The following is a 111,380-nucleotide window of genomic DNA, read 5'->3' as shown; positions in this document are numbered from 1 at the left end:
CTCCGCAGTTGAGAATGATTCATGTTAGCCAGGCTAATGGCCGTGCGGCGCGGAAGGAAATGCAACGCGGGAATAGTGGCGATAGCCCCGGTCAATCAAGGGTGTACGACCTTGGTCTAGAAAGCGGCGGCGCTACGACTAAGGTCGTCTGTCACCCGTGCATGGTCGATCTAGAGTTGCTTTCACCACCCATGTGCTGTGGAGGACAACAACAAAATGAACGACAGCATTTACCAACGGATTCACGAGAATCCACGCTTCAAGGAACTGGTGACCAAGCGTGAACGTTTCGCCTGGTTGCTCTCTGCCATCATGCTCGGCCTCTACCTGGCCTTCATCCTGCTGATCGCCTTCGAGCCGCAAGTACTGGGCATGCGCCTCAGTGCCGATTCGCCGATCACCCTCGGCATCCCGATCGGCGTCGGGATCATCCTCACCGCCTTCGTCCTGACCGGTGTCTACGTGCGCCGCGCCAACGGCGAGTTCGACCGGCTGAACCAGGAAATCCTCAAGGAGGCGCAGCAATGAGCGCGCGTATTCTCTCGCTTCTTGCCGCCGCGGGCCTGATGGTCGCCGCGCCGGCACTCTGGGCAGCCGGTGCCATCGAAGGCGATGTGCAACGCCAGCCGGTGAACGTGTCCGCCATCGTCATGTTCGTGGCCTTCGTCGGCTTCACCCTCTGCATCACCTACTGGGCCTCCAAGCGCAGCAAGTCGACTGCCGACTTCTACACCGCCGGCGGCAGCATCACCGGCTTCCAGAACGGCCTGGCCATCGCCGGCGACTACATGTCCGCCGCGTCCTTCCTGGGCATTTCCGCGCTGGTATTCACCTCGGGCTATGACGGCCTGATCTACTCCATCGGCTTCCTCGTCGGTTGGCCGGTGATCCTGTTCCTGATCGCCGAACGCCTGCGCAACCTCGGCAAGTACACCTTCGCCGACGTCGCCTCCTACCGCCTGAAGCAGAAGGAAATCCGCACCCTCTCTGCCTGCGGTTCGCTGGTGGTGGTGGCCTTCTACCTGATCGCGCAGATGGTCGGTGCCGGCAAGCTGATCGAGTTGCTGTTCGGCCTGAACTACCACGTCGCCGTGGTCCTGGTGGGCATCCTGATGGTCTGCTACGTGCTGTTCGGCGGCATGCTGGCCACCACCTGGGTCCAGATCATCAAGGCCGTGCTGCTGCTCTCCGGCGCCTCCTTCATGGCGATCATGGTGCTCAAGCACGTCAACTTCGACTTCGCTGCCCTGTTCAGCGAGGCCATCAAGGTCCACCCGAAAGGCGAGGCCATCATGAGCCCCGGCGGCTTGGTGAAAGACCCGATCTCGGCCATCTCCCTGGGCCTGGCGCTGATGTTCGGCACCGCTGGCCTGCCGCACATCCTGATGCGATTCTTCACCGTGAGCGATGCCAAGGAAGCTCGTAAATCGGTGTTCTTCGCCACCGGCTTCATCGGCTACTTCTACATCCTGACCTTCATCATCGGCTTCGGCGCCATCCTGCTGGTCAGCACCAACCCTGCCTTCAAGGACGCCACCGGCGCCCTCATCGGCGGCAACAACATGGCGGCGGTGCACCTGGCCAACGCCGTGGGTGGCAGCCTGTTCCTCGGCTTCATCTCCGCCGTTGCCTTCGCCACCATCCTCGCGGTCGTGGCAGGCCTGACCCTGGCGGGCGCCTCGGCCGTGTCCCACGACCTGTACGCCTCCGTGGTCAAGAAGGGCAAGGCCAACGAAAAGGATGAGCTGCGCGTCTCGAAGATCACCACCGTCGCACTGGGCGTCCTGGCCATCGGCCTGGGCATCCTGTTCGAGAAGCAGAACATCGCCTTCATGGTGGGCCTGGCCTTCTCCATCGCCGCCAGCTGCAACTTCCCGGTGCTGATCCTTTCCATGTACTGGAAGAAGCTGACCACTCGTGGCGCCATGATCGGTGGCTGGCTGGGCCTGGTAACGGCTGTCACGCTGATGATCCTCGGCCCGACCATCTGGGTTCAGATCCTCGGCCACGCCGAAGCCATCTACCCCTACGAGTACCCGGCCCTGTTCTCCATCCTGGTGGCCTTCGTCGGTATCTGGTTCTTCTCCATCACCGACAAGTCCGCAGCGGCTGATGAAGAGCGTGCGCGCTTCTTCCCGCAGTTCGTCCGCTCCCAGACCGGCCTGGGTGCCAGTGGCGCCGTCGCCCACTGATCGCTCGGCCAACAAGAAGAAGGGCAGCCATTGGCTGCCCTTTTTCTTTTCCGAGCCGGTCGTTCGCCGCGCTAGATGCGGCCCAGCAGCATCAGCACGATGAGGATCACCAACAGCGCACCGACGATACCGGACGGGCCATAGCCCCAGGAGCGGGAGTGCGGGAAGACCGGCAGTCCGCCGACCAGCAGGAGGATCAGGATCAGCAGCAGGATGGTGCTCAGGCCCATGGTGGACTCCTTGTTTCTGATTGGTTCTGGACTTCCTGGCGCAGGGCGGCGAGGCTTTGCGGCCTTTTCTACCCGTGCCTATGTGTTCCGACTTCAGCGGTGCGCAGCGGGTTCAGGGTGTTTTCATTCCAGCCTTATCAAGGAGGCGGCGCGGGGATGCGCCGACAGCGAGCGGATGATCGAACGGATCGCGGCGGATGCGGTGGTGCTGGTGCACCTGGCCTTCATTCTTTTCGTGCTGCTGGGTGGGTTGGCTGTGCTGATGCGCACCTGGATGGCGATGCTGCATCTGCCGGCCGTGGCCTGGGGCGCCTGCGTGGAACTGCTGCACCTGCGCTGTCCGCTGACGGACCTGGAAAACAGCTTGCGGCACGCGGCTGGCGAGTCGGGGTACCCCGGTGGCTTCGTCGAGCGCTACATCTTGCCGGTGATCTACCCGGCCGGGTTGACCGACGCCATCCAGCTCTGGCTGGGCGCCGTGGTCATCAGCCTCAACCTGCTGGTCTACGGGCTGGTGCTGTGGCGGGCGCTGAAGCGCCGCACGGCCTTCTGAGGCGTTCTCGGGGATGCCGCTCGCGGGGCGCTGCGCAAGCCCGTGAAGCAACGTTTTGCACCGGTCATTCAGCGTCCTGATTTCGCGCTTCGGCGCCAGGGGCCTCGCTACACTGCGGGCATCTAGCACAGCAGAAGGCACCCTCACCATGCACAACCGCATCATGATCACTGGCGCCGGCTCGGGCCTGGGCCGCGAGATCGCCCTGCGCTGGGCCCGCGAAGGCAGCAAGCTCGCCCTGTCCGATGTCAACGAGGCCGGCCTGGCGGAAACCCTCGCCCTGGTTCGCGAAGCCGGCGGCGATGGCTTCACCCAGCGTTGCGACGTGCGTGACTACAGCCAGCTCACCGCATTCGCCCAGGCCTGCGAGCAGAAGCTCGGCGGCATCGACATCATCGTCAACAACGCCGGAGTGGCCTCCGGCGGCTTCTTCGAGGAACTGTCCCTGGAGGATTGGGACTGGCAGATCGCGATCAACCTCATGGGCGTGGTCAAGGGCTGCAAGGCCTTCCTGCCGCTGCTGCAGAAGAGCCGTGGGCGCATCGTCAACATCGCCTCCATGGCGGCGCTGATGCAGGGTCCGGCCATGAGCAACTACAACGTGGCCAAGGCCGGCGTGGTGGCCCTGTCGGAAAGCCTGCTGATCGAATTGCGCCAGGAGGGTATCGGCGTCCATGTGGTCTGCCCATCCTTCTTCCAGACCAACCTGCTGGACTCCTTCCGTGGCCCGACCCCGGCCATGAAGCAGCAGGTGGGCAAGCTGCTGGAAAGCTCGCCGATCAGCGCCGCCGACATCGCCAGCTATATCTACGACGAAGTGGCCGCCGGCACCTTCATGATCCTGCCCCACGAACAGGGCCGGATGGCCTGGACCATCAAGCAGAAGAACCCCCAGGCCCTCTACGACGAAATGGCCGCCATGGCCGAGAAAATGCGCGCCAGGAACCGTCAGGCGTCCTGATCGCTCGGTCAATTTATGGGGCTTCCAGCCTTGCCTGGCCGGGGAGGGGAGTAGTAGGGTTCCGCTCCCCGACCTGCCTGTCGACGACCCTGGAAGCCCTGTGAAGCCTGTATCCCGAGCCCTCCTGATGCTCGCCCTGGTGCTGGGCGCGATCAACCTTCGCCCCGGCATCACTTCCCTCGCCCCGCTCATCGAGCGCATTGCCGCCGAGTTGTCCCTGAGCCGCGGGCTGATCAGCCTGACCACCGCACTGCCCGTCCTCTGCATGGGGCTGCTGGCCCCGCTGGCGCCGCGTCTGGCTGTGCGCTTCGGGCTGGAGCGGGTCATCGCCGGCTGCCTGGGGTTGATCGGCTTGGCCCTGGCGGCCCGTCTCGGGTCGCACCACAGCGCCGTGCTGATCGGCAGCGCGGCCGCCCTGGGCGCCGGCATCGCCATCGCCGGCCCACTGATGTCGGGTTTCATCAAGCGCCATTTCCATGACCACGTCGGCCGGGTCGTCGCCTGGTATGCCCTGAGCATGACCGTGGGCGGTGCAGCCGGTGCGGTGCTCACCGAGCCGGTGGTGGCGCTAGCCCAGGGTGGCTGGCACCTGGGCCTGGCCGCCTGGGCCATTCCCGCCGGGGTGGCGATGCTGCTCTGGCTTTGCCTGCCCAACCGGGCCGAAAAAGCCGAGGAGGGCGGGGCGGCAGGCCTGCCCTGGCGTGAGCCGCGTGCGTGGTTGATCACCGCCTTCTTCGCCATCCAGGCCGGCTTGTTCTATGCCCTGGCCACCTGGCTGGTGGCCCGCTACGGCGAGGCCGGCTTCAGCAGCCTGCGCAGCAACAGCCTGTTCAGCCTGTTCATGCTGATGGGGCTGCCCAGTTCCTTCGTGCTGCCCTGGCTGGCCCAGCGTTTCGGCAACCGCTATCACCTGCTGCTGGCCTGCGGCTTCATCAGCACGCTGTGCCTGGCGATGATCACCTTCGCGCCGACCCAGGTGCCCGAGCTCTGGGCGCTGTTGCTGGGCCTGGGGCTCTCCGGTTCCTTCTCCCTGGCCATGGTGCTGCCGCTCTACGAGGTGAACAGTTCCCTCGCCGTCAGCCGCTGGACGGCGATGATGCTGTTCGCCGGCTACAGCCTCGGCAGCCTGACGCCGGTGCTCGCCGGCCTCGGCCGGGACCTGGCGGGCGACTACCAGGGGCCCTTCATGGTCATCACCGCGCTGGCCTCGCTGCTCTGCGTGCTGGCCTGGCTGCTGGGGCGCGGCAAGGCGGATGCGCGGAAATAGCGCGCAGTTCCTTTCCTGGCCGCCGGCCCTGTGTTAGAAGGCTGCCTCAGTTTTCCTGGAGTGCTTGTGTGGACTCTGAATCCATCGTCTATGGCTGCATCCGCGACTGGCCGTCCGATGATCCCGAGGTGCTGGATCATCGCCGCGAGACCAACCGCGCGGTGATCGAGCGCCTGCCTGCCGGCGATATCTGGCCCTTTCTCGGCCGCGAGATGTTCTCCTTCAGCCGCCGCCCCGGGCTCGGCCTCTACCAGACCCAGGTGATTCACTTCGGCGCCAGCTACCCCGCCATCGAGTACGAGTGGAACCTCTGGGTGAAGCAGTTCGAGGCGTTGCTGGAGCAGCTCTACTGGGGCAGCGCCGTGGTGCACCTGGAGACGGAGCTCAACGGCACCCACACCTTCCGCTGGGAAAGCGAACAGGGCTTCCACAGCCCGCAGGAAGCCGGCCTGCGCGTGCGCTGCGCCTGGGAACGGGAAGGCGCGTTGCGCGGTTGACATCAGGCGGCCGGCTCCGGCCGCACTCGCCCTGGAGGCACCCATGCTCAACTACCTGTGGTTCTTTCTCGCGGCGCTGTTCGAGATCGCCGGCTGCTACGCCTTCTGGATGTGGTTGCGGCTTGGACGCAGTGCGCTGTGGATCGCCCCCGGGCTGTTGAGCCTCACCCTGTTCGCCCTCCTGCTCACCCGGGTCGAAGCGGCCTACGCGGGGCGGGCCTACGCCGCCTACGGCGGGGTCTACATCGTCGCGTCACTCTGCTGGCTGGCCTTCGTCGAGCGCACCCGCCCGCTGGCCAGCGACTGGCTGGGCGCGGCGCTCTGCATCATCGGTGCCGCCATCATCCTGCTCGGGTCGCGCGTTTCCTCGTCCTGACCCCTCCGTCGCGTTCGTCTGATCCTGTTACCGGTTTGGGTGGAAAGCCGCCCTGCGACTGCTAGATTTTCGCACTCGGTGTTCGAAGATCCCTACGTCAGGCCCGCTCAACCATAACAAGCAGGACGGACCCGCCATGGATACCTGCCAATCGTTTTCGACCGTCGAAATCAAGAACCTGGTGTTCCAGCACCTGTGCGACTGCTCGCCTGCCCAGCAGGTGGTGTTCGCCGCCTGCCGCGTGCCCTTCTATGCCTGCACCCGCCTGCGCTCCGGCGAGCCGGAGGATGTGCTGGTGGTGGCCGAACTGCCCAATGGCATCCTCTATTTCGGCGAGGGTGACGAAGGCTTCGGGCTCGGCCTGCCGGACGGGCAGGGGCGGCTGCATTGCCAGGGGCAATACGCCCTCGCACTGACCCAAGCGCTCAGCCGAGCGGGTTTTCATCGCTAGGCGCGCGGGCGCTGCGCTGGGCTTATGCCTCGCTGGAATGAAGCCATAGCGAAATGATCCAATGAAATACCTTGCGTGCAAAATTAATGAGCGATAAATTTATCGCCATGAAGATTTGAGCGCTAAATGAAATCGCGCAAATCGAATCGGATCTACCCCAACGCAACCTGATCACGAGGATCGCACCATGAGCATCGAAAACGTCGTGTACCGCGCCTACGCAGAAGCCACCGGTGGCCGTGATGGCCGTGCCGTTTCCTCCGATGGCGTGCTGGACGTCGCCCTGACCACCCCGCGCGAACTGGGCGGTGCCGGCGGCTCTGGCACCAACCCCGAGCAACTTTTCGCGGCCGGTTACTCGGCGTGCTTCATCGGTGCGATGAAGTTTGTCGCGGCACGGGACAAGTACCCGATGCCGGCTGACGCCTCCATCGAAGGGATCGTCGGCATCGGCGCCATCCCCAACGGCTTCGGCATCGAGGTGGAGCTGCAGATCAGCCTGCCGGGGATGGACAAGGCCCAGGCCCGCGAACTGGTGGACAAGGCCCACATCGTCTGCCCGTACTCCAACGCCACCCGCGGCAACATCGACGTCACCCTGACCCTGGTCTGACCGTCGGCACAAATGAAGAAGGCCCCTCACGGGGCCTTTTTCATGTCAGGCGAGTTTCAGCAGGGTCATGCCGCCTACCAGCAAGCTCAGGCCGAGCCAGCCGCGCCAGGCCAGCCGCTGGCCGAACAGGGCCCAGCCCAGGGCAACGGTGGCGATGATGCCGAAGCCGCCCCAGATGGCGTAGGCCATCGACAGCTCCATGCCCTGCACCGCCTGGGCCAGCGCGGTGAAGGCCGCGAGGATGCAGAGGATGGACAGGCCGCCGAGCAGGCGCCGGCGGAAGCCGTCGGAGTACTTGAGCAGGATGTTGGCCAGGACTTCCAGGACGATGGCCACGCCCAGCCAGGCGAAGTGAATCCAGGTCACGGTGCTCATGCTGCCACCTCCTGGCGAGTCGGCTCGGTCGAGCTGTGGGTACCGAACTTGATCAGCAGGATGCCGGCGATCATCACGCCGATGCCCAGCGCCTTGGCCAGGCCGAGGCTTTCCCCCAGCCAGGCGACGCTGACGGCGGTGATCAGCACGATGCCGATGCCCTCCCAGAGGGCGTAGGCGACCCCGACCGGGACGCGTTTGACGGCCAGTGCCAGGAAGAAATACGACAGACCGATCAGCCCGTACATCAGCAGGTGCCCCAGCACCGGGTTGTTTTCGTTGGCAAAGGACATGGAGGTGGTGCCGACGACCTCGAAGAAGATCGCCGTTAGAAGATAGATCCAGGAACGCATGGTGCCCTCCCATGGGCATTGCGGGCTCGCCGGCAGTGGCGAATCGCCCGTGTTTCGGTTTCGGGTGTGCGCAGGGCGCAGGTGGCCGAAGTCGTCCGGCCCGAATGGGAGGGGCGCTACAGGTCGCCGGTCCAGTGGCCCTCGCGGGACACCAGACGGGAGAAGGACAGGGAAGGGGAGTGACTGTTCAACATAATGAACGAAATATTAACTTTAGGTATCCATGCGTATCAATCGATAGGTTTTGGCTAAATATTTCCGCAATTGTTACGGGTTTGAGCGCGCCTGCTTTCGGGGTTGGCAAAAACCTGTTCGCTTTATTGATCGTTTTGGGGCTTCGGCGCCCTGGCGCGGCAGACGCTGCCAGGGGCACCTGGAAAACGCGCTGGATGGCCCGTTTCACGGGGCTTAGACCATGGTCCAAGTCCGGTAAGACCATGGTCGAATGGCCCCACTGACAGGCGGGGGATACAAAAGACGGCATACAAAAACAACTACCCGTCGAGGTATGAGACATGAGTGCTGCTTCACTGTATCCGGTGCGTCCCGAGGTGGCTGAAAAGTCGCTGACCAACGAGGCGACCTATAAGGCCATGTACCAGCAGTCGGTGATCAACCCCGATGGTTTCTGGCGCGAGCAGGCTCAGCGCATCGACTGGATCAAGCCGTTCACCAAGGTCAAGCAGACCTCCTTCGACGACCACCACGTCGACATCAAGTGGTTCGCCGACGGCACCCTCAACCTCTCCGCCAACTGCCTGGACCGTCACCTCGCCGAGCGCGGCGACCAGCTGGCGATCATCTGGGAAGGCGACGACCCGTCCGAGCACCGCAACATCACCTACCGCGAGCTGCACGAAGAAGTGTGCAAGTTCGCCAACGCCCTGCGCGGCCAGGATGTGCACCGCGGTGACGTGGTCACCATCTACATGCCGATGATCCCCGAGGCGGTGGTGGCCATGCTGGCCTGCACCCGCATCGGCGCCATCCATTCCGTGGTCTTCGGCGGCTTCTCCCCCGAAGCCCTGGCCGGTCGCATCATCGACTGCAAGTCCAAGGTGGTGATCACCGCCGACGAAGGCCTGCGTGGCGGCAAGAAGACCCCGCTGAAAGCCAATGTCGACGACGCCCTGACCAACCCCGAGACCAACAGCGTCCAGAAGCTCATCGTGGTCAAGCGCACCGGCTCCACCATCAAGTGGAACCCGCACCGCGACGTCTGGTACGAGGACCTGATGAAGGTCGCCTCCAGCCAGTGCCTGCCGAAGGAGATGGGTGCCGAGGACCCGCTGTTCATCCTCTACACCTCCGGCTCCACCGGTAAGCCCAAGGGCGTGCTGCACACCACCGGCGGCTACCTGGTCTACGCCTCGCTGACCCATGAGCGCGTGTTCGACTACCGCCCGGGCGAAGTCTTCTGGTGCACCGCCGACATCGGCTGGGTCACAGGCCACACCTACCTGGTGTACGGGCCGCTCTCCAACGGTGCCACCACCCTGATGTTCGAGGGCGTGCCGAACTACCCGGACGTCAGCCGCGTCGCCAAGATCATCGACAAGCACAAGGTCAACATCCTCTACACCGCCCCCACCGCCATCCGCGCGATGATGGCCGAGGGCAAGGCCGCCGTGGCCGGTGCCGACGGCTCCAGCCTGCGCCTGCTGGGTTCGGTGGGCGAGCCGATCAACCCGGAGGCCTGGCACTGGTACTACGAGAACGTCGGTCAGTCCCGTTGCCCGATCGTCGACACCTGGTGGCAGACCGAGACCGGCGCCTGCCTGATGACCCCGCTGCCGGGGGCTCACGCCCTCAAGCCGGGCTCTGCCGCGCGGCCCTTCTTCGGCGTGCAGCCGGCCCTGGTGGACAACCTGGGCAACCTGATCGAGGGTGCCGCCGAAGGCAACCTGGTGATCATCGACTCCTGGCCGGGTCAGGCCCGTACCCTGTACGGCGACCACGACCGCTACGTCGACACCTACTTCAAGACCTTCAAGGGCATGTACTTCACCGGTGACGGTGCCCGTCGCGATGAAGACGGCTACTACTGGATCACCGGCCGCGTCGACGACGTGCTCAACGTCTCCGGCCACCGCATGGGCACCGCCGAGATCGAGAGCGCCATGGTCGCCCACCCGAAAGTCGCCGAGGCCGCCGTGGTCGGTGTCCCCCACGACATCAAGGGGCAGGGCATCTACGTCTACGTCACCCTCAACGCCGGCGTGGAATCCTCCGAAGCGCTGCGCCAGGAGCTGAAGCAGTGGGTGCGCCGCGAGATCGGCCCCATCGCCACACCGGACGTCATCCAGTGGGCACCCGGCCTGCCCAAGACCCGCTCCGGCAAGATCATGCGCCGCATCCTGCGCAAGATCGCCGTGGCCGAGTACGACACCCTCGGCGACATCTCCACGCTGGCTGATCCTGGCGTGGTGCAGCACCTCATCGACACCCATCGCACCATGCAGGCCGCCTGACCCGGCGACCTCCCGCTCCAGCGAACGCCCCGCCCGGCCACAAGCCCGGCGGGGCGTTCTGCTTCTGGTCGATTGATATCGGACGGTGCCAGCGGCTGGCGCGTGGCAACGGGGTATAGCGAGCGGTAACAGTCGGGGTGTAACCTTGCGCGCCATTCTGGGGCGCCTGGGAGCAGATTGCCCCGGGCTGGTGCTGAATGAGGTGGGGCTGACAGCCCGGTAGCGGGCTGGAGCGCCCGTTTTTACTGGGGTTGTTGGAAAGTGGTCTGGTAATTGCTTTTCCAGAAGGTTCTGAATTGAACTGCCTAGTCACGAAAGCAGGTTGCTGTCAACCTCTCCATCCCGGCCGTCCTGGCCTTTTGTAATTTGTTGTCGCATTGAAGAAATATCGACTTTAGGGCTGTCGCTAGAATGCCGCTCACCCGGCCAAGGCCATTTCCCTGAGTTCAATCAAGGTAAATTCCGCGCCTATTTCTACAATTCGCTGAATGGTCTGGGCACGATCTCTCCTGCCAGCAGATGCTTCCCTATTCCAAGGAGTCAAACATGAAGAAGATTGCCCTTCTCGGCGCTCTGGCGCTGACCCTGCTGTCGCCGCTGGCAGCCACTGCCGATGATTCCAAGCCCCTGCGCATTGGCATCGAGGCCGCTTACCCGCCCTTCGCCTTCAAGACCCCGGACGGCAAGATCACCGGCTTCGACTACGACATCGGCAACGCCCTCTGCGAAGAGATGAAGGTCAAGTGCCAATGGATCGAGCAGGAGTTCGACGGCCTGATCCCCGCCCTCAAGGTGCGCAAGTTCGACGCCGTGCTGTCCTCGATGACCATCACCGAAGACCGCAAGAAGTCCGTCGACTTCACCAACCGCTACTACCTGACCCCGATCAAGCTGGCGATGAAGGCCGGCACCGTGATCAACGACCCGCTGGTGGACCTGAAGGGCAAGAAGGTCGGCGTCCAGCGCGCCAGCACCTACGACCGCTTCGCCACCGAGGTCTACGCCCCGGCCGGCATCGAAGTGGTGCGCTACAGCTCGCAGAACGAAGTGTTCCTCGACATGACCGCCGGCCGCCTCGACGCGACCCTGGCCGATGCCGTGAACATCGACGACGGCTTCCTCAAGACCGAAGCCGGCAAGGGCTTCGCCCTGGTAGGCCCGGACTACACCGATCCGAAGTACTTCGGTGAAGGCGCCGGCATCGCCGTTCGCAAGGGCGACAAGGCCCTGGCGGACAAGATCAACGCCGCCATCGCCGCCATCCGTGCCAACGGCAAGTACAAGGAAGTCCAGGACAAGTACTTCCAGTTCAACATCTACGGCGAGTAATCCCCTCCGCCCTTCCCCGGAAGTGGCACAACCAGGACGTTGAGGTCGCGCGTGCGACCACGGCACCGCGCGACCGGGCGTCACGGTCGGCGGCTAACCTGCAGGTTGTGCCACTTTTTCATTGCAGCGGTGCTGTCCGGTTTCACCTGGGGCGCTGCAAGAGGACCTGAAACATGCTCAACGGCTACGGCTCGACCATTCTCGAGGGTGCCTGGCTCACCCTGCTGCTGGCGCTGTCCTCCATGTCCATGGCCATCCTGCTCGGCCTGGTCGGCGCGGCCTTCCGCCTGTCGCCGGTGCGCTGGCTGGCCATCATGGGGGATGCCTATGCCACCGTGGTCCGCGGCATTCCCGACCTGGTGCTGATCCTGCTGATCTTCTACGGCGGCCAGCAGGTGGTGAACCTGGTGGGGCCGATGGTTGGCTATGACGACTACATCGACCTCGACCCGTTCTGGTCCGGGGTCTTCACCCTCGGCTTCATCTTCGGTGCCTACCTGTCCGAGACCTTCCGGGGTGCCTTCATGGCCATCCCGAAAGGGCAGGGCGAGGCCGGCTTCGCCTACGGCATGAACGGTCGCCAGGTGTTCTTCCGCATCCTCGTGCCGCAAATGATCCGCTTCGCCATCCCCGGCTTCACCAACAACTGGCTGGTGCTGACCAAGGCCACCGCGCTGGTGTCCGTGGTGGGCCTGCAGGACATGATGTTCAAGGCAAAGAGCGCGGCGGATGCCACCCGCGAGCCCTTCACCTTCTTCCTGGCCGTGGCGGGTCTGTACCTGGTGCTGACCAGCGTGTCGCTGCTGGCGTTGCGCTTCCTGGAAAAACGTTACTCCGTCGGCATCAAGGCCGCCGATCTGTGAGCGAGAGGGCGCATCCGTGATCTTCGACTACACCGTCATCTACGAGAACCTGCCGCTCTACTTCAGCGGCGTGCTGGTGACCCTCAAGTTGCTGGCCATTTCCCTGGCCGTCGGCCTGCTGGTGGCCGTGCCCCTGGCGCTGATGCGGGTCTCCAAGCAGCCCATGGTCAACTTCCCGGCCTGGCTCTACACCTACGTCATCCGCGGCACCCCGATGCTGGTGCAGCTGTTCCTCATCTACTACGGCCTGGCCCAGTTCGAGGCCGTGCGCGCAAGCTGGCTCTGGCCCTACCTGTCCAACGCCACCTTCTGCGCCTGCCTGGCGTTCGCCATCAACACCAGTGCCTACACCGCCGAGATCCTCGCCGGCAGCCTCAAGGCCACGCCCCATGGCGAGATCGAAGCGGCCAAGGCCATCGGCATGTCCCGCGCCAAGCTGTACCGCCGTATCCTGCTGCCCTCGGCCCTGCGCCGTGCGCTGCCGCAGTACAGCAACGAAGTGATCATGATGCTGCACACCACAAGCCTGGCCTCCATCGTCACCCTGGTGGACATCACCGGCGCCGCGCGCACTGTGAACTCGCAGTACTACCTGCCGTTCGAAGCATTCATCACCGCCGGCCTGTTCTACCTGTGCCTGACCTTCATCCTGGTGCGCCTGTTCAAGCTGGCCGAGCGCCGCTGGCTGGCCTACCTGGCCCCGCGCAAGGCCTGATGCCATGGAGCGCATCGACCACGAACTGCCCTGGGGCCTGCCCGGTACCCGCCGCCAGCTGAGCGTCTTCCGCTTCGGCGCCGGCGCGCGCAAGGCGTACCTGCAGGCGTCCCTGCATGCCGACGAACTGCCGGGCATGCGCGTGGCGGTGGAGCTCAAGCGGCGCCTGGCCGAACTGGAGGCCGAAGGCCGCCTGACCGGCTGCATCGAACTGGTGCCGGTGGCCAACCCCATCGGCCTCGGCCAGGTGCTGCAGGCCACTCACCTGGGTCGCTTCGAGTTCACCAGTGGGCGCAACTTCAACCGGGGCTTCGTCGACCTGGCGGCCCAGATCGAGGCCGGCCTTGAAGGGCGTCTGGGTGATGATGCCGATGCCAACCGCACCACCATCCGCGAGGCCATGCAGGCCGCCCTGCGCCAGCTGCCGCCGGCCACTTCGGAGCTGGAGGGGCTGCAGCGCCTGCTGCTGACCCACGCCTGCGACGCCGACCTGGTGCTGGACCTGCATTGCGACCTGGAGGCGGCCGTGCACCTTTACTGCCTGCCGCAGCACGCCGCTCCGCTGGCCGGGCTCTCGGCCCGCCTGGGGGCCGCTGCCGTGCTCACCGCTGAAGAGTCCGGCGGCAGCTCCTTCGACGAGGCCTGCTCGCTGCCCTGGCTGCGCCTGGCGCAGCGCTTCCCGCAGGCGACGATTCCGCTGGCCTGCGTGGCCAGCACGGTCGAGCTGGGCGGCGTGGCCGATACCGACCGCCCGCTGTCCGAAGCTCGCGCCGAGGCCATCCTCGCAGTGCTCGCCGAGCACGGGCTGATCGACGGTGACTGGCCGGTCGCGCCGCCGGCACTGTGCGAGCCGACCCCCTTCGAGGGCACCGAACTGCTCTATCCGCCCCATGCCGGCGTGGTCAGCTTCCTGCAGCCTGCCGGTGCGCGGGTCGGGGCTGGCGAGCCGCTGTTCGAAGTGATCGACCCCTTGAGCGACCGCCATTCCACGGTGTGCGCCACGGTGGACGGCGTGCTGTTCGCCCGTGAGCGCACCCGCTTCGCCCAACCCGGACTGTGGCTGGCCAAGGTGGCCGGCCGTGAACCCATTCGTCAGGGACGCTTGCTGAGCGACTGATCCAATCGCATCGAGACCGAGACCATGTACAAACTGGAAGTCCAAGACCTGCACAAGCGCTACGGCAGCCATGAAGTCCTCAAGGGCGTCTCCCTGGCCGCCAAGGCGGGCGATGTGATCAGCATCATCGGCTCGAGCGGATCGGGCAAAAGTACCTTCCTGCGCTGCATCAACCTGCTGGAGCAGCCCCACGGCGGCAAGATCCTGCTCAATGGCGAGGAGCTCAAGCTGGTGGCCAACAAGGACGGCGGCCTCAAGGCGGCCGACCCCAAGCAGCTGCAGCGCATGCGCTCGCGCCTGGCCATGGTGTTCCAGCACTTCAACCTGTGGTCGCACATGAGCGCCCTGGAGAACGTCATCGAAGCGCCGGTGCACGTGCTCGGCGTGTCGAAGAAGGAAGCCATCGAGAAGGCCGAGCACTACCTGGCCAAGGTCGGCGTGGCCCACCGCAAGGACGCCTACCCGGCGCACATGTCCGGCGGTGAGCAGCAGCGCGTCGCCATCGCCCGCGCCCTGGCGGTGGAGCCGGAGGTGATGCTGTTCGACGAGCCCACTTCCGCCCTCGACCCTGAACTGGTGGGCGAGGTGCTCAAGGTGATGAAGGACCTGGCCCTGGAGGGCCGCACCATGGTGGTGGTCACCCACGAGATGGGCTTCGCCCGCGAGGTGTCCAACCAGTTGATTTTCCTGCACAAGGGCGTGGTCGAAGAGACCGGCTGCCCGAAGGATGTGTTGGCCAATCCACAATCCGAGCGGCTCAAGCAGTTCCTCTCCGGAAGCCTCAAGTAAATCGTGCCGACTGAGGCTAAGCTGCCTGCCATGACTGCCCAACGAATCGGTTTCCTGCTCTGGCCCGGCACCAAGGCCATGACCCTGGCGCTGGCCGAGGAGGCCCTGCGCGTCGCCCAGCGCCTGCACCCGGAAGTGGTCTACGACCTGCACTTCCTCCAGGCCGAGGCACCGGCCGAAGGCGGCTGGCGCCTGCCGGGCGAGCCCTGGACCGGCAGGCTGGAAGGGCTGACGCGCCTGTTCCTGCTGGCCGACGAACCACCGGCGACGGTGTCCGTCGGGCTGGCCACGGCACTGAAGCAGGTGGCCCGCACCGGCTGCGTGGTGGGCGGGCTCTCCGCCGGGGTCTACCCGTTGGCGCAACTGGGCCTGCTGGACGGTTACCGCGCGGCGGTGCACTGGCGCTGGCAGGACGATTTCAGCGAGCGCTTCCCCAAGGTCATCGCCACCAGCCACCTGTTCGACTGGGACCGCGACCGCCTCACCGCCTGCGGCGGCCTGGCGGTGCTCGACCTGCTGCTGGCGGTGCTGGCCCGTGATCACGGTGCCGAGCTGGCCGGCGCGGTGTCCGAGGAGCTGGTGGTGGAGCGCATCCGCGAAGGCGGCGAGCGCCAGCGCATCCCGCTGCAGAACCGCCTCGGCTCCAGCCACCCGAAGCTCACCCAGGCGGTGCTGCTGATGGAGGCCAACATCGAGGAGCCGCTGACCACCGACGAGATCGCCCAGCACGTGTGCGTGTCGCGCCGCCAGCTGGAGCGCATCTTCAAGCAGTACCTCAACCGCGTGCCCAGCCAGTACTACCTGGAACTGCGCCTGAACAAGGCCCGGCAGATGCTGATGCAGACCAGCAAGTCGATCATCCAGATCGGCCTGTCCTGCGGCTTCTCCTCCGGCCCGCACTTCTCCAGCGCCTACCGCAACTTCTTCGGCGTCACCCCCCGCGAAGACCGCAACCAGCGGCGCAGCGGCGGCCCCTTCGACAACCAGCCGGCACTGTCCGAGCGCGGCTGATCACCGGCGCCGGGCGGGCGGCTTGCAGCGCCCGGCGCCTCGTTCCTGTCTTCCTTGTGCTGGCAGCCCCGGTCGCGGGTGCGGCGTGCCGGTGCATGGCGTCTCGATGCGCTGTCTCGCCTGGTGTCCTTGCGCATGACGGATACCCGCCGGTCATCCCGTGGCGAATACGCTGTGCCCCGTGCGTCCTGTGGCGATCCGCGTTTAAACTGCGCCTTCCCGACGCTTTCTGTCGCATTTCCGAAAGCCTCGGATTTTCGCGGGTTTGGGCTGTAAGAAGTTGTCGCTTGGCGGCAATGCCAACCCCGGATCACTCCCTACAATCCTTTCACCACTAGCCGCTTCAGGCAGGAGAAACTGATGTCCGTTGAGCATGCGCAGGTCGAGCGCGCCGATTTCGATCAGCTGATGGTCCCCAACTATGCCCCCGCCGCGTTCATCCCGGTGCGAGGCCAGGGTTCCCGCGTCTGGGACCAGAGTGGCCGTGAACTGATCGACTTCGCCGGCGGCATCGCCGTGAATTCCCTGGGGCATGCTCACCCGGCACTGGTCAAGGCGCTGACCGACCAGGCCAACAAGATCTGGCACGTTTCCAACGTCTTCACCAACGAGCCGGCCCTGCGCCTGGCCCGGAAGCTGGTGGACGCCACCTTCGCCGAGCGCGTGTTCCTCGCCAACTCCGGCGCCGAGGCCAACGAGGCCGCGTTCAAGCTGGCCCGTCGCTACGCCCACGACGTTTATGGCCCGCAGAAGCACGAGATCATCGCCGCCACCAACAGCTTCCACGGGCGCACCCTGTTCACCGTCACCGTGGGCGGCCAGCCGAAGTACTCGGACGGCTTCGGTCCGAAGATGGAAGGCATCACCCATGTGCCGTTCAACGACCTGGAAGCCCTGAAGGCCGCCATCTCCGACAAGACCTGCGCCGTGGTGCTCGAACCCGTGCAAGGGGAGGGCGGCGTGCTGCCGGCCGACCAGGCCTACCTGGAAGGCGCCCGCAAGCTGTGCGACGAACACAACGCCCTGCTGGTGTTCGACGAAGTGCAGAGCGGCATGGGCCGCAGTGGTCACCTGTTCGCCTACCAGCACTACGGCGTGACCCCGGATATCCTCTCCAGCGCCAAGAGCCTGGGCGGTGGTTTCCCCATCGGCGCCATGCTGACCACCACCGAGATCGCCAAGCACCTCTCCGTGGGCACCCACGGCACCACCTACGGTGGCAACCCGCTGGCCTGCGCCGTGGCCGAAGCGGTGCTGGACGTGATCAACACCCCCGAAGTGCTCAGCGGCATCAACGCCAAGCACGAGCGCTTCAAGGCACGCCTCGAGGCCATCGGCCAGAAGTACGGCCTGTTCAGTGAAGTGCGCGGCCTGGGCCTGCTGATCGGCGCGGTGCTGGCCGATGCCTGGAAAGGCAAGGCCAAGGACGTGCTCAACGCCGCCGAGAAGGAAGCCGTGATGGTGCTGCAGGCCAGCCCGGACGTGGTGCGCTTCGCGCCCAGCCTGGTGATCCCGGACGCCGACATCGACGAAGGCCTGGACCGCTTCGAGCGCGCCGTGGCCAAGCTGACCCAGGCCTGAGGGCCCGGAAGGCGCGGCACAGGAGGTGCCGCGCCGCACAACCAGGGATGAAGGTTTTTCATGCGTGATCGGCGGCCCATTGGCCGCCGTTTTCTCCGGTCGGCCAACGGCGCCGCCGGAGCCTTTATTGAAGGAGTGACCCCATGCTGGTGATGCGCCCCGCGCAAATGGCCGACCTCGCCGATGTTCAGCGACTGGCCGCAGACAGCCCCGTGGGTGTCACGTCCCTCCCGGACGACGCTGGTCGCCTGGGCGAGAAGATCACTGCCTCCGAAGCGTCCTTCGCTGCCGAAGTGAGCTTCAACGGTGAGGAGAGCTATTTCTTCGTGCTGGAAGACACCGAGCGTGGCTGCCTGGTGGGCTGTTCCGCCATCGTCGCCTCCGCCGGTTTCTCCGAGCCCTTCTACAGCTTCCGCAACGAGACCTTCGTGCATGCGTCCCGGGAGCTGAAGATCCACAACAAGATCCACGTCCTCTCGCTGTGCCACGACCTCACCGGCAACAGCCTGCTGACCAGCTTCTACGTCGAGCGCGACCTGGTGAACACCGCCTTCGCCGAACTCAACTCCCGCGGCCGCCTGTTGTTCATGGCCAGCCACCCCGAGCGCTTCGCCGATGCGGTGGTGGTGGAGATCGTCGGCTACAGCGACGACCAGGGTGAATCGCCGTTCTGGAACGCCGTCGGGCGCAACTTCTTCGACCTCAACTACGTCGAGGCCGAGCGCCTGTCGGGGCTGAAGAGCCGCACCTTCCTCGCCGAGCTGATGCCGAACTACCCCATCTACGTGCCGCTGCTGCCCGACGAGGCCCAGGAGTCCATGGGGCAGGTGCACCCGCGCGCGCAGATCACCTTCGACATCCTCATGCGCGAAGGCTTCGAGACCGACAACTACATCGACATCTTCGACGGTGGCCCGACCCTGCACGCCCGCACGTCCGGTATCCGTTCCATCGCCCAGAGCCGCGTGGTGCCGGTGCGCATCGGTGCCGCGCCCAAGGTGGGCCGCCAGTACCTGGTGAGCAACGGCCAGCTGCAGGACTTCCGCGCCGTGGTGGCCGAGCTGGACTGGGCCCCGGGCAAGCCGGTGGAACTCACCGCCGAAGCCGCAGAAGCCCTGGGCGTCGGCGAGGGCGCCAGCGTGCGCCTGGTGGCGATTTAACCCCGAGTGCCAGCCCTGGGCGGCGTGCCGCCCGACCTGCCGCTCGCAGCACGAAGCTCTAACGGAGTGACTATGATCGTTCGTCCCGTACGCAGCGCCGACCTGCCGGCCCTGATCGACCTGGCGCGCAGCACCGGCGCCGGCCTGACCACGCTGCCCGCCAACGAGGAGCGCCTGACCCACCGCGTGGGCTGGGCCGAGAAGGCATTCCGTGGCGAGGCCGAGCGGGCCGATGCCGACTACCTGTTCGTGCTCGAGGACGACGATGGCAAGGTCGTCGGCATCTCCGCCGTGGCCGGCGCCGTGGGCCTGCGCGAGCCCTGGTACAACTACCGCGTCGGGCTCACCGTCAGCGCCTCCCAGGAGCTGAACATCCACCGGCAGATCCCCACCCTGTTCCTGGCCAACGACCTGACCGGCAACTCCGAGCTGTGCTCGCTGTTCCTGCACGCCGGCTACCGCACCGGCCTCAACGGGCGCCTGCTGTCCAAGGCACGCTTCCTGTTCATCGCCGAGTTCCCCGAGCTGTTCGGCGACAAGGTGATCGCCGAGATGCGCGGCATGTCCGACGAGCACGGCGTCTCGCCGTTCTGGGAGAGCCTGGGCCGGCACTTCTTCAAGATGGAGTTCTCACGCGCGGACTACCTCACCGGCGTCGGCAACAAGGCCTTCATCGCCGAGCTGATGCCCAAGTTCCCGCTCTACACCTGCTTCCTCTCCGAGGCAGCGCGGGACGTGATCGGGCGCGTGCACACCGACACCGAGCCGGCCCTGGCAATGCTCAAGGGCGAGGGCTTCAGCTTCCAGGGCTACGTCGACATCTTCGACGCCGGCCCGGCCATCGAATGCCAGACCGCGAAGATCCGCGCCGTGCAGGACAGCCAGGCGCTGGTGCTGGCCGTCGGCACCCCCGGCGAGGACGCCACGCCGTACCTGATCCACAACCGCAAGCGCGAGGATTGCCGCGTCACCGCCGCTCCGGCGCGTCTGGCTGCCGGCACCCTGGTGGTGGACGCCGACACCGCCAAGCGCCTGAAACTCTCGGCTGGCGCCTCGGTTCGCGCCGTGCCCCTGTCGGCCAAGGAGTCCGTGAAATGAGCACCCATTACATCGCAGGCGCCTGGCAGGCCGGGCAGGGCGAGGCCTTCGACTCGCTGAATCCGGTCACCCAGGAGTCCGTCTGGAGCGGGCAGGGCGCCAGCGCCGAGCAGGTCGAAGCCGCCGTGGCTGCCGCCCGTGCGGCCTTCCCGGCCTGGGCCCGCCTGAGCCTGGACGCGCGCATCGCCGTTCTCGAACGCTTCGCCGCCACCCTCAAGACCCGCGCCGACGAACTGGCCCGCTGCATCGGCGAGGAGACCGGCAAGCCGCTGTGGGAGTCCGCCACCGAAGTGACCAGCATGGTCAACAAGGTCGCCATCTCCATCCAGAGCTACCGCGAACGCACCGGCGAGAAGAGTGGCCCGCTGGCCGACGCCACCGCCGTGCTGCGCCACAAGCCCCACGGCGTGGTCGCCGTGTTCGGCCCCTACAACTTCCCCGGCCACCTGCCCAACGGCCACATCGTGCCCGCGCTGCTGGCCGGCAATGCCGTGGTGTTCAAGCCCAGCGAGCTGACCCCCAAGGTGGCCGAGCTGACGGTCCAGTGCTGGATCGAGGCGGGCCTGCCCGCCGGCGTGCTCAACCTGGTGCAGGGCGGCCGCGAAACCGGCGTCGCCCTGGCCGGCAACCCGGGCATCGACGGCCTGTTCTTCACCGGCTCCAGCCGCACCGGCAACCTGTTGCACCAGCAGTTCGCCGGCCGCCCGGACAAGATCCTGGCGCTGGAGATGGGCGGCAACAACCCGTTGGTGGTGGACGAGGTGGCCGATGTCGATGCGGCCGTCTACACCATTATCCAGTCCGCCTTCATCTCCGCCGGCCAGCGCTGCACCTGCGCCCGCCGCCTGCTGGTGCCGGCCGGCGCCTGGGGCGACGCGCTGCTGGCGCGCCTGGTGGCGGTGGCGGCGAGCATCCAGGTCGGCGCCTTCGACGCCCAGCCGGCGCCCTTCATGGGCTCGGTGATCTCCCTGGACGCCGCGCGCCACCTGCTCAAGGCCCAGGAGCACCTGATCGCCCAGGGCGCCACGCCGCTGCTGGCCATGTCCCAGCCGCTGGAGACCGCCGCGCTGCTGACCCCCGGCATCCTCGACGTCACCGCCGTGGACGAGCGACCGGACGAAGAGTTCTTCGGCCCGCTGCTGCAGGTGATCCGCTACGACGGCTTCGAGGCCGCCATGGCCGAGGCCAACGCTACCCAGTACGGCCTGGCTGCCGGCCTGCTCTCGGACTCCCGCGAGCTGTACCAGCGCTTCTTCATCGAGAGCCGCGCCGGCATCGTCAACTGGAACAAACAACTGACCGGGGCCGCGAGCAGCGCGCCCTTCGGTGGCGTCGGCGCGTCGGGCAACCACCGCGCCAGCGCCTACTACGCCGCTGACTACTGCGCCTACCCGGTCGCCTCGCTGGAAAGCGAAACCCTCGCCCTGCCTGCAACCCTGACGCCTGGAGTCAGCCTATGAGCGCCCATGAAGTGAACTTCGACGGTCTGGTCGGCCCGACCCACAACTACGGTGGCCTGTCCTACGGCAACGTGGCGTCGCAGAGCAACAGCCAGGCCGTCTCCAGCCCCAAGGAAGCCGCCCTGCAGGGCCTGGCGAAGATGAAGGCGCTGATGGACATGGGCTTCCAGCAGGGCGTGCTCGCCCCGCAGGAGCGCCCCAACGTCGCCGCGCTGCGCAGCCTCGGCTTCGCCGGGACCGACGCCCAGGTGATCGAGAAGGCCGCCCGTGACGCCATGCCGCTGCTGGCCGCCTGCAGCTCGGCATCCAGCATGTGGACCGCCAACGCCTGCACCGTCAGCCCCAGCGCCGACACTGCGGACGGCCGCGTGCACTTCACCGCCGCCAACCTCAACTGCAAGTTCCACCGCAGCATCGAGCACCCCACCACCAGCCGCGTGCTGGCGGCGATGTTCGCCGACGAGCGCCACTTCGCCCACCATGCCGCGCTGCCGGCGGTGGCACAGTTCGGTGACGAAGGCGCGGCCAACCACACCCGTTTCTGCAAGGGCTACGGCGAGGCCGGCGTGGAGTTCTTCGTGTTCGGCCGCAGCGCCTTCGACAGCCGCTTCCCGGCGCCCTCGCGCTACCCGGCGCGGCAGACCCTGGAGGCCAGCCAGGCCGTCGCGCGCCTGCACGGGCTGAGCGAGGCCGGCGTGGTCTATGCCCAGCAGAACCCGGCGGTGATCGACCAGGGCGTGTTCCACAACGACGTGATTGCGGTGGGCAACGGCGAGGTGCTGTTCCATCACCAGGACGCCTTCCTGGAGACCGACAAGGTGCTGGCCGAGCTGCACGACAAGCTGGGCCGCGTCGGTGGCCGCTTCCAGGCCGTGTGCGTGCCCCGCGAGGCGGTGACGGTGGAGGACGCGGTGCGTTCCTACCTGTTCAACAGCCAGCTGCTCAGCCGCGCCGACGGCAGCATGCTGCTGATCGTCCCGGAGGAGTGCCGCAACAACGCGCGGGTGTGGCACTACCTGCAGACCCTGACCGCCGAGGACGGCCCGATCCGCGAGGTGAAGGTCTTCGACCTCAAGCAGAGCATGCAGAACGGCGGTGGCCCGGCGTGCCTGCGCCTGCGCGTGGCCCTGAAGGACAACGAGCTGGCGGCGGTCAACCCGGGCGTCATCCTCACCCCCTCGCTCTACGACACCCTGACCGCCTGGGTGGAGAAGCATTACCGCGATCGCTTGAGCGAAAGCGACCTGGCTGATCCACAATTGCTCACCGAATGCCGCACGGCATTGGATGAACTCACCCAGATCCTTAAACTGGGCGCCGTTTATCCGTTCCAACTGAACTGAGCGGCGTGCGGCCGGCGGTGAGGTGTTCCTCGGAACCCTCCGCCCCGCCCGCCGCTCTCTGCCTTACGATCCTGGAGTTCTACACATGTCCGACGCCCTGCAACTCATCCTCGAAGACACCGACGGCACCCAGCTGGAAACGTCCTGCACCCGTTTTGCCGTGGTCTGGCAGGGCAAGGAGGTCTGGATCCAGACCGCCGGCAACGGCCAACTGCTGATCGGCGTGGACGTGGAGGAGGGCGATACCGAGTACGCCAACCTGCTGCTGCGCCCGCTGGCCACCAACCTGGTGAGCCTGCAGCTGGAGATGGAACCGGCCGACGCCGACGACGAAGACGGCCACGTACACGGGCCGGACTGCAACCACGACCACTGAGGACGCGCGGATGCTGGCCCTTGGCAAGCTGCTTGAACTGACCCTGGCCGGCCGTGAGCCGACCGAGAAGATTCAACTGACCGCCGAGGGCACGCGCCTGCACTGGCTGGCGGAGGGCGCCCTGGAGGTGACCCCGCCCGCCGGCGCCGATGACGGCCTGGACCTGCTGCTCTCCGCCGGCATCCACGGCAACGAGACGGCGCCGATCGAGCTGCTCGACCGGCTGATCCAGGGTGTGGCCCGGGGCGAACTGAAACCCCGCGCACGCATCCTCTTCCTGCTCGGCAACCCCGAGGCCATGCGCCGGGGCGAGCGCTACGTGGAGCAGGACATCAACCGCCTGTTCAATGGCCGCCACGAGCAGACCAGCGGCACCGAGGCCATGCGCGCCAACGAGCTGGAACACCTGGCCGCTGCGTTCTTCGCCCGCGAGGGCCGCACCCGCCTGCACTACGACATGCACACTGCCATCCGCGGTTCGCGCATCGAACAGTTCGCCCTCTATCCCTACCGCGAGGGGCGTGCCCATTCCCCCCGCGAGCTGGCGCGCCTGGCCGCTGCCGGGGTCGAGGCCGTGCTGCTGCAGAACAAGACCGGCATCACCTTCAGCTCCTACACCTACGCGCGGCTGGAGGCCGAGGCCTTCACCCTGGAACTCGGCAAGGCCCGGCCGTTCGGGCAGAACGAGGGCGTGAACCTCGACCGCCTGGAGACCCGCCTGCGCCAGTTGATCGAGGGCGCCGAGCCGGAGGTGGACACGCTGGGCGACCTCAAGCTGTTCGCCGTGTCCCGCGAGGTGATCAAGCACAGCGATGCCTTCCGCCTGCACCTGCCCGACGACGTGGAGAACTTCAGCGAGCTGCCCACCGGCTACCTGCTGGCCGAGGACATCGCCGGGACCCGCTGGGTGGTGGAAGAGCAGGGCGCGCGCATCATCTTCCCCAACCCCAAGGTGAAGAACGGCCTGCGCGCCGGCATCCTCATCGTGCCCGCCAACGTCGACTGACCCAGTGGGCCGAGCCCTTGCGGGCTGAGGCCCGTTCCGCGGGGCGCCTGGCGCCCCTTGCCCCACTCGCCGCGCTCCTTTAGGGTCACCCCCTTACCCAGCTGAGGAGCCCGAGATGTCCGTCATAGACCTGCGCAGCGACACCGTCACCCAACCCACTCCGGGAATGCGCGAGGCGATGAACCGCGCCCCGCTGGGGGATGACGTCTATGGCGAAGACCCCACCGTCAACCGCCTGGAAGCTTGGCTGGCCGAGCGCCTGGGGTTCGAGGCGGCGCTGTTCGTCCCCACTGGCACCATGAGCAACCTCCTGGGCCTGATGGCGCACTGCCAACGGGGCGACGAGTACATCGTCGGCCAGCAGGCGCACACCTATAAGTACGAAGGCGGCGGCGCGGCGGTGCTGGGCTCGATCCAGCCACAGCCCATCGAGGGCGAGGCCGACGGCAGCCTGGACCTGGCGAAGGTGGAGGCGGCCATCAAGCAGGACGACTTCCACTTCGCCCGCACCCGCCTGCTGGCGCTGGAGAACACCATGCAGGGCAAGGTCCTGCCCCTGGCCTACCTGGCAGCGGCCCGCGAGCTGACCCGTCGCCGTGGCCTGGCGCTGCACCTGGACGGCGCGCGGCTGTACAACGCCGCCGTGAAGCTGGGAGTGGACGCTGCCGAGATCACCCGCCATTTCGACTCCGTCTCCGTGTGCCTGTCCAAGGGGCTGGGCGCGCCGGTCGGGTCGGTGCTGTGCGGCGGGGCCGAGTTCATCCAGCGTGCCCGCCGGCTGCGCAAGATGGTCGGTGGCGGCATGCGCCAGGCTGGCCTGCTGGCCGCCGCCGGGCACTACGCCCTGGAGCACCAGGTGGCGCGCCTGGCCGATGACCACGCCAACGCCGCACGCCTGGGTGAAGGGCTTGCGGCGCTGGGCTTCAGCGTGGAGCCGGTGCAGACCAACATGGTCTACGTCGACATCGGCGAGCGGGCCGCTGCCCTCAAGGCCTTCATGGCCGAGCGCGGCGTGGTAATGAGCGCGGCGGCACGCCTGCGCATGGTCACCCACCTGGATGTCGACGCCGCCGGAATCGAGCGGGTGATCGAGGGTTTTGCCGCGTTTCTCGATCATGCGGGCTGAAATCCCCCCGATAGCCCCTTTCTATCGCACAAGGCACTATCCGCGCGGCAAAGGGCCGATATAATGCGGCCCTTTGCCGGCGATTCTTGACCGCAGATTCCGTGGACGAACCTATGAAAAGCGCAGAAATCCGTGAAGCCTTCCTGAGCTTCTTCGAAGAGAAGGGGCACACCCGCGTCGCCTCCAGCTCCCTGATCCCGGGCAACGACCCGACCCTGCTGTTCACCAACGCGGGCATGAACCAGTTCAAGGACTGCTTCCTGGGCCTGGAAAAGCGCGCCTACACCCGTGCCACCACCAGCCAGAAGTGCGTCCGCGCCGGCGGCAAGCACAACGACCTGGACAACGTCGGCTACACCGCGCGCCACCACACCTTCTTCGAAATGCTGGGCAACTTCAGCTTCGGCGACTACTTCAAGCGCGATGCCATTCACTACGCCTGGGAATTCCTCACCGGCGACAAGTGGCTGAAGCTGCCCAAGGAAAAGCTCTGGGTCACTGTCTACGCCAGCGACGACGAGGCCTACGACATCTGGACCCAGGAAGTCGGCATCCCTGCCGAGCGCATGGTCCGCATCGGTGACAACAAGGGCGCGCCCTATGCGTCCGACAACTTCTGGGCGATGGGCGATACCGGCCCGTGCGGCCCGTGCACCGAGATCTTCTACGACCACGGCCCGGACATCTGGGGCGGCCCGCCCGGTTCCCCTGAAGAGGACGGTGATCGCTACATCGAGATCTGGAACAACGTCTTCATGCAGTTCAACCGCACCGCCGATGGCGTGATGCACCCGCTGCCGGCACCCAGCGTGGATACCGGCATGGGCCTGGAGCGCATTAGCGCCGTGCTGCAGCACGTGCACTCGAACTACGAGATCGACCTGTTCCAGAGCCTGCTCAAGGCCGCCGCCGAGGCCATCGGCTGCGCCAACGACGACGCCCCGTCCCTGAAGGTCGTGGCCGACCACATCCGCTCCTGCTCCTTCCTGGTGGCGGACGGTGTGCTGCCGTCCAACGAAGGCCGTGGCTACGTGCTGCGCCGCATCATTCGCCGCGCCTGCCGCCACGGCAACAAGCTGGGCGCCAAGGGCACCTTCTTCCACAAGATCGTCGCTGCCCTGGTGGCCGAGATGGGCGAGGCCTTCCCCGAGCTCAAGCAGCAGCAGGCGCACATCGAGCGCGTGCTGAAGACCGAAGAAGAACAGTTCGCCAAGACCCTGGAGCATGGCCTGAAGATCCTCGAGCAGGACCTCGCGTCCCTGCAGGGCCAGGTCATCCCGGGCGACATCGTCTTCAAGCTCTACGACACCTACGGGTTCCCGGTGGACCTGACCGCCGACATCGCCCGCGAACGAGAACTGACCGTCGACGAGGAAGGCTTCGAGCGCGAGATGGAAGCCCAGCGCGAACGCGCCCGCGCCTCCAGCGCCTTCGGCATGGACTACAACAGCCTGGTCAAGGTCGACGGTGACACCCGCTTCCTCGGCTACGCCGGCACCAGCGGCAGCGGTAAGGTCGTCGCGTTGTTCAAGGCTGGCGCTGCCGTCGACAGCCTCGCCGAAGGCGAGGAGGGCGTGGTGGTGCTGGACCAGACCCCGTTCTACGCCGAGTCCGGTGGCCAGGTGGGCGACTGCGGTTACCTCGAAGGCGCCGGTGTGCGCTTCGACGTCCGCGACACCACCAAGGCCGGCGGCGCTTTCCTGCACCACGGCATCGTGGCCAAGGGCGGCCTCTCGGTCGGTGCCAGCGTCAAGGCCGAGGCCGACTCCAGCGTTCGCAGTGCCACGGCGCTGAACCACTCCGCGACCCACCTGCTGCATGCAGCCCTGCGTCGCGTGCTGGGTGAGCACGTGCAGCAGAAAGGCTCCCTGGTGGACAGTCAGCGCCTGCGTTTCGACTTCAGCCACTTCGAGGCCATCAAGCCGGAGCAACTGAAAGCGCTGGAAGACATCGTCAACACCGAGATTCGCCGCAACACCGCAGTCGAGACCGAAGAGACCGACATCGAGACCGCCAAGGCCAAGGGCGCCATGGCGCTGTTCGGCGAGAAGTACGGCGACCAGGTTCGCGTGCTGAGCATGGGCGGTGATTTCTCCGTCGAGCTCTGCGGCGGCACCCACGTCTCCCGCACGGGCGATATCGGCCTGTTCAAGATCACCAGCGAAGGCGGCGTAGCCTCCGGCGTGCGCCGTATCGAGGCAGTCACCGGTGCTGCGGCCCTGGCCTACCTGAACGGTGCCGAGGAGCAGCTGAAGGAAGCGGCCGTGCTGGTCAAGGGCAGCCGTGACAACGTCCTGGACAAACTCGCAGCCTTGCTGGAGCGCAACCGCCAGCTGGAGAAGGAAGTCGACCAGCTCAAGGCCAAGGCGGCCAGCGCGGCCGGCGACGACCTGGCGGCATCGGCGGTGGAGGTCAAGGGCGTCAAGGTCCTGGCCGCGCGCCTGGACGTGGACGGCGACGCGCTGCTGGCGCTGGTCGACCAGTTGAAGAACAAGCTCGGCCGCGCAGTGATCCTGCTCGGCGGGGCGCTGGAGGGCAAGGTGACACTGGTCGCCGGCGTCACCCAGGACCTGACCGGCCAACTCAAAGCCGGCGATCTGATGAAGCAGGCCGCGGCAGCGGTCGGTGGCAAGGGCGGTGGCCGTCCGGACATGGCGCGTGGCGGTGGTACCGACGCCGCAGCCCTGGACCAGGCCCTGGCACTTGCCGTTCCGTTCGTCGAGCAGGGGCTCTGATGCCGTTGGCGCCCGGTTGCCACACGCACCGGGCGCCCGCCGGAACCCTTCGCCAGGAGCTCCGCGCCACGCCCGGCGGGCCCTTGGCAGTGTCCTGCGTTGATTGTTTAATGGGCGCCCTTCACGGGATTAGGCGGCTTTGAAATGGCTTTGATCGTACAGAAGTTTGGGGGGACCTCGGTCGGCACCATCGAGCGCATCGAGCAGGTGGCCGAGAAGGTCAAGAAATTCCGCGAGCGCGGTGACGACATCGTCGTGGTGGTTTCCGCCATGAGCGGCGAAACCAATCGCCTCATCGATCTGGCCAAGCAGATCAGCGACAACAAGCCGGTTCCGCGTGAGCTGGACGTGATGGTGTCCACCGGCGAGCAGGTGACCATCGCCCTGCTGGCGATGGCGCTGATCAAGCGCGGTGTGCCGGCCGTCTCCTACACCGGCAACCAGGTCCGCATCCTCACCGACAGCGCCCACAACAAGGCGCGCATCCTGCAGATCGACGACCAGAAGATCCGCGCCGACCTCAAGTCCGGTCGCGTCGTGGTGGTGGCCGGTTTCCAGGGCGTGGACGAGCACGGCAACATCACCACCCTCGGTCGTGGTGGTTCTGACACCACCGGCGTGGCCCTGGCGGCTGCCCTGAAGGCGGACGAGTGCCAGATCTACACCGATGTAGATGGCGTCTACACCACCGACCCGCGCGTTGTCCCCCAGGCCCGTCGCCTGGACAAGATCACCTTCGAGGAAATGCTGGAAATGGCCAGCCTCGGTTCGAAGGTGCTGCAGATCCGCTCGGTGGAGTTCGCCGGCAAGTACAACGTTCCGCTGCGCGTGCTGCACAGCTTCCAGGAGGGTCCGGGCACCCTCATTACCCTTGATGAAGAGGAATCCATGGAACAGCCGATCATTTCCGGCATCGCCTTCAACCGCGACGAGGCCAAGCTGACCATCCGTGGCGTGCCGGACATCCCCGGCGTGGCCTTCAAGATCCTCGGCCCGGTGAGTGCGGCCAACATCGAAGTGGACATGATCGTGCAGAACGTCGCGCACGATAACACCACCGATTTCACCTTCACCGTGCACAACAATGACTACCAGAACGCCCTGGCCGTGCTGGAGAAGACCGCTGCCGAGATCGGTGCCCGTGAAGTCGGCGGCAACACCAACATCGCCAAGGTTTCCATCGTCGGTGTCGGCATGCGCTCCCACGCGGGCGTCGCCAGCCGCATGTTCGAAGCTCTGGCCAAGGAAAGCATCAACATCCAGATGATCTCGACTTCCGAGATCAAGGTCTCCGTCGTCATTGAGGAGAAGTACCTCGAACTGGCCGTCCGTGCCCTGCACACCGCCTTCGAACTGGATGCACCCGCTCGACAGAGCGAGTGAGCCTTATAACGAAAGGCGCGGCTCACCCCGCGCCTTTCGTCGTTTTTGGTCTGCGGTGGTGGAACTTTCCTTTTGCCACCGCTGGTCAATACTTGGGTGGACGCCCCTTGAAATTCATGGGGGGCCGACGCCATTTCTTTTTTGCAGACTGTCCCTGAAACACATCCGTGAGGAGAAAGGAATGCTGATTCTGACTCGCCGGGTCGGAGAGACCCTGATGGTCGGTGATGAAGTCACTGTCACCGTATTAGGCGTGAAAGGTAATCAGGTGCGCATTGGCGTCAACGCCCCGAAAGAGGTAGCCGTGCACCGTGAGGAAATCTACCAGCGCATCCAGAAAGAGAAAGACCAGGAACCAAACCACTAATTTTTCTACTTTTTTTCTTTGCAAACGGGGAAAACATGGTTATCATGCGCCCCGTGTTGCGGAGAGGTGGCCGAGTGGCCGAAGGCGCTCCCCTGCTAAGGGAGTACACCTCAAAAGGGTGTCGGGGGTTCGAATCCCCCCTTCTCCGCCATTATTCAGTGTTGTAGAGATGTCAGCGGTTAGTTCGATAAGTTATTGAAAAGTATCGAAAAAATCAGTTGACGGTGGTTTTGAAGTCTCTATAATGCGCGCCCACAACGCACTCGTAGCTCAGCTGGATAGAGTACCCGGCTACGAACCGGGCGGTCAGAGGTTCGAATCCTCTCGAGTGCGCCATTTTCAATCAGCTGATATAGCGTCGGTTGATTGAAGAAACCAGCGGTGATCTGGTCTAAAAACACCACAACGCACTCGTAGCTCAGCTGGATAGAGTACCCGGCTACGAACCGGGCGGTCAGAGGTTCGAATCCTCTCGAGTGCGCCATACAAGAAAGGCCTGCAGAAATGCAGGCCTTTTTCTTTTCCCGCCTTTTTATTTCTCCGGTAATTGCGTCGCTCTGTACGGGCAAGCGGTCACGGTGTGGCCGTGCCGGTGGCGAGACCGTCGAGGAAGGCCTGGTAGTGGCGTGCCGTCTCGGCGGGTCGCTCGATCATCGGGGCGTGTCCGCAATCCTTCATGACCACCGTACTGGCGTGCGGGACCAGCGGCTTCATGACATCGAGGCTCGATACATCCAGCACGCGGTCCTTGTCGCCCCAGAGCAGCAGGGTAGGGGCCTGGATCTTTGGCAGTTCCGGCTCCAGGGGAATGTAGCGCTGAACCAGTTGCTGAAAGACCGCTTCATAGTGGGCCTGGTTGGCGATGGCCCTGTCTGCCAGGTAGCGCTTGAGCGGGGCCGGCAGGACGGGCGGATCGACGAAGACGAAGTCCATCAGCCTGTCGTAGTCGGAGACGCGGGTGACCACCAGGGGATTGGGGCGGCCCTGTTCCAGCAGGTCGAACAGTTCGCTCTTGTGCGGTGCAGTGACCCCCGCGTTGTCGAAGAGCGCCAGCGAACGCACGCGGTCCGGGTAGCGCGCCGCATACAGCGCCACGATGTGCCCACCCATGGAGTTGCCCACCAGATGGACCTTGCCCACTCCCAGCGCCTGTATGAAGTCCGCCAGCCGCTCGGCCTGGGTGCCGACGTCGTAGCTGCCCGCCGGCCGGCTGCTTTCACCGAAGCCCGGCAGATCGGGCACCACCACGTGGTAGCGGCCGCTGAAATGCCGGGCCATGCGCAGCCAGTTGTCCTTGTCCGCACCGAAGCCGTGGACCATGACGATGGTCTCGCCCAGCTTCGGGCCGCCTTCGTAGTAGGCGAAATCCAGTTCGCCCGCTGTCACCACCTGGCTGCTCAGGCCGGCCAGATGGGTTTCCACCAGTCGCGCGCTGGCCATCAACGCAGGCGGATAGAAATAAAGCGTGGCCGCCACTGCTGCCAGCAACGTCACAAGTCCTGCAAGCAGTTTCTTCATCAAGGCTTCCTTATGACAAAAAACGATTTCAAATGGCCTAAGCTAGCACGGCGTTATGGTCGTGCAGTGACACGGCCGGCGTCTTCCCAACCAAGCTCCAGAACTGGGACTCCATGATGTACAGACGTCTCTTCCTCGCTCCGTTGCTGATCGCCAGCCTGCTGGTGCCGACCCTCGCCCTGGCGGCCAAGAAGTGCGAGCGCCTGGTGGCCACGGGAAATCCCGAGTACCCGCCCTACCTGTGGCGCGACCCGCAGAACCCCAAGCTGCTGGTCGGCGCCAATGCCGACCTGCTGCACCGCATCGGCGAAGAGATCGGCGTGAAGATCGACGTCCTCTATACCGGCCCCTGGTCCCGCGCGCAGGACGAAGTGCGCACCGGTCGGGTCGACCTCATCGCCGGGGCCTTCCTCACCCTGCCGCGGCTGGAGACGATGGACTACATCCATCCCGCCTTCCTGGACACGCCCAGCGTGGTCTGGGTCAAGCATGGCCGCGCGTTCCCCTTCCAGGGACGTGACGATCTCAAGGGACGCACCGGTGGCACGCTGGTGAACAACAGTTTCGGCCAGGACTTCGACCACTTCGCCCACGACAACCTCACCCTCGAAGAAGTCCCCAGTGTCACCCAGGCCTTCCAGAAGCTGCTGCTGGAGCGCACCGAATTCGTCCTCTACGAGCACTACCCCGGCGTCGCCCTGGCGGAAACCCTCGGCATCACCCATGACCTGGAAGTGCTGGAACCGCCTATCGCCAGCGAAGGGCTGTACCTCACGCTCTCTTACAACTCCGCCTGCAACGACCCCTGGCTGCGCGGACAACTGGCGAAAAAGATGACAGAATTGGTCGCCGCAGGGGTGCCGCAGGCCCTGCTGCAACGCAATCTCGAGCGGTGGCGGACCCAGCAGGTACAGCCCGCCACGGCCCCGAAACCGTAGGAAACCCCAGTGATCGAACACCGCATACTGGCCGCCGGCCTGGCACTTCTTGCCCTGTCCGGCTGCGCCAACGATCCCGCCCCCGTCGAGCAGATGCGCCTCTCCGAGCAGGCCGTGGCCCAGGCCCGTGCCGTCGGCGCAAGCGCCGACCAGATCCCCGAGATGAAACTGGCTGAAGAGAAGCTGGCCCGTGCCCAGAAGAACATGGGCGAGCAGGACTACAAGCGCGCACGCTTCTTCGCCGAGCAGGCCGAACTGGACGCCCGCCTCGCCGAATCCCTGGTGCTGACCCAGAAGAGCAAGGCCCAGCTCAACGACCTGACCGCTCGCATCAACCGCCTGCGCAAGCAACTGGGGGACCTGGAATGACCCCGCGTATCGCCATGGGCGGCCTCGTCGCCGCGCTCCTGTTGCTCGGCGGCTGCGCCTCCTCGCGCCAGGCCGAGCAGAGCCTGGATGAAGCCCGCAACCGCTTCCAGCAGGTGAAGGAAGACCCCCAGGTACTGGCCAGTGCACCCAAGGACGTGATCCGCGCCGGGGAATCCCTGGCCCGCGCCGAGCGCCTTGCCACCTACTGGGGCAACGATGGCGACGTCGAGCACTACGCCTTCCTCAGCCAGCGCTACAGCCAGATCGCCACCCAGCACAGCGAACTGGCCCGCGACCAGGAGCGCGCCATGCGTCTGCAGGGCGAACAGGAGCGCCTGCAGCAATCCCTGCGCGAAGCCAAGCTGCTCAGCGCGCAGCAGAAGGGCAACTGGCTCGAGGAGCAGATGGTCGCCCTCGCCGCCACCGAGACCGATCGCGGCCTGGTGATGACCCTGGGCGATGTGCTGTTCGACACCGGCCGCTCCGAGCTGAAAGGTCGGGCCAACCGCACCGTGCTCAAGCTCGTGCAGTTCCTGCAGATCAACCCGCGCCGCACCGTGCGCATCGAGGGCTACACCGACAGCAGCGGCACCCGCGAGGAGAACCTCGCCCTGTCCCGTGACCGTGCCCAGGCCGTGGCCGACGTCCTCACCGACCTCGGGGTCGACGCCAAGCGCATCGAGGTGAAGGCCTATGGCGAAGCCTTCCCCATCGCGGAGAACGCCTCCAACAGCGGCCGCGCGCAGAACCGCCGCGTCGAGATCGTCATCTCCGACGAGAAAGGCAACCTCGGCGAAGCCCGCTGATCGCCCCCGCGCCTCACAGGAACCCCGGCGGCCTCGCGGCCCCGGGGTTTTTCATGCCCGCTCGCCACGCCTCGCACCCATACAGCTCGGGTTTGCAACGGGGCACTTGTGCGACGAGACGTAACCACCGGTCACTGTGGCGGTACAGTCCCTGGCAAATTTCACTGTATGGTCCACAATTTTGCGGACTGTACCGGTGCAATCCTGTCTCGCTTCGGTACTGTTACGGTCCAGTGAGACAGGTGCCGCCGCCATGACCAATCTGCTGCTTTACCAACGCATCGCCCAGCAACTGGCCGAAGACATCCGGCGTGGCGTGTACCAGCCCGGTGAACGGGTGCCCTCGGTGCGCAAGCTCAGCGCCCAGCTCAACGTCAGCCACGCCACCGTGCTGCAGGCGTACGCCAACCTCGAAGACCAGGGCCTGATCCGCGCGCGGCCGCAGTCCGGCTTCTACGTCCACCAGACCCCCGCGCTCACCGCCTCGACCCCCGACATCGCCCGGGTCGAACGCCCCGGCCTGGTCACCCGCGCCAGCATCATCAACCAGGTGCTCACCGAATCCCGCCGCGAGGGCGTGTTCCCCCTCGGCGCCGCCGTGCCCCACGTGGACTACCTCCCCGTGCGCGCCCTGCACCAGCAACTGGCCAAGGTCACCCGCTTCCACAGCCCGCGCGCCTTCAGCTACATGTTCAGCCCCGGTTTCGAACCGCTGCGCCGTCAGGTGGCGATCCGCATGCGCGATGCCGGCGTGGTGGTCGACCCGTCCGAAGTGGTCATCACCCACGGCTGCGTCGACGCCATCCAGATGAGCCTGCGGGTGCTGACCCGCCCCGGAGACCTGATCGCCACCGAGTCGCCCACCTACTACGGCCTGCTGCAACTGGCGGACCTGCTCGGGCTCAAGGTGATCGAGATCCCCAGCGATCCCACCACCGGCATCAGCCTCGAAGCCCTGCAACTGGCCGCCAACCAATGGCCCATCAAGGCCCTGGTGCTCACCTCGCGCCTCAGCAACCCGCTGGGCGGTACCGTGCCCGAAGAGCGGCAGAAGCAACTGCTGCGCCTGGCATCGGACTTCGACATCCAGATCGTCGAGGACGACATCTACGGCGAACTCATGTTCGAGCAGGGCCCCTCCAAATCGCTCAAGGCCAGTGACCGTGACGGCCGGGTGATCTACTGCTCCAGCTTCTCCAAGACCCTCTCGCCCGGCGTGCGGATCGGCTGGATAGTCGCCGGCAAGTACCAGGACGAAATCCAGCGCCTGCAGACCTTCACCACCCACTCCGCCTGCAGCGTCACCCAGATGGGCGTCGCCGCCTACCTGGAGAACGGCGGCTACGACCGGCACCTGCGCTACATCCGCCAGGAGTACCGCAAGAACCTCACCGCCTTCCAGCTGGGGGTGCAGCAGTACTTCCCTGATGGCACCCAGATGACCCGGCCCAACGGCGGCTTCATCCTCTGGATCAGCCTGCCGGCCAAGGTCAACACCAAGGACCTGCACGTCCGCGCGCTGCAGCAGGGCATCAGCATCGCCCCGGGGCTGATCTTCAGTAACACCGAGCAGTTCAACCACTGCGTGCGCCTGAACTGCGGCATCCCGTGGAACCGCGAAGCCGAGCGCGCCATCATGACCCTCGGCATGCTCGCCAAGCAGCTCTGCCAGGAAGCCGGCGGCAGCTACTGAGACCAGGTGGAGGAGGGCGGACGCTCATCGGCGTTGACAGCCCTCCACCGTTCCCCGCAGTATCCAGCTCCTCGCAAACTGCAACCTGAGCCCGACCATGCCCGCCCACGCCTTCTCCCGCGCTTTCGTACCGGCCCTGCCGGCACTTGCGCTTGGCGTCGCCGCGAGCAAGGTCAAGAAACAGCCGCTCATTTGACCGGGGCGCGCTGTCCCGTCAGATGGGCTGACAGGACAGCAGGCGCGAAGGTCGAACCCTCTCTCACTCCCGCATCCCTGTACCCCTCCGACGGCGACGACAGACGGTCAGCCTGAAGGAGTGAAGCAATGCCCGCGTTTTCTGGAATCTGGGTCGCCCTGGTGACCCCCTTCGCCGACGGCGAACTCGACCTGCCCGCCCTGCAACGCCTCGCCCGGCACCTGCTGGATGCCGGAGCGGCCGGCCTGGTCGCCTGCGGCAGCACCGGTGAAGCCGCCGCCCTCAGCCGCGACGAGCGCCTCGCCGTGCTGGATGCCCTGCTCGAGGTCGTGCCCGGCGAACGCCTGGTGATGGGCCTGGCCGGCAACAACCTCAACGACGTTCTGGGCATGCTCGACGCCATCCAGCAGCGTCCCATCGGCGGCGTGCTGGTCCCGGCGCCTTACTACATCCGCCCCTCCCAGGCCGGCCTGCTCAACTGGTTCAGCCGCATCGCCGACGCCTCCCGGCTGCCGGTGATCCTCTACGACATCCCCTACCGCACCGGCGCCACCCTGGCCCTCGACACCCTGCGCCAGCTCGCCCGCCATCCCCGCATCGTCGCCCTCAAGGATTGCGGCGGCGACACCGGCAAGACCCAGGCCCTGATCACCGACGGGCAACTGGCCGTGCTGGCCGGCGAAGACAACCAGGTGTTCACCACCCTCTGCCTGGGCGGCAGTGGCGCCATCGCCGCCTCCGCCCACCACCACACCGAACGCTTCGTCGAGATGGCCGCCTGCGTGCAGCGGGGCGACCTGGCCCGTGCCCGGGCCCTCGCGCACAGCCTGCAACCCCTTATCGAACTGGCCTTTGCCGAGCCCAACCCCGCACCGGTGAAGAGCCTGCTGGCCCTGCGCGGGCTGATCCGCGATGAGCTGCGCGAGCCCATGCAGCCCAGTTCGCCGGCCCTGGTGGAGCGCCTGCGCAGCCTGCTCGTCTGAGCCGGCTGCCGCCCGCCCGCCGGGCCGGGTGGGGCGGCGCCGGGGTTGCGATATATACTTCGCGCCTCTGAACCGAGGAGAGCCTTGTGGCCATCGATTTTCACTGGATTCGCGACGACGCCGAACTGGCCTCCCACTGCGAACGCTGGCGCCGACTGAGTTTCGTCGCGCTGGACACCGAGTTCATGCGTGTCGACACCTTCTACCCCAAGGCCGGCCTGGTCCAGGTCGGCGACGGCGAGACGGCCTGGCTCATCGACCCCCTGCTGATCCAGGACTGGCGCCCCTTCGCCGCCCTGCTCGAAGACCCTGCCGTCACCAAGGTGCTGCATGCCTGCGGCGAAGACCTCGAAGTCTTCCTGCGTCTCACCGGCAGCCTGCCGCAGCCGCTGCTCGACACCCAGCTCGCCGCCGGCTACCTCGGCATCGGCTACTCCATGGGCTACTCGCGCCTGGTGAACGCCGTGCTCGGCATCGACCTGCCCAAGGAAGAGACCCGCTCCGACTGGCTGCAGCGCCCGCTCACCGAGATGCAGGAGCGCTACGCCGCCGAGGACGCCGTGCACCTGGCCGAGATCTACCGCATCCTCGACCAGCGTCTCGACGCCACCAAGCGCGCCTGGATCCTCGAAGACGGCGCCGAACTGGTGGCCAACCTGCGCCGCGAGACCGACCCCCAGACGCTGTACCGCGAGTCCAAGCTCGGCTGGAAGCTGTCCCGCCAGCAACTCGCCGTGCTCCGCGCCCTCTACGCCTGGCGCGAGGCCGAGGCCCGGCGCCGCGACCAGCCGCGCAACCGCATCATCCGCGAGCACGCCCTGTGGCCCATGGCGCGTTTCCAGCCGGACAACCTGGTCGCCCTGTCGCGCATCGAAGACATGCACCCGCGCACCGTCCGCCAGGACGGCAACACCCTGCTCAAGCTGATCCGCGAAGCGGCCGAACTGCCGCCCGCCGAATGGCCCGAGGCACTGCCCGAGCCGCTGCCCGCCGAAGTCAACGGCCTGCTCAAGAAGCTGCGCGCCGTCGGCCAGGCCCAGGCCGAGCGCCTGGGCATCGCCCCCGAGCTGATGCTGCGCAAGAAACACCTCGAAGCCCTCATCAAGAGCGGCTTCCCCAACGGCCCCTACCAGCTGCCCGCAGGCCTGCGTGGCTGGCGCCGCGAACTGATGGGCCAGGCCCTGCTGGACGTCCTGGCCGGAGAGACCGCCTGATGAAACGCATCTGCTCGATCTACAAGAGCCCCCGCAAGAACGAGATGTACCTCTACGTCGACAAGGCCGAAGCCCTCAGCCGCGTGCCCGAAGGCCTGCTGGCCGCCTTCGGCGCCCCCCGGCATACCTTCGACCTGGTCCTCAGCCCCGAACGCCAGCTGGCCCGCGAGGACATCCACAAGGTGCTGGAGAACATCGAGAAGCAGGGCTACCACCTGCAGATGCCGCCGGGTGAAGAGGAGTACATCGAGCACCTGCCCGAAGAGCTCCTGCGCATGAACGACCCGGTCTGATGCGCGTTCTCCTCGCCGACTCCAACCATGCCCGCCACGCCGAACTGCTGAGCGAGCTCGCCCCCGAGCTGGAGCTGCTGGCTGCAGATTCGCCTGACGAACTGGCCCGCCTGGCCGCCGACTGCCCGGTGTGGCTGGGCAGCCCGGATCGCCTCGCCGAGCTGCTGCGCCGGGGGCTTCGGCCCGAATGGGCGCAGTCCACCTGGGCCGGCATCACCCCGCTGCTGGCCGAAGGCCTGCCGCGCCAGTACCGGCTCACCCGTGCCGTCGGCATCTTCGGCCAGGTGATGGCCGAGTACGTGCTGACCTACCTGCTGGCCCATGAGCGCGCGCTGCTGGCGCGCCTGGCGAGCCAGGTGGAAGGGCGCTGGGATGGTCGGCTGCCCCGCAGCCTGGCCGGGCGGCGCGTGCTGGTGGTGGGCGCCGGGGACATCGGCAGCAGCGTCGGGCGCTTCCTCGTCCCCTTCGGTGTCGAACTGCGCGGCATCGCCCGCCAGCCGCGTCCGCTGGAGCCCTTTGCCGAGGTCGCCGGCCTCGAGGCCCTGCCCGAACAGGTCGGCTGGGCCGACTGCGTGGTCAACCTGCTGCCGGACACCCCCGCCACCCAGGACCTCTACGACCGCGCGCTGTTCCAGCGCATGCAGCCCACCGCGCTCTTCATCAATGCCGGGCGTGGCGTTGCGGTGGTGGACCACGACCTGGTCGCGGCCCTCGAAGCCAACGAACTGGCCGGCGCCGTCATCGACGTCTGCCGCCAGGAACCGCTGCCGGCCGAGCACCCCTTCTGGCGCGCCCCGCGCCTGCTGCTCACCGGCCACAGCTCCGCCCCCACCTTGGCCGAGCCGCTGGTCAGGCTGTTCACCGACAACCTCACCCGCTTCCAGCAAGGCCAACCGCTCCGCGGCGAAGTGGACTTCCAGCGCGGCTATTGACCCCAAGCGTGGGGGGTAATCCACCGGAACGTAGAACGTAGGATGGGCTGAGCTGTGCGAAGCCCATCATTGCCTAGGCGCCCCGGACTCGATGCGGTTCGCACAGCTCACCGCATCCTACGGGTGCCCTTGCCATGGCTCGCGTAGGGTGGGTCGCGCTTCGTCGACCCACGGGGAGGGGGAGGCCATCAATCCCATGGCTGGCTCCGTTCCCGGGCTGAAGCCCGGGCTACGTCAGGCAGGTGTGTCGGGCGGATTACGCTTCATCGATCCACCACCGGGGCGGCGCTGCTGGGAGATAGTGCGAACGATTTTCCTTACACCGCGCTACCGGTCGCTCCCGTGGCGGCGGTGCTTGGCCGGCACCGTCGGCGCGACTAGACTACCGCGCCCCTTTACCCAGTCAGATCGCCATGGCCGCCAAAGTCGAACCCTTCTGGAAGCGCAAGACCCTCGCTCAACTCGATCAGGAGGAGTGGGAGTCCCTGTGTGACGGCTGCGGCCTGTGCTGCCTGCAGAAGCTCGAGGACGAAGACGACGGCGCGGTGTACTACACCCGCATCGCCTGCAAGCTGCTCGACCTCAAGACCTGCCGCTGCACCAACTACCCCAACCGCCGCGACTTCGTCCCCGACTGCATCCAGCTCACCCCGGCCCAGGCCGACGAGTTCCGCTGGCTGCCGCCCACCTGCGGCTACCGCCTGGTGGCCGAGGGCAAGGACCTGCTGCCCTGGCACCCGCTGGTCTGCGGCGACCCCGAGGCGGTGCACAACACCGGCATTTCCCAGTCCGGGCGCATGGTCAGCGAGACCAAGGTGGCCGAGGACGACTGGGAGGACTACATGATCTTCCGCGCCGGCTAGCGCACCCCAAGGGATCGAATCGCCGTTCGCCGCGTCATAGGGAAATCGCCACGAGGAAGCCCGCCATGTCCCACCGCGCCACTCTGCTGCTGTCCGCCACTGCCCTGCTGTTCAGTGCCCCGCTGCTGGCGGCCAAGCGCACCGACATCGACTACAAGGTTCGCTTCCTGCCCGACAGCGACCAGGCCGAAGTCCAGCTGGTGGTGGAGGAGGGCGAAAAGGTCCGCCGCCTCAGCTTCGACCTGGGCGACAAGGGCTACTACAGCGACTTCAAGGCCGACGGCCAGTGGCAGCAGGAGGGCGCCGGCCGAGGCACCTGGCAACCCGCAGCGGGCAAGGCCACCCTCAGCTACCGCGTGCGCATCACCCACGACCGTGGCGACGGCACCTTCGATGCGCGGATGACCCCCGACTGGGCCCTGCTGCGCGGCGACGACCTGGTGCCCCCAGCCCGGGCCGACGTGGTGGAAGGCACCGACCTGGCCGCGCGCATCCAGTTCGAACTGCCCAAGGGCTGGACCTCCGTGGAAACCGGCTGGACCCGCGTCGGCAAGAACCGCTTCCGCGTCGACAACGCCGAGCGCGTGTTCGACCGCCCCACCGGCTGGATCATCGCCGGCAAGCTCGGCAGCCGCCGCACCGAACTGGGCAACACCGACGTCACCATCAGCGCCCCGGTGGGCGAGGGCATGCGGCGGATGGACATCCTCACCCTGCTGACCTTCGTCTGGCCCCACGCCCAGGCGGTGTTCCCCCGCGACCCCGGCAAGCTGCTGATCGTCGGTGCCGGCGACCCCATGTGGCGCGGCGGGCTGTCCGGCCCCAACTCCTTCTTCATGCACGCCGACCGCCCGCTGGTCAGCGAGAACGGCACCAGCTCCCTGGTGCACGAACTGGTGCACGTGTTCACCCGCATCCAGGACACCGAGCGCAGCGACTGGATCAGCGAAGGTATCGCCGAGTACTACGCCATCGAACTGATGCGCCGCGCCGGCGGGCTCAGCGAGGACCGCTACCACAAGGTGCGCGCCAACCTGAAGCACTGGAGCCGCAAGGTCACCAACCTGCGCGGCGAGCATTGCACCGGGCCGACCACCGCCCGCGCCGTGCTGCTGCTGCAGGACCTGGACGAAGAGATCCGCAAGAGCAGCAAGGGCGCTCACTCCCTCGATGACGTGGTGCGCGGGCTGATGCGCCTGGACAAGGTCGCCACGGCGGACTTCGTCGGCATCGCCGAGAACGTCCTCGGCGGCCCCTCCAAGACTCTCGACACGCCGCTGCTGGACGACAAGGCCGCCGCCCAGTAGCCCTTCAGCGCATCAGTGCGGGTACAGCGGCGGCAGCGCGCTGGCCGTGGCCTGCTGCTGCACCTGGCGCGCCGGCAGCGCGCGGATCGCCTTCCACAGGTCCTCGCCCTGCCAGTGCTGGCCGCTCTCGCTGTAGAGCGCACCGTTCAGACCGTCCATCGCATCCGACAGCGGCACAAAGCGCGCCGCCATCTCCGCCAGGGTTTCCGGCTGCTGGCGTGCCCAGGCATCCAGCGCCTGGCGGGTCGCCTGCGGGTCGTTGGCCTGGCAGGCGCGCTTGAGGTCGTCCAGCAGCGTGCGCGGGCTCGGCCCGGTCTGCACCGTCGGCAGGATCGCCGGCTGGCGGCGGGCATGCCACCACAGGCCGAAGCCCAGCAGGGTGGTCAGCGCCAGGATCAGCGTCGCCAGCTGCCAGGGCCACAGCGGCGCACCGGCCGGGGCCGGCTGGTCGGCACCGGGTGTTTCCACCGGGGCCTCGGGCTCCATCGCCGGGTTCACCGCCACCTCCAGGGTGCGGGCCGGCAGGCGGCTGTGCTCCAGGCGGTCGTCCCGGGTGTTCCACCACACCACGTCCACCGCCGGCAGCTCGATGCGCCCGGCCGCCGTGGGCACCAGCGCCTCGCGCTCCTCGCGGCTGCCGGTCACCCCGCGTTCGCCCACCTCGTTGGCCAACTGGGGCTGGTCCGGGTAGCGGCGCAGGTCATTGGCGCTGGTGGCCGGCAGCGCCGGGATCTGCGCGCTGGAGAGCCCTTCGGTCTTCACCATCAGGCTGCGGGTCAGGGAGTCGCCGACCCGTGCCTTGTCGGGCTCCGGGCTCCAGGCCTCCACCAGGGTCAGGTTGCGCGCCGGCAGCCACGGCGCATCGGCCGGGTAGTCCGCCGGGCGCGGCTTCACCGCCAGGGGGATCTGCGGCGAGCTGACCCGCGTCAGGCGGCCCGGGCGCGGCCCGAAGGGCTGGTAGGCGTCCTGGCTGCTGCGTTCGGCCAGGGTCGCGCTGAACACCTGGGAGGGGATCATCAGCTGGCCGCTCTTCTGCGGGAAGATCGCGTAGCGCAGCTCGATCACCCCGTGGCGCACACCGTTGATCTCCTTCTCGTAGGTGCGCGGCTCACCCAGCTGCTCGATGCGCGCATCGGCCATCTGCAGCGGCGTCAGGCTGCTGTCGTCGTACAGCGAGACCGAGTGGTAGATGCGCAGGGTGAGGATGGCCTGGGCCTGCACGTAGACGCTTTCCTGGTCCAGGCTGGCGTCGATGAACACCGGCGCCAGCTTGCCGGAGTCCGCGTTGGGGTCGTTCTTCTGGATGTGCAGCGGGATCGGCTGGGTCTCGGCCTCGCCCAGCTTCAGCGGCGGGATGACCACGTAGCCGGTCTGCTTCGGCTGCAGGGTGACGATCCAGCGGGTGGCGCGGTTGCTCTGGCCGTTGAGGGTGCTCAGGCGGTTGATCTGGCGGGTGCCGAGCACATCGAACAGCGACTCCAGCGGCGACAGGTCCGGCTTGCCGAACAGCGTCGGGTCGGAGGACTCCAGCACCAGCTCCACCGTCTCGCCTTCGCTGAGGCGGGTGCGGTCGACGCTGGCGGTGAAGCCGGCGGCGTGGGCGAGGCTGGCCAGCAGGAGGAGGATCATGGCGCAGGTCAGGCGCTTCATTCTTGGTTTTCCTGGCGGCGTTGCTGTTCGTACCAGAACTTGCGGCGCAGCAGTTCGGCGGGGTCGTCGGGAATCTGTCGCAGCCACTGCTCCAGGGACTGGCGGCGTTCGTCGCCCAGGGGCTCGTGCTCGCTGTCCAGCGCTTGCGGCTCGCCGTCCGGTTCGGCGGGCTGGGCGTTGGCTGCCTGCTGGTCCTGGCCGCCGGCGCCCTGGCCGTTCTTCTGTTCGGCTTCCGCGCCGGCCTGCGAATCCTGGCCGGATTCGGGCTTGGCGTCCTGCTCCGCCGGCTGGGGCGTGCTCTTGGGCGCGTCCTGGGCGGCCTCGTCCTGGCCGGCCTGTTGCTGCTGTGGCGGCGAGGTGGGCTGGGGCTGCTCGGCCTGGGCCTGGCGCTGCTTCAGCAGTTCCTCCACCAGGGCTTTGTTCTTCAGCGCCGGCTGCAGGTCGGGCTGGCGCTCCAGGGCCGAATCGTAGGCATCCAGCGCGGCTTCCAGTTGCTCGGCCTTGGCCAGGGCGTTGCCCCGGTTGTAGTGATCGGCGGCGCTGTCGCCGGCGGCGAAGCGCTCCGCCGCCTCGCCGTACTGGCCGGCCTGGTAGAGGGCATAGCCCTGCCAGGCACGGTCCTGGAAGCGCTGCGCGGCCTCTGCCGGCTGTTGCGCTTCCAGCAGGCGCTGGCCCTGCTGGTCGGCGCGCAGCCACAGGTCGTCCAGCTCGAAGGCCAGGGCAGGGCGGGGCAGCACGAAGAACAGTGGCAGGCAGAAGATCCAGCCCCGGCGGCCGGCGCAGGCGGCGATCAGCAGCAGCGGCAGCAGCAGCCAGTGGCCCTGGTCGGCCCAGGCCTCCAGGCGGGTGGTCTCGCCGCTGTCGCGCAGGGTGGTGGCCCCGCCGAGCAGGCCCAGGTTGCGCAGGTCGCGCTCGTCCACCCGGGCCGTGGCGTACTTGCCGCCCAGGTCGCTGGCGAAGCGCTTGAGCCCCGGAGCGTCCAGGCGCGGCAGGAGGATGGCGCCCTGGGCGTCCTTGAGGAAGCCGCCGTTGTCCTGGGCGATGGGCGCGCCCTGGGCGGTGCCGATGCCGAGGATCGACAAGCGGCCGCTGCGCGAGCCGAGGGCCTTGCGGATACCGTTGCGCTCGGCCTCGCTGAGGCCATTGGTGATCAGCAGCAGCCGGCCCTGGCCACGTGCGCCCTGTTCCAGCAGCGCCAGGGCTTTCTGCACCGCCAGGTCGGCGCGCTGGCCGGGCTCGGGCATGATCGCCGGCTTGAGGGCGTCCAGCAGGTTGCCGGCGGTCATCAGATCGTCCGACAGCGGCACCAGGCTGTGGGCGCTGCCGGCGTAGACGACGATGGCCGTCTGCGCGTCGCGGCGGGCGTCCAGCAGGTCGCGCAGCTTGCGCTTGGCGTGTTCCAGGCGGCTGGGCGGCACGTCGCCGGCAAGCATCGAGGGCGTCAGTTCGAGAATCACCACCAGCGGGTCGGCGCGCTTCTGGGTGCTTTGCTCCACCCGCTGCCAGCTGGGGCCGAGCAGCGCCAGCAGGCCCAGCAGCCAGGCCAGGCCAAGGGCGATCCACGGCAGCCGGCTGCCGCGCTGGCGCCCGCCACCCAGCAGCCAGGGCTGGAAGTGCAGGGGCAGCAACTGCTGCCAGCGGCCGGTGCGGCGTTCGCGGTGCAGCAGTTGCCAGAGCAGCCACAGCAGCAGGGGCAACAGCAGCAGCCACAGCGGGCGCGACCAGTGGGGCCAGAGTTCGCTCATGAACGCCTCCAGCGGCTGCGGGCCCAGGCCAGCCCCTGCTGGGGCAGGTCGGGCCAGAGTTCACGGGCGATCAGCACCAGGCTCAGCAGCAACGCCAGCCCCAGCGGCCAGCAGTACAGCGCCAGGGCCGGGCGTGCCTGGCTGGGCAGCTGGCTCACCGGTTCGAGGGTGTCCAGTGCCAGTTCGATCTCGGTCAGCTCCTGGCTGGAGCGGGCGCGGAAGTACTGGCCGCCGGTCTGCTCGGCGATCTGCCGCAGGGTCGGCTCGTCCAGGTCCAATGCCGGGTTGAGGCCGAACAGGCCGAGCATGCCGCCCTGCTCGGGGTCGGCGCCGATGCCGATGGTGTAGATCTTCACGCCTTCCTCGGCGGCCAGGCGCGCGGCGGTCAAGGGCTCGATCTGGCCGCCGGTGTTGGCGCCGTCGGTCACCAGCACCAGCACGCGGCTGTTGGCCGGGCGCTGGCGCAGGCGCTTCACCGCCAGGCCGATGGCGTCGCCGATGGCGGTGTTCTTGCCGGCGATGCCGATCAGCGCCTCGTCCAGCCACACGTGCACGGTTTGCCGGTCGAAGGTCAGCGGTGCCTGCAGGTAGGCCTGGCTGCCGAAGAGGATCAGGCCGATGCGGTCGCCCACCCGGCCTTCGATGAACTCGCCCATCAGGTGCTGCACCAGCGCCAGGCGGCTGACCGGCTTGCCGTCCAGCTGCATGTCGGCGTAGTCCATGGAGCCGGACACATCCACCGCCACCAGCAGGTCGCGGCCGCTGGCCGGCAGCGGCTGCGGCTCGCCCACCCACTCGGGGCGTGCGGCGGCGCACAGCAGCAGCAGCCAGAGCAGGGCGAAGGGTGCCTGCTGGCGCCAGGCCGGCAGGTTGGCCCGGGCGCGGCGCCCGGCCAGGGTTTCCAGCTCGCCGAGGAAACTCACCTTCAGCGCCGCCTCGCCGCTGTCGGCCGGCGGCAGCAGCACCCGCAGCAGCCAGGGCAGCGGTGCCAGCAGGAAGATCCAGGGCCAGGCCAGTTCAAACATGCTTGCGAATCCAGGTTTCGACGGCCTGGTGCAGGCCGGCGATGGCCTTGTCGTCGAGTTTGCACTGCGGGCGGTAGGCACCCTCCACCAGCACCATCCAGCGGGTCAGGCCGGCGGCGGGGCAGCGGTTGTCCAGGTAGGCCAGCCAGGCGCGGCCGTTCAGGGTCAGCACCTGGGCGTCGGGGTAGCGCTGCCGGCACAGGCGCTTGAGCAGCGCATTGAGCTGCTGCAGCCAGGGGCCGGCATGGGCACCGTCGTAGGGCTTGGCCAGTTGTGCCAGCTCCTGCAGCGCGGCCTCGCGCATCGGGTCCAGGGGCTGGGCCTGCTCGGCCTCCTGGCGCTGCCGCGACAGCCGCCGGGCCAGGCGCCAGGCGCCCCAGGCCAGCAGCGGCAGCAGCACGGCGAGCAGCCACCAGCCTGGCGCCGGGGGCCAGAACGGCACGGGCGCGGGGGCGATCAGGGGTTCGAGCCGGTCCAGCGGGTTCATCGCCGCGCCCCGCGCTGCAGGTGGTCGCGCAACTGGTCGACCATCTCTTCCTGGGTGGACAGCGGCAGCAGCAGCACCCCCAGGCGCAGGGCCAGGCGCTGCCAGCGGGCGCGGCGGGCCTCGCCCTGTTCGCGGTAGGCCTGGCGCAGCTCGGGGTTGTGGGTGTCCAGCTCCAGCTGGGCGCCCAGCTCGCTGAAGCGCAGCAGGCCGGCGGCCGGCAACGCGTGGTCGAGGGGGTCGGACAGCGGCAGCAGGATCAGGTCGGTGTGCCGGGCCAGCAGCGCCAGTTGCTGCTCGGCGGTGTCCGATAGGGTGCGTTCGTCGCAGAGGATCACCACCAGGCTGCCGGGGCGCAGCACCTCGCGGGCGCGGCGCAGGGCCAGGCTGAAGCCTTCGCGGGGTGTTGCCTGCGGGGTGACCAGGCCCTGGTTGGCGCGCACCAGGCGGTTGAGCAGTTGCAGCAGGCTCTGCTTGCTGCGCCGGGGCTTGATCTCGTGGTGCTCGGCGTCGCTGAAGACCAGCCCGCCGATGCGGTCGTTGTGGCCCAGGGCGGCCCAGCCGATGAGGCTGGCGGCGTGGGCGGCGAGCACCGACTTGAACATCCGCCCGGAGCCGAAGAACAGCCGCTGGCTCTGTTCGACGACGATGAACACCGGGCGCTCGCGCTCCTCGTGGAACAGCTTGGTGTGGGGCTCCTGGGTGCGTGCGGTGACGCGCCAGTCGATGGTGCGCACGTCGTCGCCCGGCTGGTACACGCGCACCTGGTCGAAGTCGACCCCGCGCCCGCGCAGCTTGGAGTGGTGCAGGCCGATCAGCGGGCTGCGCCGCGAGGGCGTGGAGAACAGCTGCACCTCGCGCACGCGGTGGCGGATCTCGATCAGCTCGGCGAGGCTGACCTGCACGCCGGGGACGGCTGCCGGGCTGGTCATGGCGTCAGGCGACGGCGACCACGTCGAGGATGCGTTGCAGCACGCGGTCCTGGTCGATCCCCGCGGCCTCGGCCTCGAAGGTGAGGATCAGGCGATGGCGCAGCGCATCGAAGAGCACCGCCTGGATGTCCTCGGGGCTGACGAAGTCGCGCCCGGCCATCCACGCATGGGCCCGCGCGCAGCGGTCCAGGGCGATGGAGCCGCGCGGGCTGGAACCGTAGGCCAGCCACTCGGCCAGCTCGGCGTCGAACTTGGCCGGGGTGCGCGTGGCCATCACCAGCTGCACCAGGTACTCCTCCACGGCGTCGGCCATGTACAGGCCGAGGATTTCCTTGCGCGCGGCGAAGATCGCCTGCTGGCTGACCTGGTGCTCGGGCCGGGTCTCGCCGTTGAGGGCGACGCCACGGGCCTGCTGGAGGATCTTGCGTTCCACCGAGGCCTCGGGGAAGCCGATCTTCACGTGCATGAGGAAGCGGTCGAGCTGGGCCTCGGGCAGCGGGTAGGTGCCTTCCTGCTCGATGGGGTTCTGGGTCGCCATCACCAGGAACAGCGGCGGCAGGTCGTAGGTGGAACGGCCGATGGACACCTGGCGCTCGGCCATGGCCTCCAGCAGCGCGGATTGCACCTTGGCCGGCGCGCGGTTGATCTCGTCGGCCAGCACCAGGTTGTGGAAGATCGGCCCCTGCTGGAACACGAAGCTGCCGGTCTCCGGGCGGTAGATCTCGGTGCCGGTGATGTCGGCGGGCAGCAGGTCGGGGGTGAACTGGATGCGGTGGAACTCGGCCTCCACGCCTTCGGCGAGGTCCTTGATGGCCTTGGTCTTGGCCAGGCCCGGTGCGCCTTCCACCAGCAGGTGGCCGTCGGCGAGCAGCGCGATCAGCAGCCGGTCGATGAGTTTTTCCTGACCGAGAATCTGGGTGGAAAGGTACTGTCGCAGGGCGACCAGTGCGTCGCGGTGTTCCATCGTCGGGCTCGCTCGGGGTGGACGGGGGCAGCCTGGGCCCTCGGAGAAGGCGGGGTACTTTAATCCAAGCAGAGGTCGGCGGCCTAGGCGAGTACGCGAGCGCGCGTCGAAATCGTGACGGGCCGAGCGCTGTGCGCCCGGCCCGTGAGGGCTCAGGCGATCAGTTCGACCTGGCCGCTGGCCAGCCGGTAGACGCCGCCCACCACCTTCAGGCGGCCTTCGGCGACGGCGTCGCGCAGCAGGGTGGAGCGCTCGGTGAGCTGCTTGAGGTTGTCCCGCACGTTCTGCGCGATGGCGTTGTCCAGGGTATTGCCCTCGTGCTTGAGCACCGCCTTCGCCGACGGCGCGATGGCCGCCGCCAGGGCCTGGATGTGGCCGGGGTAGCGGGCACCGTCGCGGGCCACCTTGAGGCCGGCCTCCACGGCGCCGCAGCCTTCGTGGCCCAGCACCATCAGCAGCGGGATGCCGAGCACGGCCACGCCGTATTCCAGGCTGGCCAGGCCGTCTTCATTGACGATGTTGCCGGCCACGCGCACGGCGAAGAGGTCGCCCCGCGCGGTGTCGAAGGCGTACTCCGGGGCGATGCGCGAATCGGCGCAGCTCAGCACCGCCGCATAGGGGTTCTGGGCCGACACCAGCGCCTCGCGCTCGGTGAGGAAGTCGTGGCGGCGGGTCAGGCCTTCCACGTAGCGCTGGTTGCCCTGCATCAGGCGCTCCAGCGCTGCGTCGGGCGCCAGGCGGTTCTGCGGCTTGGGCGGCGGTGCAGCCGGGTCGGCGGCCAGGGCGGTCTGGCTCAGCAGGGGCACGGCGACGACGGCCGCGGCGGTCATGCCGGCCAGGCGCAGGAAGCGCCGGCGCTCGGGACGATCAGGGGTGTGGGGTTCGTGGCAGGTGCACATGGCAGGTGCTCCGGTGGGAAAGGGGAGTGGCGAGTCTAGGGGGCACACCGGTCCTGTCGCTGTGGGCGCGCTGTAGGCACTGCCGAAGCGCTCGTGTCGTCCTCCTTCCGTGAACCCTGTCGGCTTACTGAAGGCGGCTGTCCGAGATTGACCGAATATGTCGCAGGACTAAAAGCGTCGCACCGGGTGCCGCCCTTAATCTGTCCGCGAGGATGACTGCCCGGTCCCAAGCGGTTCCGGCCCGTCACACTGCCTGAATCTCCTCCTGATCCATCACCGCGCGAATAAGCGTTCTACGCTTAACCCCCAACAACAGAGCCAAGCGGAGCACAACCATGGCGTTCTTCACCGCGGCCAGCAAAGCCGACTTCCAGCATCAACTGCAGGTGGCACTGGCGCAGCACGTCAGCGAGCAGGTCTTGCCACAAGTAACCCTGTTCGCCGATCAGTTCTTCGGCATCATCGCCCTCGACGAACTCACCCAGCGGCGCCTGTCCGACCTGGTGGGCTGCACCCTGTCGTCGTGGCGCCTGCTGGAACGCTTCGATCCCGCCAAGCCCCAGGTCCGCGCGTTCAACCCGGATTACGAGAAGCACGGCTGGCAGTCCACCCACACCGCCGTCGAAGTGCTGCACCCGGACATCCCCTTCCTGGTGGACTCTGTGCGCATGGAGCTGAACCGCCGCGGCTACAACATCCACACCCTGCAGAACAGCGTGCTCAGCGTGCGCCGCGACAAGAAGGGCGCGCTGCAGGAAGTGCTGCCCAAGGGCACCCAGGGCAAGGACGTGCAGCAGGAATCGCTGATGTTCCTGGAGATCGACCGGGTTGCCGCCCCCGCCGCCCTCAAGGCGCTGGAGAAGGCCCTGGAGGAAGTGCTGGGCGAGGTGCGTGTCGCCGTCGCCGACTTCAAGCCCATGACCGCCAAGGCCCGCGAACTGCTGGCCTGGCTGGACAAGGCCAAGCTGAAGGTGGACCCGGCCGAGCTGGCCGAGGTGAAGGTCTTCATGAACTGGCTGGTGGACAACAACTTCACCTTCCTCGGCTACGAGGAGTTCACCGTGGTGGACGAGGGCGAGGCCGGCGGCCACCTGGTCTATGACGAGCAGTCCCTGCTGGGCGTCTCGCGCCTGCGCCGTGCCGGCCTGACCAAGGCCGACCTGCACGTCGAGCGGGAAGCCGTCGACTACCTGCGCGGCCCGGTGCTGCTGTCCTTCGCCAAGGCCGCCGAGCCGAGCCGCGTGCACCGCCCCGCCTACCCGGACTTCGTCTCCATCCGCGAGCTGGACGCCAAGGGCCGGGTGGTCAAGGAATGCCGCTTCATGGGCCTGTACACCTCCGCCGTGTACGCCGACAGCGTCACCCGCATCCCCTACATCCGTGGCAAGGTCGCCGAGATCCAGCGCCGCTCCGGCTTCGACCCCCGTGCCCACCTGGGCAAGGAACTGGGCCAGGTGCTGGAAGTGCTGCCCCGCGACGACCTGTTCCAGACCCCGGTGGACGACCTGTTCGCCACCGCCATGGCCATCGTGCAGATGCAGGAGCGCAACAAGATCCGCCTGTTCCTGCGCCGCGACCCCTACGGCCGCTTCGCCTACGCCCTGGCCTACGTCCCGCGTGACGTCTACTCCACCGAGACCCGGGTGAAGATCCAGCAGATCCTCATGGAGCGCCTGCAGGCGACCGACTGCGAGTTCTGGACCTTCTTCTCCGAATCCGTGCTGGCCCGCGTGCAGTTCATCCTGCGCCTGGACCCGAAGAACAAGGCCGTGGTCGACCCCGTGCGCCTGGAGAAGGAAGTCATCCAGGCCTGCCGTTCCTGGAAGGACGACTACGCCAGCCTGATCAACGAAACATTCGGCGAGGCCAAGGGCACCCGCGTGCTCGCCGACTTCCCGAAAGGCTTCCCCGCCGGCTACCGCGAGCGCTTCGCCGCGCACTCGGCGGTGGTGGACATGCAGCACCTGTACAGCCTGTCCGAGCAGCGCCAGCTGGTGATGAGCTTCTATCAGCCGCTGACCCAGGGCGAGCAGCTGCTGCACTGCAAGCTCTACCACGCCGACACGCCGCTGCCGCTGTCCGACGTGCTGCCGATCCTGGAGAACCTCGGCCTGCGCGTGCTGGGCGAGTTCCCCTACCGCCTGACCCGCCAGGACGGCCGTGAATTCTGGATCCACGACTTCGCCTTCACCGCCGCCGCCGGCGTCGAGGTGGACATCCAGGAACTCAACGACACCCTGCAGGACGCCTTCGTCCACATCGTCGGCGGCGACGCCGAGAACGACGCCTTCAACCGCCTGGTGCTGACCGCCTCCATGCCCTGGCGCGACGTGGCCCTGCTGCGTGCCTATGCCCGCTACCTGAAGCAGATCCGCCTGGGCTTCGACCTGTCCTACATCGCCAGCACCCTGCTCAACCACACCAACATCGCCAAGGAACTGGTGCGGCTGTTCAAGACCCGCTTCTACCTGGCCCGCAAGCTCTCCGCCGACGACCTGGAAGACAAGCAGCAGAAGCTCGAACAGGCCATCCTCGGCGAGCTGGACAACGTCGCCGTGCTCAACGAGGACCGCATCCTGCGGCGCTACCTCGACCTGATCAAGGCGACCCTGCGCACCAACTTCTACCAGCCCGACGCCAACGGCCAGAACAAGGGCTACTTCAGCTTCAAGCTGAGCCCGCGCCTGATCCCCGACATCCCGCGTCCGGTGCCCAAGTTCGAGATCTTCGTCTACTGCCCGCGCGTGGAAGGCGTGCACCTGCGCTTCGGCGACGTCGCCCGTGGCGGCCTGCGCTGGTCCGACCGCGAGGAAGACTTCCGCACCGAAGTGCTGGGCCTGGTGAAGGCGCAGCAGGTGAAGAACGCCGTCATCGTGCCCATGGGCGCCAAGGGCGGCTTCATCCCCCGGCGCCTGCCGGTGGGCGGCAGCCGTGACGACATCCAGGCCGAGGCCATCGCCTGCTACCGCATCTTCATCAGCGGCCTGCTGGACATCACCGACAACCTCAAGGACGGCCAGGTGGTACCGCCGGCCAACGTGGTGCGCCACGACGCCGACGACCCCTACCTGGTGGTGGCGGCCGACAAGGGCACCGCGACCTTCTCCGACATCGCCAACGGCATCGCCCAGGAATACGGCTTCTGGCTGGGCGACGCCTTCGCCTCCGGCGGCTCCGCCGGCTACGACCACAAGGGCATGGGCATCACCGCCAAGGGCGGCTGGGTCTCGGTGCAGCGGCACTTCCGCGAGCACGGCATCGACGTGCAGAAGGACAACTTCACCGTCATCGGCATCGGCGACATGGCCGGCGACGTGTTCGGCAACGGCATGCTGCTGTCGGACAAGCTGCAGCTGGTGGCCGCCTTCAACCACATGCACATCTTCATCGACCCGAACCCGGACGCCGCCAGCAGCTTCGTCGAGCGCAAGCGCATGTTCGACCTGCCGCGTTCCTCCTGGGCCGACTACGACACCAAGCTGATCTCCGAAGGCGGCGGCATCTTCCTGCGCAGCGCCAAGAGCATCGCCATCAGCCCGCAGATGAAGGCGCGCTTCGACATCCAGGCCGACAAGCTGACCCCCACCGAGCTGCTCAACGCCCTGCTCAAGGCCCCGGTGGACCTGATCTGGAACGGCGGCATCGGCACCTACGTGAAGTCCAGCAAGGAAAGCCACGCCGACGTCGGCGACAAGGCTAACGACGCCCTGCGCGTGGACGGCCGCGAACTGCGTGCCAAGGTGGTGGGCGAGGGCGGCAACCTCGGCATGACCCAACTCGGCCGCGTGGAGTTCGGCCTCAACGGCGGCGCCAGCAACACCGACTTCATCGACAACGCCGGTGGCGTGGACTGCTCCGACCACGAGGTGAACATCAAGATCCTGCTGGGCGAGATCGTCGGCGCCGGCGACATGACCGGCAAGCAGCGCAACACCCTGCTGGCGAAGATGACCGACGCCGTCTCCAACCTGGTGCTCGGCAACAACTACAAGCAGACCCAGGCCCTGTCCCTGGCCCAGCGCCGCGCCCGCGAGCGCATCGGCGAATACAAGCGCCTGATCGCCGCCCTGGAGGCCGCCGGCAAGCTGGACCGTGCCCTGGAGTTCCTGCCCAGCGACGAGGAGCTCAACGAGCGCCTCGCCAACGGCCAGGGGCTGACCCGTCCCGAGCTGTCGGTGCTGATCTCCTACAGCAAGATCGACCTCAAGGAATCGCTGCTCAAATCCCTGGTGCCGGACGACGACTACCTCGCCCGCGAGATGGAGACGGCCTTCCCGCCGCTGCTGGCCGAGAAGTACGGCGAGGCCATGCGCCGCCACCGCCTGAAGCGCGAGATCATCAGCACCCAGATCGCCAACGACCTGGTCAACCACATGGGCATCACCTTCGTGCAGCGCCTGAAGGAGTCCACCGGCATGAGCGCCGCCAACGTCGCCGGTGCCTACGTGGTGGTGCGCGACGTGTTCCGCCTGGCGCACTGGTGGAAGCAGATCGAGGCCCTGGACTACAAGGTGCCCGCCGAGCTGCAGCTGACCCTGATGGACGAGCTGATGCGCCTCGGCCGCCGCGCCACCCGCTGGTTCCTGCGCAGCCGCCGCGAAGACCAGAACGCCGCCCGTGACGTCGGCCACTTCGGCCCCCGCGTCGCCGAACTGGCCGGCCGCCTGGACGAGCTGCTGGAAGGCCCGGCCCGCGAGCAGTGGCTGGCCCGCTACCAGGCCTATGTCGAAGCCGGCGCACCGGAGGAACTGGCCCGCGTCGTCGCCGGCACCAGTCACCTCTACACGCTGCTGCCGATCATCGAAGCCGCCGACGTCACCGGCAAGGACGCCGCCGAAGTGGCCGCCGCCTACTTCGCCATCGGTGGCGCGCTGGACCTGTCCTGGTACCTGCAGCAGATCACCGGCCTGCCGGTGGAGAACAACTGGCAGGCGCTGGCCCGCGAAGCCTTCCGCGACGACCTCGACGGTCAGCAGCGGGCGATCACCATCTCCGTGCTGCAGATGGCCGATGCCCCGGCGGACATGGACGAGCGCGTCGCCCTCTGGCTGGAACAGCACCGTCCGCTGGTGGAGCGCTGGAAGGTGATGCTCACCGAACTGCGCGCCGCCACCGGCACGGACTACGCCATGTACGCCGTGGCCAACCGCGAGCTGATGGACCTGGCCCTGAGCGGCCAGCACGGGGTGAACATCCCCTGATGCTCGGCCCGACCTGAGTTGTTGTGCTCTCAGCCCCGCCTGTGTGCGGGGCTTTTTTTCGCCTGTTCCCCGGTGTCGCGCGGCTGGCTATCGAGAGCTGCAGCCACTCGCTGATCCGTGAGGCCCGGCGCCCTGCCGTCAGGGGATAGGGAAGAGGGGAGCCAATCCGATGGGCACTACGAAGCGGTGCCGGGCTCAGAAGGTGCGGCATCACCCGCCTCGATCCGCCCCTCGAACACGGTCACCTCCCGCACCCCACCACCTTCCCGGATCAGGAAGATCGCCTCCAGTCCCCGCGCCTGCGCCAGCTTCGGCCCGTGCTCGGGGCCGCTGACCATCAGCGCGGTGGCCCAGGCATCGGCCAGCATGCAACTGGCCGCGATCACGCTGACCGAAGCCAGCGGATTGCGCAGGGGCGCCCCCGTGGCCGGGTCGAAGGTGTGGGCGAGGCGCTCGCCGTCCTGCTCGACCCAGTGACGGTAGTCACCGGAGGTGGCGATGGCCGCGTCCTGCAATTCCACCACCCCGCGCACCTCGCGGCGGCCGTGCAGCGGTTGCTCCAGGGCCACGGCCCAGGGCTGCCCGTCGGGCTTGCAGCCACGGGCGCGCATCTCGCCGTCGATGCCCACCAGGTAGGCCGGGATGCCGAAGCCGTCCAGGGTCTCCGCCAGGCGATCGACCCCATGGCCCTTGGCGATGCCGTTGAGGTCCAGCGCCAGCGGGTGGTGCTTGCGCAGCCGGCTGCCGGCGCGGTCCAGCTCCAGGGCGCCGCGCCGGTGCGGGTGCGCGAGCGCGCCCGCCGTGGCCGTGCCGGGCGGGCCGAAGCCCCAGGCCTGGACGGGCGCACCGAGGCTGATGTCGAAGGCCCCGGCGGAGAGCAGGCCGACGTTGAGGCCGGCATCCACCACCCGCAGCAGCGCCGGGGACAGCGGCAGCCAGGTGTCCAGCGGGGCAGCGTTGAGCCGGCTCAGTTCGGAGTCGGGCCGCCACAGCGACATCTGCTGCTCCACGCGCTCCACCGCCTCGGCCAGGGCCTGGCGGATGGGCTCCAGGTCGCGTCCCGGCTCGGTGTAGAACAGCGCGGTGAAGCGGCTGCCCATGGTCGGCCCGCTGAGGGTCGCGCGCACCCGGGGCGGGGTATCAGTAGACGTCTTCACGGTAGCGCCCCTGTGCCTTGAGGTGGTTCACATCCAGGCCCAGCGGGGCCAGCACGCGGTCCAGCGCATGCATCACGCCCTGGGCCATGTCGCGGCCGCCGCACACCAGCACCTGGGCACCCTGGGCCAGCAGTTGGCGCAGCACCGGTGCGTCGCCCAGCAGGCGGTCCTGCACGTGCTGGCGCTCGGCGTGCTGGGAGAAGGCCGCGCACAGCCGGGTCAGGCGCTGGTCGGCCAGGTAGCCGCGCAGTTCGTCTTCATAGAGGAAGTCCGACGCAGGGTGGCGACCGCCCCAGTACAGGTGCATCGGGTGCTGCTCGCGGTTGTTGCGGATGAAGCCGGTGAGCGGGCCGATGCCGGTGCCGGCGCCGATGAGGATCACCGGGTGACGCCCGCTGGCGGGTCGGAACTGCGGGTTCGGCTGGATGAAGGCCTGCACCTGCCCGCCGATGGGCAGCCTGTGCAGCAGGCTGGAGCACAGCCCGTCTTCGTGCCGGCGCACGCAGATCTCCAGCACGCCGTCTTCGGCGCCACTGGCCAGGGAGTAGAAGCGCGGCATCGCGCTGCCGGGCGGGACGATGCCCACCAGGTCGCCGGCCTCGAAGGCGGGCAGGGCGGCGCTGCCGGAAGGCGCGCGGAAGCGCAGCACCTGGGTGGGCGCGTTCACCTGTTCGCCGTAGACCCGGCGTTCCATCAGTTCCAGCGGTTGGCTGGCGGGGGCGCTGGGCTGGTGCTCCAGCTGCAGCGGGTGCCCCAGGGCCTCGCCCAGGGCCAGGCCCCAGCGGTGGAAGGCCTGCGGCGACTGGCGGTCGATGCGCTCCAGCGGCAGCAGCGGCCGGGCGCCTTGGGCCAGCAGCGCGGCATCCACCGCCTCGGCGTAGGCACAGAAGCGCGGGAACTGTCGGTCGCCGAAGCCCAGCACGGCCACCGGCAGGTCGGCCTGCAGCCCATCACGGGCCAGGCGTTCGAGGAAGCGCGAGGCGGATGCCGGCGCTGCGCCGTCGCCGTGGGTGGCGGTCAGCACCAGCAGCTGGCGGGCCAGGGGGTAGTGGGGCGCGAGGTCGTTCATCGGTGCGCAGTGGACGCGGTGCCCGGCGCTCGCCAGGGCCTCGGCCAGGGTGCGGGCGAAGCCCCAGGTGCTGTGGTGCTCGCTGCCCACCAGCACCACGCAGTCGGCGTCTTCGGCCGCGTGGTTGTCGTCCAGCCGCACCCGGTCGCTGCGCCGGCGCCACCACATCTGCACGCCGCTGAGGGTCATCAGCGGTACGCCCAGGGCCGCCAGGCCGAGGACGGCGGCCAGCCAGCCGAGCCCTTCGCCGGTGTGCAGGCGCCAGGCCCATTCATAGGCCTGGTGGGCCGTGTTGTAGGGCTGGAAGCCGAGCCACTGGCCGCTGGCCGGGTCGACGTAGCCTTCGCCGTCGCGGGTGCTCAGGCCGTAGGGCTCACCGGGGTTGTCGGGGCTGGGGAAGGTCAGCTCGCGCAGCTGCGCCAGGGGCAGCGTCTGCAGGGCACCGAGCTCGGCCACCGGAGCGGGGCGGGCATCGGCCTGCAGCTCGGGGTAGGGCGGCTCCGCCCCGCTGCCGTCGTCCACCAGGCCGAAGGTGCCCGCCGCCAGGTACAGCCCGGTGCAGGCGGTGAGCAGCAGCACCGGCAGGGAGGCGCGCGCCACCTGCAGGTGCCAGCGCTGCATCAGGCTGCCCTTGAGCGGGGCGAACAGGCGTCGCCAGCCGCCCATGCGTCGGGCCAGCAGCCAGGCGCCGGAGAGGCTCAGCACCAGCATGGCCAGGGCGCCCAGGGCGGCGCCGGCGTGGCCGGGCGTGCCCAGCAGCAGCGCCCGGTGCAGTTCACGCACCCAGCGCCAGAAGGGCGACGGGGCGTAGGCACCGAGGCTGGCGCCGGTCTGCGGGTCGACCCGTTCGGCCAGGGCCTGCCCGTCGCGGCGGTAGTGCACCACCAGCGTGCCGGAGGGCAGCTGGCGCAGCTGTTCGACGTCGGGGAAGCGCTCGCTCACCTGGCCGGCCAACTGGGCGACGCTCACGGGGGCCTCGGCGCGGGGCACGCTGGCCTGGTCCAGCACCGGGGACAGGGCCAGCAGGGCGCCGCTGAGGGCCATCAGCATCACCAGCAGGGCGGCGAACAGGCCGGGCAGGGCGTGGGTCTTGCGCAGCATGGGGGTGCCCTCCGGTCAGAGGTCGTAGCGCAGGGATTGCACGTAGCCGTTGCCGCTCACCGGCTTGCCGGCGCCGTCGCGGGTCAGCGGCACCACCACGTCGGCGCGCACGTCACGGTGGTCTTCCACGGCGCTGTCGATACGGATCTGGTAGCCGGCGTCGATCAGGTTGTCCGCCACCTCGGCGCTGATTTTGAGGGTGCCGCCGCTGCCGACGCTGGCGCCGGTCAGCCCGTCGAATTCGCTGGCCTTGAGCCCGCTGCCGCGTGCCCAGTCGGTGAGGTGGCGGTAGTACTTGGCCTTCTTCCCGGCGACCCAGAGGGTCTGCTGGTACTGGCCCTGGGCATTGGTGAGGTAGACCGCGAGGTAGGCGTCGTTACCGCTGTAGTCGGTGAGGTCGGCCTGCAGGGTGACTTCGCGGGCCTGGGCGATGCCCGAGACCAGCAGGGCGCTGGCGAGGCCGGAGGTGGTGAGGAGTCTGTTCATGGCAAGGGTCCGGGTGGCGGGAGATGGACACAGCCTGAACCCCTTATCTGAAACCTGGCTTAAGCGGACTGAAAAATGTGTGAAAGGGCCGTGCACGCCCCGGATGGGGCGCGCCTCAGAGGAACTCGGCGCGGATGCGGTCGAGGTCCAGCGGGTCGATGTCGCCGTCGGGTCCGAAGCGCAGGTCGGCCTCGGCGGGGTCGTCCACCTCGCTGCCACGGGCCTCGGCGTGCAGCTCGAACAGGGTGTGGAGGTCCGGCGTGGCCAGGTCGCTCATGGCCCGGAGCATCAGGGCGATGCCGCTGAGGTTGTTGGCCACGTTGTTCCAGCGCGGGTAGCCACCCAGGCCGATGTCGGTCCAGATCACCTGCCGTGCCTCCAGGTCGAGGATGAAGGGCAGGCAGGTCTGCTGGTCGCTGGCCAGGTCCAGGCGGTCTTCCACGGTGCGTGCCTCGAAGGGCTCGCCGGAGTTCACCTGGTCACGGGCCATCCAGCCGGCGAAGCACTCCGGCAGGTCGCAATAGGGCTGCCGGGTGTAGCTGTTGATGCAGGTGACCACGAAGCGGATGCCGCGTGTGCGCAGCAGCTCCAGGTCCAGGTCGATGAATTCCGCTGCGCCTTTCGGGGCGTCGACGATGTCGCCGCTGTGGTGCCCGCCGTAGTGGCGCAGGTTGTAGAAGGACACCACGTCGCGGTAGCCGAAGCCGCCGTCGAAGAAGGCTGCCGAGAGGTCGATGTCGGTGCGCTCGCGGCCGTTGGTCCACCAGAGGAACAGGCGGATGAAGCGGGTGTCCGGCAGCGGCAGGCGGCTGCCGCGCACCAGGGTGCGCAGTGCCTTGGCGGCCGAGCGCTGGGCCAGCGGCACCTTCAGGTCCGCCAGCGCCGGATCCAGGTAGCAGCGGCCCAGCGGAGGGCGTGTGGCGAAGCGCGCCACCAGGGCCGCGCGCAGGTGCGCGATGACCTGGGTGCGCAGCGTGCCCGGCAGCGCCGGGCGTTGCTCCGGCGTGCACCAGGCGCGGGCGGCGTCGCCCTTGGGGAAGAAGGTGCGCAGCGCGGCCTGGCCGCGGTGCTGGAAATGCGCCAGGGCCTGCAGCAGCACAGCGGTGGACACCTGTTCGGCCACACGGGCGAAGGTGGCGAGGACGTCCTCGGGTTGGTCGCCGCTGCGCAGCAGGTGGTCCAGGCGGCGGGCCAGCTCACCGGGGCGGGTGCGCAGCAGGCGGGTGGCGTCGGCGCTGTGGCCTGCCGCCAGGGCCTGTTCGACGCGGCTGTTGAACCCTTCGAAGGGGCGGTCTTCACGCAGCACCTGGAAGGCGTCCCAGGCCTGGGGGAAACGCTCGCGCCACTGGCCGGGGTGCAGGGCTTCGCCCAGGCGCTTCCAGCGTTCCTTCCAGCGCAGCATGTCTTCCACCGGCGCCGGGCAGGCTTCCAGCAGTCCCAGCAGCAGGCGCCGCTCGCGCCGTGCAAGGCCCTTGAAGCGGCAGGCCTGGGCCAGGGAGGCATCGCCCTCGCACAGGCACGCGGCCAGGCGCAGCACATCGGTGGCGGTGCGCAGCTGGGCCCGGGCAAAGGCCTCGGCGCCATCGAACGGCCCATGGCGCAGCAGCAGCGCGGCGATCAGCGCGAGGTTTTCCTTGAACGGGATGCTTGCCGGCAGCAGCCGCATCACCCCCTCGCCATAGACGCTGACGAAGGTGCGCAGGTCGTCCCGGTCCTCCACCGACAGCGAGCTGCTGGAGGCGGCCAGGCGGGTGAAGATCGCCTCGCGCTCGGCCACGCTGCCCAGGCGGATCAGCCGGGGCGCGCGGCCGTGCAGCAACGGCACGGGGGCGTCCTGTGTGGCCGGGTGTTCGCGAAGCAGGGTCAGGTAGTGCTGCACCGCGCGCTGGTACAGCGCGTACTCGGGCACCTGGCGCACGCTGCGGGGGAACTCGGGGAACAGGGGCCGGTACTGCCGGTGGGCACCGGTGAGCGCGGCCAGGGTGGTGCGCAGTTCCACCAGCACCTCGGCCAGTTGCGCCGTGGACTGGGTGGCCAGCCGCTCCACCAGGGGCTCGTCGAGCACGAAACCGAGGTTCTCCACCTCCTGCTGCACCATCACCACGTCCCTCGGGCTGGCACCGCCGGCCCCGGGCTCCAGTACGAAACGACGGCTGCGCCGCAGGAAGAGTCCGTTCACATCAGCTCCTGGAAATGAAAAGCCCACCAGGCGGTGGGCGGTGTGGAAAGCGGGCACCCTAGTTTCAGAGGTAGAAGGAAGGACGCCCATAGCCACGGCGCGATGATAGTGCGGTCCTGGCCAGCAGGAAAACCGCCGAAGTTGCGAAGCTTCGACGCCTTCGCATTTCCAGGGGCGCCGCTCTGGTGGCGCTGCCTGCGCCGCGCCATCATTGCGCGTTTTTTCGCAGGCCCTCAGGAGGGGTGACGGCATGGAGCAGGGCATGGCATGGGAGGCGGCCTCGGGCGCCTGGTTGCACCTCGGGCAGGACGAGGCGCCGCCGCGCTGCGTGGCTTTCTGTGGCGAGGTCCCGGCGTTGTGGCTGGTGCTGCTGGGCGGTGCCCGCGAGGTGCCGGCCGTCACCCCGGCCACGGCCGGCTACCAGGTGCCGGTCATTGGCCTGCGGGTATCGCTGGAACAGGCCCTGGCCAACTGGCAGCGGTTGGGCGAGTGGCTGCAGGCACACCCGCAGTTCTACCGCGTGCCCGCCCTGGGCCTGTGCCTGGCGGCGGTGGAGGCGTGGTTGCGGACGGCAGCCGAGGACCAGGGCACGGCCTGGCTGCAGGGTGACCTGGATGCCGTTTCCGGGCCGTTCGACCGCAACGCTCCCTCGCGCAGCGGCTTCTGGCGCTGGAATGCCGATGACCGGCTCCAGGCCCTGGCCGATGGCTCGGCGGACCTGCACCGCCTCACCGGCGTGATGGATTTCGAGGAACTGGGCGAGTGGCACCGTGGGTTCGGCTTCGGCACCCTGCGCCACCCCTGGTTCGAGGCCCTGGGGCAACTGGATGGGTTCGCCGCGTTGGAGCACCCCTTCCCGGCGCTGCCGCCCTGTGAGCCGGTGGAACATGACCCCTGGTGGGAGCACCGCTACCGGGCCCACGCCCAGGACGATCGCTGGGGCCTGGTCAACCAGGCGGACGGCACCTGGCACGAGGCCCCGCGCTGGGACGCCATCCTGCCGGACAGCCACAGCTTCATCCGCGTCTGGGTACGCCAGGGCGCGCTGTGGGGTGTGCTGCAGATCGAACCGGCGGTGGAGCTGCTGCTGGCCCCGCAATTCGACGCGGTGGTGGACAGCGCCTGTGACGACCACATGGTGGCCAGCCAGGGCGGCCTGCTGGGGCTGATGCACATTCCCAGCGGCCAGTGGCGGCTGCCGCCGCGCTTCCACGAGCTGCGCCGGGAGACTGACGAGCTGCTGCGGGCCCGGGAGGGTGCGCACTACGGCTTCCTCGACCTCGACAGTCAGTGGCGGGTGCCGCCCCGTTACCAGGACACACGGCCCTTCGGTGGCACGCTCGCCTTCGATGCCCCGGGCCTGGCCTGGGTGATGGCGGACGGCCGCTGGGGCCTGCTGGACGAGCAGGGCCAGGAGCGCCTGGCCTGCTGCTACGACCAGGTGGAGTGGCGGCAGGAGCATGACCATCGCGGCTGGCGCGTAGGGCGGGATGGCCGCCAGGGCTGGGTCGGCATCGACGGCCGCGAGGCGGTGCCCTGCGAATGGGACGAGGTGGACTGCTACGAGCCCTACCAGCACCCTCTGCAGGCCGAGGGCATCTACCGGGTGACCCGCAACGGCCTGCACGGCCTGCTGCCGGCGCTGGGCGACTGGCACGTGGCCCCGCGCTACACGGAGATCGAACCGCTGGGGCTCGGCCAGGGGGCCGCGCCGTTGCCGGTCGACCCCTGGCGCAGTGCGCCGGAGCCGGACGGCAGCCTGGCGGCGTGGATCGCCGAGGGCGGTGGCGAGCCCGGCGCGCCGCGGCTGCTGATCCGTGTGCGCGACCAGCAGGGGTGCGCGGTGATCGACGAACGCGAACGGCAGTGGGTGCCGCCGTCGCCGGGGCTGGTGGAAACCCTGGGCAACGGCAACCAGCGCTGGCTGAAGCGAACCGATGAGCAGGACCGCCAGCAGCTTTGGAGCCTGGCCCGTGGCGAGCCCGCGCTGCCCGGCTGGCACGCCGGGGTCGAGGTGCTGGAGCTGCCGGACCAGCCGCTGCTGCTGACCTTCGAACGCCTCGACGGCCCCGAGGGCTTCAGCCTGGGCCTGCGCCTGTGGCGGGAAACGGGCGAACCTGCGCTGGAGGGCTGCTTCAGCGCCCTGGCGGGCCAATCGTTCTGGCTGCCACGGCTGGACGACGACACCCGCGAACAGCTGCTCGAGGCCTGGAGCCGTGGGCAGGACGTACCGGCCGAGGCCTGGGAGGCGGGGCAGGCACAGCCCTGTTTCGTCCGCCCCGGCCAGCCCCGGCAGAGTGCCCAGGCGGCCTGGCAGGCGCGCTACCTGGCCGGCGACCTGCAGGCCGCGTTGGCCCTGTCGCGCCTGGCCGCTTCCCCCACGGAGGCCTACGCCTGGGCCCGCCGGGCTTGTGCACTGGACGGCGGCACGGGCACGCCGAGCGCGGGCGCCTGGTTGCAACTGACGCGCCTGGCGCTGCAAGGCGCGGGCGGTGATGACGCCCTGCCGGCGGCCCGTGACTGGGTGGCCCGGGTGCGGGCGTCGGAGCCTGAGCTGGACGAAGGCTTCGAGGCCTCGGCCCTGGAGGCGCGCCTGTGGCTGGAGCCGGCTGCGGGCCCGGTGGATGGCGCGCGGGCCCTGGCGGCGGCCGATTACCTGGTTGCGGTGACCGGCGCGACCCAGGCGCTGCACCACGAGGGGCGCTACCTGCTGGGGCGCTGCCACCGTGAGGGGCAGGGCACAGCGGTGGACCTGGACGCCGCCCGTGAGCACTGGCGCATCGCGGCCGCCGACGGCCATGGCGCCGCCACCCGGGCGTTGGTGGAACTGCTGGCCGAGCAGGCCTCGGCCGAGGACGACCAAGCCGCCGCCGAGCGCCTGTGGCTGGAGGCCCGGCAGCACGCCTGGAATTACCTGGAGCACCCCGGCGACGCCGGTGACGCGGCGGTGATCAGCGCCTTGCACGGGTTCTGTGGCGAGCTGGAACTGCTCAGCGAACCCCTCGATTGGGCGGCCGCCGAATACCACCTGTTGCAGGCCGCCGAGGGGGGCCATCTGCCTGCCATGGGCTTGCTGGCAGTGGAGGTCTATCGCCGACGCGGGAGCCCACTGCGGGACGGTCGCCAGGCCCGTGCCTGGGCGCTGCGCCATGCCGAGGCCAGTGGCGCGCTGCCGGCGGAGGCGCCGGCCGCCTGGCGCTGGCTGCTGGGCTGGCTCCTCTGGCTGCGGGGGTGAGGCATGGGCCGCCCGGGAGGGCGGCCCGTGGGCATCAGTAGGTGATGCACACCGACTTCAGCTCGGTGAAGCCTTCGATGGCGGCGCGGCCGAACTCGCGGCCGATGCCGGAGTGCTTGTAGCCGCCGAAGGGCAGGTTGGGGTCCACCGGGACGTGGTTGTTGACCCAGACGGTGCCGGCCTCGATGCGCGGGATGAGGTCCATCACCCGGCCCAGGTCGTTGCTCCAGATGCTCGCGGCCAGGCCGTAGGGGCTGTCGTTGACCATCTCCACGGCCTGGTCCAGGTCGGTCCAGGGCAGCACCGACAGCACCGGGCCGAAGATTTCCTCACGGGCCGGGGTCATGGACTGGCTGACGTTGGCCAGCACGGTGGGCTCGACGAAGAAGCCCGGCAGGTCCGGCTGGCCGCCGCCGATGCAGACCCGCGCGCCCTGTTCCCGGGCCTGGCCCAGGTGATGCAGGACGTGCTGCTGGTGGCGGCGCGAGACCAGTGCGTTGATCTGCGCCTCCGGGTCCAGGCCGGGGCCGACCTTCATGCCGGCGACGCCGGCACAGAGCGCCTCGACGAAGGCGTCGTAGCGGCTGGCATGCACGTACAGGCGCGAGGCCGCCGCGCACACCTGCCCCTGGTTGAGCAGGCCGCCGCCGATAGCGCCGGCCACGGCCTGGTCGATGTCGGCATCGGGCAGCACCAGCATGGGGTTCTTGCCGCCCAGTTCGAGGGTGAAGCGGGTCAGGTTGTCCAGCGCCGCGTGGCCGACCTTGCGGCCGACGGCGGTGGAGCCGGTGAAGGACACCTTGTTCACCAGCGGGTGGGCCACCAGGGCGGCACCGGCGTCGGCCCCGCCCACCAGCACGTTGAACACCCCGGCCGGCACCCCGGCCTGGAGCGCCAGTTCGGCCAGGCGCAGGGCGGTCAGCGGGGTCTCGTCCGCCGGCTTGATGACGATGGTGCAGCCGCAGGCCAGCGCCGGCACCACCTTCCACAGGGCGATCATCATCGGGAAGTTCCACGGCACGATGCCGGCCACCACCCCGGCCGGCTCGCGGCGGGTGTAGGCGTTGAAGCGCGCACCGGCGGGCACGGGGATAGACACGTCGAGGGTCTGGCCTTCGATCTTGGTGGCCCAGCCGGCCATGTAGCGCATGTAGTTCACCGAGGCGCCCACTTCCACCGCGCGGGCCAGGTGGATGGATTTGCCCTGGTTGAGGGTTTCCAGCTGGGCCAGTTCCTCGCCGTGGGCCTCCACCAGGTCGGCGAAGCGCAGCAGCACCCGCTCGCGCTCGGCCGGGGCCAGGCGGTTCCAGGCGCCGGAGCGGAAGGCAGCGCGGGCGGACTGCACGGCGGCATCCACCTGGTCCAGGTCGGCCTGGACGGTCTGTGCCAGCACCTCGCCGCTGGCGGGGTTGTGGATCGGCCGCAGGGTGCCCTGGGAGGGTTGCTGCTGGGCGCCGTCGATGAACGAGGCGTGGTGGCGGGCGACGAAGGCGTCGACGGCGGGCAGGGTGGGAATCAGTGCGTGGCTCACGGGCGGCTCCGGGTTCGAGGCAGTTCAGGGATGGCCCGGAAAGGGCGTTCCCCAGCTTACGAACCCCGCTGTGGCCCGGCTTGACTCTGCCTGCCAGGCGCACATGACCCTGCGTGCAAGGGGGGGGCGCCCCGTCACCCAGCGGCAACAGCACTGGCACGCAGGGTCAAGCCAGCCTGCGGCGGCTGGGCGATAGTGAGCCTGCCGCTCGTGGGCGGCAGGCTTTACTTCATCAGCGCTCCGTTTTTCAGTTTTTGTGCCGCCGTGTTGGTCACCGGCGGCTTTTTTTCGCCTGCGGGTTTGTAGGCACGGTGATGCGGTTCGCCGAGCTCACCGCATCCTACGAAGGGTTCCGTATAGTTCGCGTTTGGTAGTGCCGGGGGAACTATGGGAAAGGAGCGTTATTGATGTATCCAAGCGCATACGAGGCACCGGAAGAGATTCGGGCGCTGTCCGGACCCTGTGGGCCGTTGGCTGTCTGGATGGTGTTGAAACGCCATGGAGTGGAGGTCCCCGCTGAGGAAATCATCAAGCGGTGCCGCTACACCCCTGAAGAGGGGTGTTACACCGTTTGCTTGGCGGAGGCACTCGTTTCCTTTGGCCTGAGGGTCAGGTTTCACACTCAGCCGGATGACGATAAGCAACCAGGGGAGCTGCTTTCATACTCTGCGTTGGAGTGCACCTATCCTGCTGTTTCGTTGGTGACGTTGCATAAGTTGTTCATGCAAGGCGCCTGCGTAATCTTGTTCTACGCGACCTCGTCAGGGGCGCACTTTTCTCCGCTCGCCGGCATTCGGGCAAACAAGCTCCTCCTGGCCAATGATGCTGTTCCGCATATGCTCATATCCCGGTTCCGTCGCCGCTGGCGCGAGCCGGGCATTCTCAGGCAGGCCATTGTGGTGTTCGGCAAGGAGATGTGAGCGTCCACTGCCTTGAAGCTCCGCGTAGGGTAGTGGGCCGGATCGATAACCCCAAGGATGATGACCATGGCCCTCGTGCGTGTTGCCCGTTCCGATGATTTGCCGGCTGCGAGTGCGGTGTGCCTGGCGGCGTTCCGTGGCCGGGTGGCGCCGACACTGGGGGCGGAAGGGGTGGCCACTTTCGAGGCGCTGGCGCAGCCCGAGGCGTTCGCGGCGCGGCAGGCCGGGGGCAATCGGTTGTGGGTGGCCGAGCACGCGGGGCGGGTGGTCGGGGTGGTGGAGCTGCGTGAGCAGCGGCACCTGTCGATGCTGTTCGTCGACCCGGGCTGCCAGGGGCAGGGCATCGGCCGGGCGCTGGTGCAAGCCGTGGTGCCGGCGGTGCTGGCCGAGGGGCTGACGGTGAATGCCTCGCTGACCTCGGTGGAGGCTTATCGGCGCTTCGGTTTCACCTGCACGGGGGAGGTGTTCGAGCAGCGTGGCCTGGTGTGCCAGCCGATGGTGCTGGCGCTGGAAGATCGCGCGCCCTGAACGCAGAAAGCCCGGCAGGGCCGGGCTTTCTCGGGGATCAGTTCATGCCGATCCAGTTGGGCAGGACCAGGGAGATCCAGGGGACGTAGGTCACCAGCACGAGGAAGCCGAGCAGGATCAGCAGCCACGGCATGGCGGCGCGGATGGTCTGGGTCAGCGGCATGCCGGTCACCGCGGAGGTGACGAACAGGTTGAGCCCCACTGGTGGCGTCACCAGGCCGATCTCCAGGTTCACCACCATGATGATGCCGAGGTGGATCGGGTCGATGCCCAGCTTCATGGCGATGGGGAACAGGATGGGCGCGAGGATCAGGATGATCGCCGACGGTTCCATGAACGCCCCGGCGATCAGCAGCACGATGTTCACCACCAGCAGGAAGGTCACCGGCGTCAGGCCGGCATCCAGCACCCAGGCAGTGATCTGCTGCGGCAGCTGCTCGGTGGTCAGCACGTGGGCGAAGAGCATGGCGTTGGCGATGATGAACATCAGCATGATCGACAGCTTGCCCGACTCCAGCAGCACCTTCGGCACTTCGCGGAAGGTCATGTCCTTGTAGACGAACAGCGCGATGAACGCCGAGTACACCGCTGCCACGGCGGCCGCCTCGGTGGGGGTGAACATGCCCGAGTAGATGCCGCCGAGGATGATCACCATCAGCAGCAGGCCCCAGATGGCACGACGGGCAGCGGTCAGCCATTCGCGGAAGGTGGCGCGGGGCAGGGCGGGGAGGTTCTTCTTCACCGCGACGATGTAGATGGCGATCATCAGCACCACGCCGAGCATGATGCCGGGCACGACGCCGGCCATGAACAGCTTGCCCACCGAGGTCTCGGTGGCGGCAGCGTAGACCACCATGACGATCGACGGCGGGATGAGGATGCCCAGGGTGCCGGCGTTGCAGACGATTCCGGCGCCGAACGACTGCGGGTAGCCCGAGCGCACCATGCCGGCGATGGCGATGGAGCCCACGGCGGCGACGGTGGCGGGGCTGGAGCCGGAGAGTGCGGCGAACAGCATGCAGGCCATGACGGCGGCGATGGCCAGGCCGCCACGGATGTGGCCGACGCAGGCGTTGGCGAAGTCGATCAGCCGGCGCGCGACGCCGCCGGTGGTCATGAAGGCGCCGGCCAGCAGGAAGAACGGGATCGCCAGCAGGGTGTAGTGCTCGGAGGTCTCGAACAGCTTGATGGCCAGCGAGCGCACCGAGTCCGGGCTGAACAGCATGATGGTCACGGAGCCGGCCAGGCCCAGGGACACGCCGATGGGCACGCCCATGAACATGAGCAGGAACAGCAGGAAGAACAGGAACAGGACGGTCATTTCGAGTCTTCCTTGTGCGGGCTGTCGTCGTGCTCGGAGAGCTTGACCGCTTCGGCGGCTTCATCCGCGAGGCCGAGGCCGGTCTGGCGGCCCTGCAGGATGCGCACGAGGACTTCGGCAAAGCGGATGAACACCAGGGCGAAGCCCAGGGGCAGGATCAGGCCGATGTGCCATTGCTGGATGCCGTAGTGGCCCAGGTCTTCGGCGCCGATGCCGGCGGTGAACAGGGTCTGCACCCATTCGAAGCTGGCGGTGCCCATCAGCCCGGCATAGGCCAGGCAGCACAGGCAGGCGAGGATGCCGATGATGCGCTGGGCCGGACGGGGGAACAGCTTGACCACGGCGTCCACGCCGATGTGGCCGGCGGTGCGCACGCCGTAGGCGAGGCCGAAGAAGATCAGCCAGGCGAACAGGGCCTTGGTCAGCGAGTTGCTCCAGGTCATGGCCTGGGCCATGGCGAGGATGGAGTCGCCGATGCCGAACAGGGTTTCGCTGGCCGACTCCCAACGGTCCGCCAGGTTGTAGAAGAGGGTGTAGAGGTTGTTGAGGATGACGTAGACGAAGGTCACCAGCGTCATGGCCGCCAGGAGGAAGGCGATGAAGGCCTCCTCGAAGTGGTCCCAGACGCGCCGGAGGGCGTTCATGGAGATTCTCCCGATGGCAGGAAGGACGACGGATGCGGGGCCTTGCGGCCCGCACCCGTGGTGGTCTTACGGGGCCTGGTTGGCGGCCTCGGCGGCCTTGATCAGGTCGGGGCCGATCTCGGCTTCGAACTTCTTCCACACCGGCTTCATGGCTTCGCGCCATGCGTTGCGCTGCTCGGGGGTGAGTTCGATGATCTCGCTGGTCTTGGCGTCGATGATGCGCTGCTTGTCGCCCTGGTTGAGGGCTTCGGCCTGCTTGTTCACCTCTTCGGTGACTTCGACGGTGATCTTCTCCAGCTCGCTGCGGACATCAGCTGGCAGGCCGTTCCAGAACTGGGTGTTGGTGATCAGCATGTAGTCCAGCACGCCGTGGTTGGACTCGGTGATGTACTTCTGCACCTCGTGCATCTTCTGCGAGTAGATGTTCGACCAGGGGTTCTCGGCACCATTCACCACGCCGGTCTGCAGGCCCTGGTAGACCTCGGCGAAGCTCATCTTGCGCGGGTTGGCGCGCACGGCCTTGAACTGCTCTTCCAGCACGGCGGAGGCCTGTACGCGGAACTTCAGGCCGCGGGCGTCCTTGGGCTCGCGCAGCGGCTTGTTGGCCGAGAGCTGCTTCATGCCGTTGTGCCAGTAGCCCAGGCCGGTGATGTTCTTGCTCTCCATGGACTTGAGCAGCTTCTGCCCTTCGGGGCTGTGCTGGAAGCGGTCAACGGCCTGGATGTCGTTGAACAGGAAGGGCAGGTCGAACAGCTGCACCTGCTTGGTGTACTGCTCGAACTTGGCCAGGGACGGGGCGATCATCTGCACGTCGCCCAGCAGCAGCGCTTCCATTTCCTTGCCGTCGCCGAACAGCGACGAGTTGGGGTAGACCTCGACCTTCACCTTGCCGGCCAGACGCTCTTCCGCGAGCTTCTTGAACAGCAGCGCACCCTGGCCCTTGGGCGTGTGCTCGGCGACGACGTGGGAGAACTTGATGACGATGGGGTCGGCCGCATGGGCCAGACCGGCGGCGCCCAGTGCGAGCGCACAGGCGAGGGCTTTCAGAGCAGGTTTGAACATCAGATGCATCCTCTTGTTGTTCTGGGTTGGAACGGTCGTTCCATCATTCCATTGGAGACAACAAGAGAGTCTAGGCGCCATCCCCGGGGTTGGAGGTGGTGCAAAGGGCGCGGCTTGACTGTCGTTCTTGTTGGCTCGCGGCCTCAGGTGGAGCAAGGGATGTGCCAGGGGGTGGCGGGACGGGAAGGCGCGGGGAGGCTGGGCTGTGCGTCAGGGGTGGGATGTGCTGTGGCGGAAAACCGCCATATTCGGTCTTTTTGATGGCGGATTCCCGCCATAAAGGGGCGCGGAGCGGCTGGCACGCTCCGCGCCGTTTCCTCAGAACATCACGGCCAGGGTCAGCTGGCTGTAGACGTTGGTGCCGTTGCCGCCGACCTGGTTGCCGCCGCTGGTTTCGTCACGGTCGGGTCGGTAGAGGCCGACCAGGGGGCTGATCAGCAGGTGGTCGTTGACCGCCCACTCCAGGTACAGGTCCAGCTCGCGGCCGTCGAGGTTGAGCTGCTCGCGGCGGTCCAGGGTGTTGAAGTCGAAGTACAGGACGCCGAGGGTGAGGTTCTCCAGGGGCTTGGCCTTCAGGCCGACATGGTGGATGCCGGTGTTGCGGTTGAACGGGCCGGCGTAGTTGGAGGCCACTTCGCCCTGGAACCAGGTGCCGTAGCCGCTGGAGAAGCCGTTGAACATCGAGTCCCAGTCCTGGGAATAGCGGCTGTAGCGGTAGGTGAGCTTGGGCGCCCAGGCGACGTCGGCGAAGGTGTAGCCGGCCTCGGTGTACCAGGCGGTTTCGCGGCCGGCGTCCTTGTCCTGCCAGGCGTATTCAAAGCCGAAGCTGGCGTTCTCGATGCCGGCATCGCCTTCGCCGCGCAGGCTGTAGATGTCCATGCCTTCGCGCTGCTTCTGGAAGTCGCTGGCCCACTGGTCGGTGACGTCGAGGCCGTGGATCCAGGTCAGCCCCAGGGTGCCGGCCTTGCCGGTGTAGTCGAGGGTGCCGGCGGCCAGCTCGGTCTCGGCCTGGGCGCGGTTGTCGGATTTGAGCCAGAGCACGCTGCCGTGCAGGCCGTCCTGGCCGCCCAGGCGCAGCACGGCGGTGCGGTCGAAGGCATGGCGGGCGGCGATGTAGTAGGCGCCGCCGCGGTCGAGGGCGCCGTCGGCCGGGCCCTGGCCGAGGTTGGGGCCGTCGTCGTTGATCAGGAAGCCGGTGCCCAGCTTGACCACCTGGCGGCCGAAGGAGACGTCGATGCCGTCCTCGCCCAGCACCGGCACCAGGTCGGCGGAGCGCCAGCCCAGGTTGGCGTCTTCGATCTTGGTGGTGCGCTCGCGGCCGAGGGTGTTGCCCGCCGGGTCGCCGTCGCCCCAGGTGGCCGAGCTGACCCAGTTGAGGGCGCCGTAGAGGGTGCCGTTGCCGGCCAGGCCCTGGGTGCCGCTGACGCCGTACTTGATGAAGCCCTCGCGCCAGGTGGAGCCGCCGGAGGTGCCGTCGTAGTTCTTGCGGCTGTTCATCATGCCGTAGACGGCCAGCAGGTCGGCGTTCAGGTGGGTGTCCTCATCGGCGTAGAACTCGTAGGCGCGCGCGCCCTGGCTGGCGGCGAGCAGGGCCGCGCCCAGGGCGATGGCCTGTGCCAGCCTGTGCAGTCGGATCGGGTGCCCCATGGTGTGTCTCCCTTGCGTGGTGTTGTGCGTCCGGGGCGTCGGCCCCGTGGTGGGTTGGCATGCCGTGGCGGGGGGCGACGGCGGGGGCATTTGTGCGCCGATGGGGCTGGGCCGTCTTGTCCGTCCCTGCCAGGCGCTTGACCGCGCCGGACGTGGCCTGGCGGATGTCAGCCAGCTACAAGAGGGGCGGCAGGCAGGGRCAAGACGCTGGCGCGGGGCGGGGGCAAAGTGACCCGGACCCTGCACCGTTGCGCCGGTTTCGCGCAGCCCGGTGGGGGCGACAGACGGGCCTGGCGATGCGCCGAATGGCTGATAGGGGAACGGGGGTTGCCTTCATGCTCTGGCCAGGCCGGTGTCACGACAAATCAGAACAACAGACTCCGAGGTCCACCCACCATGTCGCTCAATGAACAGCTCAGCGTGCACCTGAGCCGAGGCTCGGTCGGCTTCCCGACGGCCCTGGCCAGTACCATCGGCCTGATCATGGCCAGCCCGGTCATCCTCACCGCCACCATGGGCTTCGGCATCGGCGGCAGCGCCTTCGCCATCGCCATGCTGATCGCCCTGGTGATGATGCTGGCGCAGTCCACCACCTTCGCCGAAGCCGCGTCGATGATCCCCACCACCGGCTCGGTGTACGACTACATCTCCTGCGGCATGGGGCGCTTCTTCGCCATCACCGGCACCATCGCGGCCTACCTGATCGTCCACGTGTTCGCCGGCACCGCCGAAACCATCCTCTCCGGGGTGATGGCGCTGGTGAACTTCGAGCACCTCAACACCCTGGCCGAGTCGGCAGGCGGTTCCTGGCTTTTGGGCGTGGGCTTCGTGGTGGTGTTCGGCATCCTCAATGCCTTCGGTGTCAGCGTGTTCGGCAAGGCCGAGGTGATCCTCACCTTCGGCATGTGGACCACGCTGATGGTGTTCGGCGTGCTCGGGGTGCTGGCCGCGCCGGCGGTCGAGCTGGATGGCTGGTTCGGCGCCTCCCTGGTGGGTACCGATGTGGTCACCGTGCTGTCCCTGGTGGGCATGGCGATGTTCATGTTCGTCGGCTGCGAGTTCGTCACCCCGCTGGCGCCGGACCTGCGCAACTCCGCCCGCACCATGCCCCGTGCCATGGCCCTGGGCCTGTGTGGCGTGGCCTCGTGCATGTTCATCTACGGCGCGGCGATGAAGCGCCAGGTGGAGAACGTGCTGCTGGACGAAGCCACCGGCGTGCACCTGCTGGATACGCCGATGGCCATTCCGCAGTTCGCCCAGCAGGTGATGGGCGACATCGGGCCGATCTGGCTGGGCATCGGCTTCCTCTTCGCCGGGGCGGCCACCATCAACACCCTGATGGCCGGCGTGCCGCGCATCCTCTATGGCATGGCGGTGGATGGCGCGCTGCCGAAGGTCTTCGCCTACCTGCACCCGCGCTTCAAGACCCCGGTGCTGTGCATTGCCGTGGCGATGCTGATTCCCTGCGCCCACGCGGCCTACCTGGGTGGCAACGCCGACAACATCGTGCCGCTGATCCTCGCGGCGGTCTGTGCCTGGGGCACGGCCTATCTGCTGGTGACGATCTCGGTGGTGCTGCTGCGCCTGCGTCGGCCTGACCTGCCGCGTGCCTACCGCTCGCCGTTCTTCCCGCTGCCGCAGATCGTCTCCAGCGTCGGCATCCTCATCGGCCTGTGGTTCATCGCCCCGCCGGGCATGAGCCGCAGCGATGTCTACGTGCCCTTTGCCGTGATGCTCAGCCTGACCGCCGCCTACGCGCTGTTCTGGACCCTGGTGGTGCAGCGGGTGAACCCGTTCCGCCCGGTGCCGGTGGAGGAGATCCTGGCGAAGGAGTTCAGCCACGAGCCGGGCATTCACCCTGCGGAGTTCCCGGGCCATGTTGCAAAGGCTGTCTGACCGGCTGGGCTGGAACCGCGCACCCTCGGGCTACCGCCCGGGGGTAACCCTGGCCCACCTGCGGCGCGACCTGGCCGGGCTGGACTGCGAGCCGCTGGGCCCCGGCCTGGCGCGCTTCGTGACGGCGGACGGGGTGCCGTTCGAGGCCCGCGAACGCACCCAGTCCGAGCTGCTGATGCACCTGGTGCTGGTGGAGTTCTCCCTCTGCGTGCCGTCCCGCGAGGAGGGCCCCGCGCGGTTGGCGCTGCGCCACACCGGGCTGGTGCGTCGCGAGGGGCTGGCGATCCGCCGCATGGCGGGCCAGGGCGAGACGCTGGAGGCGCTGGTGCACGCGCTGGAAAGCGACCCGGCGCTGAAGGCGGCGCTGATGCCGCTGGACTTCAAGCGCCTGGAGCTGGAACGCACGGGCAGCACCTGGCAGGTGCGCCTGGAGCACATGGGGGCCAGCGAGGTGGTCAACCGCATGCCGGCCTTCCGTCGCTACATCCGCCTCGATGGGCCGCAGCGGGCCCTGCTGCTGGATGCGTTGCAGGCACTGACGCGGCTGCTGGCGCAGCATTGAGGGCCGGCTCAGGCCTCCGGCGTGGAGGCCTTCTTCTTCATGCCCGGTATAAGCACCAGCTGGCGCAGGTCCGCCACCTTCAGGTCGATGCTCTTGCCGCTGGGGGACAGCGCCAGCTCGCCCATGGCGAATACGCGGAAGTAGTCCACCTCTTCCCGTAGCAGGCTGTCGAGGTAGCCCCGGAAGCGGTAGGCGTCCATCTGCTCCTTGGCGATGTAGAGGAACACCGGCTTGTTGTCGATGCGGTCGTAGAACTTCAGCTTGAAGCCGCTGCCGTAGCGGTCCACCAGCAAGGCACCGCCCTGCAGCACGCGGTTGGCATTGCCCAGCCGGGCGTAGCGGATGGCCTTGAAGTAAGCGGCGAGGGGCATCTCGCCTTCACCCACCACCCGCAGGCGCATGGCCTTGAAGTCCTCGTCGGACAGCTCCAGCCGTGCCTGCCGGTAGCACTCCACCAGGCGCTCCAGGCTGCTGGTGCGCTGGTTGGCGGAGGCGCGCTGGCGGGGCGTGCCGGCGCCTTCCTGCGGCTTGGCAGGGGCGGGGTTCGGTGCGGGCTTGGTGGCTGCAGCAGGCTCCTGGCCGGCCGCGGGGCGCTCGGCCAGGGGCTCGAACACGTCGATGTAGTCGTGCAGCTTGCGCCGCGCCTGGCGCAGCCGGGCCTCGGCTTCGCTCTCGCCGGGCAGGCGGCCTTCGGCGTCTTCCTCCTCGGTGCGCATCCACTCGCAGTCGGGGGCATGGGGCGAGTGGGGGTTCTCGCGGAAGTGGGCGGCCTTGTAGGTCTCGTTCGGCTGCTTGTCGTAGTTGGCCGCCGTCACCTTGGTGCCCAGCGCGCGGCAGGCGGGGTTGGAGCAGAGGAAGTCGAAGCGGCTGCGCGGCTCCGGCAGGGAGAAGTACGCCCGCCGGGCTTCGGCGATGGACAGCACCTCGTCCAGCTGGACGCAGTAGGCGCGGGTGATGGGGGCTTTGCTGGGCATCCGAGCGGTTCCCTGGCTGGAGGCAAGAGCGGCGATTATGCCGGCCCCGGCGGTGGCGGCAAACGGTTGGCTGGAGTGGGCGCCGGGCGGGTGCTAGGGTCGTGGCGTTCGTGCATTCAACAAGGAGTGAGTCATGGCATCGCACAAGCTCAAGGGCGGCAAGCCCGTCGGCAGCGCCCGCTCGAAGGGCCGGGGAGGGCAGGGCGTACCCGGCAACCGCCAGGGCCGCGCCCCGCGCAAGACCCGCTCGGGAGTGCCGGCACTGTTGATCGCCGGCGGGATCGTGCTGCTGGTGATCGGCCTCGCGGTACTGACCCGCTGAGGCGGTTGACGTGATCCAGAAGAGCCCCGGCCATCGCGCCGGGGCTTTTGCATTCAGAGGTCGAGCAGTGACGGCGCGATACCGAGCGCCCTGGCGATTTTCTCCCGGGTGGCCTTGCGTGGCCTGCTGGCTTGCTCCTGCTGCGCGTAGGCCGGTTGGCTGATCCCGATCCGGGCGGCGATTTCTGCCTGGGAGAGACCCAGGTGACGGCGCCAGGCAGCAATCGGCGTCAGCCCGTCCTTCACCATGTGGCCCACCACCTCGTTGGGCACCCGGTCGGCTTGCGGGTGGCTGGCGATGTACTGGGCATAGGGAATGACAACGAAGGCTGGCTTGCCCTCGGCGTCGTTGATGATCTGCATATCAGTAGGTGTGTTCATCGCGCTTCTTGACCTCTTCGATACTCACGATCTGGATGCCGCCGTCCCAGTCGAACAACACCCGGTAGTGGCCGACGCGCAGCCTGTAGCCGTACGCGTGATGGACGAGCGCCTTGACGTTTTGCACGTCCGGCATGAAAGCCAGTGCCTGGACCGCGTCATAGAGACGCCGCTGGTCGTTGGGGGTGATCTTGCGGAGTTGCTTGACGGCCTTCCGTGTCCACTGGATCTCATTCATCCCGACGCCACTCAATATATAAGCAATATAAGTAACGTAACAGGTGTTTTTGTCAGGCGAGCCGAAGGCGTTGTAGGGGCGTTCCGGCTCTCCATGGCGCGTCTTCCCAACGGCAGGTGCCGTTCACGCTCCCCCGGCTGGGAGCCCCCTGAACGGGCCAACATCGACTGGCACCAAACCTGCACAGGACGTGGCGTTGAGCCGCTGTTGCGCCTTCATCGATAACATGTTAACTATTCGCTGACAACAACAAGACAGCCACCCCAATGGAGGTGCCTATGAACGCCGCTCTCGCCGCCCAAGACGGTCTGGATGGCTGGAAAGCCGCGCTGCAAGCCATCTGCGGGAAGTTCGAAACCCAGATCGCCTTCAACCGCTCGCTGTTCATCGGCGACATCTCGCTGCGTGATCATTCCGGCCTCACGATGGCGCACCTGCGCACCAATGCCGGGCTCATTGCCCGCTCGTCGAACAAGGCCGACCACGACAACGACCAGCACTGCTTCCTGGTGAGCCAGCGCAGCGGGCATTCGCAGATCAGCCAGGACGGCGTGGCCATCCACCTCGCCCCCGGCGAGATGCTGCTGATGGATTCGGTGGGCTCCTGCGAGATCACCCCCTTCGGCCTGATCGAGCATTGCTCGCTGTCCCTGCCGCGCCGCGAGGTGGAGCAGGTGGTGAAGCAGCGCACCTTCGGCAAGATCCCCTCCGGTTGCTCCAGCGGCAAGATGCTGCACCTGCTGATGGACCAGCTCTGCCGCGAGGGCGAGGGGCCGGGCGAGGCGGGTGAGCGCGAGGCCATGCAGAGCGCCTTCATCTCGCTGCTGGCACCGGCCATGGCCCAGTCCGACGAGGAGCTGCCGAGCAGCGAGCCCCTGCACGGCGCCAGCCTGCGCAGCCATGTGCAGAAGCTGATCGACGACTCCCTGTCCCAGCCCAACCTGACGCCGCTGGGGTTGGCCAATCGCCTGAACATTTCCGTGCGCCACCTCTACCGGCTGTTCGAGGAGCAGGGCGACAGCGTCTGCCGCTACATCCAGCGTTCGCGCCTGCAGCGCAGTGCCGCCGACCTGGCCAACCCGACCCTGCGCAGCGAATCCATCACTGCCATCGCCTACAAATGGGGCTTCACCGACTCGGCGCATTTCAGCCGCTCGTTCAAGAAGCACTTCGAGCGCTCGCCGAAGGACTACCGCGCCAGCGCCTTGATGGTGGCCGGCGGTCGCTGAGCCGCCGCCCCCTGAACGCACAGCGCCGGACGGCCACGAGGGCCGCCCGGCGCTTTCGTTTGCAAGCGGTGATCAGGCCAGGCGCGTGGCCAGCGCCTCCACCTGTTGCTCAAGGAACGCTGCGAAGGCCGCGCCCGGCTGCTGCAGGCCGATGAACTCCAGCAACGGGTCCTCCACCGCCGTCCTCACCCCCGCCAGCGTCTCGATGGCCGCCAGCCCGCAGAAGGGCACGTAGGCTTCCGCATACCCCCCTTCGTGGACCAGCACCAGGCGTCCGTCGCAGAGCTGGTCCGCCGCTTCCAGCAGCAGGGCGGTCATCTGCCGGAAGGAGTCGCTGTGCAGCTGCATGCGCGCCAGCGGGTCCACCGCGTTGGCGTCGTAGCCGCAGGCCACCACGATCAGCTGCGGGCGGAAGCGCGTCAGCGCCGGCACCACGATGCGGCGCATGGCGTGCAGGTAGGCGTCGTGCCCGCTGCCGGCCGGCAGCGGGATGTTCAGGTTGAAGCCCAGCCCGTCGCCGATGCCCCGATCCTCCACGCCGCCGTAGCCGGGTGGGAAGCAGTTCTCCTGGTGCAGGGACAGGGTCAGCACATCGTTGCGGGCCTCGTAGATGGACTGGGTGCCGTTGCCGTGGTGCACGTCCCAGTCCACCACCGCCACCCGCTCGATGCCGTGGCGCGCCCGCGCCGCCTCGATGGCGATGGGGATGTTGGCCAGCAGGCAGAAGCCCATGGCCTGGTCCGCCAGGCAGTGGTGGCCCGGCGGGCGGGAGAGGGCGTAGGCGTTGTCCGCCTCGCCCCGCAGCACCCGGTCCACCGCCTCGATGGCCAGCCCCGCCGAGCGCAGGGCGATGCCGTAGCTGCCCGGGCCCACCGGGGCTTCCGGGCCCAGCTCGCCGCCGCCGGCATCGCTCAACTGGCGGAAGCGCTCCAGGTAGTGCGCCGGGTGGATGCGCAGCAGGTCCGCCTCGGTGGCGGGCGCGGCGCTGCCCATCTGCAGGTGCTCGGCAAGCCCGGACACCTCCACCAGGTTCTTCAGCCGGCGCTTGGTCTCGGGGGATTCGGCGAACCCGGCGGCGGCCGGCGGTTGCACCCAGCCACCCACCGGCAGGGTCAGCGCGCGCATGCCGGCGCTGTGCCAGAAGCAGTGTTCATCGGAGAGAAAGGCGGTACGGCGACTCATGAGGTGGCTCCAGTGGGATCGAGAGGGGTGAGCGCGGCGCCGGTGGGGCGACGCGCCAGGTGCAGGGCGAGGAACGACAGCAGCAGGCAGCCGGCGCTGACCGCCAGCATGCCGCTGTAGCCCAGTGGGCTTTCCAGCAGCGGCCCGGCGACGGCGGGGCCCAGGGCCAGGCCGCCGCCGATGACCAGGTTGACGCTGTTCATCAGCCGGCCGCTGCGGTCCAGATCGGCCAGGCAGGCCAGGATCAGCGGCAGGACGAAGGTCCAGGTGTACTTGAACAGCAGCGCCGCCACCGCGAAGCGCAGGGTGCCGGGCAGCCCCAGCAGGAGCAGCACCGACGCCGCCATGGCGGCGTAGCCCAGCACCAGCGGCAGCCCCCGGGGCCAGCGCCCGCCGATCAGGGTGACGGTGGTGGAGCCGGCGATGCCCAGCAGCGAGGCCACTGCCAGCAGGGTGCGGGTGGTGTCCGGGTCGACGCCGGCCCGTTCGGCCAGGGCGCCGATGAAGGTCCACACCCCGCTCAGGCCGATGTAGAAGGCCAGCACCGCAAACAGCCCGCACCAGGCGCGCAGGCGCGAGGGGCTGGCGGCGGCCTGCACGCGGGCCTCCGGCGCCTTCATTCCGGCCGGGAAGGCGCGGGTCAGTGGCAGGCACAGCAGCATCATCCCGGCCAGCCCGAGGTACAGCGCGGCCAGGCCAAAGTGCGCGAACAGCACCGGCAGCAGCCACAACCCCACTGCGCCCAACACCAGCTGGCCGATTAGCCAGAAGCCATAGACCCGGTCACGCTGGTCGCTGGCCACCGCGCTGGCGATGCACAGCACCATCAGCGTGCCGCCGGCCAGGGCGCTGGTGAAGCGCAGGCCCATCAGCAGGGGCAGGTAGGTCTTGTCGGTGATGAAGGCCGAGGCCAGGTTGACGGCGATGAATAGCAGGGCCGCGCCCCGTGCCACCCAGCGCCAGTCCAGGCGCGTCTGCCAGAGGTAGGCGGGCAGGGTGGCCAGGCTCATGGCCGCCAGTTCGATGGAGAACAGCTGGCCGATGGTGGCGGCCCCCAGGCCGAGCTGGTGGGCCAACTGGGTGGCGATGGCGGGCGCGGCCATCAGCACCAGGGGCACTACGGCGGCGAACAGCACGATGGCGCAGAGACGCTCGCGGGGCAGCCCCGCCGATTCCTGTGTGGTCATGGCGGGGCCCTCAGAAGACGTGGACATAGCGCAGCAGCACGTTGCTCTGCTCGAAGGCGTTGGTGGTGGCGACGTTGCGGGTCACCCCCAGCAGCACCTGGTTCTGCCGGTCCAGCCAGTGGCCCAGCTCGAAGCCCACCTGGCTGTAGCGCTGGTGGGTGTCGTCCAGGGGCCGGCCGTTGAGCTCCAGTTCGCCGCCGTCGGCGTGGATCAGGCGCAGGGCGCCGTAGGTGCTGGGGGTGAAGTCGTAGGAGGCGAAGGCCTGCAGGCGGTAGAGCGGCCTCTGCTCCAGGTCCTGGCCGAAGTAGTCGTCGTTCTTGCCGTAGAGCTGGGTCTCCAGGTTGGCTTCGAGCATCCAGCGTTCGCCGATGCCCTGGGTGTAGTTGTAGTTGAGGTGCAGGGCCCAGCGGTTGGCGCCGGGGGAGGCATCGGGGTTGCGCCCGTGGTACTCGCCCAGGGGCACGCTGAGCATGGTCAGCAGGCCGCTGTAGGTGCGGCGCTGCGGGTCGTTGATGAAGAACAGCGTGCCGCCCACCTGGGGATCGCCCAGGCCGCGTTCCGAGCTGCGGCTGGCGCTGCCCGGCGTGCGGATGTCGATGTCGGCGTAGGAAACGATGAACTGCGGCGTGCACAGCGTGCCGCAGAGGTCGGTGAATATCAGTTGGCGCCAGGCGAAGGCGTTCACCGCCAGGTCGGCCTTGCCGCTGGAGCCGGGGCCGTGGAATTCGCTGGCGCGGGTCATGGGCAGGTAGCCGACGCCGAGCACGGTGCCGACCGGGGCGGAGACGAAGTCCCGCGCGTTGAGGTCGGCGGCGTGGGCCGGGGCGGCCAGCGCCAGGGGCGCCAGGGCGAGCAGGAGCGGAGTACGGCGGGCAAGCATGGGGCGGTCCTCGGATTGTGGTGGGCAAAGGGGCTCCGTCCCGCCGGGCGGACCGGCAGGTGGAGCAGACAGGGGGAGGGGCGGGCGTCAGCCCGGGGCGCGGTGCAGCAGCTGGCTGATGCCGGCCTTGCCGTTCACGCCGAGCTTGTCGTAGATGCTGCGGATGTGATGGCGCACGGTGTTGGGCGCCACACCCAGTTCACGGGCGATTTCCTTGTAGGTGCGGCCGCTGCCGAAGCGCTGGGCGATCTCCGCTTCGCGGGCACTGAGGCGGGCCATTGCCGGTGTGCGACGGGCGCTGAGCAGGAACAGGTCGCCGACCTGCTTGGACTGCAGGCACAGGTTGCGCCCGCTGAAACCCTCGGGCCTGACTTCGTCCGGCAGCTGTGGCCCGTTCCACTGCGGCCACTCGCCCAGCAGCAGGTCGACGAAACCGGGCTCGGCGTAGTGCAGCAGGCCGTGCCGGTCGCCCACCGCCAGCGCCGTGGCGGTGGGGCCTTCGAGGCTTTCCCGGTGGGTGACCAGGCTGCGCAGCTGGTTCAGCCCTTCGGCGGCCACCAGGTGCGGCATGCACAGGTCGAAGAGGAAGCGCTCCTGGGCGTTGAACGGCGCAGCCCCCTCGCGGCGGTAGAGCGCCAGGTGCACGCTGAGGCGACTCTGCGGGTCCATGTGCACCCCGCAGAGCAGCTCGCGGAAGCCATGGCGCTGGCCCAGCCAGCGCAGGCCGGGGGAGCTGGCGTCGGACTGGGTGTCGATGATCACCGAATGGCCCGGGTCGGCGTGGGTGCGCTGCACGGTCGGGTCCTGATCGCGGATGGTTTGCCAGTCCGCTAGGTAATGGCTGGGCAGGTTGTAGAGCTGGGTGCTGTGCTCGCAGGGCAGGCCGTCGATCAGGGCGGCACGGCCCCACCAGGCCTTGTCGAAGTCGATCAGCTGGCGCAGGCGCGACAGCACGCCGGCGTGGAAGCGCTGCATGGCGCGTTCCTGGGCCAGGCGGGTGAGGTCCAGCAGCAGGGCGTTGTAGGCGCCGATCTGCCGGGGCGTGATCTGGATATCGGTGAGTGCGGACATGCAAAGCACCTCGCTGCGACTTTGTTGTTCTTGTAGTCATCAGTGGGCGGCCGGTGTCGGGACGACGGGGCAGGGCCATGGCGCCAGTATCCCCAGCGCCGGCAGGCCCCACCATCCTGCAAATGCAGGATGGTGGGGGTGTTCAGACGAACGCGCCGGGGGCTTCCGGCAGGGTGGCGCCGCCGTCCACCACCAGGGTCTGGCCGGTGATGTAGGCGGCCTGCTCGGAGGCCAGGAACAGCATGGCGCCGGCGATGTCGGCCGGCTCCCCCAGGCGCCCCAGCGGCACGCTGCGGGCGATGGCCGCGGCATGGCCGGCGTCCCCCAGGTTGGCCATCGCCGGGGTGCGGATCATCCCCGGCTCCACGCCATTCACCCGCACCCGGTCGCCCGCCAGTTCCAGGGCTGCGTTGCGGATGAAGCCGTTGACCCCGGCCTTTGACGCGGCGTAGTGGGTCAGCCCCGGGTAGGCGACGCGCGGGCCGGTGACCGAGGAGGTCACCAGCAGGCTGCCGCCCCCGGCCCGGCGCAGCAGCGGGAGGGCGCCCTGGGCGAGCCAGAACAGCGCGCCGAGGTTGACCGCCAGGGTGCGCGCCAGCCGGGCTTCGTCGAGCTGCTCCAGGGGCGTGAGGGGGAAGTAGGCGGCGTTGTGCACCACCACGTCCAGGCGTTCCAGCCCGGCCATCAGCGCCTCGATGGCGCGGCGCTCGGCCAGGTCCACCGCGTAGGCGCGGGCTGCCCGGCCCTGGTCCCGCAACCGGGCGGCCACGGCCTCGGCTGGTGCGGCCTGGAGGTCGACGATCAGCACCTCCGCCCCGGCTGCCGAGAAGGCCTCGACGATAGCCAGGCCGATGCCCTGGGCGCCACCGGTGACCAGCACGGTCTTGCCGCTGAAGGCGCCGCTCATGGCGCACCGCCCAGGCGCCCGAAGGCCAGGGTGGGAACGTCCACCACCGTCGCGCCGCCATCGGCCACCAGGGTCGCGCCGGTGATGATCGAGGCCTCGTCGCTGACCAGGAAGCGGCACAGCGCGGCGATCTCTTCCGGCCAGGCCGGCCGGCGCAGCGGCACGTCCGCCGTGACGCGGGCGTAGGCGCTGTCCAGGTCCTCGCCGTAATGGGCCATCAGCGGCTGCATCTCGGCATCGGCCATGGGCGTGCGCACCCAGCCCGGGCATACGCAGTTCACCCGCACGCCTTGGGGGCCGTAGTCCCGTGCAAGCGAGCGGGTCAGGCCCAGCAGGGCGTGCTTGGCGGTGGTGTAGCCGCACACCTCGGGGCCGGCGGCGAGGGAGGCGATGGAGCCGAGCAGGACGATGCTGCCGCGCCGCTCCAGCAGCAGCGGCAGGCAGGCGCGGGCGCTCTGGAAGGCGCTGCCGAGGTTGCTGTGCAGGGCGCCGTTCCAGGCCTCCTCGTCGGTCTGGGTCGCGCTGCCCAGGCCGTGGCCGCCGGCGCAGGCGATCAGCGCATCGAGCCCGCCGAAGCGCGCCTTCACGCGCTCGACGAAGCCTGCCCAGTCCGCACTGCTGGCGGCATCGCCCACCAGCACCAGGCCGCCGGTGGCAGCGGCGACCCGCTCCAGCGGCTCACGGCGGCGCCCCACCAGCACCAGCTGGGCGCCGTCCTCGGCCAGGCGCCGGGCACAGGCCTCGCCGATGCCGGTGCCGGCCCCGGTGATGAGGACGGTGCGCTCACGCATCGCCGTACACCGTGCGGTTGAGCACGTCGCAGTGGGAGCTCACCGGGAAGTTGGAGAGGGCGGCGAAGTCGGCATCGGCATAGCCGAAGATCTTGCCGTCGCTGCGGTGGGCCTTCAGGTCGATCATCACCAGCCCCAGGGTGGGGACGATCTTTTCCCGCCAGACGAACAGGTAGAGCTCATCGGCGATGCGGTAGTAGTGGCAGCGGTCGGTGTCGCACAGGCCCTGCTCGACGCCGGCCAGGCATTGCCAGGTGTAGAACTGCTCGTTGAGGTAGATGTGCTCGTAGACCTCGGTGGGGCTGTAGCGGTAGCGGTTGTGCAGGCCCACCAGCTCGGCGGTCGGTGCGTGGGGGCAGGCGCCCGGCTCCCAGGGGCGGTCCAGGGTGCCGTGGAGGAACTGCACGGACACGTCGGTGAGGTCGCGCCCCTCCAGCGCCCGGCGGTACAGGCCCTGCTCGGTGGCCTCGCGCTGGGGCAACTGGCCGAGCACCGCGGTGAAGGACTGGCTGAGGGTGTCCAGCACCAGGCTCACCGACCAGGCCTGGCCGTTCTCGTGCTTGATGAAGTCCACCAGGTACAGCCCCGGCCGCACCGACGTGGCGCGGTAGGGCGAGCGCCCGCTGGCGCTGCCGTCGGCCAGCGCCCAGTCCAGCTGGCCCTCGGCGAAGACGTGGGCGATGCGCCAGCCGTTCTCGAACACCATCTCGAAGCGGCGGCCATCCAGGTCGGCCAGGTTGGGCAGGATGAACGCCCCCGGGGCAAAGCCCTCGGCCAGCGCGCCTACGGTGATCCAGTCGGTTGATGCGGTCATGGGAAGCTCCTTGTTCAATGGAGCCTCCATGGTCGGCGCTGGCGGGCGGGGCGGGTATCAACCGGATGGTTGAGGGCGGTTGACACCGCCCAGTGGCGCGGCCGTACACGGCTATCGGAAGCGCCTGATGGAATCGCCCTTGCCCAACCCGGCAGGCTCCGTCCTCCCAGTTCCAATGGACGGAGCCCCGCATGTTCAACCCCGCCAACCAGGCGCACTTCAGCCTCGATATCGAAGGCGCCAACCCTGACTTCAAGGTCCTTGCCTTCACCGGCCACGAAGCCCTCAACCAGCCCTTCCGTTTCGACATCGAACTGGTCAGCGAGCGCAGCCGCCTCGACCTCGAAAGCCTCCTGCACAAACCCGCCTTCCTCGCCTTCACCCCCGACGGGCGCGGCGTCCATGGGCAGGTCTTCGGCATCGCCGTCGGCGAGATCGGCAACCGCCTCACCCACTACCACCTCACCCTCGTCCCGCGCCTCGCCTACCTCGCCCTGCGCCACAACCAGCGCATCTTCCAGCACCTGAGCGTCCCGCAGATCATCGGCCAGGTCCTCGAAGACCACGGCATCCTCGCCGACGCCTACCGCTTCCGCCTCGGCCCCAAGGCCCCGCCGCCCCGGGACTACTGCACCCAGTACGACGAAAGCGACCTGCACTTCATCAGCCGCCTCTGCGAAGAAGAGGGCCTGCACTTCCACTTCGAGCACCAACCCGATAGCCACCTGCTGGTCTTCGGCGAAGACGCCAGCGCCTTCCCCAAGCTCGGCCGCCCCGTCGCCTACCTCGCCAACACCGGCCAGGTCGCCGACGAACCCGTCATCAAACGCTTCGGCCTGCGGATGGAAGCCCGCACCCTGCGGGTCACCCGCCGCGACTACTTCTTCGAAAAGCCCAAGCTGCTGATGGAAGCCGCCCACACACCCCAGGACGACCTTCCCCAGCCCGACCTCGAAGACTACGACTACCCCGGCCGCTTCACCGACCGTGATCGTGGCCGCCGCCTCGCCCGCCAGGCCCAGGAACGCCACCGCCGCGACTACCGCCTCGCCGACGGCGACAGCGACGAACCGCGCCTGGTCAGCGGCCACCTGCTCAGCCTCTCCGACCACCCCAAACCGGAATGGAACGACCTCTGGCTGATCACCGCCCTCCACCACGAAGGCAAGCAGCCCCAGGTGCTGGAAGAGTTCGCCTCCATCGACGGCATGGTGAAAAGCGCCAAAGGCGCCTTGAGCAACTTGGCCAGCAACGCCGCCAGCAAAGCCCTCGGCGTCTCACTGCCCACCGCCAGCGAACCCGCCTCGCCAGACAGCGACTTCATACAGGGCTACCGCAACCGCTTCCAGGCCATCCCCTGGGACGTGCCTGCCCGGCCCGACCTCAACCACCCCAAACCGCGCATCCTCGGCAGCCAGACCGCCGTCGTCACCGGCCCACAGGGCGAAGAAATCCACTGCGACCGCCATGGCCGCATCAAGGTCCAGTTCCACTGGGACCGCGAAGGCCAGGCCGACGAACACACCAGCTGCTGGCTCCGTGTCGCCAGCAGCTGGGCCGGCAACGCCTACGGCGCCATCGCCATCCCACGGATCGGCATGGAAGTGCTGGTCACCTTCCTCGAAGGCGACCCCGACCAACCGTTGGTCACCGGCTGCCTCTACCACGGCGTCCACCAGCCGCCCTACGAACTCCCTGCCCACAAGACCCGCACCCTGCTCAAGACCGACAGCAGCCCCGGCGGCGGGGGCTACAACGAATTGCGCATCGAAGACCGCAAGGGCCAGGAACAGATCTACATCCACGCCCAGCGCGACTGGGACGAAAACATCGAACACGACCAGAAGATCCGCGTCGGCCACCAGCGCCACGACCGCGTCGAAGGCAGCGTCTACAGCGAATTCCTCGGCGAGCAGCACCACACCCTGCACAAGGACCGCAAGACGGAACTGAAGCTGGATGACCACCTCACCGTGGGCAACGAGCAGCACATCCAACTGGGCAGCGGGCAGTTCGTCGAAGCAGGGCAGGAGATCCACCTGTCATCCGGCCTCAAGGTCGTAATGGACGCCGGCAGCGAAGTGACCTTCCAGGCCGGCGGCAGCTTCGTGAAGCTCGACGGCGGCGGCGTCACCCTCAGCGGACCCAGCATCAAGATCAACTCTGGCGGCGGGCCAGGCAGCGGCAGCGGTGCCGCGCCCATCCTGCCGGGCGCGGTGAAGCCGGCCGACAAGGACAAGGCCGGCGGCGTGCTGATCGCCGCCCAACGGCAGGCGTTGCTGCGGGCCACGCCCCGCTGCGAGATCTGTGAGCGCGCCCGGCAGCAGGAGGCCAAGGCATGACGATCGACTACCTGTTGATCGACGGAGTGCTCAAACAGGATGCCCTCCAATGGCTTTACCAGAGCGAAGGGCATTTCGAACTCTACCCGCTCTACACCACCACTCCCTGGGATGAGCTGAAGGCACTGGGCCCCATCCTGGTGAAGCTGGAGCGCTCGTCCTACCTGCTGCCAGCGTTTCAGGACAGCCTGGAGCTGCAAGGACAAGCCAGTTGGGTTCGCAGCCGTGCGTCGTTGAAAGTGGTTGCACACCACCTGGCGCAGTTCATCACCCTCACCGACAACTTCGGCAGTAACAGCCTGTTTCGTTTCGCTGACCCCCTGGTGACCTGGCACTGGCTCGACAGCTACACACCATCCGCCCTGAGGACGGTGTTGGGGCCAGTGGAGGCCTGGCAGGTCGCTGTACTGCCTCCCAACTGGGAACCAGCACGCGCGCGCGAGTGGCGCATCTACCGCCACGACGCTGAGGGTATTTCGCTTCCGAGTCGCCTCAATCACCTGGGTGACATTCAGTTGCAGGCGCTCGAAGACGCCCATCGTTGGCGCTTCAAGGAGCGCATTTACCACTGGCTGGCAACCACCTACCCCGAACGCCTGGACGCAACCCCGCCGGAGGGATGGGGAGACTGGATGGATCAGCGTCTCGCAGCAGCGAGTGAGTGGGGGCTGTTCACAGAGCGAAGCCTCGCCATCTGGATCGAGCGCTGCCTCCATTGGGGAGATGACTTTGCCAGGCACCCCGATAGCCCTTATCACGACTGGCTTGCCCGTACGCCCCACGCAGCAGGCTTGCCCCCGGAACTGCGCATCCAGGCCCTGGATGACGACTGCATGGACAGCTGAAGGATCTCCACATGACAGCCACCGCCCAGAACAAACAACTTCAGCGTGCCCAGCGCAATCAGGCATTCGAGCAGAAGCCGGCCAACGCCAGTGGACAGTGCCCGCTCAAGGCCCAGGAGTTCGCCATATTCCCGGTGCGTTATGCCATCGACGAGTCACCGCCCAAAGGCAGCAAACAAGGCCCCAACCCGCTGCCTGCCACCTGGCCCACCCGGCATCTGCCTGCCTTGAAGACGCGCAGCTATACCCTTCGACAACTCCGTGACGGCTGGCTCTATGTCTGGAACGAAACCGACAAGACCCTGCACGAGTACCAGGTCAGGGGGCACCAGTTCACCCGCCACAAATGGACCTCAGCCCAGCTCAACCATGACAAGCGCCATAACCCGGGTGAAACCCGCCCTTACCTGCTCTACCCAAAACGCAGTCACCTGCTGATTGCCTACTCACCGGTTCAGTGGACGTGGCGCCTGTGCGAGCGCATGCGCAGCAATCCACGCGAGCAACAGCGCTGGATGCGCAGCCTGGACCTCTCCCAGTACTGCACCACCTTGAAAGCCAGCCACGCTGCAGCGCTCCGCGAACTGGGTCGCACCGTCGCCGACATTTCCACTGACGGCAAGAGCCCTTCCTTCCAGACCTGCCTGGTCACCGCACAGCCGGTACAGGACCCCGAGCGCGCCTGCAAGCTGGGGCTGCATGAAGCCCTGGTTCTCGGGCAGGTGCCGGATCAGGACAGCGGCCTGTTCGTTGCCCTGGATGATCCCCTGGGCGTGGTCGATGACCTTGCACTCAACCTCCAGGGCTGCTGGCAGGAGCTGCTCACCCATGAGCACGACCACGCCAACAGCACCCAGACGGCCACCCTGGTGCAGGAACTGTGCGGCGTATCGCTCGATCCCTTCATGCCGAAGGAGGTTGCCAAGAACCCCCAAAGACGAGCGGCCTACATCAAGGATGCACACGCCTTGCTCGACAGGTCCGCGGACTGTCTGCATGACGCAGGGTCAGACGCCACCCTGGGCTACAAGGCGATTGCACTCGAAAAGGAATCGAAAAGCTTTCGCAAGACCTGGGGCAGCCTCCCCAGCGGCAAGGGTTGGCAGCAGGCTGTTGAACACTGGCACCAGAAGCGTCTGTGGCGCAATGACGTTCGTTATGAGGAGGCCAGCCTCTTTCTGGACGAAAAGAGCCAGCAAGCCGAGCGGCTGGATACTCATCGTCAACGCAGCGAGCAGGACCTGCAGGCCTGGCTGGAGCGCTTGAGCCCCCGCGCTGAAGAGGTCTTCTACGACCCCTGTCACCCCGAGCAGGCCACCGAACTGCTGGAGACCATGGCCACCCTCTACTCACAGCTGGGTGCCAGCAAGACCGGGAGTACCTGGCTCTGCAAGCAATACGGGCGTCCCACCAGCCTGGCCGGGCTGGCCCTCTTCAATTTCAGCCCGGAGTTGTCGTCCATGGTGGACACGATTTCGGAGAACTTCATTCGATACGGCACCCTCGACGCTCTCGGGCGCCAGGACGATGGCAGTGGCAAGGCCCATGGCGGCATTGCCGACACCACCAGCGAAGTCAGCCGCCTCAACGAGGTCAAGGCCGTACTCGACCTGCCCAGCGTCAAAAGCAGCCAGCTCTACCGGGCGCTTTCCGAGCCCGTCCGCGCGGCTTTCGACACGCTGCGAGACGTGGTGGAGCAAAAGGCCAGCCAGAGCTGGAATACCATCGCCTTTACCCTGCTGCCCGCTCTGAGCGAACGTTTCGCCCCCAACCTGCGCATCTTTGCATTCAGCGTCACCCAGGTACTGGTCTCCCAGGAGATCTCCACCCAGACCCAGCTCATCAAGGACCCGGGCTACAAGAAAAAGCATCGATCATGGCAAATGAAGATGCAGGCCCTGCTGAAGAAGATTGCCGGTCAACAGCAGGTCATCGCGCGTCCAGGCAAAGGTGTGGACAAGCACGCAGCACAGGTTCAGCTCGCCCAGCTACACGCACAGCGGCAAGAACTCGAACTGCGCCGCCCACATGAAGTCACCGGTGCCATCCAGACCACCACCCGCCTGGCCCAGGTGAATGCAACAGAAATCACCTACCTGCTGGCCACCCTGGGCCAGAGCGAGCTGCTCGATCAGCTACAGCTCAAGGCTCGCAATGCAGCCGCCTATGCCGCACGCGCTCAAAAGTGGTTCAACCGCGAGCTGGGGGGCAGCTTGCCGGTCCTGGTCGCCGGGCTGAACGTGTGGAACACCCTCAACAGCCTGGAAAACGCCAAGCGCGACGGCATCCTCACCGCCGCCGAGCTGCGCACCGTCAGTGCCAACGCGGCCTATACCGCCAACGCCTTGATGGCCCTCTGGACCGTGCCGGCCTGGAACAAGTGGGCGAAGTTGCAGGGGCATATACAGGGACGCACGATGCAACTTGCCAGGGCAGGTTTCACTTCTTGGAAGTCCATTAGTCCGGGCTACGCTACGCTGGCCCGTCGCTTGATCCTGCGCACCATGGGCATGGCCGTTTTCGGTGCTATTGCGGCGGGGGTGGAGGCGTGGCAGGTGTCTCAGGATATCGGCAGTGCAACAAGCCAGGAGGAGGTGGTTCTCCTGAATACGAAGCTGGTTGTTCTGGGGGGCATGGCTGTGATGTCTGGCGTTCAACTTATCGGCAGTGGCTTGGGCTTCTGGTTCGGCTTCGCTTGGGTCATGTCCACCCCTGTCACCCTGATTGTGGCTGTGTTGGGGGTTCTTTATCTGCTGGTCAGCCTGGCCGCCAACCATTTCAAGCGTGAGGGCTTGCGCCGCTGGCTCTACCTCTGCAGTTGGGGCAAGGCACCCAGGTGGGACCACAGTGACGATCAGCACAAGCACGAACTGAACGCCCTGAGCGAAATCTGCCTGCGCCCCAGTGTCGTCGCCCGGGCCACCGCCTTGCCCTACTACGACCGGGGCCCCCGCACCTACACGGGCTTCTGGGTGCAGGTATTGGTACCCGCCGAACTGGCCGGCCACGAGTTGACTTTGCAACCGGCCATGGTGGCTAAAGACCGCCTCCGGCAAGGCACAGGGCCGGACGTCTACCAGCGCTTCCAGGCAGGCCACTGGGCACCCGTCTCGGCCTACGGCAACCCGCCGAGCGAGCCGCCCCGAGGTGCTGTAACAACGGACACCCGTTACCAGGCTGGAGACACCCACCGCCTCTGGCAGGTCTGGGTCAGCCACCCCGGCAAACCCGAGCTGGAGCTGGAGGTGATCTACCCGCAGCAGTTTCTGGCCAACCTACGAGGCCAGGGTTACCTGTTCCGCCTGGCCATCGATGTTGAGGCCGATGAGGCTGAACTCAAGAGCGACCCCTTCGACTTCACCCCGGTGAAAGGCATGGCCTTGTCCCGTCAGTGCACCTACTGGTTGCCCCTGATCGTTCCCTACGGGAGTTGAGGATCAATGAATGACCTTGCCGTAATCCGCAGCCTGCTTCGTTGGAACCACCCGGTCGAACTCCCCGAGAACCACCAATGGGCCCACCCGGATGAGCCGGTGTTGCTGGAGTGGAGAATCAATGCGAGACCCTACAATACGAGGGTTGCAAACTTGATGTTTCTCATGGTTTTGATTTTGGCAATATTGGTTTTTTTTGTTTTTTTCAAGCCGGCAAGTAGGACTTCAATTAATGAAATCCTGGGGTGGGGTGGTGCCGGTTTTGTTCCGTGTATGCTTGCTGTTTATGGAACAACCCATCAAAAAACAAAATTCATCTATCGCTTTACTCGGCTGGGTGTTGAGTGTTGCAAGTGGAAAGAACTATCCAAAGGCTGGCTACTGTTCTTGAAGTACGTGACGATTTTTACCTGCGCCGTGGTGCCGTTCTTCATCTTGATCGATCCGGTGGTGTTCCTGATTGCCTTGGCAGGCCCGGGGGGCATGGGGTTGTTGTACCTGGCCATGGCCAACTCCAAGGAATTTCAGGAGATGCACAGGGATATTCAGAACTATGACCATCCATGGGAAGAGTTCATTAGCCTGACGGCCGACCCAGGTATTGCTGTGATTACCCTTGAAACCCGAGAACTCAACATGGAGAACACCGTAATCAGCTGGCCTTTCTACATCTTCTCCAAGCGCAAGCACTTCAACGACCACCTGAAACTTATCCAGAGCCTGGTGCCGCACCTGACCTGCGAAACAAAACGGATCTCGGTGTTGCAGTTCTAGTGCGCTTGCCGATGGTCTGTCTTTACAGGGACCTTGAACTTCAATGAACGATCTTGCCGTAATCCGCAGCCTGCTTCGTTGGAGCCGCCCGGTCGAACTCCCCGAGAACCACCAATGGGCCCACCCGGATGAGCCGGTGTTGCTGGAGTGGAGAATCAATGCAAGGCCGTACAACACTCGCGTGGCTAATATGATGTTTTTCGGATTGGCAGTATTCGCTTTTTTGCTTGCTTTTTTTATTTATTGGGGGGATTTGGATAAAACAAATCTTGAAAAGATTTTATGGGTGTTTGCTAGTTGTTCATTTAATTGGTTTGTTATTTCGTTGGTTACACATCAAAAAACAAAATTCATCTATCGCTTTACTCGGCTGGGTGTTGAGTGTTGCAAGTGGAAGGAACTGTCCAAGGGCTGGCTGCTGTTCTTGAAGTACGTGACGATTTTTACCTGCGCCGTGGTGCCATTCTTCATCTTGATCGATCCGGTGGTGTTCCTGATTGCCTTGGCAGGCCCGGGGGGCATGGGGTTGTTGTACCTGGCCATGGCCAACTCCAAGGAGTTTCAGGAAATGCACAGGGATATTCAGAACTATGACCATCCATGGGAAGAGTTCATTAGCCTGACGGCCGACCCAGGTATTGCTGTGATTACCCTTGAAACCCGAGAACTCAACATGGAGAACACCGTAATCAGCTGGCCTTTCTACATCTTCTCCAAGCGCAAGCACTTCAACGACCACCTGAAACTTATCCAGAGCCTGGTTCCGCACCTGACCTGCGAAACAAAACGGATCTCGGTGTTGCAGTTCTAGTGCGCTTGCCGATGGTCTTTCCTTACAGGGGCGTTGAATTTCAATGAACGATCTTGCCGTAATCCGCAGCCTGCTGCGCTGGAACCGCTCGGTCGAATTACCAGAAAATCACCGCATCGAAATCGACTGCCGCCAACAGGAAGCCAGAGGCATCCACGCCACACCCAAGGGTGATGACTTCGACGACATCCACCGCCCCTGAGCCCATCGCCCGGGGCTGGATGCTCAATCCCCCTGCAAGAACAACATCCCCACCAGCTCCGTCCGGTTACGCGCGCCCACTTTGCGGAACAGGTTGAGCAGGTGCGTCTTGACCGTGGGCAGGCCGAGGTCGAGGTGGCGGGCGAGGGCCTTGTTGCCGAGGCCGTCGCGCAGGAGCAGGGCGATCTCCCGTTCGCGGGGGGTGAGTTCGGGCAGGGTGGGTGGGAGGGGGGCGAGGTGTTCGGCGCCGGCCTGCATCAGGCCGTGGAGGGCGCCGAGGCTGGCCAGTTCGGTGGGCTCGAAGGCGGGGAGGCCTTCATGGCGCAGCAGGGAGAGGCCGGCGATGGGGCGGTTGCCGGCGCGGGCGATCACTTCCACCACGTCGATCACCCGGTGCTGGCGCAGGAAGCCGAGGTACTGGCGGTTGTCCGCGTCGCTGCGGTGGGCCTGGCCGGTGCGCAGCGGCACCACGGGCAGGCCGATGGCCTGGCAGGTCTGCGGCTGCAGCGGGTCGAGGTGGCGGTAGTGGTTGAGGTAGTCGGTGTGCATGCCCGGCTGCATGTGCAGCAGGTGGAAGTCGTGGGCCTGCAACTGGTCGTCGATGCGGTAGAAGGCGGCGACGGACGCGGGGACGAAGTGGGTGAAGGTGTTCAGGCAGTGCCGGGCGAAGCCGGCGGGGTCGCGGGGGGCGGTCATGGCGTGTTCCTCGCGCTGGGAGGCCGCTCGCGGGCGAGGGCCGCAGGCCTGCCCCGTGGGGCAGGCCGGGTGGTTCAGGCCACGGCGTAGTAGTGCTTGACGAAGCCGTCGCCGGGCACTTCCCAGAGCACCGGGGTGCCCTTGGCGACGAACCAGCTGTCGCCGGCCTTGAAGCGGGTGGTCTGGCCGGTGGATTCGTCGGTGAGGATCACCTCGCCGCTGACCACGGTGGCCTGCTCGTTGAAGGGGTAGGTCATGCGGAACTTGCCGGCGGTGGTGCCGAAGTAGGCGGCGCTGACTGGGTCGGTGGGGGCGCCAGCGGTCATCTTGCCGAAGGCCTTGACCTCGCCTTCGAGGATTTCCGAACCCAGGTCGGCCACGGTGCCCCAGGCATCCAGTTCAGCCAGGGTGATTCCGTTCTTGATGGGGGTGAGGGACATGGCAGTTGCTCCTGCGAGTGATGAAAAAGTGTGTTTGCTTGATGGATTCCCGCTTCGCGGGAATTACGGTGTTCTCAACGCTTCCGGCGCGAGCGAGCTGGAGCGGTACAAGGCCGATCCCAACGCCGTACCGCCGACGCGCAGCCGAGTCGATCTCTGTTAGCGGCGGCCGGTCCAGAAGCCGGACACCTGGTGCCAGGACTTGCCGGCGGTGAGCAGCAGCGGGCGCAGCTGGTCCTTGCCGACGATGTTGATGCGCCGCACCGAGCTGATCAGGTCGTAGCGCGCCGAGCCTTCGCTCATGCCCTCGGCCAGCACCTTGCAGATGATGTGGCTGGGGGTGACGCCGAAGCCGGAGTAGCCCTGCACGAAGAAGGCGTTGGGCCGGCCGGGCAGGGTGCCGATCTGCGGGAACAGGTTGGCGCTGCAGGCCATGGGGCCGCCCCAGGCGAGGTCGATCTTCACGTCCTTGAGGTAGGGGAAGATCTTCAGCATCAGGTTGCGGTTCCAGGCCTTCAGGTCGCGCGGGATGTGCTCGACGAAGGGGGTGGCCGCGCCGAACAGCAGGCGGTTCTCGTTGGTCACGCGGTAGTAGTCGATGACCGGGCGGATGTCGCTGTACGCCCCGCGGATCGGGCTGATGCGCTGGATGAGCTCGTCGGACAGCGGCTCGGTCATCATTTGGAAGGCGTAGGTGTTGATGGTGGTGCGATGCAGCTCGGGCTCCAGCTTGTTGAGGAAGCTGTCGCAGGCCCACAGCAGCTTGCTGGCCTTCACCGAGCCCTGGCCGGTGCGCACGGTGATGCGCTCGCCGTAGGTCACCTCCAGCGCCGGGCTGTATTCGAAGATTTTCACGCCGTGGCTGGCCAGGGCCTTGGCCTCGCCCAGCAGCAGGTTGAGCGAATGCACGTGGCCGCCGCCCATGTGCAGCAGGGCGCTGCTGTAGGCATCGGAGCCGATGATCTGCTTCACCTCCGAGCCGCCGAGGAAGCGGATCTCGTGGGGCGAGCCGAGGGATTTGAACTCCTTCTCCCAGGCCCGCAGGGTCTTTTCCTGGCGGGCGTTGAAGCCCATGTAGCCGTAGCCGTGGCAGAAGTCGGCGTCGATGCCGTACTTGGCGATTCGGCCCTTGATGATGTCGGCGCCCATGTCGCTGATCTCGAAGATCTGCCGCAGGCCGTCCTCGCCCACGTCGTGGCGGATCTTCTCCAGGTCGTGGCCGATGCCGGCCATGATCTGCCCGCCGTTGCGGCCGGTCCCGCCGAAGCCCAGGTAGCGGGCCTCCAGCACCACGATGTTGGTGATGCCCTTTTCCGCCAGCTCCAGGGCGGTGTTGATGCCGGAGAAACCTCCGCCGATTACGACGACGTCCGCTTCCAGGTCCTGCTGGAGGGTGGGGAAGCTGAGGTCGTACTTCTTGGTGGCCGTGTAGTAGGTGGGTGTCTCGATGTTGATCATGACTGCAGCCTGGACAGTGGGGGGACGGCTGGCGCCGAAGCGCACCTCTAAAAACTACCTGCGTTGTCATCGCGGCGTTAAAAACAGCCTCGTGCGCGAGTCCGATCAAAGTGCTCATTTACCGCACTTAAACTGCGCTTTTTCGCCTGTTTGACGCGCTGGTGCGCGCCCTTCGGGCCAGCCTTCGGCTGTTACTCCCGTTGGTCGTTGCGCCTTGCGCTGACTGCCTCGCCTACGTTTTTAGCGGCGCGCCGAGCGGCCCGTGCCTGACGACGGATATTAGGAGCCGCTGCGGGGGGTGGCGTCTTGTTTCTCAGTGCCGGGGTTCTTGTCCAGGTTTGACAAGTACCGGGCAACGCTCTGGGACGCGGCCTGGGCGCAGGCGCTGTCGATGGCTTCGGAGGCGCCGGAGACACCGATGGCGCCGATCACCCTGCCGTCATGCAGGAACGGCTCACCACCGCCGAACAGCGCCAGGTTCGGCTGCAGGGGTAGGCCCTGGCGCACACCGGGGGAGCAGGCGGCCAGGCGCTGGTCCCAGGCGCTGGTGGCGACGCCGAAGCCGGCGGCGGTGATGGCCTTGTGCAGGGCGATGTCGCGGCTAGGCTGGGGCGCGCCGTCCATGTGGGCGGTGTGGATCGGCAGGCCGGAGGCATCCACCACGGCGATGCTGACGCGCATGCCATGCTGTTCGGCGGCCTCCAGGGTGGCGTGCAGGGCCCGCATGGCGAGGGCGAGGCCGAGGTGGGTCTGCTGGTACAGCGGGGCGGGCATGACGGCGACTCCGGGCTGGGCGGTGCCCGATCATGAATAGGTTAACGAGTGGCGGCAATGCCCGGTCGTGCAGCCGGGCAGGGCGGCAGGCAGGGACAAGCGCCCGTGGCAGGCAGCGACATGACGGGCATCCCGTGCCCCGGCCTAATGGCACGTCCCGGCGCATCGCCGGTTGCCGCAAGGAGTCGCGCAATGAGAGTGCTGGCCGGCCTGTTGCTGGTGTGGGCCCTGGATGCCCGCGCCGACGAGGTGCTGCGGGTGCTGAACTGGAAGAACTACATCGAGCCCCAGGTGCTCGAGGCCTTCCAGCAGTCGACCGGTATCCGCGTCGACTACCGCACCATGACGGCGGCCGAAGAGCTGGATGCCGCCCTGGCCACCGGCGAGGCGTTCGACGTGGTGGTGCCGTCGCATTTCCAGCTCGCCCGGTTGCTCCGCGAGAAGCGCCTGCAGCCCCTGGATACCAGCGCCCTGAGCCATTACCGCCAGGTCGACCCTGGCCTGCTGGCGATGCTCGCGGGCATCGACGGCGCCAATCGCTACGCCGTGCCCTACCTCTGGGGCTCGGTGGGGCTGGTGATCAACCCGGGGCCGGCCGAAGCGGCCTACGGCGGCGCCCTGCCCAACAGCTGGAGCCTGCTGTTCGACGAGCGTCAGGCCGCCCGCCTGGCCACCTGTGGCATCGCCCTGCTGGACGCCCCGGAAGAGACGGCCTCGCTCTGGTTCAACTACCGTGGCCGCAGCCTCGCCCTGCAAGGCCCCCGGCAGATCGAGCGGGGCCTGCAGGCGCTGCCCGGCATCGCCCGGCAGGCCCGCTACCTGGACAACGAGGCCTACATCGCCGCCTTGGCGGAAGGCCGGCTGTGCCTGGCCATGGGCTGGGTGGGGCACGCCCTCACCGCATCGGCCCGCAACCCGGCGTTGCAGTACCGCATTCCCGACGAGGGCGCGATGGTCTTCATCGACAGCCTGGCCATCCCCGCCAACGCCCCGCGGCCCGACCTGGCGCTGCGCTTCATCGACTTCCTGCTGGAGCCCCGCAACGCCCTGGCCGATGCGCGCGCCAGCCAGTTCTACTCGCCGCTGCCGGCAGACTCCGCCGAGCAGGCCGAACTGGCCCGCGAACGCCCGATGCAGGTGCTCAAGGCCGAGGAGCGGCGCCGCCTCTACCTGCTCGAACGGCTGACGGCCGAGCAGAAGGCCGCCCTCGACAAGGTCTGGGCCCAGGTCAAGGCCGCCCGCGCGCCGTGACGCCTGAAGGCTTGATCGTTAAACTGTGAACAATTTTTCCGACCCACCAGACCCATGTCCAACACCCGCACATCCCTGACCCTCAGCCTGCTCCAGGCCCGCGAAGCAGCCATGCGCTTCTTCCGTCCGCAACTCAACCTCCACGGCCTCACCGAGCAGCAGTGGCGGGTGATCCGCATCCTGCGCCAGAACGGCGAGATGGAGAGCCACCGCCTCGCGCGGCTGGCCTGCATCCTCAAGCCGAGCATGAGTGGCGTGCTGCTGCGCCTGGAGCGCGACGGCATGGTGCGCCGACGCAAGCAGGAACAGGACCAGCGCCGCGTGCTGGTCAGCCTGGCGCCCAAGGGTGAGCAGTGCTTCGAGTCCATGAGCGTGGAGATGGAGCGCAACTACCAGCGCATCCAGGAACGCCTGGGGCCGGAGAAGCTCGCCGAGCTGCTGGCCCTGCTGCAGGAGCTCAAGGGCATCCGTCCCTGACCCTCGGCTGACCAAAGTAGGAGCGCGACCGGTACCAAGGTAGTAATCGGCTCGCCCGGGGGTACGCCTAGCATGGGCGCATCGGAAAATCCGCTCGAGGATCGGCCATGCGCGTGCTCAAGGCCCTGCTGCTGCCCCTGTTGCTGATCATCACCCTGATCGGCCTGGATCGGGTTCATGGCCCGCAGCCGCCCAGCGCCCAGCCGGAACGGGCGCGGCCATGAGCACGGCCCTGCGCATCCAGCTCTGGGTCAGCCTCTGCTTCGCCGCCGTGGCGCTGCTCTGCAGCCTGGTGCTGGTGCACCAGGGCGCCCAGTCCCTGGCCGAGGAACTGGCCACCGAGCGGGCCGCTGCCCATTACCTGCGCCAGGCCGCCGAGCAGGACCCGAACGTGCTCGACTCGGCCCTCGCCGCCGGGCTGCGGCACCTTCAGATCGTGCGCCTGCCGATGAATGCCCCGTCGCCCCTGACCCGCAGTGCCCCGGGCTGGCCCTTCCCACCGGCCGAGACGGTGGGCGACCCGCTGCCCCTGGCTGGCGGTGAACAGGCCTGGCTGCTGCTCGACCCCCGTGACGGCATCGACGAGGTACGCAACGGCGTGCTGCAGCTGCTGGTGCTGTTCGCCCTGGCCCTGGCGCTCAGCCTGGCCGCCATCCGCTGGGCCCTGGCCCGCGGGCTGCAGGCGCTGGAGGAGCTGCAGCAGGCCTTCGACGCGGTGGCGGAAGGGCGCCTGGATGTGCGCCTGGCGGGGCACCCGCTGGACGAGGCCCAGCGCCTGGTGGGGCACTTCAACGGCATGGTCGGCACCCTGGAGCGGGTGCGCGACGAAAACGCCGCGCTCACCCAGGCCCTGCTGGACCTGCAGGAGCACGAGCGCAAGCACTTGGCGATGGCCCTGCACGACGACATCGGCCAGTACCTGGTGGGCATCCGCGCACAGTTGCTGCTGCTGCGCTCGCTGTCCGGCCAGGCACCGGGCACCGTCACGGTGCTGCAGGACCTGGAGGGCAACTGCCAGCGCATGCAGGCCGCCTTCCGCGCGCTGGTGCGCGACCTCTACCCGACCGCCCTGGAACGCCTGGCCCTGGACGACGCCCTGCGCCTGCTCGCCGAGCAGTGGCAGCAGGCCCAGGGCATTCCCCTGCGCCTGCACCTCGGAGCGTCGCTGCCGACCCTCGCGCCGGGCGAGCGCGCGCACCTCTACCGCCTGCTGCAGGAGGCGCTGACCAACGTCGCCCGGCATGCCGGCGCCAGTGCCGTGAGCGTGCGCCTGGAGCGACGCGGGCAGCGGCTGTGCCTGCTGGTGGGGGACAACGGGCGGGGCGCCGAGCGCGCCCCGCAGCCCGGCATCGGGTTGCGCTCCATGTCCGAGCGCGCCCGCTGCCTCGGCGGCCGCCTGCGCCTGCGCACCCGCGCCGGCCGGGGTTGGCTGTTGCGGGTGAGCATGCCGCTGGACGGCCTGGAGGGCCCATGAAGATTCTGTTGGTGGATGACCACTCGGTGGTGCGCCAGGGCTACGCCAGCCTGCTCCGCGCCTTGCTGCCCGAGGTGCAGGTGAGCGAGGCGGCCAGCGGCGAGCAGGCCCTGCAGGCGGTGCAGGAGAGCATTCCCCACCTGGTGGTGATGGACTTCACCCTGCCGGGCATCAGCGGGCTGGAGACCACCCGCCGCCTGCGCCAGCGCCTGCCGCAGCTGCGGGTGCTGTTCTTCAGCATGCACGACGAGTTGCCCCTGGTTCGCCAGGCGCTGGAGGCCGGTGCCTCGGGCTACCTCACCAAGAACGCCTCGCCGGAGGTGCTGGTGGAGGCGGTGCGGCGCATCCTCGCCGGGCACGCCTACATCGAGCAGCCCCTGGCCACCCAGCTCGCCTGTCACCCCAGCCGGGAGGCGGGCGACCCGCGCCTGTCGGGCATGACCCAGCGCGAGCTGGAGATCTTCACCATGCTGGCGCGGGGCATGCCGGTACGGCGCATCGCCGAGCACCTGTGCATCAGCGGCAAGACGGTCTCCAACCACCTGACGATGGTGAAGAACAAGCTGCAGATCGGCTCGCAGGCGGAACTGGTGCACCTGGCGATCGATACGGGGGTGTTGAGGGTGGGGTGAGGGGCGCCACGGTTCGGAGGGGCTCGGCTGGTCGAGCGAGGCTGAGCTCGATGATCCGCCTGGTCCCGAGCCGGTGGCTACCGGCCCATGAAAAACGCCGCCCGGTTCAGGGCGGCGTTTTCAACGCTGGCGGCTCGTCTTACCAGAGCGGAATGACGTAGCTGACGATCAGGCGGTTCTCGTCCAGGTCGTTGCCGAAGTTGGTGGAGCGCACGGTGGCGTTGCGCCATTTCACGCCCAGGTTCTTCAGCGGGCCGTCCTGGAACACGTAGGCGATGTCGGTGTTGCGTTCCCATTCCTTGCCATCCGGCCGGCCGGCGCCCAGGTCGACGTTGTCGCCGGAGAGGTAGCGGGTCATGAAGGTCAGGCCGGGGATGCCCACGGAGGCGAAGTTGAAGTCGTAGCGGGCCTGCCAGGACTTCTCGTCCTTGTTGGCGAAGTCGCCGATCTGCACGAAGTTCACCAGGTACGGGTCGGTGCCGTTGATGTAGGCGTAGCCGGTGTCGCCGCTCATGCTCTGGTAGCCGAGGCCGAAGGCATGGCCGCCGAGGGCGTAGGTGAACATGGCGCCGAAGGCCTTGTTGTCCACGTTGCTGGTGCCTTCGTCGGTGGAGCGGGCGTAGCGGATGTCGCTCTTCAGCGACTGCTTGTCACCCAGCGGCAGCGTGTGCACCAGGGTGAAGATGTGCTGTTTGTAGAGGTCGTCGAGGTTGCCGTAGTTGTAGCCGGTGGTGAGGTTGTCGTTCCACTTGTAGGTGGCCCCGCCGAAGTTGAACGCATCGCTGGTGGTGCCGCTGCGGAAGGTGATGCCGCGCGCGCCGCCGCTGGTGATGGTCATGTCCTCGTAGTCGGAGGAGTCGCGCTGGTTCACCTGGGTCAGGCGGCCGGCGTCGAGGGTCAGGCCGTCGATCTCCAGGGAGTTGAGGTGGCCGCCCTTGAAGGTCTGCGGCAGCAGGCGCGAGTCGTTGTACTGCACGCTGGGCAGCTTGGGCATCAGGGTGCCGACCTTGAGCACGCTCTTGGAGGCGCGCAGCTTCGCGGTCACGCCGAGTTCGCCGTATTCGTCCTGGGCGCGCTTGCTCTCGCGGTCGCGCTTGAGCAGGCCGGTGCCGCTGCGGTCCGGGCTGGAATCGAGCTTGACCCCCAGCAGGCCGATGGCGTCGACGCCGACGCCGATGGTGCCTTCGGTAAACCCGGACTCGTAGCGCAGCAGGAACCCCTGGGCCCATTCCTCGGCCTTGCTCTGTGCGGCGCCTTCCTGGCGGAAGTCACGGTTGAAGTAGAAGTTGCGCAGCTCGACGCTGGCCTTGCTGTCTTTCAGGAAGTCGGCCTGGGCGAGGCCGGGCAGGGTGAGGCCGGTGCCGAGAGCCGCCAGGGTGATGGCGGACGCGAGCGAGGTCTTGCTCATTGTTCTTGTCTCCTCGTTGGGGTTGCAGGGCGGTTGGGGCCGCCCTGTTACAACGCGGAAAAATTAAGCACCCGGTAACAATTTCGTCACCTTAGACATTGGTCGCGCACTTATTGGGTCCACTGCGGGTAGTAACCAATACGGTCCTGCACGGCGGCGTCGTGGGCTGGCACCACGGTCAGCGCGGGGTCGGCCTGGATCAGGTCGTGCACCCGCTGGAGCTGGGCCCGCGTGCCTTCGCGGTCGTTGTCGACCATCCGCCGGCTGACCCAGAACTTCTCGTTCGGGCCGGTGAAGCCTTCCAGGCGCCAGCTGGTGTCGCCGGTGAAGAAGAAGCGCCGTCCGTCGGCCAGTGTCAGGAACGCCCCCACCGAGCCCGGTGTATGCCCGGTCAGCGGCACCAGCACCACGCTGCCATCGCCGAACAGGTCGAGGCTCTCGTCGAAGCCCATGTAGGGCGTCGGCTCGAACTCGAAAGGCTGCCAGCGCACGCCATGGGTGAACTGGCTGGGCAGCACGGCGGGCGGGGTGGCGATGTGGCTGAAGTCGATCTCCGCCCAGGGCGCCCACACCGGCACCTCGGGGAAGTCGGCCAGGGCCGAGGCATGGTCCCAGTGCGCGTGGGTGAGCAGGATGCGGTCGACGCGGATGCCGTCCCGGTCCAGCTGGTCGCGGGCGGGCGTCACCGCCTGGTACTTGAACAGCGGCTTGTCCCACCAGGGCATGTCCTTCTCGAACTGCGCGTCCACCTGGCGGCCGAGGCCGGTGTCCAGCAGCAGGGTGGCGGCGTGGTGCTGGATGAGCACGGCGGTGTGGTTGACCGGGACGGTCCGGGTCCACTGGCCGCCCTCCACGGTGAAGGCGTCGAGGGTTTCCGCGCCGGAGGTCTTCACCAGGGCGAAGCGCAGGCCGTCGGCCTGGGCGAAGGCGGTGACGAGCAGCAGGGTCAACAGCAGGGCGAAGCGGGGCATGGTGCGGCGTCCTTGGCAGGGGAGGGGGTGGGCGATCAGCCCGGCAGGCGGGGCGTGTCGATGAAGCCCGGCAGAGCGCGGATGCGCGCCAGCCAGTCGCCCAGGTGGGGATGGGGCGCCAGGTCGAGCCCGCCTTCGCCGGCCATCGCCAGGTAGGGGAAGGCCGCCACGTCGGCCACGCTCGGGGTCTCGCCTTCGGCCAGCCAGCGGTGCCGGGCGAGGTGGGCATCCACCAGGGCCAGCACCTGCTCGCCACGGGCCTGGGCGGCGGCCAGGTCGCCGGGGCGCTTGAACAGCTTGAGCACCCGCGCCTGGGCCGGGCCGTGGTGGATCTCGTTGGCGGTGAAGCTCAGCCAGCTTGTGACCCGCGCCAGGGCCAGGGGCTCCAGCGGCAGCCAGGCGGGTGCATAGCGGCTGGCCAGGTAGACGAGGATGGCCTGGGAGTCGCCGATGGCCTGGCCGTCATCCTCCAGCAGCGGCACCTGGCCGCGCGGGTTGAGGGCGAGGAATGCCGGCTGCTTCTGCGCGCCGGCCGGCAGGTTGACGAAGACGGTCTCCGCCTCCTGGCCGATCAGCCCGAGGAACAGGCGCACCTTGTAGCAGTTGCCGGAGAGGGGGAAGTCGTGGAGGCGCATGGCAGGTCATCCGTGTGGTGGGGTGGGGTGAAAAATAATAGACAGACCTGTCTGTTTATTTCAATCTTCTTTTCGCCACACCGCGAACCACGCGGTTTGAGCCGCTGCCGGGGGATGCGCATAATGCGCCGTCCAGGAGATTCCAATGGCTTCCAGCAAACGCGACCAGCTCATCGATACCGCCCTTACGCTGTTCTACCGCGACGGGTTCCATGCCACCGGCATCGACCGCATCCTGGCCGAATCCGGCGTGGCGAAGATGACTCTCTACAAGCACTTCAAGTCCAAGGACGAGCTGATCGAGGCCGCCCTGCAGAAGCGCATGGAAGCCCCCCGCGAGCGCATGGCCTGGGCGCTGGAGCACTTGCCGCCGCGCACGGCGATCCTGGCGGTGTTCGAGGGGCTGCACGGCCTGCTGCACGAGACCGAGTACCACGGCTGTGCCTTCGTCAACGCCGCCGCGGAGTTCCATGACCGCGACCACCCCATCCACCGCGTCGCCGCCTCCCACAAGAGCCATACCGAGGCGCATTTCCGCGCGGCGCTGGAGCGCCTGGAGGTGGCCGAGCCGGCGCGCCTGGCGCGCCAGCTGCAGTACCTGCTGGAGGGGGCCATCACCATGGCGCACATCCAGGGGCCGGGTGACCAGGCGCTGGAGGCCGGCGCCGCTGCCGAGGTGCTGCTGTGCGCCGCCGGGGTGCCCGACCCGCAGGCATGAATGCAGCCGACCGTCCATCGGTTGCCCCCTAAATAGTCCTCAAGGTTTTTCTGTAGTCGCCGTCAAAAAATTCTGTACATCCGCTCAGACGGGGCTGCCACCATGAACTCGCTCGATTCCCTGGCTTCGGCCACCAGCCGCCCGAACTACCTGACCCGTAGCGACAGCGCCAACCGCAACGCCACCAACGCTCAGAACGTCCTGGCCAACCGTGTCGCCCAGCGACTCGGCGTCGACCCCGCGACCCTCGCCGGCAAGACCCAGGACGACTACACCCCCGACAAGGTTGCCGGGCGCATCCTCGATTTCGTCGGCGGCCGCATCCAGGCCGAAGCGGCCAATGGCGCCGACCCCGAGAAGCTGCAGAAGATGCTCGACCAGGCCCGCCAGGGCGTGGAGAAGGGCTTCGCCGAAGCCAAGAAGATCCTCCAGGGCATGGGTGTGCTGGGCGGCAAGATCGCCAGCGACATCGAAGACACCTTCCAGCGCGTGCAGGATGGCCTGGCCAGGATCGGCAGCACCTATGGCCTGGGTAACGCCCCGGCTGGCGACACCTCCAGCGTCTCCCGCACGGCGGTCAGCGCCAGCACCAGCACTCTGGTAGCCCGCTCCAGCACCTTCGACATGGAGGTGACCACCCGCGAAGGCGACAAGCTGAAGATCTCCATCGCTCAGGCCTCGGCCAACTGGTCCAGCACCTCGGCCAGCGCCAGCAGCACCCGCACCTCGGGCAATGGCGGCACCTCCACCAGCACCAGTGCCCAGGTCAGCGCCTCCAGCGGCAGCCTGCAGATCGGTGGCTGGTCGGTGCAGATCGAAGGCAACCTCAACGACGACGAGAAGGCCGCACTCACCGACCTGCTCGGCCAGGTGCAGGACATCTCCAGCAAGTTCTACTCGGGCGACCTGTCCGGCGCCTTCGACCGCGCCCTGGCCCTGAACATGAACGGCGACCAGCTCGCCTCCATGTCCCTCAACCTGTCCCAGACCACCTACGCCCAGGCCACCAGCACCTATGGCGCGGTGTCGGAGGAGGGCGGCCAGCCCGCCAGCGCGGTGAACACCTCCCTGCGCGACTACGCCCGTGGCCTGCTGGATGCGATGAAGAGTGCGGCGGCCTTCAGCGACGACGCCAAGGGCACCCTGCAGCAACTGCTCGACGGCGGCTTCTCCCTCAACCAGAACCTCAGCGAAGGCCAGCTGGAGAAGGCCAAATCCCTCAACAGCCGCCTGCTGGAAGGCTTGGCGCCGCTGCTGCAGGGCACTGCCAGCACCCCGGCCGAGAAGGGCGCGGTCGACGCCAGCGCGCCCAAGGCCAGTTGATGCCTGGCGGGGGTTGGCGCCGTGCCAGCCCCCGTCTGTCCCGCCCGGCAGAAGGGCCGGGAGGCCGTGATAAACTGCGCGCCCTTCCCCTTGCGCGAGCCCCGCGATGCTTCCTGAATGCAGCCTGTTCGGCACCCTCGGATGCCACCTGTGCGAAGTGGCCGAGAACGTGCTCATGCCCTTCGTCGAGCACGGCCTGCTGGTGGAGGTGCTGGACATCACCGACCAGCCCCAGTGGGTGGATGCCTACGCCCTGCGCATTCCCGTCCTGCGTCGCAACGACACCGGTGCCGAGCTGAACTGGCCGTTCGACGCGGCCCAGGTCGCCGCCTTCCTCGAACCCTGACCGTCGGTCGGGCGGATGGCTGCCCGGCGTCCCGCGTTTCATCCCGTCGCGAGGCCCTGAATCGGGGCTTACGCTGATCAATCCGTTTGCAGCGGAACGGATTGTCGCGCAAACGCAACAGTGACTGTCTTGCCAAATGTGTCTTCAGGCGTAACATCGCCGCATCGATAGCTGCCTAGGCAGATATTAGGAAATGAAGCACTACAGCCCCTCCGATTACCCCTTCAATGGCTCCATCGGCCAGTACCTCGGTCGCTCGGCGCTGCTCAAGGACCGCCTGCTGGACCTCCACCTGGCCCCGCTGGACATCACCGCCGCGCAGTTCAAGGTACTGGTGTTCATCTTCATGGGGCGCGCCAGCACCCCGGCCGATCTGTGCCGCCAACTGGCCGTGGACAGCGGCTCCATGACCCGCATGCTCGACCGCCTGGAGAAGAAGGGCCTGCTGCTGCGCCAGCGCTGCGAAGAGGACCGCCGCAGCGTGCGCCTGCACCTCAGCGAGCAGGGCCTGGCCCTGAGCCGGGAGACCCCGCGCATCGTCGCTGACGCCATGAACGAGCTGACCAGCCCGTTGACCGCCGAGGAGCTCGGCACCCTGCTCGGGCTGCTGGGCAAGATCCTCCAGGGGCGCGACCCCTTCCTCTCTGCCGGAGACCCGAACCATGAATGACCGCCGTCCCGCCCTGCGCCTGGGGCTGGTGCTCGGTGCCAGCCTGGCCCTGGGCGCCTGCGCCAGCTACAGCGGCCTGGAGCCCGCCGGCCAGCGCCTCGACCCGGCCGGCCTGGCCGCTGGGGACAGCCTCGCCGGCCACGCCGTGGGGCCCGCCGCCTGGCCGCGCCAGGACTGGTGGACCCGACTGGGTGACGCCCAGCTCGACGGGCTGATCGGCGAAGCCCTGGCCGGCTCGCCCGACCTGGCGGCCGCTGCGGCCCGCACCCGCAAGGCCCTGGCCGATGCCCAGGTGCGCGATGCCGATCGCCAGCCCGGCGTCAACGCCAGTGCCGGCTACTCCGGCGCCAGCGCCCCGGAAAGCGTGGTGCCGGCGCCTATCGGCGGGCACTACGCCGGCATCAAGTACCTGTCCCTCAGCTTCAACTACGACCTCGACCTCTGGGGCGGCCGGCGCGCCGCCTGGGAAGCGGCCCTGGGCAAGGCCCGCGCCGCCGAGGTGGACCAGCAGGCCGCGCGCTTGACGCTGTCCGCCGACATCGCCCGGGCCTACAACCAGCTGGCCTATGCCTTCGTCGCGCGGGACCTGGCTGCCGAGGAGGTGAAGCGCGCCGAGCAGCTCTACACCCTCAGCCGCCAGCGCATGGCCGCCGGCCTGGACAGCAAGGTGCAGCTGCAACAGAGCGAATCCCAGCGCGCCACCGCCCGCCAGCAACTGCTGGCCGCCGAGCAGCAGATCGACAGTGATCGCACCACCCTGGCGGTACTGCTCGGCCAGGGGCCGGATCGCGGCCGCGCCATCCAGCGTCCGCAGGTGCTGCAGCCTGCGGCCCTGGCGCTGCCCTCGGAACTGCCGGCCGAGTTGCTGGGCCGTCGCCCTGATGTGGTCGCCGCGCGCTGGCGGGTGGAAGCCGCCAGCCGGGGCATCGACTCGGCGAAGACCGGCTTCTACCCCAACCTCAACCTCAGCGCCATGCTCGGCCTCGCCGCCCTGGGCGGGGATGGCCTGTTCAAGGGCGACAGCCGCTTCTACCAGATGGCCCCGGCGCTGTCCCTGCCGGTGTTCGACGGCGGCCGCCTGCGCGCCGAGCTCGACGGCGTCGACGCCGACTACGACCTGGCGGTGGCCCAGTACAACAAGGCCCTGGTGGGCGCCCTGGGGGATGTCAGCGAAGACCTCAGCCAGCTCGACTCCCTGGCCCGGCAGATCGAGGCCCAGCGCGAGGCCCGCGACATCGCCCGCTCCAACTACGACCTGGCCATGCGCCGCTACGGCGAAGGCATCGGCAACTACCTCGACGCCCTCAGCGTCGAGCAGCAGCTGCTGGTCGCCGAGCGCCAGCTGGCCAGCCTGGACGCCCAGCGCATCGACGCCTCCGTGCGCCTGGTGCAGGCCCTGGGCGGCGGCTTCCAACCCGACAGCACCCCGCTGGCCCAGGCAGGCCAGCCGACTGCCACCGAATGAACGAGGCACCGACCATGAGCACCGAAACCCAAGACACCCCCGAACAGGGCAACCCCCGCCGCAAACGCCTGCTGCTGGGCCTGCTGGCCGTGATCGTCATCGGCGGCGGCGCCAGCTTCGCCTGGCAGCAGCTGGTCGGCCAGTGGAGCGAAGGCACCGACGACGCCTACATCGGCGGCAACGTGGTGCAGATCACCCCGCAGACGGTGGGCACCGTCACACGCATCGGCGCCGACGACGGCGACCTGGTGCAGGAGGGCCAGGAGCTGGTGAGCTTCGACCCGGCCGACGCCGAAGTGGGCCTGCAGCGCGCCGAGGCCAACCTGGCCCACACCGTGCGCCAGGTGCGTGGCCTCTACAACAGCGTGGACGGCTACCGCGCCGAGGTGGCCGCCCGCGAGGTGGCGATGGAGAAGGCCCGCGCCGACTTCGCCCGCCGTCGCAACCTGGCCAAGGACGGGGCCATTTCCCAGGAGGAGCTGGCTCATGCCCGTGACGCCCTGGAGTCGGCCCGCAGCGCCCTGACCAGCGCCCAGCAGCAGCTCAAGTCCAGCAGCGCGCTGGTGGACGACACCGTGATCGCCTCCCACCCCGAGGTGAAGGCCGCCGCCGCGCAACTGCGCCAGGCCTACCTGGAGAAGGCCCGCACCACCCTGGTGGCGCCGGTCACCGGCTACGTCGCCAAGCGCACCGTGCAGCTCGGCCAGCGTGTGCAGCCGGGCACCGCACTGATGGCGGTGATCCCCCTGGACCAGGTGTGGATCGACGCCAACTTCAAGGAAACCCAGCTGAAGAAGATGCGCATCGGCCAGCCGGTGGAGATCGAGTCCGACCTCTACGGCGGCGACGTGAAGTACAGCGGCACCGTGGACAGCCTCGGCGTCGGCACCGGCAGCGCCTTCTCCCTGCTGCCGGCGCAGAACGCCACCGGCAACTGGATCAAGATCGTCCAGCGGGTGCCGGTGCGCATCCGCATCAACGCCGACCAGCTCAAGGAGCACCCGCTGCGCATCGGTCTGTCGATGAACGTCAAGGTCGACCTGCACGACCAGAGCGGCCCGGCCCTGGCCCAGCAGCCGCCCAAGCAGGCGCTGTTCGCCACCGACGTGTACCAGCGCCAGCTGGCCGAGGCCGACCACATGATCGAGCAGCTGATCCACGCCAACGGCCCGGATGCCGCCCGCCGCACCGCCCTGCGCTGAGGCCGCGACCATGAGCGAGAACGCCGCCGCCAGCTTCACCCCGCCGAACCTGGTCCTGGCCACGGTGGGCCTGTCCCTGGCCACCTTCATGCAGGTGCTGGACACCACCATCGCCAACGTCGCCCTGCCCACCATCGCCGGCAACCTGGGGGTGAGTTCGGAGCAGGGCACCTGGGTCATCACCTCCTTTGCGGTGAGCAACGCCATCGCCCTCCCGCTCACCGGCTGGATGAGCCGGCGGGTGGGGGAGGTGCGCCTGTTCATCGCCGCCGCGCTGCTGTTCGTGCTGGCGTCGTTCCTCTGCGGGGTGGCCCAGTCGATGAACAGCCTGGTGGCCTTCCGCGCCCTGCAGGGCTTCGTCGCCGGGCCGCTGTACCCCATCACCCAGACCCTGCTGCTGTCCATCTACCCGCCGGCCAAGCGCGGCATGGCCCTGGCGCTATTGGCGATGGTCACGGTGGTGGCGCCCATCGCCGGACCGATCCTCGGCGGCTGGATCACCGATGACTTCAGCTGGCCGTGGATCTTCTTCATCAACCTGCCCATCGGCCTGTTCGCTGCCTTCGTGGTGTACCAGCAGCTGCGCAAGCGGCCGGTGGCCCTCAAGCGCGAGCCCATGGACTGGGTCGGCCTGGCGACCCTGGTGATCGGCGTCGGCGCGTTGCAGATCGTGCTGGACAAGGGCAACGACCTGGACTGGTTCGAGTCGAGCTTCATCATCACCGGCAGCGTGATCGCCGCCATCGCCCTGGCCGTGTTCGTCATCTGGGAGTTCACCGACCGCCACCCCATCGTCAACCTGCGGCTGTTCCGCCACCGCAACTTCAGCGCCGGCACCCTGGCGCTGGTGGGCGGCTACGCGGCGTTCTTCGGCATCAACCTGCTGCTGCCGCAGTGGCTGCAGACCCAGCTCGGCTACACCGCCACCTGGGCCGGCCTGGCGGCGGCCCCCATCGGCCTGCTGCCGGTGATCATGTCGCCCTTCGTCGGGCGCTACGCGCAGAACTTCGACCTGCGGGTGCTGGCCAGCCTGGCGTTCTTCGCCATCGGCGCCAGCTGCTTCATGCGCGCGTCCTTCACCACCGAGGTGGACTACACCCACATCGCTCTGGTGCAGCTGTTCATGGGCTTCGGCGTGGCGCTGTTCTTCATGCCCATCCTCAGCATCCTGCTGTCGGACCTGCCCCAGCACGAGATCGCCGACGGCTCGGGCCTGGCCACCTTCCTGCGGACCCTGGGCGGCAGCTTCGCGGCGTCCCTCACCACCTGGATCTGGATACGCCGGGCCGACCAGCACCATGCGTACCTCACCGAGCACATCAGCATCTACGAGCCGGGCACCCGGCAGATGCTGGAGCAGATGGGCGGGGTCACCCAGCAGAACGCGGCGGCGCTGGACCGCATCGTCACCGGGCAGGCCTACATGATGTCGACCATCGACTACTTCACCATGATCGGCTGGGTCTGCATGGGCCTGATCCTGCTGATCTGGCTGGCCAAGCCGCCCTTCGGCGCCAAGGCGGGGGCGGCGGCAAACGCCCACTGAAGTACGGCCTCGCCTGGGCCTTTCAGCGGCGGTTCCACGGCCTGTTTCGACGGTCCGTGGGATTCCTTTTTTCGCTGTGTGGTTTTGTATATAGCGACTGGTGTAGAGTCTCCACCCGCTCACCGCTTCGCCCTTCCCGCACAAGAACAAAGGAGTGCTTCCCATGCTTCAGCTGTCCCGCGTGTTCGTCGCCCTGGCCGCCAGTGCCGCCGCCCACCTGGCCCTGGCCCAGGATGTCCAGGTGGCCGTCGCCGCCAACTTCACCGCGCCGATCCAGGCCATCGCCAAGGACTTCGAGCAGGACACCGGCCACAAGCTGGTGATCGCCACCGGTGCCACCGGCCAGTTCTACGCGCAGATCCAGAACGGCGCGCCGTTCGAGGTGTTCCTCTCCGCCGACGACAGCACCCCGGCCAAGCTGGAGCAGGAGGGTGCCACCGTGCCCGGCTCGCGCTTCACCTACGCCATCGGCACCCTGGCCCTGTGGTCGGCCAAGCCCGGCTACGTGGACGCCCAGGGCGAGGTGCTGAAGAAGAACGACTACCAGCACCTCTCCATCGCCAACCCCAAGGCCGCCCCCTACGGCCTGGCCGCCACCCAGCTGCTGGAGAAGCTGGGCCTGACCGCCCAGGTCAAGGGCAAGCTGGTGGAAGGCCAGAACATCACCCAGGCCCACCAGTTCATCGCCACCGGCAATGCCGAGCTGGGCTTCGTGGCGTTGTCGCAGATCTACAAGGATGGCAAGGTGACCGGCGGCTCCGCCTGGATCGTCCCGGCGGCCCTGCACGACCCGATCAAGCAGGACGCGGTGATCCTCGCCAAGGGCAAGGACAACCCCGCCGCCCAGGCCTTGGTGGACTACCTCAAGGGCGAGAAGGCGGCCACGGTGATCAAGTCCTTCGGCTACCAGATCGAGAAACCCTGACGCGGCGGCCGCCCGCTGCGTGCCCTGATTCAAGGAACCCTGCATGCCCCTGAGCGGTGACGACTGGGCGGCCATCCGGCTGACCCTGGAACTGGCGACCCTGACCACGGCCCTGCTGTTGGTGCTGGGCACGCCCATCGCCTGGTGGCTGTCGCAGACCGACTCCTGGCTCAAGGGCCCGGTGGGCGCGGTGGTGGCGCTGCCGCTGGTGCTGCCGCCCACGGTCATCGGCTTCTACCTGCTGGTGAGCATGGGGCCCCACGGTTTCGTCGGGCAGTTCACCCAGGCCCTGGGGCTCGGCACCCTGCCGTTCACCTTCGCCGGGCTGGTGGTGGGCTCGGTGTTCTACTCGATGCCCTTCGTGGTGCAGCCGCTGCAGAACGCCTTCGACGCCATCGGCCCGCGCCCGCTGGAGGTGGCCGCCACCCTGCGGGCCGGCCCCTGGGACACTTTCTTCCATGTGGTGCTGCCGCTGGCCCGGCCCGGCTTCATCACCGCGTCCATCCTCGGCTTCGCCCACACGGTGGGGGAGTTCGGCGTGGTGCTGATGATCGGCGGCAACATCCCGGAGAAGACCCGCGTGGTGTCGGTGCAGATCTTCGACCACGTCGAGGCCATGGAATACGCCCAGGCCCACTGGCTGGCGGGCGGCATGGTGGTGTTCTCCTTCCTCATCCTGCTGGCGCTGTATTCCAGCCGCCGGCTCAAGCCGGGCTGGAGCTGAGATGAGCACCGACGACTGCATCCGTGCCCGGCTGCGCCTGGCCTGGCCGGGCTTCGAGCTGGACACCGACCTGGACCTGCCGGGGCGCGGGGTGACCGCGCTGTTCGGCCATTCCGGCTCCGGCAAGACCAGCGTGCTGCGCTGCCTGGCCGGGCTGGAGCGGGCCGAGGGCCGCGTGGAGGTCAACGGCGAGGTCTGGCAGGACAGCGCCCGTGGCCTGTTCGTGCCCACCCATCGGCGCGCCCTGGGCTACGTGTTCCAGGAGGCGAGCCTGTTCGAGCACCTGTCGGTGCGGCGCAACCTGGCGTTCGGCGAACGGCGCATCCCGGCGGCCCAGCGCCGCGTGCCTTTCGACCAGGCGGTGGCGCTGCTGGGCATCGAGCACCTGCTGGAGCGCATGCCGGTGCGGCTGTCCGGCGGCGAGCGGCAGCGCGTGGGCATGGCCCGGGCGCTGCTCACCAGCCCCCGGCTGCTGCTGATGGACGAACCCCTGGCGGCCCTGGACGGCAAGCGCAAGGCGGAGATCCTGCCGTACCTGGAACGCCTGCACGACGAGCTGGACATCCCCGTGCTCTACGTCAGCCATTCCCCGGAAGAGGTGGCGCGCCTGGCGGATCACTTAGTGCTGCTGGAGGCCGGCCGCGTGCTGGCCAGCGGTCCCCTGGGCGAGACCCTGGCACGGCTGGACCTGCCCACGGCCCTGGACGCCCTGGAC

The 111,380-nt window shown here is 67.7% G+C and carries 102 protein-coding genes and 3 tRNA genes; 68 read left to right on the top strand and 37 right to left on the bottom strand.

Translation table 11 applies throughout. The features are described 5' to 3' along the window. The first annotated feature begins 216 nt into the window (after positions 1 to 216). Together SZ55_RS23210 and SZ55_RS23205 are read left to right on the top strand one after the other, a co-directional pair. Complete coding sequence (locus SZ55_RS23210; protein WP_044412356.1) at positions 217 to 528, top strand: DUF485 domain-containing protein; 312 nt, start codon at positions 217 to 219, stop codon at positions 526 to 528. Beyond that, positions 525 to 2,192 (top strand): cation acetate symporter, encoded by a 1,668-nt coding sequence (locus tag SZ55_RS23205; protein ID WP_044412354.1) that lies wholly within the window; start codon positions 525 to 527, stop codon positions 2,190 to 2,192. Before SZ55_RS23210 ends, SZ55_RS23205 begins: the two co-directional genes overlap by 4 nt. A 71-nt stretch (positions 2,193 to 2,263) precedes the next feature. Here the strand turns inward: SZ55_RS23205 and SZ55_RS27700 are convergent, their stop codons facing one another. Continuing rightward, positions 2,264 to 2,422 carry a DUF3309 family protein gene (locus tag SZ55_RS27700; protein ID WP_044412351.1) on the bottom strand — a complete coding sequence of 53 codons (159 nt, stop codon included), beginning with the start codon at positions 2,420 to 2,422 and terminating at the stop codon, positions 2,264 to 2,266. A 175-nt stretch (positions 2,423 to 2,597) separates the two neighbouring features. Between SZ55_RS27700 and SZ55_RS23195 the strand changes: the two genes are divergently transcribed. The 7 genes from SZ55_RS23195 to SZ55_RS23165 all read left to right on the top strand — a co-directional run bounded on the left by SZ55_RS23195 (position 2,598) and on the right by SZ55_RS23165 (position 7,140). Beyond that, complete coding sequence (locus tag SZ55_RS23195; protein WP_044412348.1) at positions 2,598 to 2,975, top strand: DUF2784 domain-containing protein; 378 nt, start codon at positions 2,598 to 2,600, stop codon at positions 2,973 to 2,975. A gap of 148 nt (positions 2,976 to 3,123) precedes the next feature. Next, positions 3,124 to 3,936, top strand: coding sequence for an SDR family oxidoreductase (locus SZ55_RS23190; RefSeq protein WP_044412342.1), 813 nt, complete (start codon positions 3,124 to 3,126; stop codon positions 3,934 to 3,936). A 127-nt stretch (positions 3,937 to 4,063) separates the two neighbouring features. Further along, entirely contained in the window at positions 4,064 to 5,203 is a 1,140-nt protein-coding gene (locus SZ55_RS23185) for an MFS transporter (RefSeq protein WP_236692475.1), read from the top strand. Between the two features lie 68 nt (positions 5,204 to 5,271). Further along, the gene (locus SZ55_RS23180; protein WP_044412337.1) at positions 5,272 to 5,700 is read left to right on the top strand and encodes a hypothetical protein; all 429 of its coding nucleotides are present in this window, start codon (positions 5,272 to 5,274) and stop codon (positions 5,698 to 5,700) included. Positions 5,701 to 5,743: 43 nt separating this feature from the next. Continuing rightward, complete coding sequence (locus SZ55_RS23175; protein ID WP_044412334.1) at positions 5,744 to 6,076, top strand: YnfA family protein; 333 nt, start codon at positions 5,744 to 5,746, stop codon at positions 6,074 to 6,076. Positions 6,077 to 6,212: 136 nt separating this feature from the next. Next, a complete protein-coding gene (locus SZ55_RS23170; protein WP_044412331.1) occupies positions 6,213 to 6,527 on the top strand; it encodes a hypothetical protein in 315 nt (104 codons plus the stop codon). Between the two features lie 187 nt (positions 6,528 to 6,714). Next, complete coding sequence (locus SZ55_RS23165; RefSeq protein WP_044412328.1) at positions 6,715 to 7,140, top strand: organic hydroperoxide resistance protein; 426 nt, start codon at positions 6,715 to 6,717, stop codon at positions 7,138 to 7,140. Between the two features lie 45 nt (positions 7,141 to 7,185). On the opposite strand, the gene mdtI is transcribed toward SZ55_RS23165, so the two are convergent. Both mdtI and SZ55_RS23155 read right to left on the bottom strand, forming a co-directional pair. Next, positions 7,186 to 7,515, bottom strand: a complete 330-nt coding sequence (gene mdtI, locus SZ55_RS23160; RefSeq protein WP_044412325.1) for a multidrug/spermidine efflux SMR transporter subunit MdtI — start codon at positions 7,513 to 7,515, stop codon at positions 7,186 to 7,188. After that, entirely contained in the window at positions 7,512 to 7,868 is a 357-nt protein-coding gene (locus tag SZ55_RS23155; protein ID WP_044412322.1) for an SMR family transporter, read from the bottom strand. Before SZ55_RS23155 ends, mdtI begins: the two co-directional genes overlap by 4 nt. A 515-nt stretch (positions 7,869 to 8,383) precedes the next feature. On the opposite strand from SZ55_RS23155, the gene acs reads away from it, so the two are divergent. The 21 genes from acs (at position 8,384) to SZ55_RS23050 (ending at position 30,282) form a co-directional block, all read left to right on the top strand. Next, positions 8,384 to 10,339: an acetate--CoA ligase gene (gene acs, locus SZ55_RS23150; protein WP_044412319.1), complete on the top strand. Its 1,956-nt coding sequence runs from the start codon at positions 8,384 to 8,386 to the stop codon at positions 10,337 to 10,339. Between the two features lie 546 nt (positions 10,340 to 10,885). After that, positions 10,886 to 11,668, top strand: a complete 783-nt coding sequence (locus tag SZ55_RS23145; RefSeq protein ID WP_044412316.1) for an ABC transporter substrate-binding protein — start codon at positions 10,886 to 10,888, stop codon at positions 11,666 to 11,668. 173 nt (positions 11,669 to 11,841) lie between these two features. Beyond that, positions 11,842 to 12,531 (top strand): ABC transporter permease, encoded by a 690-nt coding sequence (locus tag SZ55_RS23140; RefSeq protein WP_044412314.1) that lies wholly within the window; start codon positions 11,842 to 11,844, stop codon positions 12,529 to 12,531. A gap of 16 nt (positions 12,532 to 12,547) precedes the next feature. Then, the gene (locus SZ55_RS23135) at positions 12,548 to 13,246 is read left to right on the top strand and encodes an ABC transporter permease (RefSeq protein ID WP_044412311.1); all 699 of its coding nucleotides are present in this window, start codon (positions 12,548 to 12,550) and stop codon (positions 13,244 to 13,246) included. Positions 13,247 to 13,250: 4 nt separating this feature from the next. Continuing rightward, positions 13,251 to 14,363: a succinylglutamate desuccinylase/aspartoacylase family protein gene (locus tag SZ55_RS23130; protein WP_044412308.1), complete on the top strand. Its 1,113-nt coding sequence runs from the start codon at positions 13,251 to 13,253 to the stop codon at positions 14,361 to 14,363. A 24-nt stretch (positions 14,364 to 14,387) separates the two neighbouring features. After that, complete coding sequence (gene aotP / locus SZ55_RS23125) at positions 14,388 to 15,152, top strand: arginine/ornithine transport ATP-binding protein AotP (RefSeq protein WP_044412306.1); 765 nt, start codon at positions 14,388 to 14,390, stop codon at positions 15,150 to 15,152. Between the two features lie 30 nt (positions 15,153 to 15,182). Then, complete coding sequence (gene argR / locus SZ55_RS23120) at positions 15,183 to 16,163, top strand: transcriptional regulator ArgR (RefSeq protein WP_044412304.1); 981 nt, start codon at positions 15,183 to 15,185, stop codon at positions 16,161 to 16,163. A 360-nt stretch (positions 16,164 to 16,523) separates the two neighbouring features. Beyond that, positions 16,524 to 17,744, top strand: a complete 1,221-nt coding sequence (locus SZ55_RS23115) for an aspartate aminotransferase family protein (protein ID WP_044412301.1) — start codon at positions 16,524 to 16,526, stop codon at positions 17,742 to 17,744. A gap of 143 nt (positions 17,745 to 17,887) precedes the next feature. Continuing rightward, the gene (aruF, locus tag SZ55_RS23110; protein ID WP_044412298.1) at positions 17,888 to 18,904 is read left to right on the top strand and encodes an arginine/ornithine succinyltransferase subunit alpha; all 1,017 of its coding nucleotides are present in this window, start codon (positions 17,888 to 17,890) and stop codon (positions 18,902 to 18,904) included. A 72-nt stretch (positions 18,905 to 18,976) separates the two neighbouring features. Then, a complete protein-coding gene (gene astA / locus SZ55_RS23105; protein ID WP_044412295.1) occupies positions 18,977 to 20,002 on the top strand; it encodes an arginine N-succinyltransferase in 1,026 nt (341 codons plus the stop codon). After that, complete coding sequence (astD, locus tag SZ55_RS23100; RefSeq protein ID WP_044412292.1) at positions 19,999 to 21,462, top strand: succinylglutamate-semialdehyde dehydrogenase; 1,464 nt, start codon at positions 19,999 to 20,001, stop codon at positions 21,460 to 21,462. The genes astA and astD overlap by 4 nt, the downstream gene beginning before the upstream one ends. After that, on the top strand, positions 21,459 to 22,805 hold the full coding sequence (gene astB / locus SZ55_RS23095) for an N-succinylarginine dihydrolase (protein ID WP_044412289.1): 1,347 nt from the start codon (positions 21,459 to 21,461) through the stop codon (positions 22,803 to 22,805). The genes astD and astB overlap by 4 nt, the downstream gene beginning before the upstream one ends. 85 nt (positions 22,806 to 22,890) lie before the next feature. Further along, the gene (locus tag SZ55_RS23090; RefSeq protein ID WP_044412286.1) at positions 22,891 to 23,181 is read left to right on the top strand and encodes a hypothetical protein; all 291 of its coding nucleotides are present in this window, start codon (positions 22,891 to 22,893) and stop codon (positions 23,179 to 23,181) included. Positions 23,182 to 23,191: 10 nt separating this feature from the next. Beyond that, positions 23,192 to 24,187, top strand: coding sequence for a succinylglutamate desuccinylase (astE, locus tag SZ55_RS23085; protein WP_044412282.1), 996 nt, complete (start codon positions 23,192 to 23,194; stop codon positions 24,185 to 24,187). Between the two features lie 115 nt (positions 24,188 to 24,302). Further along, positions 24,303 to 25,313, top strand: a complete 1,011-nt coding sequence (ltaE, locus tag SZ55_RS23080; protein WP_044412280.1) for a low-specificity L-threonine aldolase — start codon at positions 24,303 to 24,305, stop codon at positions 25,311 to 25,313. A gap of 113 nt (positions 25,314 to 25,426) precedes the next feature. After that, positions 25,427 to 28,048: an alanine--tRNA ligase gene (gene alaS / locus SZ55_RS23075; RefSeq protein ID WP_044412278.1), complete on the top strand. Its 2,622-nt coding sequence runs from the start codon at positions 25,427 to 25,429 to the stop codon at positions 28,046 to 28,048. Positions 28,049 to 28,192: 144 nt separating this feature from the next. After that, entirely contained in the window at positions 28,193 to 29,431 is a 1,239-nt protein-coding gene (locus SZ55_RS23070) for an aspartate kinase (protein WP_044412275.1), read from the top strand. Between the two features lie 181 nt (positions 29,432 to 29,612). Continuing rightward, positions 29,613 to 29,798: a carbon storage regulator CsrA gene (gene csrA, locus SZ55_RS23065; RefSeq protein ID WP_007159101.1), complete on the top strand. Its 186-nt coding sequence runs from the start codon at positions 29,613 to 29,615 to the stop codon at positions 29,796 to 29,798. 60 nt (positions 29,799 to 29,858) lie between these two features. After that, a tRNA-Ser gene (locus SZ55_RS23060) sits at positions 29,859 to 29,949 on the top strand. A 108-nt stretch (positions 29,950 to 30,057) separates the two neighbouring features. After that, positions 30,058 to 30,134, top strand: a tRNA-Arg gene (locus SZ55_RS23055). A 71-nt stretch (positions 30,135 to 30,205) separates the two neighbouring features. Beyond that, positions 30,206 to 30,282 (top strand) — tRNA-Arg (locus tag SZ55_RS23050). Positions 30,283 to 30,371: 89 nt separating this feature from the next. Here SZ55_RS23050 and SZ55_RS23045 read toward each other — a convergent pair. Next, positions 30,372 to 31,316: an alpha/beta fold hydrolase gene (locus tag SZ55_RS23045; RefSeq protein WP_044412272.1), complete on the bottom strand. Its 945-nt coding sequence runs from the start codon at positions 31,314 to 31,316 to the stop codon at positions 30,372 to 30,374. 116 nt (positions 31,317 to 31,432) lie between these two features. Between SZ55_RS23045 and SZ55_RS23040 the strand changes: the two genes are divergently transcribed. The 10 genes from SZ55_RS23040 to SZ55_RS22995 all read left to right on the top strand — a co-directional run bounded on the left by SZ55_RS23040 (position 31,433) and on the right by SZ55_RS22995 (position 40,910). Then, positions 31,433 to 32,254, top strand: coding sequence for a substrate-binding periplasmic protein (locus SZ55_RS23040; protein WP_044412623.1), 822 nt, complete (start codon positions 31,433 to 31,435; stop codon positions 32,252 to 32,254). 39 nt (positions 32,255 to 32,293) lie between these two features. Then, positions 32,294 to 32,623, top strand: coding sequence for a DUF4398 domain-containing protein (locus tag SZ55_RS23035; RefSeq protein ID WP_044412618.1), 330 nt, complete (start codon positions 32,294 to 32,296; stop codon positions 32,621 to 32,623). After that, complete coding sequence (locus tag SZ55_RS23030) at positions 32,620 to 33,429, top strand: OmpA family protein (protein WP_044412269.1); 810 nt, start codon at positions 32,620 to 32,622, stop codon at positions 33,427 to 33,429. The genes SZ55_RS23035 and SZ55_RS23030 overlap by 4 nt, the downstream gene beginning before the upstream one ends. 253 nt (positions 33,430 to 33,682) lie before the next feature. Further along, positions 33,683 to 35,122, top strand: coding sequence for an aminotransferase-like domain-containing protein (locus tag SZ55_RS23025; protein ID WP_044412266.1), 1,440 nt, complete (start codon positions 33,683 to 33,685; stop codon positions 35,120 to 35,122). Between the two features lie 324 nt (positions 35,123 to 35,446). Further along, positions 35,447 to 36,301: a 4-hydroxy-tetrahydrodipicolinate synthase gene (dapA, locus tag SZ55_RS23020; RefSeq protein WP_044412263.1), complete on the top strand. Its 855-nt coding sequence runs from the start codon at positions 35,447 to 35,449 to the stop codon at positions 36,299 to 36,301. Positions 36,302 to 36,387: 86 nt separating this feature from the next. Continuing rightward, the gene (gene rnd, locus SZ55_RS23015; RefSeq protein WP_044412260.1) at positions 36,388 to 37,515 is read left to right on the top strand and encodes a ribonuclease D; all 1,128 of its coding nucleotides are present in this window, start codon (positions 36,388 to 36,390) and stop codon (positions 37,513 to 37,515) included. Then, positions 37,515 to 37,808 carry a YcgL domain-containing protein gene (locus tag SZ55_RS23010; protein ID WP_044412257.1) on the top strand — a complete coding sequence of 98 codons (294 nt, stop codon included), beginning with the start codon at positions 37,515 to 37,517 and terminating at the stop codon, positions 37,806 to 37,808. Before rnd ends, SZ55_RS23010 begins: the two co-directional genes overlap by 1 nt. Next, positions 37,808 to 38,740: a D-2-hydroxyacid dehydrogenase gene (locus tag SZ55_RS23005; RefSeq protein WP_044412254.1), complete on the top strand. Its 933-nt coding sequence runs from the start codon at positions 37,808 to 37,810 to the stop codon at positions 38,738 to 38,740. Before SZ55_RS23010 ends, SZ55_RS23005 begins: the two co-directional genes overlap by 1 nt. Positions 38,741 to 39,153: 413 nt before the next feature. Continuing rightward, a complete protein-coding gene (locus tag SZ55_RS23000) occupies positions 39,154 to 39,603 on the top strand; it encodes a YcgN family cysteine cluster protein (protein ID WP_044412252.1) in 450 nt (149 codons plus the stop codon). Positions 39,604 to 39,668: 65 nt separating this feature from the next. Further along, the gene (locus tag SZ55_RS22995) at positions 39,669 to 40,910 is read left to right on the top strand and encodes a hypothetical protein (protein ID WP_044412250.1); all 1,242 of its coding nucleotides are present in this window, start codon (positions 39,669 to 39,671) and stop codon (positions 40,908 to 40,910) included. 12 nt (positions 40,911 to 40,922) lie between these two features. Here the strand turns inward: SZ55_RS22995 and SZ55_RS22990 are convergent, their stop codons facing one another. From SZ55_RS22990 to SZ55_RS22960, 7 genes are all read right to left on the bottom strand, one after another. Further along, on the bottom strand, positions 40,923 to 42,560 hold the full coding sequence (locus SZ55_RS22990; RefSeq protein WP_044412247.1) for a BatD family protein: 1,638 nt from the start codon (positions 42,558 to 42,560) through the stop codon (positions 40,923 to 40,925). After that, on the bottom strand, positions 42,557 to 44,305 hold the full coding sequence (locus tag SZ55_RS22985) for a VWA domain-containing protein (protein ID WP_044412245.1): 1,749 nt from the start codon (positions 44,303 to 44,305) through the stop codon (positions 42,557 to 42,559). The genes SZ55_RS22990 and SZ55_RS22985 overlap by 4 nt, the downstream gene beginning before the upstream one ends. Next, positions 44,302 to 45,330: a vWA domain-containing protein gene (locus SZ55_RS22980; protein ID WP_044412241.1), complete on the bottom strand. Its 1,029-nt coding sequence runs from the start codon at positions 45,328 to 45,330 to the stop codon at positions 44,302 to 44,304. The genes SZ55_RS22985 and SZ55_RS22980 overlap by 4 nt, the downstream gene beginning before the upstream one ends. Then, positions 45,323 to 45,817: a DUF4381 domain-containing protein gene (locus SZ55_RS22975; protein WP_044412239.1), complete on the bottom strand. Its 495-nt coding sequence runs from the start codon at positions 45,815 to 45,817 to the stop codon at positions 45,323 to 45,325. Before SZ55_RS22975 ends, SZ55_RS22980 begins: the two co-directional genes overlap by 8 nt. Next, complete coding sequence (locus tag SZ55_RS22970) at positions 45,814 to 46,746, bottom strand: DUF58 domain-containing protein (RefSeq protein WP_044412235.1); 933 nt, start codon at positions 46,744 to 46,746, stop codon at positions 45,814 to 45,816. Before SZ55_RS22970 ends, SZ55_RS22975 begins: the two co-directional genes overlap by 4 nt. A 4-nt stretch (positions 46,747 to 46,750) precedes the next feature. After that, positions 46,751 to 47,710 carry an AAA family ATPase gene (locus tag SZ55_RS22965; RefSeq protein ID WP_044412232.1) on the bottom strand — a complete coding sequence of 320 codons (960 nt, stop codon included), beginning with the start codon at positions 47,708 to 47,710 and terminating at the stop codon, positions 46,751 to 46,753. A gap of 152 nt (positions 47,711 to 47,862) precedes the next feature. Continuing rightward, a complete protein-coding gene (locus SZ55_RS22960; RefSeq protein WP_044412229.1) occupies positions 47,863 to 48,609 on the bottom strand; it encodes a carbonic anhydrase in 747 nt (248 codons plus the stop codon). Between the two features lie 335 nt (positions 48,610 to 48,944). On the opposite strand from SZ55_RS22960, the gene SZ55_RS22955 reads away from it, so the two are divergent. Further along, a complete protein-coding gene (locus SZ55_RS22955; protein ID WP_044412226.1) occupies positions 48,945 to 53,810 on the top strand; it encodes an NAD-glutamate dehydrogenase in 4,866 nt (1,621 codons plus the stop codon). A 176-nt stretch (positions 53,811 to 53,986) separates the two neighbouring features. On the opposite strand, the gene SZ55_RS22950 is transcribed toward SZ55_RS22955, so the two are convergent. The 4 genes from SZ55_RS22950 to SZ55_RS22935 all read right to left on the bottom strand — a co-directional run bounded on the left by SZ55_RS22950 (position 53,987) and on the right by SZ55_RS22935 (position 59,802). Continuing rightward, a complete protein-coding gene (locus SZ55_RS22950) occupies positions 53,987 to 54,967 on the bottom strand; it encodes an FAD:protein FMN transferase (protein ID WP_044412223.1) in 981 nt (326 codons plus the stop codon). Next, positions 54,951 to 57,137 (bottom strand): PepSY domain-containing protein, encoded by a 2,187-nt coding sequence (locus SZ55_RS22945; RefSeq protein WP_044412221.1) that lies wholly within the window; start codon positions 57,135 to 57,137, stop codon positions 54,951 to 54,953. The genes SZ55_RS22950 and SZ55_RS22945 overlap by 17 nt, the downstream gene beginning before the upstream one ends. A gap of 15 nt (positions 57,138 to 57,152) precedes the next feature. Further along, entirely contained in the window at positions 57,153 to 57,623 is a 471-nt protein-coding gene (locus SZ55_RS22940) for a DUF2271 domain-containing protein (protein WP_044412218.1), read from the bottom strand. 115 nt (positions 57,624 to 57,738) lie between these two features. Continuing rightward, the gene (locus tag SZ55_RS22935) at positions 57,739 to 59,802 is read right to left on the bottom strand and encodes a TerD family protein (RefSeq protein ID WP_044412215.1); all 2,064 of its coding nucleotides are present in this window, start codon (positions 59,800 to 59,802) and stop codon (positions 57,739 to 57,741) included. 262 nt (positions 59,803 to 60,064) lie between these two features. On the opposite strand from SZ55_RS22935, the gene SZ55_RS28840 reads away from it, so the two are divergent. Next, a complete protein-coding gene (locus tag SZ55_RS28840) occupies positions 60,065 to 63,037 on the top strand; it encodes a WG repeat-containing protein (RefSeq protein WP_152644538.1) in 2,973 nt (990 codons plus the stop codon). A gap of 34 nt (positions 63,038 to 63,071) precedes the next feature. On the opposite strand, the gene SZ55_RS22925 is transcribed toward SZ55_RS28840, so the two are convergent. Beyond that, entirely contained in the window at positions 63,072 to 64,568 is a 1,497-nt protein-coding gene (locus SZ55_RS22925; protein WP_044412209.1) for an aldehyde dehydrogenase family protein, read from the bottom strand. Between the two features lie 407 nt (positions 64,569 to 64,975). On the opposite strand from SZ55_RS22925, the gene SZ55_RS27195 reads away from it, so the two are divergent. Together SZ55_RS27195 and SZ55_RS22915 are read left to right on the top strand one after the other, a co-directional pair. Then, on the top strand, positions 64,976 to 65,488 hold the full coding sequence (locus SZ55_RS27195; RefSeq protein WP_052807651.1) for a hypothetical protein: 513 nt from the start codon (positions 64,976 to 64,978) through the stop codon (positions 65,486 to 65,488). Positions 65,489 to 65,554: 66 nt separating this feature from the next. Next, complete coding sequence (locus SZ55_RS22915) at positions 65,555 to 66,016, top strand: GNAT family N-acetyltransferase (protein ID WP_044412206.1); 462 nt, start codon at positions 65,555 to 65,557, stop codon at positions 66,014 to 66,016. Positions 66,017 to 66,053: 37 nt separating this feature from the next. Here the strand turns inward: SZ55_RS22915 and dctM are convergent, their stop codons facing one another. From dctM to SZ55_RS22895, 4 genes are all read right to left on the bottom strand, one after another. Next, on the bottom strand, positions 66,054 to 67,337 hold the full coding sequence (gene dctM, locus SZ55_RS22910; RefSeq protein WP_044412203.1) for a C4-dicarboxylate TRAP transporter large permease protein DctM: 1,284 nt from the start codon (positions 67,335 to 67,337) through the stop codon (positions 66,054 to 66,056). Beyond that, positions 67,334 to 67,981 carry a TRAP transporter small permease gene (locus SZ55_RS22905; protein WP_044412200.1) on the bottom strand — a complete coding sequence of 216 codons (648 nt, stop codon included), beginning with the start codon at positions 67,979 to 67,981 and terminating at the stop codon, positions 67,334 to 67,336. Before SZ55_RS22905 ends, dctM begins: the two co-directional genes overlap by 4 nt. A 66-nt stretch (positions 67,982 to 68,047) precedes the next feature. Continuing rightward, on the bottom strand, positions 68,048 to 69,043 hold the full coding sequence (gene dctP / locus SZ55_RS22900; protein ID WP_044412197.1) for a C4-dicarboxylate TRAP substrate-binding protein DctP: 996 nt from the start codon (positions 69,041 to 69,043) through the stop codon (positions 68,048 to 68,050). Between the two features lie 318 nt (positions 69,044 to 69,361). Next, the gene (locus SZ55_RS22895) at positions 69,362 to 70,690 is read right to left on the bottom strand and encodes a hypothetical protein (protein ID WP_044412194.1); all 1,329 of its coding nucleotides are present in this window, start codon (positions 70,688 to 70,690) and stop codon (positions 69,362 to 69,364) included. Positions 70,691 to 71,086: 396 nt separating this feature from the next. Here SZ55_RS22895 and SZ55_RS22890 point away from each other — a divergent pair, with 396 nt between their 5' ends. Together SZ55_RS22890 and SZ55_RS22885 are read left to right on the top strand one after the other, a co-directional pair. Then, entirely contained in the window at positions 71,087 to 72,586 is a 1,500-nt protein-coding gene (locus SZ55_RS22890) for an APC family permease (protein ID WP_044412191.1), read from the top strand. Next, on the top strand, positions 72,567 to 73,148 hold the full coding sequence (locus tag SZ55_RS22885) for a DUF3156 family protein (protein ID WP_044412188.1): 582 nt from the start codon (positions 72,567 to 72,569) through the stop codon (positions 73,146 to 73,148). Before SZ55_RS22890 ends, SZ55_RS22885 begins: the two co-directional genes overlap by 20 nt. Before the next feature lie 8 nt (positions 73,149 to 73,156). Here the strand turns inward: SZ55_RS22885 and SZ55_RS22880 are convergent, their stop codons facing one another. Continuing rightward, positions 73,157 to 74,122 carry a hypothetical protein gene (locus SZ55_RS22880; protein WP_044412187.1) on the bottom strand — a complete coding sequence of 322 codons (966 nt, stop codon included), beginning with the start codon at positions 74,120 to 74,122 and terminating at the stop codon, positions 73,157 to 73,159. 133 nt (positions 74,123 to 74,255) lie between these two features. Here SZ55_RS22880 and SZ55_RS22875 point away from each other — a divergent pair, with 133 nt between their 5' ends. Further along, complete coding sequence (locus tag SZ55_RS22875) at positions 74,256 to 74,444, top strand: hypothetical protein (protein WP_044412184.1); 189 nt, start codon at positions 74,256 to 74,258, stop codon at positions 74,442 to 74,444. A gap of 53 nt (positions 74,445 to 74,497) precedes the next feature. Here the strand turns inward: SZ55_RS22875 and SZ55_RS22870 are convergent, their stop codons facing one another. Further along, positions 74,498 to 74,824 (bottom strand): helix-turn-helix domain-containing protein, encoded by a 327-nt coding sequence (locus SZ55_RS22870; RefSeq protein ID WP_044412182.1) that lies wholly within the window; start codon positions 74,822 to 74,824, stop codon positions 74,498 to 74,500. Next, positions 74,808 to 75,062 (bottom strand): type II toxin-antitoxin system RelE family toxin, encoded by a 255-nt coding sequence (locus tag SZ55_RS22865; protein ID WP_044412180.1) that lies wholly within the window; start codon positions 75,060 to 75,062, stop codon positions 74,808 to 74,810. Before SZ55_RS22865 ends, SZ55_RS22870 begins: the two co-directional genes overlap by 17 nt. A 278-nt stretch (positions 75,063 to 75,340) precedes the next feature. Between SZ55_RS22865 and feaR the strand changes: the two genes are divergently transcribed. Then, entirely contained in the window at positions 75,341 to 76,291 is a 951-nt protein-coding gene (gene feaR / locus SZ55_RS22860; protein WP_044412177.1) for a transcriptional regulator FeaR, read from the top strand. Positions 76,292 to 76,363: 72 nt separating this feature from the next. Here the strand turns inward: feaR and SZ55_RS22855 are convergent, their stop codons facing one another. The 7 genes from SZ55_RS22855 to SZ55_RS22825 all read right to left on the bottom strand — a co-directional run bounded on the left by SZ55_RS22855 (position 76,364) and on the right by SZ55_RS22825 (position 83,123). After that, positions 76,364 to 77,473 (bottom strand): class II histone deacetylase, encoded by a 1,110-nt coding sequence (locus SZ55_RS22855; RefSeq protein WP_044412174.1) that lies wholly within the window; start codon positions 77,471 to 77,473, stop codon positions 76,364 to 76,366. Beyond that, positions 77,470 to 78,687 carry an MFS transporter gene (locus tag SZ55_RS22850; RefSeq protein ID WP_044412172.1) on the bottom strand — a complete coding sequence of 406 codons (1,218 nt, stop codon included), beginning with the start codon at positions 78,685 to 78,687 and terminating at the stop codon, positions 77,470 to 77,472. Before SZ55_RS22850 ends, SZ55_RS22855 begins: the two co-directional genes overlap by 4 nt. Beyond that, positions 78,671 to 79,540: a transporter gene (locus tag SZ55_RS22845; RefSeq protein WP_044412170.1), complete on the bottom strand. Its 870-nt coding sequence runs from the start codon at positions 79,538 to 79,540 to the stop codon at positions 78,671 to 78,673. Before SZ55_RS22845 ends, SZ55_RS22850 begins: the two co-directional genes overlap by 17 nt. A gap of 87 nt (positions 79,541 to 79,627) precedes the next feature. Continuing rightward, entirely contained in the window at positions 79,628 to 80,611 is a 984-nt protein-coding gene (locus tag SZ55_RS22840; protein ID WP_044412168.1) for a helix-turn-helix transcriptional regulator, read from the bottom strand. Positions 80,612 to 80,753: 142 nt separating this feature from the next. Next, positions 80,754 to 81,518 carry an SDR family oxidoreductase gene (locus SZ55_RS22835; protein WP_044412165.1) on the bottom strand — a complete coding sequence of 255 codons (765 nt, stop codon included), beginning with the start codon at positions 81,516 to 81,518 and terminating at the stop codon, positions 80,754 to 80,756. Then, a complete protein-coding gene (locus tag SZ55_RS22830) occupies positions 81,515 to 82,309 on the bottom strand; it encodes an SDR family NAD(P)-dependent oxidoreductase (RefSeq protein WP_044412162.1) in 795 nt (264 codons plus the stop codon). The genes SZ55_RS22835 and SZ55_RS22830 overlap by 4 nt, the downstream gene beginning before the upstream one ends. Further along, on the bottom strand, positions 82,302 to 83,123 hold the full coding sequence (locus tag SZ55_RS22825) for a molybdenum cofactor biosynthesis F family protein (RefSeq protein WP_044412160.1): 822 nt from the start codon (positions 83,121 to 83,123) through the stop codon (positions 82,302 to 82,304). Before SZ55_RS22825 ends, SZ55_RS22830 begins: the two co-directional genes overlap by 8 nt. Positions 83,124 to 83,314: 191 nt before the next feature. On the opposite strand from SZ55_RS22825, the gene tssI reads away from it, so the two are divergent. From tssI to SZ55_RS28385, 6 genes are read left to right on the top strand one after another with little or no spacing between them, the layout of a single operon-like run. Beyond that, positions 83,315 to 85,465, top strand: a complete 2,151-nt coding sequence (gene tssI, locus SZ55_RS22820; protein ID WP_044412158.1) for a type VI secretion system Vgr family protein — start codon at positions 83,315 to 83,317, stop codon at positions 85,463 to 85,465. After that, complete coding sequence (locus SZ55_RS22815; RefSeq protein ID WP_044412155.1) at positions 85,462 to 86,310, top strand: DUF4123 domain-containing protein; 849 nt, start codon at positions 85,462 to 85,464, stop codon at positions 86,308 to 86,310. The genes tssI and SZ55_RS22815 overlap by 4 nt, the downstream gene beginning before the upstream one ends. A gap of 11 nt (positions 86,311 to 86,321) precedes the next feature. After that, complete coding sequence (locus SZ55_RS22810) at positions 86,322 to 89,744, top strand: T6SS effector BTH_I2691 family protein (protein ID WP_044412152.1); 3,423 nt, start codon at positions 86,322 to 86,324, stop codon at positions 89,742 to 89,744. Between the two features lie 6 nt (positions 89,745 to 89,750). Further along, the gene (locus tag SZ55_RS22805; protein WP_044412149.1) at positions 89,751 to 90,518 is read left to right on the top strand and encodes a hypothetical protein; all 768 of its coding nucleotides are present in this window, start codon (positions 89,751 to 89,753) and stop codon (positions 90,516 to 90,518) included. Between the two features lie 43 nt (positions 90,519 to 90,561). Next, positions 90,562 to 91,329 carry a hypothetical protein gene (locus tag SZ55_RS22800; protein WP_044412146.1) on the top strand — a complete coding sequence of 256 codons (768 nt, stop codon included), beginning with the start codon at positions 90,562 to 90,564 and terminating at the stop codon, positions 91,327 to 91,329. Between the two features lie 43 nt (positions 91,330 to 91,372). Next, positions 91,373 to 91,531 (top strand): hypothetical protein, encoded by a 159-nt coding sequence (locus SZ55_RS28385; RefSeq protein WP_160298854.1) that lies wholly within the window; start codon positions 91,373 to 91,375, stop codon positions 91,529 to 91,531. A 23-nt stretch (positions 91,532 to 91,554) separates the two neighbouring features. On the opposite strand, the gene SZ55_RS22795 is transcribed toward SZ55_RS28385, so the two are convergent. The 4 genes from SZ55_RS22795 to SZ55_RS22780 all read right to left on the bottom strand — a co-directional run bounded on the left by SZ55_RS22795 (position 91,555) and on the right by SZ55_RS22780 (position 94,898). Then, complete coding sequence (locus SZ55_RS22795) at positions 91,555 to 92,226, bottom strand: helix-turn-helix transcriptional regulator (protein ID WP_044412143.1); 672 nt, start codon at positions 92,224 to 92,226, stop codon at positions 91,555 to 91,557. Positions 92,227 to 92,300: 74 nt separating this feature from the next. Beyond that, complete coding sequence (locus SZ55_RS22790) at positions 92,301 to 92,666, bottom strand: cupin domain-containing protein (RefSeq protein WP_044412141.1); 366 nt, start codon at positions 92,664 to 92,666, stop codon at positions 92,301 to 92,303. Positions 92,667 to 92,825: 159 nt separating this feature from the next. Then, positions 92,826 to 94,124: an NAD(P)/FAD-dependent oxidoreductase gene (locus SZ55_RS22785; RefSeq protein ID WP_044412138.1), complete on the bottom strand. Its 1,299-nt coding sequence runs from the start codon at positions 94,122 to 94,124 to the stop codon at positions 92,826 to 92,828. Between the two features lie 279 nt (positions 94,125 to 94,403). After that, positions 94,404 to 94,898, bottom strand: a complete 495-nt coding sequence (locus tag SZ55_RS22780) for a GlcG/HbpS family heme-binding protein (RefSeq protein ID WP_044412135.1) — start codon at positions 94,896 to 94,898, stop codon at positions 94,404 to 94,406. 192 nt (positions 94,899 to 95,090) lie between these two features. Between SZ55_RS22780 and SZ55_RS22775 the strand changes: the two genes are divergently transcribed. From SZ55_RS22775 to SZ55_RS22760, 4 genes are all read left to right on the top strand, one after another. Next, the gene (locus SZ55_RS22775; protein WP_044412132.1) at positions 95,091 to 96,149 is read left to right on the top strand and encodes an extracellular solute-binding protein; all 1,059 of its coding nucleotides are present in this window, start codon (positions 95,091 to 95,093) and stop codon (positions 96,147 to 96,149) included. A gap of 54 nt (positions 96,150 to 96,203) precedes the next feature. Next, on the top strand, positions 96,204 to 96,626 hold the full coding sequence (gene hpaR, locus SZ55_RS22770) for a homoprotocatechuate degradation operon regulator HpaR (protein ID WP_044412130.1): 423 nt from the start codon (positions 96,204 to 96,206) through the stop codon (positions 96,624 to 96,626). Between the two features lie 220 nt (positions 96,627 to 96,846). Further along, positions 96,847 to 98,100, top strand: coding sequence for a sensor histidine kinase (locus SZ55_RS22765; RefSeq protein WP_044412127.1), 1,254 nt, complete (start codon positions 96,847 to 96,849; stop codon positions 98,098 to 98,100). Further along, entirely contained in the window at positions 98,097 to 98,732 is a 636-nt protein-coding gene (locus tag SZ55_RS22760) for a response regulator transcription factor (protein WP_044412124.1), read from the top strand. The genes SZ55_RS22765 and SZ55_RS22760 overlap by 4 nt, the downstream gene beginning before the upstream one ends. Before the next feature lie 139 nt (positions 98,733 to 98,871). On the opposite strand, the gene SZ55_RS22755 is transcribed toward SZ55_RS22760, so the two are convergent. The 3 genes from SZ55_RS22755 to SZ55_RS22745 all read right to left on the bottom strand — a co-directional run bounded on the left by SZ55_RS22755 (position 98,872) and on the right by SZ55_RS22745 (position 101,746). Continuing rightward, complete coding sequence (locus SZ55_RS22755) at positions 98,872 to 100,140, bottom strand: OprD family porin (protein ID WP_044412121.1); 1,269 nt, start codon at positions 100,138 to 100,140, stop codon at positions 98,872 to 98,874. Between the two features lie 110 nt (positions 100,141 to 100,250). After that, on the bottom strand, positions 100,251 to 101,111 hold the full coding sequence (locus SZ55_RS22750; protein ID WP_044412118.1) for an MBL fold metallo-hydrolase: 861 nt from the start codon (positions 101,109 to 101,111) through the stop codon (positions 100,251 to 100,253). Between the two features lie 35 nt (positions 101,112 to 101,146). Further along, complete coding sequence (locus SZ55_RS22745; RefSeq protein WP_044412115.1) at positions 101,147 to 101,746, bottom strand: glutathione S-transferase family protein; 600 nt, start codon at positions 101,744 to 101,746, stop codon at positions 101,147 to 101,149. 145 nt (positions 101,747 to 101,891) lie between these two features. On the opposite strand from SZ55_RS22745, the gene SZ55_RS22740 reads away from it, so the two are divergent. The 10 genes from SZ55_RS22740 to modC all read left to right on the top strand — a co-directional run. Further along, positions 101,892 to 102,464: a TetR/AcrR family transcriptional regulator gene (locus SZ55_RS22740; RefSeq protein WP_044412112.1), complete on the top strand. Its 573-nt coding sequence runs from the start codon at positions 101,892 to 101,894 to the stop codon at positions 102,462 to 102,464. A gap of 102 nt (positions 102,465 to 102,566) precedes the next feature. Next, the gene (locus SZ55_RS22735; protein WP_044412109.1) at positions 102,567 to 103,787 is read left to right on the top strand and encodes a DUF5610 domain-containing protein; all 1,221 of its coding nucleotides are present in this window, start codon (positions 102,567 to 102,569) and stop codon (positions 103,785 to 103,787) included. Between the two features lie 106 nt (positions 103,788 to 103,893). Then, positions 103,894 to 104,133, top strand: coding sequence for a glutaredoxin family protein (locus SZ55_RS22730; RefSeq protein WP_044412105.1), 240 nt, complete (start codon positions 103,894 to 103,896; stop codon positions 104,131 to 104,133). A 193-nt stretch (positions 104,134 to 104,326) separates the two neighbouring features. Continuing rightward, complete coding sequence (locus SZ55_RS22725) at positions 104,327 to 104,803, top strand: MarR family winged helix-turn-helix transcriptional regulator (RefSeq protein WP_044412103.1); 477 nt, start codon at positions 104,327 to 104,329, stop codon at positions 104,801 to 104,803. Beyond that, positions 104,796 to 106,268, top strand: a complete 1,473-nt coding sequence (locus SZ55_RS22720) for an efflux transporter outer membrane subunit (protein WP_044412100.1) — start codon at positions 104,796 to 104,798, stop codon at positions 106,266 to 106,268. Before SZ55_RS22725 ends, SZ55_RS22720 begins: the two co-directional genes overlap by 8 nt. Positions 106,269 to 106,282: 14 nt before the next feature. Then, a complete protein-coding gene (locus tag SZ55_RS22715; RefSeq protein ID WP_044412098.1) occupies positions 106,283 to 107,470 on the top strand; it encodes an HlyD family secretion protein in 1,188 nt (395 codons plus the stop codon). 10 nt (positions 107,471 to 107,480) lie between these two features. After that, the gene (locus tag SZ55_RS22710) at positions 107,481 to 109,016 is read left to right on the top strand and encodes a DHA2 family efflux MFS transporter permease subunit (protein ID WP_044412612.1); all 1,536 of its coding nucleotides are present in this window, start codon (positions 107,481 to 107,483) and stop codon (positions 109,014 to 109,016) included. Positions 109,017 to 109,179: 163 nt separating this feature from the next. Beyond that, a complete protein-coding gene (modA, locus tag SZ55_RS22705; protein WP_044412096.1) occupies positions 109,180 to 109,941 on the top strand; it encodes a molybdate ABC transporter substrate-binding protein in 762 nt (253 codons plus the stop codon). A 43-nt stretch (positions 109,942 to 109,984) separates the two neighbouring features. After that, positions 109,985 to 110,665, top strand: coding sequence for a molybdate ABC transporter permease subunit (gene modB, locus SZ55_RS22700; protein ID WP_044412093.1), 681 nt, complete (start codon positions 109,985 to 109,987; stop codon positions 110,663 to 110,665). Position 110,666: 1 nt separating this feature from the next. Next, a partial coding sequence (gene modC / locus SZ55_RS22695) for a molybdenum ABC transporter ATP-binding protein (RefSeq protein ID WP_044412089.1) occupies positions 110,667 to 111,380 on the top strand: 714 nt, incomplete at its 3' end.

The sequence above is a fragment of the Pseudomonas sp. FeS53a genome (genome assembly GCF_000931385.1).
Lineage (GTDB): Bacteria > Pseudomonadota > Gammaproteobacteria > Pseudomonadales > Pseudomonadaceae > Metapseudomonas > Metapseudomonas otitidis.
Note: the sequence above shows the minus strand (reverse complement) of the source record. Positions and strands in the feature narration are given on the sequence as shown.

Bases quoted from the DNA above. Each gene is read 5' to 3' on its own strand.
- feaR (WP_044412177.1), top strand. From the start codon at position 75,341: ATGAACGCCGCTCTCGCCGCCCAAGACGGTCTGGATGGCTGGAAAGCC.
- SZ55_RS23190 (WP_044412342.1), top strand. From the start codon at position 3,124: ATGCACAACCGCATCATGATCACTGGCGCCGGCTCGGGCCTGGGCCGC.
- alaS (WP_044412278.1), top strand. From the start codon at position 25,427: ATGAAAAGCGCAGAAATCCGTGAAGCCTTCCTGAGCTTCTTCGAAGAG.
- SZ55_RS22975 (WP_044412239.1), bottom strand. From the start codon at position 45,817: ATGAACCCGCTGGACCGGCTCGAACCCCTGATCGCCCCCGCGCCCGTG.
- SZ55_RS22750 (WP_044412118.1), bottom strand. From the start codon at position 101,111: ATGCCCCGCTTCGCCCTGCTGTTGACCCTGCTGCTCGTCACCGCCTTC.
- SZ55_RS22855 (WP_044412174.1), bottom strand. From the start codon at position 77,473: ATGAGTCGCCGTACCGCCTTTCTCTCCGATGAACACTGCTTCTGGCAC.
- SZ55_RS22755 (WP_044412121.1), bottom strand. From the start codon at position 100,140: ATGAGCAAGACCTCGCTCGCGTCCGCCATCACCCTGGCGGCTCTCGGC.
- SZ55_RS23070 (WP_044412275.1), top strand. From the start codon at position 28,193: ATGGCTTTGATCGTACAGAAGTTTGGGGGGACCTCGGTCGGCACCATC.
- astD (WP_044412292.1), top strand. From the start codon at position 19,999: ATGAGCACCCATTACATCGCAGGCGCCTGGCAGGCCGGGCAGGGCGAG.
- argR (WP_044412304.1), top strand. From the start codon at position 15,183: ATGACTGCCCAACGAATCGGTTTCCTGCTCTGGCCCGGCACCAAGGCC.
- aruF (WP_044412298.1), top strand. From the start codon at position 17,888: ATGCTGGTGATGCGCCCCGCGCAAATGGCCGACCTCGCCGATGTTCAG.
- SZ55_RS23155 (WP_044412322.1), bottom strand. From the start codon at position 7,868: ATGCGTTCCTGGATCTATCTTCTAACGGCGATCTTCTTCGAGGTCGTC.
- SZ55_RS28385 (WP_160298854.1), top strand. From the start codon at position 91,373: ATGAACGATCTTGCCGTAATCCGCAGCCTGCTGCGCTGGAACCGCTCG.
- SZ55_RS27195 (WP_052807651.1), top strand. From the start codon at position 64,976: ATGTATCCAAGCGCATACGAGGCACCGGAAGAGATTCGGGCGCTGTCC.
- SZ55_RS22915 (WP_044412206.1), top strand. From the start codon at position 65,555: ATGGCCCTCGTGCGTGTTGCCCGTTCCGATGATTTGCCGGCTGCGAGT.
- SZ55_RS22720 (WP_044412100.1), top strand. From the start codon at position 104,796: ATGAATGACCGCCGTCCCGCCCTGCGCCTGGGGCTGGTGCTCGGTGCC.
- SZ55_RS23195 (WP_044412348.1), top strand. From the start codon at position 2,598: ATGATCGAACGGATCGCGGCGGATGCGGTGGTGCTGGTGCACCTGGCC.
- SZ55_RS22795 (WP_044412143.1), bottom strand. From the start codon at position 92,226: ATGACCGCCCCCCGCGACCCCGCCGGCTTCGCCCGGCACTGCCTGAAC.
- SZ55_RS23175 (WP_044412334.1), top strand. From the start codon at position 5,744: ATGCTCAACTACCTGTGGTTCTTTCTCGCGGCGCTGTTCGAGATCGCC.
- dapA (WP_044412263.1), top strand. From the start codon at position 35,447: ATGCCCGCGTTTTCTGGAATCTGGGTCGCCCTGGTGACCCCCTTCGCC.
- dctM (WP_044412203.1), bottom strand. From the start codon at position 67,337: ATGACCGTCCTGTTCCTGTTCTTCCTGCTGTTCCTGCTCATGTTCATG.
- SZ55_RS22970 (WP_044412235.1), bottom strand. From the start codon at position 46,746: ATGACCAGCCCGGCAGCCGTCCCCGGCGTGCAGGTCAGCCTCGCCGAG.
- SZ55_RS22780 (WP_044412135.1), bottom strand. From the start codon at position 94,898: ATGCCCGCCCCGCTGTACCAGCAGACCCACCTCGGCCTCGCCCTCGCC.
- SZ55_RS22835 (WP_044412165.1), bottom strand. From the start codon at position 81,518: ATGAGCGGCGCCTTCAGCGGCAAGACCGTGCTGGTCACCGGTGGCGCC.
- SZ55_RS22745 (WP_044412115.1), bottom strand. From the start codon at position 101,746: ATGCGCCTCCACGACTTCCCCCTCTCCGGCAACTGCTACAAGGTGCGC.
- SZ55_RS22740 (WP_044412112.1), top strand. From the start codon at position 101,892: ATGGCTTCCAGCAAACGCGACCAGCTCATCGATACCGCCCTTACGCTG.
- SZ55_RS22870 (WP_044412182.1), bottom strand. From the start codon at position 74,824: ATGAACACACCTACTGATATGCAGATCATCAACGACGCCGAGGGCAAG.
- SZ55_RS23025 (WP_044412266.1), top strand. From the start codon at position 33,683: ATGACCAATCTGCTGCTTTACCAACGCATCGCCCAGCAACTGGCCGAA.
- SZ55_RS22715 (WP_044412098.1), top strand. From the start codon at position 106,283: ATGAGCACCGAAACCCAAGACACCCCCGAACAGGGCAACCCCCGCCGC.
- SZ55_RS23140 (WP_044412314.1), top strand. From the start codon at position 11,842: ATGCTCAACGGCTACGGCTCGACCATTCTCGAGGGTGCCTGGCTCACC.
- SZ55_RS22810 (WP_044412152.1), top strand. From the start codon at position 86,322: ATGACAGCCACCGCCCAGAACAAACAACTTCAGCGTGCCCAGCGCAAT.
- SZ55_RS23010 (WP_044412257.1), top strand. From the start codon at position 37,515: ATGAAACGCATCTGCTCGATCTACAAGAGCCCCCGCAAGAACGAGATG.
- SZ55_RS22785 (WP_044412138.1), bottom strand. From the start codon at position 94,124: ATGATCAACATCGAGACACCCACCTACTACACGGCCACCAAGAAGTAC.
- mdtI (WP_044412325.1), bottom strand. From the start codon at position 7,515: ATGAGCACCGTGACCTGGATTCACTTCGCCTGGCTGGGCGTGGCCATC.
- SZ55_RS22735 (WP_044412109.1), top strand. From the start codon at position 102,567: ATGAACTCGCTCGATTCCCTGGCTTCGGCCACCAGCCGCCCGAACTAC.
- SZ55_RS22880 (WP_044412187.1), bottom strand. From the start codon at position 74,122: ATGCCCAGCAAAGCCCCCATCACCCGCGCCTACTGCGTCCAGCTGGAC.
- SZ55_RS22905 (WP_044412200.1), bottom strand. From the start codon at position 67,981: ATGAACGCCCTCCGGCGCGTCTGGGACCACTTCGAGGAGGCCTTCATC.
- SZ55_RS23145 (WP_044412316.1), top strand. From the start codon at position 10,886: ATGAAGAAGATTGCCCTTCTCGGCGCTCTGGCGCTGACCCTGCTGTCG.
- SZ55_RS23185 (WP_236692475.1), top strand. From the start codon at position 4,064: ATGCTCGCCCTGGTGCTGGGCGCGATCAACCTTCGCCCCGGCATCACT.
- SZ55_RS22945 (WP_044412221.1), bottom strand. From the start codon at position 57,137: ATGCTGCGCAAGACCCACGCCCTGCCCGGCCTGTTCGCCGCCCTGCTG.
- SZ55_RS22985 (WP_044412245.1), bottom strand. From the start codon at position 44,305: ATGAGCGAACTCTGGCCCCACTGGTCGCGCCCGCTGTGGCTGCTGCTG.
- SZ55_RS22830 (WP_044412162.1), bottom strand. From the start codon at position 82,309: ATGCGTGAGCGCACCGTCCTCATCACCGGGGCCGGCACCGGCATCGGC.
- SZ55_RS22865 (WP_044412180.1), bottom strand. From the start codon at position 75,062: ATGAATGAGATCCAGTGGACACGGAAGGCCGTCAAGCAACTCCGCAAG.
- SZ55_RS22710 (WP_044412612.1), top strand. From the start codon at position 107,481: ATGAGCGAGAACGCCGCCGCCAGCTTCACCCCGCCGAACCTGGTCCTG.
- SZ55_RS22895 (WP_044412194.1), bottom strand. From the start codon at position 70,690: ATGGGGCACCCGATCCGACTGCACAGGCTGGCACAGGCCATCGCCCTG.
- SZ55_RS23165 (WP_044412328.1), top strand. From the start codon at position 6,715: ATGAGCATCGAAAACGTCGTGTACCGCGCCTACGCAGAAGCCACCGGT.
- SZ55_RS23030 (WP_044412269.1), top strand. From the start codon at position 32,620: ATGACCCCGCGTATCGCCATGGGCGGCCTCGTCGCCGCGCTCCTGTTG.
- SZ55_RS22965 (WP_044412232.1), bottom strand. From the start codon at position 47,710: ATGGAACACCGCGACGCACTGGTCGCCCTGCGACAGTACCTTTCCACC.
- astA (WP_044412295.1), top strand. From the start codon at position 18,977: ATGATCGTTCGTCCCGTACGCAGCGCCGACCTGCCGGCCCTGATCGAC.
- SZ55_RS22845 (WP_044412170.1), bottom strand. From the start codon at position 79,540: ATGCTTGCCCGCCGTACTCCGCTCCTGCTCGCCCTGGCGCCCCTGGCG.
- astE (WP_044412282.1), top strand. From the start codon at position 23,192: ATGCTGGCCCTTGGCAAGCTGCTTGAACTGACCCTGGCCGGCCGTGAG.
- SZ55_RS23210 (WP_044412356.1), top strand. From the start codon at position 217: ATGAACGACAGCATTTACCAACGGATTCACGAGAATCCACGCTTCAAG.
- SZ55_RS28840 (WP_152644538.1), top strand. From the start codon at position 60,065: ATGGCATGGGAGGCGGCCTCGGGCGCCTGGTTGCACCTCGGGCAGGAC.
- SZ55_RS23130 (WP_044412308.1), top strand. From the start codon at position 13,251: ATGGAGCGCATCGACCACGAACTGCCCTGGGGCCTGCCCGGTACCCGC.
- SZ55_RS23090 (WP_044412286.1), top strand. From the start codon at position 22,891: ATGTCCGACGCCCTGCAACTCATCCTCGAAGACACCGACGGCACCCAG.
- modA (WP_044412096.1), top strand. From the start codon at position 109,180: ATGCTTCAGCTGTCCCGCGTGTTCGTCGCCCTGGCCGCCAGTGCCGCC.
- SZ55_RS22980 (WP_044412241.1), bottom strand. From the start codon at position 45,330: ATGTTTGAACTGGCCTGGCCCTGGATCTTCCTGCTGGCACCGCTGCCC.
- SZ55_RS23115 (WP_044412301.1), top strand. From the start codon at position 16,524: ATGTCCGTTGAGCATGCGCAGGTCGAGCGCGCCGATTTCGATCAGCTG.
- SZ55_RS22885 (WP_044412188.1), top strand. From the start codon at position 72,567: ATGTTGCAAAGGCTGTCTGACCGGCTGGGCTGGAACCGCGCACCCTCG.
- modB (WP_044412093.1), top strand. From the start codon at position 109,985: ATGCCCCTGAGCGGTGACGACTGGGCGGCCATCCGGCTGACCCTGGAA.
- SZ55_RS23000 (WP_044412252.1), top strand. From the start codon at position 39,154: ATGGCCGCCAAAGTCGAACCCTTCTGGAAGCGCAAGACCCTCGCTCAA.
- SZ55_RS27700 (WP_044412351.1), bottom strand. From the start codon at position 2,422: ATGGGCCTGAGCACCATCCTGCTGCTGATCCTGATCCTCCTGCTGGTC.
- SZ55_RS22990 (WP_044412247.1), bottom strand. From the start codon at position 42,560: ATGAAGCGCCTGACCTGCGCCATGATCCTCCTCCTGCTGGCCAGCCTC.
- dctP (WP_044412197.1), bottom strand. From the start codon at position 69,043: ATGTTCAAACCTGCTCTGAAAGCCCTCGCCTGTGCGCTCGCACTGGGC.
- astB (WP_044412289.1), top strand. From the start codon at position 21,459: ATGAGCGCCCATGAAGTGAACTTCGACGGTCTGGTCGGCCCGACCCAC.
- SZ55_RS22730 (WP_044412105.1), top strand. From the start codon at position 103,894: ATGCTTCCTGAATGCAGCCTGTTCGGCACCCTCGGATGCCACCTGTGC.
- SZ55_RS22955 (WP_044412226.1), top strand. From the start codon at position 48,945: ATGGCGTTCTTCACCGCGGCCAGCAAAGCCGACTTCCAGCATCAACTG.
- SZ55_RS22825 (WP_044412160.1), bottom strand. From the start codon at position 83,123: ATGACCGCATCAACCGACTGGATCACCGTAGGCGCGCTGGCCGAGGGC.
- SZ55_RS22800 (WP_044412146.1), top strand. From the start codon at position 90,562: ATGAACGATCTTGCCGTAATCCGCAGCCTGCTTCGTTGGAGCCGCCCG.
- SZ55_RS22850 (WP_044412172.1), bottom strand. From the start codon at position 78,687: ATGTCCACGTCTTCTGAGGGCCCCGCCATGACCACACAGGAATCGGCG.
- SZ55_RS22805 (WP_044412149.1), top strand. From the start codon at position 89,751: ATGAATGACCTTGCCGTAATCCGCAGCCTGCTTCGTTGGAACCACCCG.
- SZ55_RS23205 (WP_044412354.1), top strand. From the start codon at position 525: ATGAGCGCGCGTATTCTCTCGCTTCTTGCCGCCGCGGGCCTGATGGTC.
- SZ55_RS22940 (WP_044412218.1), bottom strand. From the start codon at position 57,623: ATGAACAGACTCCTCACCACCTCCGGCCTCGCCAGCGCCCTGCTGGTC.
- csrA (WP_007159101.1), top strand. From the start codon at position 29,613: ATGCTGATTCTGACTCGCCGGGTCGGAGAGACCCTGATGGTCGGTGAT.
- ltaE (WP_044412280.1), top strand. From the start codon at position 24,303: ATGTCCGTCATAGACCTGCGCAGCGACACCGTCACCCAACCCACTCCG.
- SZ55_RS22725 (WP_044412103.1), top strand. From the start codon at position 104,327: ATGAAGCACTACAGCCCCTCCGATTACCCCTTCAATGGCTCCATCGGC.
- SZ55_RS22765 (WP_044412127.1), top strand. From the start codon at position 96,847: ATGAGCACGGCCCTGCGCATCCAGCTCTGGGTCAGCCTCTGCTTCGCC.
- SZ55_RS22815 (WP_044412155.1), top strand. From the start codon at position 85,462: ATGACGATCGACTACCTGTTGATCGACGGAGTGCTCAAACAGGATGCC.
- SZ55_RS22890 (WP_044412191.1), top strand. From the start codon at position 71,087: ATGTCGCTCAATGAACAGCTCAGCGTGCACCTGAGCCGAGGCTCGGTC.
- SZ55_RS23045 (WP_044412272.1), bottom strand. From the start codon at position 31,316: ATGAAGAAACTGCTTGCAGGACTTGTGACGTTGCTGGCAGCAGTGGCG.
- SZ55_RS23170 (WP_044412331.1), top strand. From the start codon at position 6,213: ATGGATACCTGCCAATCGTTTTCGACCGTCGAAATCAAGAACCTGGTG.
- aotP (WP_044412306.1), top strand. From the start codon at position 14,388: ATGTACAAACTGGAAGTCCAAGACCTGCACAAGCGCTACGGCAGCCAT.
- SZ55_RS22875 (WP_044412184.1), top strand. From the start codon at position 74,256: ATGGCATCGCACAAGCTCAAGGGCGGCAAGCCCGTCGGCAGCGCCCGC.
- hpaR (WP_044412130.1), top strand. From the start codon at position 96,204: ATGTCCAACACCCGCACATCCCTGACCCTCAGCCTGCTCCAGGCCCGC.
- SZ55_RS23040 (WP_044412623.1), top strand. From the start codon at position 31,433: ATGTACAGACGTCTCTTCCTCGCTCCGTTGCTGATCGCCAGCCTGCTG.
- tssI (WP_044412158.1), top strand. From the start codon at position 83,315: ATGTTCAACCCCGCCAACCAGGCGCACTTCAGCCTCGATATCGAAGGC.
- SZ55_RS22760 (WP_044412124.1), top strand. From the start codon at position 98,097: ATGAAGATTCTGTTGGTGGATGACCACTCGGTGGTGCGCCAGGGCTAC.
- SZ55_RS22790 (WP_044412141.1), bottom strand. From the start codon at position 92,666: ATGTCCCTCACCCCCATCAAGAACGGAATCACCCTGGCTGAACTGGAT.
- SZ55_RS23005 (WP_044412254.1), top strand. From the start codon at position 37,808: ATGCGCGTTCTCCTCGCCGACTCCAACCATGCCCGCCACGCCGAACTG.
- SZ55_RS22960 (WP_044412229.1), bottom strand. From the start codon at position 48,609: ATGTGCACCTGCCACGAACCCCACACCCCTGATCGTCCCGAGCGCCGG.
- SZ55_RS22995 (WP_044412250.1), top strand. From the start codon at position 39,669: ATGTCCCACCGCGCCACTCTGCTGCTGTCCGCCACTGCCCTGCTGTTC.
- acs (WP_044412319.1), top strand. From the start codon at position 8,384: ATGAGTGCTGCTTCACTGTATCCGGTGCGTCCCGAGGTGGCTGAAAAG.
- SZ55_RS22840 (WP_044412168.1), bottom strand. From the start codon at position 80,611: ATGTCCGCACTCACCGATATCCAGATCACGCCCCGGCAGATCGGCGCC.
- SZ55_RS22775 (WP_044412132.1), top strand. From the start codon at position 95,091: ATGAGAGTGCTGGCCGGCCTGTTGCTGGTGTGGGCCCTGGATGCCCGC.